Origin of the sequence: Janthinobacterium rivuli (genome assembly GCF_009208735.1) — a bacterium.
In the GTDB taxonomy this organism is placed as follows: Bacteria; Pseudomonadota; Gammaproteobacteria; order Burkholderiales; family Burkholderiaceae_D; genus Janthinobacterium.
Map to the genome: position 1 here is coordinate 115344 of NZ_WFLJ01000007.1, position 111520 is coordinate 226863.

Sequence of the window (111520 nt, forward strand, 5' to 3'; positions counted from 1 at the left end):
CTCGGCAAATACGGGACTGGCGGCCAGCGCGCCCAGCAAGGTCAGGCTCAGCGCCAGCGGCTTCAATGTGATCATGGATTCTCCGATAAAAAAAGGGCGCACAGCCAGGCAAGGCTGTACGCCCCATACGGGGGTATCCTACATCAAATCACGCCGGGCTTATTTGGGCTGCATGCGGATCGCGCCATCGAGGCGGATGGTTTCGCCATTGAGCATGACGTTTTCCACGATGGCTTTCACCAGTTGCGCGTATTCGCCGGGCTTGCCCAGGCGCGATGGGAACGGCACCATCTTGCCCAGCGCATCCTGCACTTCGGCCGGCATGCCGAGCAACATCGGCGTTTCGAAAATGCCGGGCGCCACCGTCATCACGCGGATGCCGTTGCGCGACAGGTCGCGCGCCATCGGCAGGGTCAGTCCCACCACGGCCGCCTTCGACGACGCATACGCGGCCTGGCCGATCTGGCCATCGTAGGCCGCCACGGACGCCGTGTTGATGATGACGCCGCGCTCGCCTTCGGCCGTCGCATCCTGTTTCGCCATGGCGTCGGCCGCCAGGCGGCACATATTGAAGGTGCCGACCAGGTTGATGTTGACGACCTTCTGGAACAGGGCCAGCGGGTGCGGGCCATCCTTGCCCACGGTTTTCACGGCCGGCGCCACGCCGGCGCAATTGACCAGGCCGCGCAAGGTACCGAGCTTGGTGGCGGCCGCCACCACGGCCAGGCCGTCTTCTTCCGACGTCACGTCGCACTGCACGAACACGCCGTCGAGTTCAGCGGCCAGCGCCTGGCCCGCCTCCGTCTGCACGTCGGCCAGCACGACCTTGCCGCCCGCCGCCGTCAGCATGCGCGCCGTGGCCGCGCCCAGGCCCGATGCGCCGCCCGTGATGATGAATACATTGTCCTGAATCTGCATGAAATCTCCTGAGTGATGAGGGCCGTGTTCCCGGCGCCTGATGGTGGATGCATGATGCCATCATTACGTTTACGTAAACGTAATGTCGGCGACAATTGTAGCCATTTTTGCGCTCACCGAGCGAAAACTTGCAGCGCTGGCGTATGCCAGGGTTAAAAACACTGGATAAAGGCGCCGTTGCGGTGGCAGATGCGCCCATTGGCATCGAGCGTGGCGTTGCCCACGCCGTTGTAGCGTGCCCCGGCCGCGTCGCGGCAGCCGCCCGTGTCGCAGGAACCAATGGGCTGCGGCGTGCGCGGCATGGGTACGGCCGGGCCGGGCGGCAGGGACGCCATGGGCACGACGGAGGGCGCGGGCTGCGCCGGCATGCGGCCGATCACCTGCGACACGGCACGGCGCGGCTGCGCGGGCGGCGCCGGGCGGCATGGTTCCACCGCCAGCTTGCCGCTGTCGCGCGGATCGAGCCGGCACACGGGCAAAGCCTCAGTCAAGGACTCGGCGGGCGACGCCTGTTCCTGCGCCCAGGCATGGCCGCCAGCGAACAGCATGGCGCAGGCCAGCACCGGTATGGTTCTGATCATCGTCTTCATGCCACCTCCCCAAGCATCGATCATACCGCTTTCATTATTGGCACACGCGGCGCCAGATGCCATGCGCACCTTGCAACAGTGTTTTATTTCCTTTCAGCACTTTCTTTCTTGCCAGGATGGCATTACAATAAGAACGATTCTTATTCTCATTACGAGAATTCGAGCGCAGTTGATTCTCTTTTCATTCATTGATACCCGAGCCACCCGGAAGGCAGCCAGGAAATAACAACATCCGGAAAGTTCACCATGACCCAGCGTAGTCCCGCCTTCGTAGCCCCCGTCGCCACTCCCGCCCGCTCTATCCATTCCGCCGCCCTGCTCCTGCCCTGCCTGCTCTCGCTGGCCGTCAGCAGCGCCTGGGCCGAAGGCAATGCGGCCGCCGATCCCACCATGAACACGGTCGTCGTCACGGCGTCGGGCACGGCCATCGACATCAAGGATGCGCCGGCCAGCATCAGCGTCATCACGCGCGAGGAAATCGAGCGCCAGCCCGTGTATGACTTGAATACCCTGCTGCGCCGCATCCCCGGCGTGACGGGCGGCACCGGTCCCGAGCGTGAGGCGTCGAAGATCAAGCTGCGCGGCTTGCCCGACAAATACACCCTGATCCTGGTCGACGGCAAGCGCGTGGGCAGCTCGGCCGACACGGCTTACCGTCCCGACCTGGGCCGCCAGGACTTGAACTGGATCTCGCCCGACATGATCGAGCGCATCGAAGTGGTGCGCGGACCCATGTCGTCGCTGTACGGCTCGGACGCCATGGGCGGCGTGATCAACATCATCACGCGCAAGGTGCCGGGCAAGTGGAACGGTTCGGCCACGGCCAACTACACGCAGCCGCAGGACAGCGACCGCGGCACGGCGCATCAGCTGGGCGTGAACCTGGCCGGCCCCCTGTCGGACACGGTGGGCATGCGCCTGGGCGTGAGCCAGACGCGCCAGAATCCCGATGAAAAATTCGACAAGGCCGGTGGCATGGGCGGCGAACGCAACCAGACTGTCTCGGGCCAGCTGACCTGGGCGCTGGACAAGAAACAGAACCTGTCGCTGGACGCCAGCTATGGCAGGCAGGAAGCCAGCACGTCGAGCGCGCGTGATGCGGATGGCGAGCCGCTGGTCGACAGCTGGGGCGCCAGCAAGCTGATACGCAAGAGCGTCAGTCTCGGCTATGAAGGCCGCTGGGACTTCGGCAAGACCATGGTCAACCTGTATCACAACGACTTCGACAACGAAGTCGTCGGCACGGTGGCCAAATCCAAGGACAGCACGCTCGACGCCAGCCTGGAAAAACGGGTCGGCTGGGGCGGCATCGAGCAAATGCTGGTGGTGGGCGGCCAGTGGAAGCACCAGGAATTGACGAATACGGACACCATCGGCACCGTGCCCACCGATTACCTGGGCAACCCCGTGAGCGGCGCGACCCTGTCGGGCACCACCTCGGCCCTGTTCGCGGAAGATCAGCTGTTCCTGCGCGACAACTTGACGGCCACGGCCGGCCTGCGCCTCGATCACCACGGCAAGTTCGGCAACCACTACAGCCCGCGCCTGTACCTGGTGTATCACCCTGCCCCCGCCTGGACCATCAAGGGCGGCGTCTCGCAAGGCTTCCGCGCCCCGAGCCTGAAGGAAAACTCGCCGGCGGCAGCGACCAACTCGGGCGGGCGCGGTTGCGGCAGCTTGAAACCGCTGGGCTACATCAGCGGCACCTGCTACATGGCCGGCAATGCGGACTTGAAGCCGGAAACGAGCACGGCAGCCGAGATCGGCGTGGCGTGGGAACAGAATGGCTGGGACGTGGGCCTAACCTGGTTCCACACGGATTTCAAGAACAAGATCGACTATGCGCCGCTGGGCTTCTACCAGAAGCGCTGGTGGACCAAGATGACGAATATCCAGAAGGCGCGCACCAGCGGCCTGGAAGCGACGGCCACCATCCCGCTGACGAAAAACCTGAACTGGCGTAACAACGTGACCTACATGGCGGAAGCGAAAAACCTGACCACGGGCGCCAACCTGCTGTCGACGCCAAAACTGTCGTGGTACTCGGCGCTGGGCTGGCAAGTCAACGACCAGTTGTTCGGCGAGGTATCGGCCCAGTACACGGGCAAGGAACTCGATGCTGGCAAGCTGGCCGACAAGGCTTACACCATCGTCGACACCGTCGTGTCGTACAAGGTCACGCCACAATGGACCGTGCGCGGCGGCGTGCAAAACCTGTTCAAGAAGGGCCCGATGGCCGACGGCCTGGTCGACTACTATGTGCCGGGACGGCGCATGTTCGTTGGCCTGACCTCGCGTTTTTAAGGCCTGGCTCAAGGTTTAATAACGGGGCGGCGGCGTATCGGGCGGCGGCGTGGCGGCATTCGCCGGCACGCTGCCCAGCATCCGCCCGACCACGGGCACCTTGTGGCCGCTTGCATACATGCATGTTTGATAAGAGTCATCGTAACTGCGCTGCATGCCATGCGAGGAACTGTCAGCCGCACCCGTGCCAGCCAGCTGCGCCTGCGCATAGCCACGGCAACTGCCGTCGTCGACGCGGAATTGCTCTAGACTCTTGCCCGTGCCGGGCAAGGCCATGGCCGACGGCCCTTCCGGCATCACCGTGCAGGCGGCCAGCAGCAGGGGCGCCAGCAGGCCGGCACGCCCCATCAACGCTTTCGTCTTCATCTTCGCCTCCCCGTCAGCGCACGCTGGTCGGCAGCACGGCACGCCATGCCGTACTGCAGGTTTTCACGTAGGGATAATAGCCCTGCGGCCGCGCGCAGTAGTACCACATCTGCGCCGTCGGCTCGCCACCCTGCTCGATGTACACGGGTGGCGGCTGCACGATCAAGGTGCGCCCGTACGGATAAGGATAGCCATACCACGGATCGCCATACCAGCCTGGCCCATAGCCATACCACCAGGGCGATCCCACCCATACGCCCACGTGCGAACGGCCATGGAAGTGGCCGTGGCCGCCGTGGAAACCGCCATGGCCGCCGTGTCCGGAATGTCCACCGGGAGCGCCCCAGGCGCCGCCCGCCACCGCCAGTCCCATCGCCGCTGCCAGCGCCAGCGACGCCCAGCGGCCTGTGTTATTGCCATCCATGACATCCTCCCGCCTTTCATGCCAGACTGTGAATCTCACTCCATTATTGGCAGAGGGCGGGCACAAGCAAAGGCGCCGTAACAATTGCTCACCTTTGATACGCCGAGGATATGGACGGCTAGAAAGTTTCATTTACGCAAAATACAAACAGCCCCGCGGCGCTGGCCACGGGGCTGCAGGGAATGCGCCGTCTTATTGCGCCGGCAAGCTTTGCACGGGTGTGGCCGGCGCCAGGATGGCCGGCGCGGGCGCGTGGATGGGCGCCGGCGCCTTGACCGCCAGCCAGCCCGTGGCCGGCAGCAGCGGCACCAGCAGCAGGGCCACGATGTTGATGATCTTGATCAAGGGATTCACTGCCGGACCGGCCGTGTCCTTGTACGGGTCGCCCACCGTGTCGCCCGTGACGGCCGCCTTGTGCGCGTCCGACCCCTTGCCGCCGAAGTGGCCATCCTCGATGTATTTCTTCGCATTGTCCCAGGCGCCGCCGCCCGTGGTCATGGAAATGGCCACGAACAGGCCCGTGACGATGGTCCCCATCAGCAAGCCACCCAGCGCCGCCGGCCCCAGCAGCATGCCAACGAGGATGGGCACCACCACCGGCAGCAGGGACGGCACGATCATTTCGCGGATGGCGGACGCCGTCAGCATGTCGACGGCCTTGTCGTATTCGGGCCGCGCCGTGCCTTCCATGATGCCCTTGATGTCGCGGAACTGGCGCCGCACCTCGACCACCACGGCGCCGGCCGCGCGGCCCACGGCTTCCATCGCCATGGCGCCGAACAGATACGGTATCAGGCCGCCGATGAACAGGCCGACGATGACCATGGGGTTCGACAAATCAAAGGTGATGTGCTGGCCCACGGATTCGAGCGCATGCGTGTAATCGGCGAACAGCACCAGCGCGGCCAGCCCGGCCGAACCGATGGCATAGCCCTTGGTGACGGCCTTGGTCGTGTTGCCGACGGCGTCGAGCGGATCGGTGATGGCGCGCACGGAGTCGGGCAAGCCCGACATTTCCGCGATGCCGCCCGCGTTATCCGTGATGGGGCCATACGCGTCGAGCGCGACGATGATGCCCGCCATCGACAGCATGGAAGTGGCCGCGATGGCGATGCCGTACAGGCCTGCCAATTGATACGAGACGAGAATGGCGACGCAGACGGCCAGCACCGGATACGCGGTGGATTTCATCGACACGCCCAGGCCGGCGATGATGTTGGTGCCGTGACCCGTCGTCGACGCTTCGGCGATGTGGCGCACGGGCTTGAAGTCCGTGCCCGTGTAGTACTCGGTGATGTACACCATCAGGCCCGTGAGGACGATGCCGACGACGGTGGCGCCCAGCATCTTGTAGCGCATGGCGTCGTCGGGCCACAGCAGCCACGTGACCACGGCAAAGCCGACCAGGGACAGGCCGGCCGCCCACCACAGGCCCGTGTACAGGGCCGACATGATCTTCTTGCCGGGGGCCGTCTTGACCATCGAGCAGCCGACGATGGAGGCGAGGATGGAGACGGCGCCCAGCAGCAGCGGGTAGATGATGGCCGTGCCGCTCGCCTCTGCCATCAGCAAGGCGCCCAGCAGCATGGTGGCGATCAGGGTCACGACATAGGTTTCGAACAGGTCGGCCGCCATGCCGGCGCAGTCGCCCACGTTGTCGCCCACGTTGTCGGCGATGACGGCCGGGTTGCGCGGGTCGTCCTCGGGGATGCCCGCCTCCACCTTGCCCACCAGGTCCGCGCCCACGTCGGCGCCCTTGGTGAAGATGCCGCCACCGAGCCGCGCGAAGATGGAAATGAGCGAGGCGCCGAAGGCCAGGCCGATCAGGGGCTTGATCAGGTCATGCTGGGTGAGGCCGGGCGCGCCCGTCGTCACCAGCAGCCAGTAGAACAGGGTCACGCCCAGCAGGCCCAGTCCGACCACCAACATGCCGGTGATCGCGCCGCCCTTGAAGGCCACGTTCAGCGCCTGGTTGATGCCCAGGGTGGCCGCCTGCGCCGTGCGCACATTGGCCCGCACCGAGACATTCATGCCGATGAAGCCGCAGGCGCCCGACAGTACGGCGCCGATCAGAAAGCCCAGCGCCGTATGCAGGCCCAGCAGCACGTAAATGGCGATCAGCAGCACCACGCCCACAAACGCGATGGTGCGGTACTGGCGCGCCAGGTAGGCGGCCGCGCCCTGCTGGATGGCCAGGGCGATTTCCTGCATGCGCGCGTTGCCGGGATCCTGCCGCAGGATCCAGCTGCGCGACACCAAACCATAAATGACTGCGACCACGCCGCAGGCTACCGCAAACCACAAACTGGCTGCCATATCGTCCCCTTCTGTTTTTATCCGACGTCATTGCCAACAGCTGCAGACCGCACCGGGTAGGCACGCGCAGCCAGGAAAACACGACCTGCAAAAAAACTGAACCACGAAAACGACACGGCACCGCCGGTGAACAGCGGGCACAAAAAAAGCGGACACTCAGGTCCGCTTTTCAACAACCGCTTATTCCGCCAGGGCGGCAAATGCGCTGTCGCGGATTTGCTCGACCGGACCGACGCCGGCGATGCGGCGGTATTTCGGCGCGCCTGGCAGGCCGGACTTGGCCCAGTCATTGTAGTAACCGAGCAAGACCTTGGTCTGGTTGTGGTACACGTCCAGGCGCTTCTTGACCGTTTCCGCCTTGTCGTCGTCGCGCTGGATCAGCGGTTCGCCGGTGATGTCATCGACGCCGTCGACCTTGGGCGGATTGAATTTGACGTGGTAGACGCGGCCCGAACCCGGGTGGCTGCGACGGCCATCCATGCGCTCAATGATCGACTCATCTGGCACGTCGATTTCCAGCACGTAGTCGACATTGATGCCGGCATCCTTCATGGCGTCCGCTTGCGCGATGGTGCGCGGGAAACCGTCGAACAGGTAGCCATTGGCGCAATCGGCTTCCTGCAGGCGGTTCTTGACCAGGCCGATCATGATGTCGTCCGACACGAGGCCGCCCGCATCCATGACTTTTTTCGCTGCCAGGCCCAGTTCGGAGCCTTCCTTGATCGCCGCGCGCAGCATGTCGCCCGTGGAGATTTGTGGAATGTTGTATTTTTCTTTGATGAAGTTAGCTTGGGTGCCCTTGCCGGCACCGGGTGCTCCTAAAAGTATCAGACGCATTGAAAAGTTCCTAAAAAACAGATTTTGGATGGTGGTATGTGTAATTATTTTTAGATGATGTTGCTATGGCTATCTTTCCCTACGAAACTTACCACAAAAAATCCCCGGAACGCCAGTTTGCTGTCGAATTGCTATGCCCTGATTGATCAAAGCCAGCAATTAGCGAAGCAGGCGTTTCAAAATGTGGTTTTTACTGCAGGCGCACAAATTTTATTTGCACGCCTGCCGTTTTGCGGGTAGCGCTTACAGGGCGCCGTAGTGGGCTTGCACCCTGGCAAGATCTTCCGGCGTGTCGACACCGGCGGCCGGGGCCGAGTCCGTGACGTGCACGGCGATGGCGACACCGTGCCACAGCACGCGCAACTGCTCCAGCGCCTCGATCGCTTCCAGCGGCGAAGCGGACAATTGCGGATATTCTTGCAAAAATGCATTGCTGTACGCATACAGGCCGATATGGCGCAGCGGCACGTAGCCTTGCGGCAAGCTGTCTTTCGACTGCGCGAAGCCGTCGCGATGCCAGGGGATGGTGGCGCGCGAAAAATACAAGGCACGGCCATTTTTATCCAGCACGACCTTGACGACATTCGGGTTGAAGGCCTCAAGCACATCGTGCAGCGGATGGGCGCAGGTGGCCATGGGCACGGTGGCGCTGATCTGCGCGGCGCAGGCGGCCAGCAGGGATGGATCGATCAACGGTTCGTCGCCCTGCAGATTGACGACGACGGCGTCCGGCGGCAGCCCGAGCGTGCGCGCCACTTCGGCGATGCGGTCCGTGCCCGACGGATGGTCGCTGCGCGTCATGCACACTTCCACGCCATGCGCGGCGCAGGCGGCGCGGATGCTGTCATGGTCGGTGGCGACGATGACGCGCGCCGCGCCAGAGAGCAGCGCCTGCTCGGCCACGCGCACCACCATCGGTTTGCCGCCCAGGTCAGCCAGCGGCTTGCCCGGCAGGCGCGTCGAGGCCAGGCGGGCCGGGATGATGACGATGAACGCCATCGTTATTCCACTGCGTCTTGCAAGGTGCGCGCTTCGTCCGCCCACATGATGGGGATGCCATCGCGGATCGGATAGGCGAGGCGGTCGGCGCGGCAAATCAGTTCCTGCGCCTTCTTATCGTGTTCAAGCGGACCCTTGCAAACAGGGCAGACCAGGATATCAAGCAGTCGAGCGTCCACGACATTTCTCCACAATTTGTTGGGCCAGCGCGCTATCGATGCGCGCACTGACGGGGACGACCCACAGTCTCGGGTCATCTTTGAGATGTTCAATTTGCGCACATTTTACTGCATCCTTCTCGGTGATCAAGATCACATCCGTGTCGAGCGCGGCAAATGGCTGGTCGAGGAAGTCGTGATGGTCGGGCAGCGGCAGCTCCATGAAGTGCAGTCCGGTCCCGCGCAGCATGGCAAAGAAACGCTGCGGGTTGCCGATACCGGCCGCCGCCACGATGCGCTGGCCGCCGGCCGCCAGGTCGGCCAGCGCCATGCTTTGCGTGCGGTCGGCCAGGCGTTCGGCCACGCCGCCATCGAGCCGCATCTGCACCACCAGGGAGCCCTTGGGCGCGACCTGGTCCACCAGTGCCGGCGCCAGCGCGGCCGCATTGATCACCGTCACGTCGCGCCGGCGGCGCGGCGATTCGCGCAGGGGTCCGGCCGGCAGCAGCCAGCCGTTGCCGGCGCCACGGCCGTCGAACAGCACGATTTCCACGTCGCGCCGCAAGGCGTAATGCTGCAAGCCGTCGTCCGTCACCAGCACGTCGACCTCCGGGTGCGCCGCCAGCAGCGCCCTGCCCGCCTGCGCGCGGTCGCGCCCCACCATCACGGGACAGCCGCCGCGCTGGAAGATCAGCAGCGGCTCGTCGCCCACCTGCTGCGGCGTGGACGCGGCGCTGACGGCGCGCGGCGAACGGTCGGCGCTGCCATGGCCGCGCGAAATCACGCCCGGGCGCATGCCCGCCTCGCGCAAGGCTTGCACCAGCCAGATCGTCAGCGGCGTCTTGCCGGTGCCGCCGATAAAAATGTTGCCGACGACGACGACGGGCACGGGCAGGCGCGCCGATTGCAGGAGGTTGGCCCGGTACAGCCCGCGCCGCACGGCGCTCAGGGCGCCGAACAGCACGGAGACGGGCCACAGCGCGCACGCCAGCGGGCCACGCGTCAGCCAGGCGCGGGTGAGAGTGGTTTCAAGCTTGGCGGGGGAGGATGTGGGCATGGGGACAGACGTAAAAAATAACCCCAGGTGCAAAATCCGGGGTCAGACCCGGCGGGTCTGACCCCGGCACTTCGATTGGGGTTGAATAATAGCTTACTTGCCGCCCGCCTGCGCCGCGAACGTCAGCTTTTCATAGCCGGCCAGGCGCGCCGCTTCCATCACGTGGATGACCATCTGGTGCATGGCGAACTGGTCGGCGTTGACCACCACCACGGGCGTCTGCGCGGGGGCCTTGCCGCCGTTGGCCGCCCTGGCCGCGTCCTGCAGGGCGTCGGCCAGGCCGGCCACGTCGCGGAACGAGACCGGTTCGCGGTTGACCGTGTAGTTGCCCTTGGCGTCGATGGTGACGTCGATCTGCTGCGGCTTGTCCTTGGCTTGCTCGGCGTCGGCCGTCGGCAGGGTGATCTGCAACTCCGTAAACTTGCTGTAGGTGGTGCTGACCATGAGGAAGATCAGGATCACCAGCAACACGTCGATGAACGGGATCAGGTTGATTTCGGGGTCTTCACGCCCCTTGCCTTTGCGGAAGTTCATTTGCGGCCACTGTGGACGATGTCGACGAACTTGACCGCTTGCTGCTCCATGTCAATGACGAAGCTGTCGACGAGGGCGCGGAAGTGGCGGTAAAAGACCAGGGTCGGCATGGCGATGGCCAGGCCGAAGCCCGTGTTGTACAAGGCCACCGAGATACCGTGGGCCAATTGCGCGGGATTCGAGCCGCTGGCGTTTTGCGAACCGAAGATTTCGATCATGCCCACCACCGTGCCGAACAGGCCCATCAGCGGCGCCAAGGTGGCGATGGTGCCCAGGGTCGTCAGGAAACGTTCCAGCGTATGGGCCACGCCGCTGCCGGCCTCTTCGATCGATTCCTTCATCACGTCGCGCGGCGCGTCGACATTGCGCAGGGCGGCGGCCAGCACCACGCCCAGCGGCGAATTGTCTTCCAGCTTGGCCACCGTGTCCGGCGTGATCTTGCCGCTGCGATACACCTGCACCACTTCATCAAACAGCTTGCGGGGCAGGATCTTGGCGCGGCGCAAATACAGCAGGCGCTCGATGATCAGGGCCAGGGCGACGATGGAAGCGATCAACAACAGCCAGATGGGCCAGCCAGCGGCTTGAAATATAGCGAGCAAAAGAAACTCCTGGTAAAGGGAAGGCGATGAACCGCCCGAACAGCCTGTATTGTACCGAGCGCCAAAGAACGATGGTACGTCCGCGCAGGAATGGCGCAATGTAGCGCGTTGCCGCGCCGGCGGCAAGTGGCGCCCGCATGTGGACTTGTCCACACGGCGCGGCGGGCGCGCGCCGCCGCGGCACAGTTTTGCACACTTTGTGTGGATAAGATTGTGAGCAAGCATGAAGTCCAGCATGCAAGTCGTTGATTTACATGGAGATTATCATGCTGCGCAAAATACAGGCATAGCAGCTTATCGGCAGGAGTCAATGTCAATAAATTAATACCTGGAGAGTTCTGCACATTTACTGTGGACAAGATTGTGCGCAAAGCCAAGGAATTCCATTAAGTTATTGATTATAAAGGAAATTAAATCAATGAGTAAAAAAGTGGCAGCGGGCGCGCACGACGCGCCATATCGGCCGCCAAAGTTCTGCACACAATCTGTGGACAAGATTGTGCGCAAGCGCAACGATACGCGCCAAGTACTTTGATTTATATCGTTTTTATTGCCTTGCATAAAAATGTAGCAAGGGCAAAAAAGCGGGGTTTTTGGCGTCTTATTTCTCTTCAAGACAGCACTTTTCCACCGCCGGCGCAGTTCCACACATAAAGTGTGGATAAGATTGTGAGCAAGCCGATTGACTCCATGCAAGAGCATTGATTTTAAAGGGATTTTTTTCATTGCTCAAAAAAAAGGCAACAAAATGGCATGTCCACGCGGTGGAAAACCCGGGCAAACCAGGAAACGGTTTATGCAGTTTTGCACACATTCTGTGGATAAGATTGTGAGCAAGGCCCACAACAGGGTGCTAGATCATTGATTTATATGGCTATTTTTATCCTGCGCAAAATTCAGGCAAGCCATGCCATGGCCGCTCCAGTGGATAAATGGGGCGCCGCGCCGGAGTTCTGCACATTTTTTGTGGATAAGATTGTGCGCAAGGCCATGCATGGCATACTAAGCGCTTGATTCATATGGACTTTATTTCCGTGCGCAAAAATGTAGCAAGGCATTTTTGTCGCTCAACGTGGGCTGGCCGGGCAACGTTTGTCCAAGGCAAAAAGTTCCGCACACTTTCTGTGGATAACTTTGTGCGTAAGTGGCAGGGGCTGTACTGATGTGCTTGATATTAAAGGTTTTTTTCCCTGTGCTCGCAAATCAGGCATACCGGAATTCATCATGAAATCAAATACTTAGAAATAGAACTTGTTGTTTTGCGCGATATATGACATAAGCATGACCTCGCCGATAATTTGTGGACAGATCCTTCCCTCCCCCAGCTTGATGATGACCGACAACCCGACTGACAGCGGCTTTGCCGCCCCGCCCGTGCTGACCGTCAGCGCCCTGAACCAGGCCGTCGCGCGCCTGCTCGAACGCTCGTTTCCCCTGACCTGGATCGCCGGCGAAATTTCCAACTTCACGCGCGCCGCTTCCGGCCACTGGTATTTCACCTTGAAGGACGATGGCGCCCAGGTGCGCGCCGTGATGTTCCGCGGCCGCGCCCAGTACGCCGGCTTCACTCCGCGCGAAGGCGACAAGGTCGAAGTGCGCGCCCTCGTCACCCTGTACGGCGCGCGCGGCGATTACCAGATCAACGTGGAAGCCATCCGCCGCGCCGGCGTGGGCGCCCTGTACGAGGCGTTCCAGCGCCTGAAGGAAAAGCTGGCCGCGCAGGGACTGTTCGACCAGGAACGCAAGCGCGCCATCCCCATGTTCGCGCGCAGCATCGGCATCGTCACCAGCCCGCAGGCGGCCGCCCTGCGCGACGTCTTGATCGCGCTCCAGCGCCGCGCCCCGCACGTCAACATCATCCTGTACCCGACACCCGTGCAGGGCCAGCAGGCGCCGGAAAAGATCGCGCACGCCATCCGCACGGCATCGACACGGGCCGAGTGCGACGTGCTGCTGGTATGCCGTGGCGGCGGCAGCATCGAGGATCTGTGGTCGTTCAACGATGAAGCGGTGGCATACGCGATCGCCGATTGCTCCATGCCCGTGATCAGCGGCGTGGGCCACGAGACGGATTTCACCATCGCCGACTTCGCGGCCGACCTGCGCGCGGCCACGCCGACGGCGGCGGCCGAACTGGCGGCCACGCCGCGCGCCGACTGGATGGCCTCCCTGCGCGCCGACGCGGCCGACCTGCGCCGCGCCATGCGCCGCCGCCTCGACGATGCGGCGCAGACGCTGGACCGCCACAGCCGCCGCCTGCTCAACCCGAAGGCGCAGCTGCGGCAGCAGCGATTGCAGCTGCTGGCCCTGTCGACGGCGATGACGCATGCGGCGCGTGCGCCCGTGACCCAGTCGCAGTACGCGCTGGAGCGCCTGCGTTCACGCTGGACAGCCTTGCGGCCCGACGTCACGGCGCCGCGCGCGCGCCTGGTGGAAATGCAGCGGCGCGGCGGCACGGCCATGGCGCAGCAGCTGGGCCAGCGGCGCCACCGCCTCGACGGCCTGGCGGCGCAGCTGGAGCTGCTCAACCCCCAGCGCACCCTGGAACGCGGCTATGCGATTTTGCGCGATGAAAAGGGCAATATCGTGCGCTCGCCGGCGCAACTGCAGGCGCGCCAGAACGTCAACGTACGCCTGGCCGAAGGCAGCGCGCAGATCGGCATCGCCAGCGTGCAGGCCACCCTGGAATAAGCGTTGGAATAAAAAAGGCCGGGGAAACTCCCCGGCCCAACACCTTCCCTACTGAGTGGACTGCTACTGCGACTGCTCTTTCACACTACCGGATCAGAACTTCATCGACACGCGCGCGCCGAAAGTGCGCGGCGCGTTGTAGAAGGCGCCGTAGATCTGCTGCGTGGGCTGGCATGGCATGCCCACGTCCGTGCAGATTTCATTGACGTCCAGCTTGACGGCCTTGTCGGTGGCGTTCTGCACGAACGCTTCCACCGTGTAGGCTTTGCTGGCCGGCTGGAAGCGCAGGCTCAGGTCCAGCGTCGTATAGGCTTCCTGGCGCTTGACGCCTGCATGGCCCGGCACGTCGCCGTTGAACGCGCCCGCGCCCACGTACGACATGGTTTCATAGTGCACCGAGGCGCGCGGCGTGAGCTGGCCGCCGCCGACAGTAAAGTCATGCTCGTACTGGACGGTGGTGGAAAACTTCGGCGCGTGCTTCATGGTGCTGCCGCCCACGTTCACCAGTGGCGCCGTCGAGCCGCAGGACTGGCCATTCGCGCGCGCCGCATCGACGTCGCACGACATGAAGTCGTCGTACACGGCTTTGAGCCAGGTGGCGTTGCCCGTCAGGCGGTCGACCTTCGTTGGCCGCCACACCCATTCCGCTTCCAGTCCCTTGACGGTGGCGCCGGCCGCGTTGAAGTTGGCCAGCACGCTGTTGACCACCTGCGATTCGAGCTTGTCCTTGTACTTCATCAGGAAGGCATCGAGGTTCAGGGTCAGTTCGCGGTTCAGCAAGTCCGACTTGAAGCCGATTTCATAGCTGGTCAGCTTTTCCGGCTTGGTGGTGGCGCCGCCGTCGCCGATGGCCGGCGAATGGAAACCCGTCGTCACAGAGCCGAACAGCAGGATGTCCGGGCGCAGCTTGTACTCGATGCGGCCCAGCCACGTGGCCTGGCCGTATTTCAGGTCGGCCGTATTGTCGCCCGGCGTATTGCCGCAGCTGGCGGCCGTGATGGCGCCGCCCGGGCCGATATTGTGCGTGTTGGCCAGGCCCGTGCCCGGCGTGACCAGCTGGCGCAGCTGGTCGGCGGTGAGCACGGTGGTGCCCAGCGGCGTGTTGGCGGGCCAGTTCGGGCAAGCCCAGTTCTTGCCGCCGATGTCGAATTTATGGTCCTTCGTGTAGCGCGCGCCGGCCGTCAGCTTGATCTGGTCCGTCACCTGCTGGCTGACCTGGCCGAACACGGCCTTCGATTTGAGCTGGCGGTCGCCCTGGATGAAGGACATCGACGACGCATACTGGCCCACGGTCGGCTGCACGAAGATCACGGCGCCGTTGGCGATATCCTGCTGCACGGCCGCCTGCGAAATCTGGCTGCGGTCGATATCGAAGCGTACCTTGTTCTTTTCATTGAACAGGAACAGGCCGGCCACCCACTGGAACGGCGCATCGTCGTCCGAGCGCGCCTGCAGCTCGTGCGAATAGCTGTCGAACTGCGCCCAGTCGGTGCGGTTTTCCGACTTGAAGCCGGGGAACAGGCCCGCATCGGCATCGTTGCTGTTCTGGCGCTTGTAGCGGCTCCAGCTGCCCAGGTAAGTGAAGTCCAGCGCATCGGTCGGCTTGTAATTGAGCTTGCCCTTGTAGGTCAGGATCGACTGGTCCAGGGTGCCCGGGGTGTCGATCAGGGCCGAGCGCAGCTTCTCGCCCGCTTTCGGCTCGGCCGCCAGGTAGACGTTGCCGGCGCCCTGGTCGAGGAAGTAGTCGGCGATGAAGGTGCCGCGCAGCTGCGGCGTGAACTTCCACAGCAGCGAGGCGCGCACGCCCATCTGGTCGCCGGCGCCATACTTGGCCGTGCCCGGCATGACGTTCGAGCCGCGGCGGAAGTCCACCGTGCCGTCGTGGCTATCCTTGATGGCGGCGATGCGCAGCGCCACGTCGTCGGAAAACGGGATATTGATCATGCCCTGCGTCTGCAGGTGGCGGTAGTCGCCCACCGTGATGCCGGCCGAGCCCATGAACTTCGCCGTGCTCGGCGCGGCCGAAACGAGGTTGACGGCGCCTGCCGTCGAATTGCGGCCGTTCAGGGTGCCCTGCGGTCCGCGCGCCACCTCGACGTGGGACAGGTCGTACATCAGCGCCGTGGCGCCCTGGGGACGCGGCGAATACACGCCATCGACATAGAAGGCGACGGCAGGGTCGCCCAGCTCCGTGTGGTTGGCCGAACCGACGCCGCGCATGTAGACGTGCACGCCGCCCGAGTCGCCATGCTGCTCGACGACGAGGCTCGGCACCATGGTCGCCAGCGACGCCAGATCTTTCACTTGATTGTTTTGCAGGGTGTCCTGGTTGAAGGCGGTGACGGCCAGCGGCGTCTCCTGCACGAAGGTGTTGCGGCGCGTGGCCGTGACGACGATGCGGTCCATCTGCTCGGCGGCCGGTTTTGCCGCGTCGGTGGCTGCCGCGGTGCTGGCCGCTTCCTGTGCCATGGCGGCGCCGCTGCCCAGCAAGATGAACTGGGCGAAGGTCGCATGCGCCAGGCTGAGGGCGATGGTATTGCGTTTGAGCTGTTGCATTGTTGTTGTCTCCTGTACCGCTGGTTGAATGATGATCACATAGCTCTTTGGCTACTGCTGCACATTTTTGGGGTGTCAATCTGAAGTCATGTCGCCTCCGTGCCGGGTCAATGGGTGGCCACGGCGCGCCCGGCCGTGTCGAATAGAAAGGCATGGCCTTCTTCCGGCGCGAAGCCGATGGCGCTGCCCTGCGCCAGCGCGTGGCGCGCCTCGCCATGCAGCTTGATGGCCACCGCATGCGGGCCGCCGTCGCTGCGGTCGTCCAGCGTCGCGTGGATGATCTGCGCGTCGCCCAGCTGCTCGATCAGGGTCACGCTGGCGCCATAGCCTTCATTGCGCGGCACCAGGCGCAGGTGTTCGGGGCGTATGCCGACCAGCATGCCCGCCTCGCCGCCAAGCTGGCTGGCCAGCGCGGGGACGGCGGCGCACGGCAAGAAGTTCATGCGCAGCGCGCCGATGAAGCCGGCCACGAACTGGCTGGCCGGATGGCGGTACAGGTCCAAGGGCGCGCCCACCTGCTCCAGGTGGCCGCCATGAAAGACGGCGACCCTGTCACCGAGGGTCATGGCTTCGACCTGGTCGTGGGTGACGTAGATCATCGTGGTGCCCAGTTCCTGGTGCAGCTTGGCCAGCTCGATGCGCGTCTGCACGCGCAAGGACGCATCAAGGTTGGACAGCGGCTCGTCGAACAGGAACACCTTGGGCTGGCGCACGATGGAGCGGCCGATGGCCACGCGCTGGCGTTCGCCGCCGGACAAGGCCTTGGGCTTGCGGTCGAGCAGGTGCGTGATCTGCAAGATCTCGGCCACCTTGCCCACGGCCGCGCGCACTTCCGCGTCCGGCCTGCCCGCCAATTTGAGGGCAAAACCCATGTTGTCGCGCGCCGTCATGTGCGGATACAAGGCGTAGCTCTGGAACACCATGGCGATGCCCCGCTCGGCCGGCGCCACGTCGTTGGCCAGCAGGTCGCCGATGCGCAGCTGGCCCGCGCTGATGTCTTCCAGTCCGGCGATCATGCGCAGCAGGGTCGACTTGCCGCAGCCGGACGGTCCCACGAAGACCATGAATTCGCCGTCATGGATATCGAGGTCCAGGCCCTTGACGATTTCCGGGCCGTCGCCGTAGGTCTTGCGGATGCCGCGCAGGGAAATGGCGGCCATGTCAGTGCTCCTCCACCAGGGCTGCGGCGTGGGATGCGCGCTGGGCGGCGATGAAGTCGCGGTACCACAGGGCGCTGTCCTTGAAGCTGCGCTGCTGCGTGGCGTAATCGACGTACAGCATGCCGAAACGCTTGGCGTAACCCGAGTTCCACTCGAAGTTGTCCATCAGGCTCCAGTAGAAATAGCCGCGCACGTCGATGCCCTGCGCGATCACGGCGCGCAAGGCGTCCAGGTGCAGCCGCACGTACTCGATGCGCGCCTCGTCGTGGATCTTGCCGTCGACGGGCTTGTCGGCCACGGCCATGCCGTTTTCCGTGATGTAGACGGGCGGCAGCCGGTATTCGCGGTGCAGGCCCACGAGCAGCTCCGTCAAGCCTTGCGGGTAGGTTTCCCAGCCCATGTCGTTGACGCCAAGCTTGCATTCGGGCTTGCGCGGCGGCGTCTCGGCGCTCATGAAGGCGCGCGTGTAGTAGTTCACGCCGAGGAAATCGATGGGCTGTTTGATATCTGTGAAATCGTTTTCAAAGATAGACAAAGCGGAAGCGTCGACGTGTTTCAGGGCCAGGGCCGGGTAGCGGCCCTTGAAGATGGCGTCCATATACCACTGCACCGAGCGCGCATATTCAAGTTCGGCCAGCTCCCGGTCCTGGGCGCTGTCGGTGGCCGGCGTGGCCGTCCACTGATTGAGCACGATGCCCAGTTTCGCCGGCGCGTTCACCGCGCGCATCGCCTGCATGGCCAGGCCGTGCGACAGCAGCAGATGGTGCGACACTTGCACGGCGGCGGCCGGATCGGCCATGCCGGGGGCGAACTGGCCCGTGCCGTGGCCCAGCACGGCCGTGCACCACGGTTCGTTGTGCGTGGCGATGCTGACGACCTTGTGGCCGAAGCGGCGCGCCACCTCGGCAGCGTAGGCGGCGAAGTGGTAGCAGGTGGCGCGATTGAGCCAGCCGCCCTCGTCTTGCAAGGCTTGCGGCAAATCCCAGTGGTACAGGGTCAGGTGGGCGTCGAGTCCCTTGGCGGCCAGGGCGTCGAGCAGGCGCGCATAAAAGGCAAAGCCAGCCTCGTTCCAGGCGCCGGAGCCCGTCGGCTGCACCCGCGACCAGGACATGGAAAAGCGGTAGGCGTTCACGCCCAGACTGGCGATCAGCTCCACGTCATCAAGGTAGCGGTGATAGTGGTCGCAGGCCACGTCGCCATTGCTGCCGTCGATGATCTTGCCATCCGTGTGGCTGAAGGTATCCCAGATGGACGGGCCGCGACCGTCGATGGCGGCGGCGCCCTCGATCTGGTAGGCGCTGGTGGCCACGCCCCAGGTGAAGGTGGCGGGGAAATTGGTGTCAATGTCGTCGTTGTGCATGGTGGTGGTATCAGTGTGAGGGGTTGAAATAAGTGAGTGCATCAGCCTTTGACGGCGCCTTGCGTCAGGCCCTCGATCAGGCGCTTCGAGGCGACAAAAAACATCAGCAGCAGCGGCAGCACGGCGATCGCGGCGCCCGTCATCAGCGCGCCCCACTCCGTGTTGTTCGGCGCCTGCATGCTGCGCAGGGCCAGCGGGATCGTGTAGTTCTCGACCGAGCGCATGACGACCAGCGGCGTGATGAAATTGTTCCACGAGTTGATGAAGGTGATCAGGCCCAGGGTGCCCATGGCGGGGCCGATCAGCGGCAGCACGACTCGCCAGTAGATGGCAAATTCGCCGCAGCCGTCGATGCGCGCCGCCTCGATCAGGTCCTTCGGAATGGCCGTGCCGATGTACTGGCGCATGAGGAAAATGCCCAGCGCGCCGGCCGCTCCCGGCACGTACAGGGCGCGCGGCTGGTCCAGCCATCCGAGAAAATCCATCAGCATGAAGGTGGGGATCATGTTCATGAACGACGGGATGATCATCGACGCCATCACCAGGGTAAACAGGGGCCGCTTGAAGCGGAATTCGTACATGGCGAAGGCATAGCCGCCCAGCGAGCAAAAGAACAGGGTCAATGCCGTCGTCATCAGGGCCACGTACAGGCTGATGCCGATGTTGCGCCAGAACGGCAGGCGTTCCTGCAGCAGCTCCAGGTTGTGCAGCAGGGCCGTGCCGAACCAGCGCGGCGGCGGCAGGCTGTAGATCTCGGCGCTCGTGTGCGTGGCGAAGACGAACATGAAGTAGAACGGCGCGACCATGATCAGGGCGCCGATGGCCACCATGGCGTAGGCCGTCCAGCGGGTGGTTTTCATTTGGCCTCCTTACGTTCATTGCGGCTGAAGATGCGGTTGTTGACCCAGGTGGTGCTGGCGATGATGAGGAACAGCAGCCAGGAAATGGCCGACGCCGTGCCGAAGTCGCCCGAGGAAAACGCCGTCTTGTAGACGAAGATGGCCGTCGTCATCACCGACTGGCTCACGCCGCTCGATTCGGCCACCAGCACGAATGGCTCCTCGAACAGCTGCAGATTGCCCATGATGGTGAGGGTCACGGCCAGGTAGATCATGGGGCGCAGTTGCGGCAGGGTGATGTACCAGAATTGCTGGCGTGTCGAGGCGCCGTCGATGGTGGCCGCTTCATACAGGTCCTTGGGGATGACCTGCAGCGCGGACAGGTACAGCACCAGGTTCCAGCCCAGGTAGCGCCAGAAGATGACGAAGGCGACGGCCGGCTTGATGAACAGCGAGCTGCCCAGCCAGTCGATCGATTCCGCCGGGAACAGGCCACCGATCAGCGGCAGGCTGGCGCACCATTGGATCAGCACATTGATCTGCCCATAGTCGCGCGAGAACAGGGTGTTGAAGACCATGGCGATGGCCACGCTGGAGGTAATGAACGGTAAAAAGTAGATGCCGATCACCAGGTTGCGCGAGCGCTTGAAGCTGTTGTGAATGAACGCCGCCAGCGGAATGGCCACCAGGTGCTGCGGCACGCCCGAGGCCAGCGCCAGCCACACGGTATTGCCCAGCGAGCGCAGGAACCACGGGTCGCTCAAGGCATATTTGTAGTTGTCCAGGCCCACCCACTGCATGGCTTCCACGCCGCTGGCCGCTTCCCACTGGTTGAACGACAGATAGATGGAAAACAGCAGCGGGAACAGGCTGAAGACGGCGAACAAAATGAAGAAGGGGCTGATGAAGATGTACGGCGCCCACTTCTTCATGTTGAAGCGTTTTTTTGCGGGCCGCGCCGCAGCCGCGGCGGGCGCGCCCTCGGTACAAGGCATGGAGGTAGTCATGCTGCTCCTAGCGCCGCGCGCGGTGGTTGATCAGGGCCTTGGCGTCGGCCAGGGCCGTCTTGATATCCTTGTTTTGCGCCAGCACGCTTTCCAGTTCCATGTTGACGATGTCGCGCGCCACGGCGTCGAACTTGTCGACGCGGATGACGGGGATCTTCGCCGCCGTGTCGCGCGCCAGCAGGCGCGTCTTCTGGCCGCCGAAATATGGCTGCGGCTCGTCCATCATCGGGTCCGCATACGCCGCCTTGAGGGCCGGGAAGGCGCCGATTTCCTTCAGCGAATGCAGCTGGATATCCTTGTTGACGGTCATGAACTTGATGAATTCCCAGGCCTGGGTTTTGTTCGCCGCTTTTTTCGGAATGCCGTAGAAGGAGCCGCCGTAGGACGCCAGCGCGCCGGCCGGCAGGTTCGCCGCGCGCCACTGGCCCTTGGAATCGGGCGCCAGCCACTTGGCCAGGTGGCCGCTGAGCCAGGAACCCATCATCTGGCTGGCCACCTTGTCGCGTTTAAAACCTTCGGCCCACTCGCCCGTCCAGGCCACGGTGCGCGCATCGATGCCGGCCACCCGCGCCGCCTTGGCCAGTTCGAAGGCCTTGACGAAGCGGGGCGAATCGACCAGCACCTGGCCCTTGTCGCCGAAGTAGATGCCTTCGCCATCTTTCAGGTTGGCGCGGATATAGATATCGGCCAGGTCGCTGGCGCCGGCCAGCAGGTAGGTGCCGGTGGCGGCTTTGAGCTTCTTGCCGGCGGCGATGTACGACTCCCACGAGGCCGTCAAGTCGCTTTCCTTGATGCCCGCCTTGTCCATCAGGTCCTTGCGGTAGAACAGGGTGCCCGGTCCCAGGTCGGCCGGCATGGCGCCCAGGGTGCCGCGCGAACTGGTGGCCTGCACGAAGGTGAACGGCACGAACTGGGCGCGGTACTGCCCTGCCCCGTACGGCTGCTGCAAGAGGTCTTCCATGCCCTTCGATTCGGCGAAGCTGCCGACGTAGCGGAAGTCGATGGCCATCACGTCGGGCAGGCGCGCGCCGGCCGCCAGCGCCGTCGTCATCGAGTTATGGTGGTCGTCGATCTGCAGGCTGACCAGCTTGACCTTCACTTGCGGGTACAGCTTTTCCCACAGGGGCAAGGCCGTCTTGACGGCGCGGTCCAGGTCGGGGAACGAGGCGACAGTAATGGTGGCGGGGGCCAGGGCCGGCAAGGCGGCGGCCGGCGGGACGGCTGCGGGCGCGGCGGACACGCCACAGGCCAGGGTCAGCGCTGCCAGCGGGGCCGCGCCAAGGATGCTTGACTTCATTATTTCATCTCCGATTATTGAGCGTCTTCTATCTTGAAAACGTTTTCACAACATGTATCCATTTAACACCGCAAAGAAAATCAAGTCAACCGAAAAAGTTGTCATTTTTACTGAGGGCAGCGCGGAAGGACCCACGTCATGGCGCGTGTTCTCCTATGAAAAAGGTGAAAATCAGGTTCCAGGGCTTGCTGTTGTTTTTTGTGAAAACGTTTTCATAAGTAGGTCGGGTGAGCGGGGCCGCCGAGGTGCGCAAGCGCGTAAGCCGACGTGCACGGCCAACAATATGTCGGCTTACGCCCGCCGGGCCCGCCCGACCTACGGCCCTGCGGGCATTTATGGTAATCTTTCACTGAAAAGGTTTTCAGAGCACTGACAACCAGCCATCTTGATACCAGGAATCACCTTGAACGCTAGCGCCCACGCCGCTCCCCCCTCCACCCTGCTCGACGTGGCCCGCCAGGCCGGCGTGTCGCCCAGCACCGTCTCGCGCATCCTCAATGGCACGGCCAGGGTCTCCGATGACAAGCGCGACGCCGTGCTGGCGGCGATCGCGCAGATGAAATTCGCGCCGAACCAGATGGCGCAAGGCTTGAAGAAGGGCCGCTCGATGACCATCGGCATCGTGGTACAGGATATTTCCAGCCCCTTCTTCGACGAAAGCCTGCGCGGCGTGGACGACGGCTTGAAAGACACGGGCTATGCCTCCGTCATCGTCAGCGGGCACTGGAATGCGCAAGAGGAGGCCGACCGCATCCGCCTGCTGCTGGCGAGAAAAGTCGACGGCATCATCCTGCTGTCGGGACGCATCTCGGACGAGAGCGTGCTCGATTTCTCGCAGCAGCGGCCCATCGTCTCGACGGGCCGCCTGCTGGCCACGAAAAGCGCCATCGGCTTCAAGCTCGACAATGAATACGGCGCCTACCTGGCCGTGCGCCACCTGGTGGAACTGGGCCACCGCCGCATCGCGTTTGTCGCCGGCCCGGCCAACAACACGGATGCGGCCGAGCGCCTGACGGGCTACCAGCGCGCGCTGCGCGAGGCGGACATCGCCATCGACCCGAAGCTGATGGTGGAAGGTGACTTCCACGAGGCCAGCGGCATGCTGGCCATGAACCATCTGTTCGACACGCAGCAGCAATTCAGCGCCGTCTTCGCCGCCAATGACCTGTCCGCCTATGGCGTGCGCCTGTGCCTGTACCGCAAGGGCATCCGCGTGCCCGACGATATCTCGCTCGTCGGTTTCGATGACTTGCCCGGCTCGTCCTACACGACGCCGCCGCTGACGACCATCCACCAGCCCCTGTACGACATCGGCCGCATCGCCACCGAAGCGCTGCTGGGCCTGATCAATGGCGAAGCCGTGCAGGCGGCCATTCCGCCTCTGGAACTGATCGTCAGGGAAACCACCCGACGCATCCGCTAAGGATTGCACCATGATAAACCTACTGCGCAGCCCACTCTCGGGTCGGCGTTGCTCGCTGTACTTTTTGTACAGCTGCGCTACTCAACCCGATATCGGGCTTGCTCGCTACGGTTTCTCAAGGTGCTGACGCTTCACCCTATACCACTATTTTCCTGAACGAGAATCAATACGCTACCAGTATCCGCAACGCATGCGGGAATCTGCAGCAATGGCGCATCCGCTTTACAATAGTGGCTCGTTCAGCAAGAATGCCTGCTTCAAGCAAGCTTGGCTCAACCCTCCGGCCACAGGCTGGAAGACTCCGAACACTCACCACAAAGGGACATCACATGGAACATACTCTGCCACCACTGCCGTATGAAATGGACGCTCTGGCGCCGCATATTTCGAAAGAAACCCTGGAATACCACTATGCCAAGCATCACCAGGCGTATGTCACCAACTTGAACAACCTGATCAAGGGCACCGAGTTCGAGAACCTGTCGCTGGAAGAAATCATCAAGAAATCGTCGGGCGGCATCTTCAACAATGCGGCGCAAGTATGGAACCACACGTTCTACTGGAACGGCATGAAGCCGGCCGGCGGCGGCGCACCTGCGGGTGCCGTGGCTGACGCGATCAACGCCAAATGGTCGTCGTTCGACAAGTTCAAGGAAGAATTCACCAAGTCGTGCGTGGGCAACTTCGGTTCGGGCTGGACCTGGCTGGTGCAAAAAGCCGACGGTTCCGTCGACATCGTCAACACCTCGAACGCCGGCTGCCCGCTGACCACCGGCGACAAGCCGCTGCTGACCTGCGACGTCTGGGAACACGCCTACTACATCGACTACCGCAACCTGCGCGCCAAGTACGTGGAAACGTTCTGGGGCCTGGTCAACTGGGACTTCGTTGCCAAGAACTTCGCGTAAGCGGTCCTTGCCAACGTAGGGCGAAAAGAAGCCTGCGCCACACGGTGCAGGCTTTTTTTTGTCCGCTGCACGGCAGGGCGCTGCGCTACAATCAACATCCTCCCACCTCGCCCTGCCCCGATGCCCGCTCGCCTGTTGCGCCGCCTGTTGCTGTTGCCCCTGCTGGCGTGCCACCTGCACGCGTGCGCGGCCGCTCCATCGCCCCTGCTGTCCGACTATACCCACAACGCCTGGGGCGCCTTGCAGGGCGCGCCCGTCGATGTGCTGAAATTCGCCCAGGGCCAGGATGGCTGGCTGTGGATCGCCACGGCCACCGGCTTGTACCGCTACGATGGCGTGCGCTTCGACCGCGTCGACAGCGTGTATGGCCACCGCCTGCCATCGAGCAATGTGCTGGGGCTGGCCACGCCGCCGGACGGCGCCGTCTGGGTCGGCTACCGCCTCGGCGGCGTCAGCGTCTTTCGCCAGGGCGCCACGCGCACCTACCGGGAAGCGGACGGACTGCCGTCAGGCGCCGTGTTCCATATCGAGGCGGCGCCCGACGGCGCCATCTGGGTCGGCACGCGCGATGGCGCGGCGCGGCTGGCGCCGGGCGCCAACCGCTTCGAAGCGCAGGCCGCCAACGTCGGCCTGCCCGACAAGCGCGTGTACCAGATCCTGTTCGGGCGCGACGGCACGCAGTGGATGGGCACCATGCATGGCGTCTTTTTCCGCAAGCCGGGCCAGGCGCGCTTTTCCCATGCCTGGCCACGCACCATGCTCGTCAGCATGGATGAAGCGCCCGATGGCGCCATCTGGGCCGTCGACAACCAGAGCCATTACTATCGCGTGCGCACCAGCGCGCCGCGCGGCGATGCGTCCATCCGGCCCGACGCCACGGGCAACGGCCTGCGCTTCGACCGCGCCGGCACCATGTGGCTGATGCAGCCCGATGGCATCGAACGCAAGTTCGATCCTTCCGGCCCCGGCCTGCCGGCCCAGCGCCTGACGCGCCAGAACGGCATCAGCGGCCCGCTGCCGCAAACGTCGTTCCAGGACCGCGAAGGCAATCTATGGTTCGGCACCTCGACGGGCCTGGACCGGCTGCGGCCGAACCGCCTGCAGACCCTGCCCGTCGCCGTACCCTTCGACCATCCCGGCATGCTGCCGGGACCCGATGGCGACGTGTGGATCGGCGACTACGTGGGCGACGTGCGCAGCTTTACCGCCGACGGGGTGAAAAAAGTGGAACTGAAAGGGACGCTGGCGGCCAGCCACTGGGCGCCCGACGGCACGCTATGGCTGGGCAACGAGCAGGAGCTGCACCATCGCGCGCGCAACGGCGCCATGACGCGCGTGGTGCCGCCCGTGCTGGGGCTCGATCCGCAGGCGCTGCAGCAGGACCGTTCGGGCGCGCTGTGGGCCTCGTTTTCCGGCGGCGGCCTGTTTCGTCTGAGCGAAGGAAAATGGATGGCCAACGGCGGCCTGTCCGGCCTGCCCGCGGCGCTGACCACGGCCATGGCGATCGATGGCGCCGGCACCGTCTGGCTGGGGCATGCCGACAATACGGTCAGCCTGGTGACCGACGGCCAGCGCGCGGGCGCCGTCAGGCGCCTCGGCGGGCCCGAGGGCCTGCAGGTGGGCACCGTGCTGCAGCTGTACCGCGATGGCGACATGATCTGGGCCGGCGGCGAAAACGGCGTGGCCCTGTACCGCGCCGGCCGCTTCCAGATGCTGCGCGGCGCACACGGCGCGGCGTTTCGCGGCGTGTCGGGCATCGTGCGCCTGCCGGACGGCGACCTGTGGCTGCATGGCGCGGATGGCATCGATCATATCGGCGCCGCCAGCCTGGCCGCGTGGCTGCGCGACGGCAGCGCCGTCGTCTCGGAACGCTTCGACGCGCTCGACGGCTTACAGGGCCACGCCTCGCAACTGCGCCCCGTGCCTTCGCTGATCCACGCGCCCGATGGCAAGCTGTGGTTTTCCACCTCGGCCACCATCGCCATGCTCGACCCGCTGCATATCCGCCGCAATCGCCTGCCGCCGCCCGTGCAGATCCACAGCTTGCTGGCCGATGGCGTGCGCTATGCCCTGGACGATGGCAAGCCGCTGCACCTGCCGCAAGGCAGCAAGAGCCTGCAGATCGGCTTCACGGCCCTGAGCCTGTCGATGCCGGAACGCGTGCGCCTGCGCTACCGGCTGGCGGGCGTGGACGCCGGCTGGCAGGAGGCGGTGGGACGGCGCGAAGCGTACTACACCAACCTGGCGCCCGGTCGCTACCGCTTCGACGTCACGGCCGCCAACGAAGACGGCGTCTGGAACACGCAGGGGACGGGGCTCGACATCGTCATCGCGCCCGCCTTCGTGCAAACGCCGTGGTTCGTGGTGCTGCTGGCGCTGGGCGGCGCGCTGCTGCTGTATGGCGGCTATGTGCTGCGCATCCGCCACCTGACGCGCAATATGCAGGAACGGCTGCAGGAACGCTTGCAGGAGCGCCTGGCCGAACGCTCGCGCATCGCCCGTTCGCTGCACGACACCCTGCTGCAAAGCGTGCAGGGCCTGATCCTGTCGTTCCATGCGCATGCGGACATGCTGCCCAAGGGCACGCGCGAACGGGCGCGCCTCGATGGCACCCTCAATCTGGCCGACCAGCTGCTGATCGAAGGCCGCGACCAGATCATGGACTTGCGCGCCTCGGCCGAACCCGACGAACTGCGCCTGGCGCTGCAGCAATTCGGCAAGGGCCTGGCCGAGCACCGCGCGCACGCCTTCACAGTGCATGTCAGCGGCACTTGCCGGCGCCTGCAGCCGCGCGTGCATGACGAGGTCTATGCCATCGCGCGCGAAGCGCTGTTCAACGCCTCGCGCTATGCGGAGGCGGCAAACATCGTGCTGGAACTCGACTATGCGGAGCGGGCATTCACCCTGCGCGTGCGCGACGACGGCTGCGGCCTCGATGACGCCGTGGCGCAAACGGGCCAGCGGCCCGGCCACTGGGGACTGGTCGGCATGCGCGAGCGCGCCGCCGGCATCGGGGCCAGCCTGCGCATCGACAGCCGCCCCGGCGCCGGCACGCAGATCGAGGTGAGCGTGCCGGGCCGCCTGGCCTACTGACGGCGCCCTGGCCGCGCGGCGCCGCAAGCGTGCAGGGGCCAGGACGGGAAATGTTATACGATGCACAAGAGCTTGACATGCTCGTGCACCTCCCTCCCCCCTTATCGAAAGCCTGCCATGAAAAAATGCCTGCTCGCCCTGCTGCTCTGCGCCTCCGGTTCCGCCTTCGCCAACTCGGCCTGCGACACGCCGCGCAACGACTTCGACGGCCTGTATTGCCTCAACAAGGTGTACCAGGAAGCGGACAAGGAACTCAACGCCAATTACAAGAAGCTCGCTGCCCAGCTCGATGCCGGCGGCAAGCAAAAGCTGAAAGCGGGCCAGCTTTCCTGGATCAGCGAGCGCAACGAGCGATGCTCGAAAAAGGATGGCTCGGGCTTCTATGTGAACCTCGATTGCGCCACGCGCACCACCATCGAGCGCGCGCAATTCCTGCAGGACCGCGTGCGCGAATGCGTGAGCGCCGGCTGCCAGAACAGCAAACTGTGAGCTGAAGCTGCGCCAGCGCAAACGGGAGCGGGCGGCAAGCGCCCATACTGTCTGCTCGGATCTTCCTCCCGTGTATGCCATGAACAAACTCGTCGACATCCCCCTGCGCCAATGGGACGCCAACGGCAGCGCCACGCAACAGGCGGCGGCGCTGCAGGCGCTCGAAAATGGGCGGGTCGTGCTGTTGCCCTGCCTGGGCTTTCCCTTGCAACAGGAAGAGCACGCCCTGCTCAACGGCGCGGTGGGTAACGCCAACAGCGCCAAGAACATCAGCTGGGAACCGGCGCGCGGCGTGCGCGGCCACGGCGATGCCTACGATGCGGCCCTGCTGGCCGCGCTGATGCGGCGCTATGCGGAGCACACGCGGCGCTTGCTGGCCGGCTTGCTGCCTGGCTATGCTCCCCATCTGCAGCAAGGCAAGGGCAGCTTTCGTCCCGTGGAAATCGCCGGGCGCGTGAGTTCCTGGCGCAAGGACGATACGCGCCTGCATGTCGACAGCTTTCCCTCCTCGCCCACGCAGGGCCGGCGCATCCTGCGCGTCTTCAGCAACATCCACCCGCGCGGCGCGCCCCGCGTGTGGAAACTGGGCGCGCCTTTCGAGCAGGTGGCGCAGCGTTTCTTGCCCGTCGCACAGCGTCCGCAACCCGTGCTGGCGGCCCTGCTGGAATGGCTGCACGTGACCAAGTCGCGGCGCACGGCCTACGATCACTACATGCTGCAGCTGCACGACGCCATGAAAGCCGACCTGGATTACCAGGCGCAGGTGGAACAGCACACGCATGCGTTCGCGCCGGGACAGACCTGGATCGTTTTCAGCGACGCGGTCTCGCACGCGGCCCTGCGGGGACAGCATGCGCTGGAGCAAACCTGGCTGCTGCCCGTGCGCGCCATGGCCGCCCCGCACAAGTCGCCGCTGGCCATCCTCGAACGCCAGTTGCAACGTCCGCTGGCCTAGGGGGGCCGCACGCCACCGCCAGGGCCGCTCAGGCCGGGAAGCGGGCCGCCTTGAAGCGCCGCCAGGCCTTGTGCATGCGGCCATCGCTGCCCTGCGCCTGGGAGCGCGCCGCCAGATAGCCGCGCACGAAGGCCGCGTGCTGCCGCAGCCCGTCCTGGGCGGACTGGTCAGCCTGGCCAGTCTGCACATCGGGCAATTGCTGCAGCAGCCGGTCGGCCACCTGCACATCGTTGAGCCAGCCCAGTTCATCCTGCAGGGCCGACAGCCGCCCCACATACGGCTGCACGACGCGCGCGACCAGCAGCGAAGAGAAGAATTCCGTCGCATAGCGCGTCTTCTTGGCCGCGATGCGCACCCGGTGGCGCTGCTGCGGCGTGGCATGCAGCAGGCGCTTGCCGCGCTTCACCAGGCGGCGCTGATCCTTGCGCAGGGTGGCGCGGGCAAACGGGCAGATGGGTGCGTCCAGACGCCGCACCTGGCGCACGGAGCAACTGTCGCGCCAGGCGCGCGCCTGCAGCCAGCGCTGCAAGCCCAGCATGCAAGCCGTGTAGCGCGCCGACATGACGGCCTGGGCCGCTTGCACGTGCTTGACCCGCGCCTGCGCGTGCGCCGCCTGCGCCAGCGCCGCCGCGTCCGCTTGCGCCTCGCCATCGAGCCGCGCCAGGGTGTCGCCAGCCAGCACATCCCAGTCGCGCGCCTCGCCCAGCGCGCCGCCCAGCCAATCGAGTTCGCTCATCAAGCCGTCCGGCAACACCAGCAGGGACTTGAACATGGCCAGCGCCGAGCGCAAGCGGCGCAGGCCCACGCGCATCTGGTGCACGCTTTCCACGTCCTCGCCCGCCGCCACGCCATCCTGGTTGCCGCTGACCTGCTCCAGGCAATTGCCGGCGATGGCGAGGAACACCTGTTCCACCGACATGGCGGCGTCCAGCGCCAGGGGCTGCGCCTTGACCGCCTGCGGCGGCTGCGCCGTCGCGAGGCGGTAACCGCGTTCCGCCTTGCTCATGTGGCCCAGCTGCAGCGGCACGTCCTGCAGCAGGGCCAGCGCCACGTCGAACAGGCTGGCCGCTTGCCCCTGCTTCAACTCCAGTTCGATCTCGCTGACGGGCACGCTGCGCGCGACGCCATCCGTGCCGCTTTCAATGACACCCTGGTCCAGCACGCATTCGATCTCGTCGCCCTGCGGCGTGCGCAACTGCCATACGGTACGCTCCATGCGCGTAGTAAACACGGGCTGCAAGGCGTCGCGGATGGCGTCCTGGCGCAGCAGCGCGCGGATGGGCTGCTTGCGGCCGATGGCGGCGTCGAGCGCGGCGAGGTCCGGCTGCGGCCCGGCAACGTCGCCTTCCCATTCGTGGCGGCTGTGCAAGCCGCCGCTGACCGTGCCGCCCGCCTTCAGGGTTTGCACCCAGCGCCCGTCCACCTGGCGCACGCGCAAGCCCGCCTGATGGCGGCATAGCTGCAAATCGGGCGTATCGACATAGATATCGTGCATCTGCAGCACCTGCGGCGCTGGTGGCGCGCACTGCGCCAGCAACGGGTGCGCGCGCAGACGGGGCGCGTCTTGCGGCGCCAGCAACAGTTTCAATTCGATTTCCATGACCGCTCCTTGCGAGACTCCTGAACGCCCATTGTAAGGCGCGCCCGGCCATATACAAGGCGCACGCACATCGACCTTGATTTTGCGCGAAAATAGGCGCTTCATTCAAGCAGGAGATGCCATGACCTACCACGCCGCCGAGAACCGTTACGACAACATGCCCTACCGCACGTGCGGGCGCAGCGGGCTGAAACTGCCGCTGCTGTCCCTGGGGTTGTGGCACAACTTTGGCGACAGTAACCATCTGGCTTCGCAGCGCGACATGCTGCGCACGGCCTTCGACCTGGGCATCACGCATTTCGACCTCGCGAATAACTACGGCCCGCCATATGGCAGCGCGGAAAGCAATTTCGGCAAGTTGCTGCGCGACGATTTCTTACCGTACCGCGATGAATTGATCATTTCCACCAAGGCGGGCTGGGACATGTGGCCCGGCCCGTACGGGCAGGGCGGCGGTTCGCGCAAATATGTGCTGGCCAGCCTGGACCAGAGCTTGCGGCGCCTGGGCCTCGACTACGTCGACATCTTTTACTCGCACCGCTACGACGCCGACACGCCGCTGGAAGAAACCATGGGCGCGCTGGCCACCGCCGTGCAACAGGGCAAGGCGCTGTACGTGGGCCTGTCCTCGTATTCTCCGCAAAAGACGGCCGAGGCCGCCGCTCTGCTGAAGGAATGGAAAGTGCCGTGTCTGATCCACCAGCCCGCCTACAACATGCTCAACCGCTGGATCGAGGAAGACGGCTTGCTCGATACCCTGCAAGAACAAGGCATGGGCTGCATCACGTTTACCGCACTGGCGCAGGGGCTGCTCAGCGACAAATACCTCGATGGCGTGCCGCAGGATGCGCGCGTCAACCGTCCCGGCGGCGGTTCGCTGCTGCAGAAGCACCTGAGCGCGGAAAACCTGGCCCGCGTGCGCGCCCTGAACCAGATCGCCGCGCAGCGGGGGCAAACCCTGGCGCAGATGGCGCTGGCCTGGGTATTGCGCGATCCCCGCGTCACCTCGACCCTGATCGGCGCGAGCAGCAGCGCGCAAATCCGCGAAAACGTGGCCGCGCTGCAGCAGCTGTCGTTCACGGCCGACGAGCTGGCCGCCATCGACGTGCAGGCGCGCGAAGGCCATATCAATCTGTGGGAAGGACCGTCGCGGGCCGTCTGAGCACGCGCTCCCCGGTGCTTGTGAAGCCGGCGGTCTGGCGCTAGACTGCCGGCTTCACAACATCCCTGCCCGCAACCAGACACCATGAAAACCATCACTGTCACGACGCTTTGCCTGCTGCTGTGCGCGGCCAACGCCGGCGCGGCCAATTATTGCGACGCGCCGTCGTGGTCGATTACGCATGGCAAGAGCTACGACGAGGTCATGCAGATCGCCACGAAGCGCGACAAGATCCGCGACGCCGAATGCAGCTTTACGGATGTGATCCTCAGGATCCAGAACGAGGAGGCGGGCATCAGCCGCTATCCGGGCATCCTGCTCATCGCCGACGAGCGCGATGAACGCTTCGTCGTCACCAGCCGCGTCGGCGCCTACACCATCTTCAGCTACCGCTATAACGACAAGCGCCTGCTGCAGTTTGCCATGAAGGATCACAGCTGGAAGGAAGGCGAAGCGTTCCAGGCCGGCGCCTACAAGATCACGGGCGCGAAGGAATTCAAGACGCTCACCGGCTTTCCCACCACCTTGCTGGTGGTACAAACGTTCCAGTTTTACGGGCCTAAATAGGGCGGCAGCAGCGCGCATAGTTCCTGCGCCACTTGCCGGCGCCGTTCCGGCGTGGCGAACACGCCCACGTCCACTTGCGCGCCGCCATGGCCGATATCCTGGATGCGTATCAACTGGCGCGGCCAGCTCGGCACTTCGACGCGCGTGCGCCACGGCGCAAAGTGGTGGCGCAGGCAACGCCCGGCGCTCACCTGTTCGATGATCAGCTCGCCGTCGCGCAGGGCGATGTGCTCATAGTCGCGCGCGTGGCGCAGGTGATGCTGCAGGGCGATGGCCACCAGGCCAAGTTCGGCGAACGAAAAGGCAGGAATGGCCCAGAGGCCGCGCAGCGCAAAGGCGGCGGCAATCACGAGGGAAAACAGGCATAGCACGCCATAGGCGCGCAGCAACTGGCGCGCCGTCAAGGCACTGTGGCGCGCCAGCAGCCATTGCGGCTGCTCGCGCGAGTGATCGCGTGGCATGGCGCCTCCCGCACTGTCGCTCCATCACCGCAACTGCCCTGGCAGCGGCCGCCAAGTTCGGCCAGACCGCGCCCGGGTCAGGCGCCCATCCGCACCAGCGCGTGGCCCACGTGCTGCCACCAGTGATCGCGCGACTTGACCTGTTTCAAGCAAGACATGTCGATTTCCGTGGGAAACACGCGATCCTGGCACACCTTCGTTTCCAGGGCATGGCGCTGGTTCTCCGCCGCCGCCAGGGCCACGACGAGCCAGAACGCCAGCGCCAGCAACACCACCAGCACACTCCAGGCCAGGTGATTGGTGTCACTTTTCTCACCAAAAAACTCGCGCGGCCGCGTCTCGCGGTACATCGACATCAAGTCTTTTTCTTTCTCTTCCGACATCTGCGTTTGCATCCTCTGACATCCTATCCTGTGCCGGCCGGCTGGCCATGGCGGCGCGCACGCCGCCTTGACCACATTTTACGCTGATGGCGCGAGCGCGGCAGCAATTTGCGGCCGGACGCTGGCATCAGCGACGCGGCAGCGGCGCCTGCGGTGCGCGCGCTTCGCCCTCGCCCCCTTCCGCCGGCGGCACGGGTACCAGGCTCTCCACATGATCGACGTCGATGTCGCCGCCATCGGGCGACGCGTTGTGGGGTTCCACGCCGGCCCGCTCGCCCGTGCCGGCCGCGTCGCTGTCGTTATCAAGCTCTTCCGCATCCTGGCCAGGCACACCCTGCATGTCGCTGCCGCTGTCGGAGCTGTCGCTGGGCCCCAGCGCGCCCTTGCCATGGCCGCTGCCCAGGACGCGGTCGGGCGTGACGGGCAAATTGTCCGGATCGAGTGTGCTGCCGCTCATGGTCGACTCCCCTTGATAAAAAAACCAGCTTACTCCCCCGGCCCGGCCAGCGGCGCACGCCTGCACGGCATTTTCCGCAGGGGAAATGCGGCGACGCACAACTATTTTCAAAAATTACTTCACAAATGTACTATTCATTGCTATAGTTAATTCAAGTAAGCATCTTCTCATCCAGAAACTGCTTCATCGGCGGCACGGCGCCCACCAGCGCCATGCCGCCGAACCGACCGGTACGTGGCGAGCCGGCCCATCCACCCAGCCATCATGCACATATTGGAGTCTTATCATGCAAGCCAAATCACTGATCGCAGCATTGTTTGCCATCACCACCGCCACCTCGGCTTTCGCCCAAAGCGCCGCGCCTGCAGCTGCCAGCCAGCAACTCACGCGCGCTGACGTCACGGCCGAATACATCCGTGCCCGCAACGCCGGCGAAATCGCCACGAGCGAAGTCGACTATCCGAAAACGCCGGCCACCGCCGCCAGCAACGTGACGCGCGAGCAAGTCATGGCCGAGTTCTACGCCGCCCGCAAGGCTGGCCTGATCCCGCAAACGGAAGCGGACTTTGATGTCGCGCAAACGACCAAGCACGTCGTGAAATAAGAAACCAGTCAGCCGGTTTCAGTCAGTAACAACTCAGTTGCGGCGCAGCACCCGGGCCACTCCCGGCGCTCACCGCGGCGAGCTGTGATTTCCCCAGCCACACCCCCGACACCATCCACCCCGGAGTCCCTGCATGTCCCTGCACCGCCGTCTGCTTGCCGTCAGCCTGATCCTTGCCTTGAGCGCTTGCGCCGACATGGGCCATATCGCGCCGCAATCGGCCATGCTCGACGCCAACAAGCTGCAGGCCAGCCAGGCCATGGATGCCGCCGCCAGCGCCGCCATACAATGGCCGCGCACGCAATGGTGGCAAGACTTGCACGACCCCCAATTGAACCGTCTGATGGACCAGGCGCTGGCCGACAGCCCCACCCTGCGTGGCGCCCAGGCGCGCGTGCGCCAGGCCGAGGCGCTGGCCGGCGCGGCCGAGGACAAGACCCGCCCGCAGGCGGACGCGAATGTCTCCATCAACCGCGAACTGTATTCGCAGCACGGCAGCACGCCGGCGCCGCTGGCCGGCAATTACGCGTGGCGCAACCAGGCCACCGTCACGGCCTCGTACGACCTAGACCTGTGGGGCCGCAACCGCGCCGCCCTGTCCGCCGCCCTGGGCGACGTGCAGATGGCCTCGGCCGAATCGCAGATGGCGCGCCTGGCCCTGGAAACGGCGCTGGTGCGCACCTACATCCAGCTGTCGTATGAATTCCAGCTGCAGGACGTGATCGAACGCAGCCTGGCACAGCGCGCCCGCATCCTCGACATCACGCGCCAGCGCAAGCAAGCCGGCATCGGCACGGACATCGACGTGGCGCAGATCGAAACCACCTTGCCGGCCGGCCGCCGCCAGCTGGAACAGTCGGCCGAATCGCTGGCCCTGCTGCGCAACCAGCTGGCGGCGCTGGCGGGCAAGGGTCCGGCGGCCGGTGCGGCGCTCACGCGCCCCGTGCTGCGCCTGGACCAGCCGCTGGCCATTCCCGCCGCCCTGCCGGCCGACCTGATCGGCCGCCGGCCCGACATCGCCGCCCAGCGCTGGCGAGTCGAAGCGGCGGCGCAGCGCATCGATGCCGCCAAGGCCGAGTTTTACCCGAACGTCAACCTGGTGGCCTTCGCCGGCTTCCAGGCCTTCGGCTTCAGCCATTTTCTCGACGCCAACTCGGACATCCGCGGCGTCTCGCCCGCGCTGAGCCTGCCGATCTTTGCCGGCGCCCGCCTGCGCGCCCAGCTGGGCAGCCAGACGGCCGCGTACGACGGCGCCGTGGAGCAGTACAACGCCACCGTCATCAACGCCATGTCGGACGTGGCCAACGCCGTCACCAAGGCGCAATCGCTAGCCAAACAGCACCAGCTGACCGTGCAGGCGCTGGCCACGGCGCAGCGCGCGCGCGACCTGGCGGAAAAGGCGTACAAGGCGGGCATGAGCGACGCCATCGCCATGCTCAACACGCAAGTGGCGCTGCTGGCGGAAGAACAGCAGCAGGCGCAGAATGGGGCGCGCGAGCTCGATCTCTACGTTTCCTTGATGAATGCGTTAGGAGGCGGCATCTGAGCTTGCAATCCTGGCATTGCCCTAGCCCAACAAGATACAATCGGAACTTTATTCACACATGAAGGAATATGACATGACCGCTTTTGACGCCACCTCCAAGCGGCTGCAAAACATCCGCACGCGCATGCCAGGCTTCCCCATGGAACTGATGCGCCTGTTGCGCATGACGTACCACATTCAAAAAGGCATGAAGGACCTGACCAATGCCGCGCTGAAAAAGCACGACCTGGTCGATGCCAGCTACATGGTGCTGGCCGTGCTGTACGGCACGGACGACGAAACCTCCAACGCCTGCACCCTGGGCATGGCGTGCCATGAAAAGCCGGCCAACCTGACGCGTGTGTGCAATGACCTGGAGACGCGCGGCCTGATCCACCGCGGCACGCGTCCCGGCGATCGCCGCTCCGTGATGATTTCGCTGACCGACAAGGGCCGCGCCCTGATCGAGACGGCGCTGCCCGACGTGTACCAGGAAACCTCGGCCCTGTACGAAGGGTTTACGGAAGAAGAGCTGCAAGTGCTCGACAAGCTGTACATGCGCCAATTGCGCAACCTGAACAATCTCAACAACCAGAACTGATAGCCTATCGATGACGCCAGCCACAACAACACCCATAGATGGCCCCCTGACCCGGGCGGCCCGCTGGCTGGCGCTGGCGCTGCAGGACTGGCGCACGACGGAAGGCGAGCGCTGGATCTACGTCGTCAAGACCCTCATCGCGTCCTTCTGCGCCCTGTGGCTGGCCTACCGCCTGGGCCTCGATTCGCCCAGCACGGCGATGACCACCACCATCATCCTGGCCCTGCCCAGCAGCGGCATGGTGCTGGAAAAAAGCTTTTACCGCCTGTGCGGCACCCTGCTCGGATGCACGGCCGCGCTGACCCTGATCGGCCTGTTCCCGCAGCAGCCCGTGCTGCTGTTCGCGGGCCTGGCCCTGTGGGTGGGTCTGTGCACGAGCGGCTCGGCCCTGCACCGCAACGCCCAGTCGTATGTGTATGTGCTGGCCGGCTACACCGCCTGCATGATCGTGCTGCCCGCCATCGAGCAGCCGATGCAGGTGTTCGCGCTGGCCGTCACGCGCGTGGCCGAAGTGGGCCTGGGCATCATCTGCTCGGCGGCCGTGTCCAGCGTGCTGCTGCCGCGCCACCAGGGCACGCAGGTGATGCGCACGGTGCAGGCGCGCTACGGCAAATTCCTCACCTTTTGCCAGGACGTGCTGCAGCAGAAGCTCACGCCGGCGCAGGTGGAACTGACGCATCTGCAGTTTGCCGCCGACGTGGCGGCGCTGGAACTGGGCCGCTCGGCCGCCCTGTTCGAAGTCACCAGCAAGGTCGGTCACGTGCGCGCGCAAAACCGCAAGCTGCACGCCTTCAACGCCACCTTCATGACGGCGCTGACGACCTTCTACACTTTCCACCGCCTGTTCGACCGCCTGCAGCGCGATGGCGAAAACCAGGTCATGCAGGCCTGCGCGCCCCTGTACGCCATCGTCGCCGAGGCGCTGCAGGCGACGCCGTCGCAAGACTCGCTCGACACCATGCAGCGGCATCTGCAAACGGCGCTGGGCCAGGCGCGCATGGACATCGACGGCGCGACCATCGCACATGCGCAACGCATCGATTTCGACACCGTGTGCGAGCTGCTCGAGCGCTTCGCGCGCGACATGAGCCGCTTTCACGAAGTGTATTTCAGCCTCGTGCACGACACGCCGCTGGAAGTGAGCACGCCGCAGGCGTATGCGCCGAAGACGCCGCCCGCGCTGGTGATCGCCAGCGGCGCGCGCGCCGGCATCAGCCTGGCCCTGCTGGCGCTGGGCGCCTACTTCCTCGCCTGGCCCTATGCCAGCACGGCGATGCTGATGGCGGCCGTGTTCTGCGCGCTGGCCTCGTCCTCGCCGCGGCCCATCATGATGATCCGGCAAGTGCTGACGGGCTTCCTGATCGCCATGCCGCTGTCGCTCGTGTGCGTGTACTTCGTGCTGGTGCACGGCGACGGCTTCCCCATGCTGGTGCTCAGTTTTGCGCCCTTCCTGGCCGTCGGCCTGTACCTGATGACGAATCCGGCCAAGCTGGGCGTGGGCCTGGGCGTGTCGACCTTCATCACGCAGATGGCGCCGACGAATCTGATGCATGTCGACGGCGCCGCTTTTCTCAACACGGGCATGGCCCTGATCGTCGGCCTGATGCTGGCCGCCCTCGTCTTTGCCGTGCTGCTGCCCGAGCACACGATGGGCCACAAGGACCATATCGGCCGCGCCCTGTGGCGCGAAGCGCTGCATGCGTGCACGGCGCCGGCGCGGCGCGTGAAACACCGTTTCGACAACCGCGTGCGCGATCTGCTCAGCCAGCTCAACGCGGCGGCCGGCCCGGCGCCGGGCGAGGCGACGCGCGCCGTCGTGCGCCAGGCATTGACCCTGCTGGAAATCGGCCACTCGGTGATCGAATTGCGCGAACTGATCGCGACCGCCCGGCCAGGCCCCACGCGTCATGCGCTGCAGCAGTGCGTGGACCACATCGCCGGCTGGCTGCGCACGCGCGGCGACACGCAACTGCAGGCGGCGCTGGCCGCCACCCTGCAGGCGGGCGCCGTGGTGCGCGCGGCGCAGAACGAAGCCGGCGTCACGCCCGAGCGCAGCGCGCGCCTGCACACGGCGCTGGCCGACCTGCACTCGATCTATACCTCATTACTCGACCATATGGCGCCTGGCGCCGGAGACCACCATGCCGCGTGAATTCGCCCTGTTCGGAATCCTGATTCCCACCCTGCTGCCCCTGTTCATCCTCAGCATCGGCCTGCAAACCCTGCTCGACCGCGCGCTGGGCTGGCTGGGCGTGTACCGCATGGTGTGGCACCCGTCGCTGGCGCGGCTGTGCATCTTCATCGCCATCTTTGGCGCGCTGGCTTTATCGCTGTACCAATAACGCTCAAATAAAAAAAATGTTCAATCTGATCAAGGAAGGGCTGCCGACATGGTAACCAAACTGACCCGCTATGCCATCACCCTGCTGCTATTGGCCGCCGCCCTGTGGATCGGCAAGACCGTCTGGGACCGCTACATGGAGTCGCCGTGGACGCGCGACGGTCGCATCAAGGCCGACATCGTCAACATCAGTGCCGACGTGGCCGGCACCGTCACGGACGTGCTGGTGCGCGACAACCAGGTGGTGCACAAGGGCGACGTGCTGTTCGTCGTCGACAAGGAACGCTATGTCAGCGCGCTGGCGCAAGCCGACGCCGTGCTGGCGGCGCAAAAAACGGAGATGGGCCGCCGCGGCAAGGAAGCGCAGCGCCGCGCCGGCCTGGACGCCAGCATCATCTCGACGGAAAGCCGCGAAAGCGCGGCCTTTGCCGCCAGCTCGGCCTCGTCGCAGGTGCAGGCCGCCGTGGCCGCCCGCGCCCTGGCGCAATTGAACCTGGAACGCACCACCGTGCGCGCGCCCGTCAGCGGCTACGTGACCAACCTGAACGTGCACAAGGGCGATTTCGCCGCCGTCGGCGCGGCCAAGCTGGCCGTCATCGACAGCGCCTCCTATTATGTCGTCGGCTATTTCGAAGAGACCAAGCTGGGCATGCTGGCGCAGGACGACAAGGCGGAAATGAATCTGATGAGCGGCGGCACCCTGCATGGCCACATCGAGAGCATCGCGCGCGGCATCACCGACCGCGACGCCGCCACGGGCCGCGAATTGCTGGCCGACGTCAATCCCACCTTCAACTGGGTGCGCCTGGCGCAGCGCGTGCCCGTGCGCATCCACATCGACGAGCAGCCGGCTGGCCAGCTGCTGGTGGCCGGCACCACCTGCACCGTGGTGATCACGCCCCATTCCGCGCCCCACTCGGCACCGGCACAGAAACCGGCGGCCGCGCACCCGGCATGAGCCGCGGCGGCGCCGGACGCCTGGCGGAAATCACCCTGTTCCTCGACGCCGCGGCGCTGGGCAGCTTTTCCGCGGCCGGCCGCAAGCACGGCCTGTCGCCGGCCGCCGCCAGCGCCGCCATCGCGCGCCTGGAAACGGCGCTGGGCGTCAGCCTGTTCGAACGCACCACGCGCCAGCTGCGCCTGACGGACGAGGGGCTGCACTACCGCCACTACAGCGAACAGGCGCTGGACTTGCTGACGCAGGCGGAAGACGGCTTGCATGCGGGCGGCGGCGCCGTGCGCGGCGTGGTGCGCATCTCGGCGCCGTCCGACATCGGCCGCCAGCTGCTGCTACCCATGCTCGACCGCTTTGCCGCGCTGCACCCGCAGGTGCGCCATGCGCTGACCCTGACGGACGCCACGTCCAACCTGGTGCAGGACGACATCGACCTGGCCATCCGCTACGGCGAGCTGCCCGACAGCGAGATGGTGGCGCGTCTGCTGCACCCGGGCCGGCGCGTCGTGTGCGTGGCGCCCGCGCTGGCCGCCAGGGTTGGCGTGCCGGCCACGCCGCGCGACCTGGCGTCGTTGCCGACGCTCGTGCTGACGGCGGGCGACGGCGCGCCGCAGGAATGGCGCTACCGCGAAGACGGCAAGCGCCACGGCTTGCGCCCGCAGGGGCACTGGCACAGCAACGATGGCGAAATCATCCGCCGCTGGGCCGTGGCCGGCCATGGCTATGCCTACAAATCCCTGCTCGACATCGCTGACGATCTGCGCGCGGGACGCCTGCAAACGGTGCTCGACGATTACTTTGCCGATAGCGTCCCCCTGAACCTGCTGTACCGGCGCAGCCGCTTCCCGCCGCCGCGCATCGCCCTGCTGGCCGACTTCCTGCTGCGGCAATTCGCAGCACTGCAAGCCTGAAGGTGATCATTACTGCGCCAGCACGCCCAGCTGGCGCAGCAGGGTCAGGTTGTCTTCCAGGTGCCAGTTGTCGCTGATGCGCCCCTGCGCATTGACCTGGTACAGATCAAACGCGTAAAAGTCGATGGCTTGTCCCTTGCCGCGCACTTCGCCCTGCGGCGTGGGGAAGACGCCCGTGAAGTGGCCCGTGAAATGCAGGCGCAGAGTGACACGGTCGCCTGCCACCAGCATGTCGTCGATGGCGACCTGCAAATCCGGCACGGCCGCGTGAAAGACCTGCGACGCCTGCAGCGGGCCGGCCAGTCCCTGCGGGCGGCCGGCGGGCAAGCTGCGATCGGTAAAATCGTCGGCCAGCGCCAGGCGCGCCAGGGCCGGATCGCCGCTCTGCCAGAACGCGGCATAGCGACGCGCCGCCAGGGCCACCTTGTCGGTGACGGCGGCGCCGGCAAGGTGGGCCGGCACGGGCAGGTTGGCGGCGGCATGGGCTGGCACGGCGGCCAGCAACGACAGGGCCAGGATGGCGGGAACAAAAGCGGACATGGTCATTCCAGGTGAGTTGATCGGCGTGCCTGCTGCAGATGGCACACCGCCATTCTGGATTGAATTGCCCCGCTTGATAATTGGCCTGTCAATTGAAGCAATCACTCGCCGCATTTGAAAATCAGCGTCCGCCCGCCACGTCGAGGATGCTGCCCGTCACATACGTCGCGCCTGGCCCCAGCAGGTACACGATGGCGTCGGCGATTTCTTCCGGCTGGCCGCCCCGCTGCATGGGCACGCCGGATGCCAGGCGCGCCACCCGTCCCGGTTCGCCGCCCGACGCGTGGATATCCGTATAGATGATGCCGGGCCGCACGCCGTTGACGCGGATGCCCTCGGCCGCCACTTCCTTCGCCAGGCCCACGGTCAAGGTATCGACGGCGCCTTTCGAGGCCGCGTAATCGATGTATTCGCCCGGGGAGCCGAGTCGCGCGGCCACCGACGAGACGTTCACGATGCGTCCGCCCTGCCCGCCGTTCGCCGTCGACATGCGCCGCACGGCCTGCTGACAGCACAGGAAATAACTGATCACGTTGGTGCGCAGCACGCGTTCGAGGCGTTGCGCGGAAATGTCGACGAGCCGGCATTTCCGCTCCAGCACGCCCACATTGTTGACCAGCGCCGTCAAGATCCCCAGGCGCGCATCGACTTCCGCAAACAGGCGTTCCACGTCTTGCGCATCGCTGACGTCGGCCTGCACGGCGATGGCTTCGCCGCCTTCGGCCACGATGCGCGCGCACAGTTCCCCGGCCGCCTGCGCATCGCGCACATAGTTGACGCACACGGCATAGCCCTGGCGCGCCGCCAGCAGGGCCGTCGCCGCGCCGATGCCGCGGCTGCTGCCGGTAATCAAGATCACTTCCTTCATCGTCCCTCCTCGATAGTTGTGGTTCCATCATACGCGGACGAAAAAAAACCCGCGCGCGGCGGGTTCTTGGTGCAAGCGCATTCAGTTTCTAAAATGCGTCATGGCGTACGTCAGATGCTGCCACCAATGCTCGCGCGACTGCACGGACGCCAGGCATTTCGCGTCGACCTCGTTCTTGAACGCGGGGTCCACGCAAGCCTTGGTGACCAGCGCATTGCGCTGATTTTCCACGTTGACGAGCGCCAGCGCCAGCCACGCCACGAGGGCGAGGGCCAGTACGCACAAGGTCCAGGGCAGCTGTTTCATGACGATCTCCGCTTACTTCTTCGCCGGCGCGGGAGCGCGCTCTTTCAGCACGCGCGCCACCAGTTCATCCATCACGCGCAGGGTCGCCGCCTGGGTCTGCGGCTCGGACTGGCCAGGACGCGACAACTGCGCCGGCGACGTGACGAAGCGGCCATCGATGACGATGGTCGGCGCGCTGTCGATCTTGCTGGCGGTGATCAGCTGTTCATTGCGTTTCAGCTTGGTCTGCACGCCGAAGGAATTGAACATGTCCAGGTATTTCGCCTTGTCGATGCCGTTCTTCACCAGCAGGTCGAGGATGGCGTCATCGCGGTTCAGGCGGTTGCGCTCGACGTGGATGGCGCGGAAGATCTTGTCGTGGAACTGGTCCAGCTGGCCCATCGCTTCCAGGGTGGCATAGGCGTGCGCCTGCGGATCTTTCGGGCCGGAGAATGCCAGGTGGATGCGGCGGAAGGCGATCTTGTCGCCCTGCTTCTTGACCCAGTCGTGCATCAGCGGATCGAGCGCGTAGCAATGCGGGCAGGAATACATGAAGTACTCCACCACTTCGACCTTCTTGCCCGTGTCCGTGCGCACTGGCGTCGGGAGCGTGGTAAAGCCGGTATCGGCCGCCATGGCGCCGCCGGTGGCGGCCACCAGGGTGACGGCGGCGAGCAGGGGACGCAAGAAACGCAGAAAACGCATAATAATCCTTCATCATAAAGTGGTCGTGAACGGGGCGAGATTACCACTTTTTGCCCTGTCCATTGAAGCCCGGGTAGAAAAAAGGCACTTTTACGCGCGCGGTTTGCGCCCGATTAAGCCGCTCTTAAGCGCCGCCGCGCCCCCGCCTCAGAAATGGTAGCGCGCCGAGACGCGCAGCTGGCGCGCATCATTGAGGTAAATGCTGGAGCGGCAGCCGGGCGCATCGCCGTAATGGCGGCGGTTGGCCAGGTTGCTGCCGGCCAGTTCCAGCTCCCAGGCGCCCAGCTTGCGCGCATAGCGCCCGTCCACGGTGGCGAAGGCGGGCACCTGCGCCAGGCAGCTGCCGGCGAAATCGGGGCCATAGCGCAGGGCGCGCAGCCACTGCACGCCCACGTCGGCACTGGCGCCGCCCTGCCCCGTCCAGGCCAGGCGCAGGCTGGCCAGGGTTTTCGGCACGAGGGCGATGTCCGGGCCGTCATAGGCGTAATCGTCATAGCGCGCATGCACCTGGCGCAGCTGAGCGTCGAGGCGCCAGTCGCGCGCCAGCGCCAGGCTGGCCTCGATGGCGATGCCGTCGCGGCGCGAGGGGTCGAGGTTGCCCGCAAAGCCCAGCTGGCCCAGGCTCTGGTCGAAGACGATCTGGTTGCTCAGGCGCTCGCTGAAGACGCGCACGGAAGCGCTGCGCACCGCGTCGCCGACGGTGGCGCCCAGCTCCATGTCGCGCCGCAGCTGGCCCGCCAGCGGGCGATAGCCGGCGCGGGTGTAGCCATCGTCGTCGATGTGGTAACTGCGCGCGGCCCTGGCGTACACGCTCAGTTGCGGGCGCAGTTGCAGGCTGCCCTGCAAGTCCCAGGCATTCTGGTTTTCCCAGTCGCTGCCGCCGACGGGCATATCGGCCGGATCGAGCTGGAACTGTTCATGCCGCAGCCCCAGCAGCAGGCGCGGGGCATATGCGCCGCCGAAGGCCAGTTCCTCGCGCAGCAGCAGCGCGCGCGAGTACTGGCGGCGCTGCGCATCGCCATCGCGGCCCGTCACGGCGCGGCCCGAGCTGCGCTGCCACTGCATCAGGTCCAGGCCCAGTTCGGTATCCGTGCCCACGCCGCCCACCTTGCCGTAATGGCGCAGACGGGGCGCCAACTGCCGGCGGCGGCTGTGGTATGTCGATTCGCTGCTGCCGTCCTCGCCCGCATAGCGGGCCGTGGCGCGCTTTTCCCGCTGCGACAGTTCCACGCCCAGCTCGAAACTGCCGACATAGCGCTGCACGAAGGCGCTGGCGCGCCGCACCTCATAGCGGTACAGGTCTTCCGGGCGGGCCGCCAGCAAGGCGAGGAACGGCGCCTCGGGCGCGGGATAGCGGGTGTCCTGGTTCAATTGCTCGGCGCTGAAGCCGAAGCGGCCCTGGCGCACCTTCCATTCCGCGCCGCCGTCGAAGCCGCGCTGGTGAAACACGCTGCCATCGCGGTAATTGCCATTGCGCAGCCCGTCCATGGCCACATCGAGCGTCATGCCGTCCTGCTCGCGCGACAGGGCGCCGCGCACGCTGTGCTGGCCGCCCTGCGCCAGTTCGGCGGACAAGTCGCCATGCGTGACGCCGGCCGCGCCGCCATCCGCGCCTTGCTGCGCGCACGCCGGCATGGCCAGGGCGCACAGCAAGGCGCGCGTGGCGATGGTCAGGGCGGAAGGGGCAGGCATCATGGCGGAAAGCTGGGTGCGCTCCGGGGCGCGCACGCACGGTAGCAGCAAGGATGGCAAAAGCGAATCATTATACGCAGGGCGCGCGGCGCCGCAAGCCGGGGGACAGCGGCCGGCGGCGCATCGACACCTGGCCACCGGCCCTCAGCTTCCCAGGCGCCCTTCTTCGGCGAGGAAGTCGATGAAGGTGCGCACTTTCGAGGACAGGTAGCGGCGGCTCGTGTAGACGGCGTACACCTTGCCGCCCGCCAGCCTGAAATCGTCGAAGAGGCGCACCAGCCGCCCCGCCGCCAGGTCCGCATCCGTCTGCCACGATGGCAGCAGGGCGATGCCCATGCCGTCCAGCGCGGCCGCGTGCAGCAGGCTTTCGTTATTGCATTGCAGCACGGGAGAGAACTTCACCGTCGTGCGTCCCTGTGCCCCGTCGAAGGCCAGCTCATTACCGTTCGCCAGCAAGGAATAGCTGATCATGGCGTGCTGTGCCAGGTCCGGCGGCAGGTGCGGCTGGCCCGCGCGCGTCAGGTAGGCGGGCGCGGCCACCAGGTGGAATTCGATGCTGCCGATGGGCCGCGCGATCAGGGTCGGCGATGGCGTCTGGCTCACGCGCAGGGCCAGGTCGAAGCCCTCTTCCACCAGGTTCACCACGCGGCCGCTCAGGTCGATGTCGAACGTGACTTCGGGAAAGCGTTCACGGTAGGCGGCCAGGGTGCGCGTAAAGATGGCGTTGGCGAACCACACGGGCGCGCTCAGGCGCAGCATGCCGCGCGGCACCACCGTCGTGCGGCCGACCGTCGCCTCCACCTCGTCGAGATTGTCGAGCATCTCGCGGCACTGTTCAAAATACACCTTGCCGATTTCCGTCAGGCTCAGGTGGCGGCTGCTGCGGTTCAGCAGCCGCGCGTCCAGGTGGCGCTCCAGGTGCATCACGTGCTTGCTGACCATGGCCGGCGACAGGTCCAGGCGCTCGCTGGCGCGCACGAAACTGTCCAGTTCCACCACGGCGCGAAACACGCGCATGCTGCGCAAGGTATCCATGACCATCCCATCATCAACAAAATGGAAATGATATATCAATAATTGCGATCTTGATCAACTGGCCACGCATGACTATCATCGATAGCATCAGTCATTCCACTTCGGAGCCGCCATGCAAGAGCACACCTTCCCCACCTACTTCCTGTCGCACGGCGGCGGCCCGTGGCCGTTCATGAAAGACCAGTTCGGCGGCCGCTACGACGTGCTTGAAGCGTCCTTGCAGGATATCCCGCGCCAGGTCGGCGCGCGGCCGAAAGCCGTGCTGGTCGTCACGGCGCACTGGGAAGGGCCGCAGTTTCTCGTCTCGGCCAGTCCCCGGCCGGGCATGATTTACGATTATTCGGGCTTTCCGCCGCACACGTATCAGATCCAGTACCCGGCGCCCGGTGCGCCGGAACTGGCGGCGCAGGTGAAACAGTTGCTCGACGCTGCCGGCCATCCGGCGCGCCTCGACCATGAACGGGGTTTCGACCACGGCACCTTCAGCGCCCTGTTCCCCATCTACCCGCAAGCCGACATGCCGCTGGTGCAATTGTCGCTGAAACACGGCTACGATCCGCTCACGCACGTCGAGGTGGGCCGCGCGCTGGCCAGCCTGCGCCGGCAAGGCGTGCTGATACTGGGCAGCGGCCTCAGTTATCACAACCTGCGCCAGTTCGGCCAGGCCGGCGCCGCCGCTTCGCACCAGTTCGACGCGTGGCTGCGCCAGGCCATGGCCCTGCCGCCGGCGCAAAGGCTGGAACAGTTGCTGGCCTGGGACCAGGCCCCGGCCGCGCGCCAGGCCCATCCGCAGGAAGACCATCTGCTGCCGCTGATGGTGGCGCTGGGCGCGGCCGAGCAGGAAGCGGCGCACGTCGTGTACCACGAGGAGGATTTCTTTGGCGCGCTGGCCGTGACCAGTTTCAAATTCGGATAATCGGATAGCGCATGAAAAAAGCGCCGCGACATTGCTGTCGCGGCGCTTTTTGCATGGAGAAGCGGTAACTTACGTGCCGCGCTTGCCGCGCGCCGCATTCTTCGCCTTTTCGGCGGCGATCTCCGCTGCCTTGGCCGCTTTTTCCGCCATCTCGGCCGCGTGCTGGGCCAGCAGGGCCGCGCGCGTGTCCGGCGTTTCCAGCGAAATGCGTCCGAGGATACCGCTGCGGTAGTCGAGCAGCAAGGTGTGCGACGCTTTCTCGAAATCGTAGTCGCCGCCCTTGATACGGAAGCCGCGCTTGGCGGCGATGCCCTCGACCACGCCGATGGCGTCGACTTCATCGACCTTGGTGCCGTAGCGGGCCGCCAGCAAGTCCGGGTAGCGCTTGAGCAATTCCTCGGCCAGGAACACGGCCACTTCCTCTTCGATCAGCGCGTTCGAGCCGATGGCGTGGCTGGCCGCCAGCATCAGGCCGTCGCTGGGGATGGCGATCTTCGGCCACAGCATGCCAGGCGTGTCGACCAGAATCGTGTTCTTGTCCAGGTACAGCTTTTGCTGCATTTTGGTCACGGCCGGCTCGTCGCCCACCTTGGCCACGCGCTTTTTCAGCAGCGCGTTCATCAGGGTCGACTTGCCCACGTTGGGAATGCCCATGATCATGATGCGCAGCGGCTTCGTCGGCACGCCGCGGTGCGGCGCCAGCGATTTGGCCAGGTCCGGAATGCGCGCCACGTCGCCCGGCTTCTTGGTCGTCATCGCATACGCGGTCACGCCTTCCTGGGCATTGAAATAGGCCACCCAGGCGGCGGTCGCGGCAGGATCGGCCAGGTCGGTCTTGTTGAGGATTTTCAGGCAAGGACGCTGGCGGAACAGGCGCAGCTCGTCCACCATGGGATTGCAGCTGGCTGCCGGCAGGCGCGCGTCCACCACTTCAATCACCAGATCGGTGTTTTCCATGGTCTCGGCCGCTTTCTTGCGCGCCGCGTTCATGTGTCCTGGGTACCATTGTATCGCCATGCTCTTGCTTTCAAAATCGTTCGGTCAATCCGCTATTTTACGTGGTTGCCGCCACGACGTCGCATTTTCCGCCGCCAGCGCCAGCCGTGCGACACGAACGAGACAATTGGTGATAATTTGGCAGTTACTTGAATGATAAGATCCGCAGTCCGTCCGGCCTGGACGGTTTCCACATCGCAAGCTTAACCTGGCACGCATTCCATGCACTTTTCCCGCTTTTGCCTCCTCGCCTCCCTTTACGCCTGCCAGCTGCCCGCCATGGCCCAGGAACCAGCGGCGGCGCCGGGCGACCCGGCAAAGCAGGAAATGCAGCAGATTGTCGACGTGCAAGGCACACGCGATCCCGACCTGCGTCCCTACCGCACCATGCTCAAGGGACTCGACGCGTATGCCGACCACCAGCGTCTGGCGCCGGGCGCGCCGCTGCGCTTCATGCTGATCCCCGCCACGCCCCAGGCCAGGCTCGATGGCGTGACCCTGCACCTGTCGGCCGACAATCTGTCGATCCCCGTGCCGCTGGCGGCGGACGGCGGCTTCACCTTGTCGCGCGACAAGACCGCCTACGATGCGAATGCCGACCTGGTCAGCAACAAGAAACGCGACACCTTGCGCTGGCGCGCCGACATCCACACGCCAGGCCTGCCCGCGAACGTGCGCCGCCTGGGCGACTTGCGCCTGGAATGCGAAATCCGCTGGGCCGTCGAGCAGGATGACTTGCCGTTTGTCCGGCGCAACCTGTTCCGCCTGGCGGGCGGGCCATGCCACTCGTCGCTGATCCACGTGCCATTTCCCGTGATGCGCAAGCTGCTCGCCGTGCAGGCGCGCTCGGGCGAGCGCACGCTGGACATCCGCGTCACGCAAGACCGGCAGCGCTATGTGCCGCCGCTGCATGACGTGAACTGGGACGACAATACCCTGCTGACCCTGACCTATGGCGACGACGGCAACATGACCGGAGCCGCCCCGGCAGCGCCCTTGCAGGCAACGCAGCGCCAATAAAGCACGCCCGGGAAGCCAGGTCAAATATTTCCACATGGATTTTTATATTTACTGAAAGAAACAAAAAAGTATGCTCTAATATCGCCTCTTAAATGAAAAGCAATTATTTTCCAGGCTGGCTCCCGCCACGCGCAGGGAGATAGCAATGGGGAACTCGGCGATATGATGATGGAACACACTGGCAAGGCGCCAGCGGCATGCGAACGTGGCGGTGCGCGCCCGGCCAAGGCGGCGCCCAAGCGCGTGCCGCGCAATGGCAGCCTGTTGCAATGGAAAAAGGAATGCCGGCAGTTGCAGGGGCAGGTGGCGCAGCTGGAAGAGCGCCTGAAACGCCAGAGCGCGGACAGCTATGGCTTGCAAGTGCTGTATGACCAATTGGTCAATGAAATCAAGCACCACCGCGACATGTTGCAGCTCGACAGTTTTGATGCGGATAAATCATCACTCGTCTACACGCAAGCCTGGCGCCGCTTCATGGCCGGCGACGCGCTCGACTATCAGACGCACCGCCACACGAATTCTCGCAGCCGCCCCAGCCTGCTGTAGTCAAGCGCCCCCTTACAGTTCCGCCAGCGCCTTCACGTGCGCGGCCACGCTGCGGCCCAGGGACGACAGATTGTAGCCCCCCTCGAGACAGCTGACGATGCGGCCCTTGCCATACAGATGGGCCACGGCCATCATCTGCTGCGTCAACCACGTGTAATCGGCCTCCACCAGGCCCATGCCGCCCACGTCGTCTTCGCGGTGGGCATCGAAACCGGCGGAAATAAAAATCATCTGCGGCCGCTGCCGGTGCAGCGCGGGCAGCCAGTGGTCGAGCACCAGCTGGCGCACGGCGTCGCCTTTCGAGCGGGCGGGCACGGGCACGTTGACGCGCGTATCCGTGTAGGACTCGACGTCGCTGTATGGATAGAACGGATGCTGGAAAAAGCTGACCATCAGGATGCGCGGATCATTTGCCACGGATTCGGCCGTGCCATTGCCATGATGGACGTCGAAATCGACGATGGCGACGCGCTCGAGCCCGCGCACGTCGAGCGCATGCTTGGCGGCGATGGCGACATTATTGAACAGGCAAAAACCCATGGGTTCGCTGGGCCGCGCATGGTGGCCGGGCGGGCGGATCGCGCAAAAGGCGTTGCTGATCTCGCCATCGATGACGGCGTCCGTGGCCGCCACGGCCGAGCCGGCGGCGGCCAGCGCCGCCTCGTAGCTGTGCGCGTTGAGCAAGGTGTCGCCATCGAGCGGATAGTAATCACCCTCCGGCGGCACATTGTCGCGCACCAGGCCGATGGCCGTGGCGCTGTGGTTGCGCTCGATATCGGACAGTTGCGCGCGCACGCCGTCGCGGTGCTCGACCAGGTCACTGATGTGCGCGAGGATCAATTGATCGTTGATGGCCTGCAAGCGGGCCGGCGATTCCGGATGCCAGTCGCCCATTTCATGGCGCTGGCAATCGGGATGGGTATATATGGCTGTACTCATGCGCTGTACTGGTTACCTCTGTCTCTGCTCTCTATCCATACCGGGAACGCGCGCCGGAACACTGCAGAGCATTCCTGCCTGCCTGGCGCGTTCTCGCATAAAATCACTGGCTGGTCTGTGCCGCCCTTGCCGCCTTTGCTGTCACGCTAATCTACCACGAGCGCGCAGGCGGCGGGCGGCGCCGTTTGACCTGGCCAAAGCGATTGTAAATTAAATAATCCGTCTTACTGTGATAGAAATAGCATGTTTTCGAAAATACACCAGGCCGCACAGCAGATCGGCGAAGTTCTCGTCGGCAAACACTTGCAGATCCGCCAGACCCTCGCCTGCGTGCTGGCCGGCGGCCACCTGCTGATCGAGGACGTGCCCGGCGTGGGCAAGACGACCCTGGCGCACGCGCTGGCCATCTCGCTGGGCCTGCAATGGAAGCGCCAGCAATTCACCAGCGACCTGCTGCCCGCCGACGTGGCCGGCATGAGCGTGTATGACCGGGGCAGCGGCAGCTTCATCTTTCATCCTGGCCCACTATTCACGCAGGTGCTGCTGGCCGACGAGATCAACCGCGCCACGCCGAAGACGCAATCGGGCTTGCTCGAAGCGATGGAAGAGCGGCAAGTAACGCTCGACGGCGTCACGCGCGCGCTGCCGCAGCCGTTTTTCGTCATCGCCACGCAAAACTGCGCGCACCAGCTGGGCACCTTCCCCCTGCCCGAATCGCAGCTCGACCGTTTTCTCATGTGCGTCACCCTCGGCTATCCCGATGCGGCCGCCGAACGGGCGCTGCTGCTGGGCGCCGACCGCCGCGCCATGCTGCACACCTTGCCGGCCGTGATGAACGCGGAAGAATTGCTGCAGGCCCAAGCGGGCTTGCGCGCCATCCACGCCTCGCCTGCCGTCGTCGACTATGTGCTGGCCCTCGTGCATGCCACCCGCGTGCCGGGCGTGTTTGCCGATGGCCTGAGCCCGCGCGCCGCGCTGGCCCTGCTGCAGGCGGCGCGCGCCTGGGCCGCCCTGGCAGGACGCGACCACGTCACGCCCGACGACGTGCAAGCCGTATTATTACCCGTCTGCGCCCACCGCCTGCATGCGGCGCAAGGGTCCGCGGACAGCCGCAACCTGCTGCAGCAATTGCTGCTGGCAACCCCCGTCTGACCGCAATGCGCCCGCGCATGATCCGCTGGCTGCCGGCGCGCCCCTGGCTGGGCGCGCAGCGCGTGCACATCCGTCCCTCGCGCGCGGGGCTGGCCTTTGCCGCGCTGCTGCTGGCGCTGTGGATCGCCGCCGTCAATTACCGCCTGGGCCTGGGCTATGCGCTGACGTATTTCGCGGCCGCCTGCGCCATCGCCGACATGCTGTTTGCCAGCCGTAACCTGGCTGGCCTGGCGCTGGCCGCCACGCCGGGCAAGCCCGTGTTCGCGGGCGGCCAGGCCACGTTCACCTTGCGCCTGATCAACCGCAGCGCCCGACCGCGCCATGCGATCCGGTTGGCCATGCACGGCTCACCGGCGGCGCCCAGCCTGGCCGATATCGCCGCCCACGGGGAGACGGCCGTCGGCATCGTCGTGGCGGCGCGGCAACGCGGCTGGCTCGATGCGCCTTCCGTGCGCCTGTCGGGCAGCTTTCCGCTGGGCCTGTTTATCGCCTGGTGCCATTGGCAACCCGACGCGCGCGTGCTCGTGTATCCGCAGCCCGAGCATGACGCGCCCCCGCTGCCCTGGCCTGCCGGGATGGAACAGCCGGCAAAGCAGACGCCGCAACAGCCACGCTCGTCCGGCGGCGCCCTGGAACTGGCCGGCGTGCGCGCCTACCGGCCAGGCGATCCCTTGCACCGCCTGGCCTGGCGCCAGATCGCCCGCCATGACGGCGAGCATTTATTCAGCAAGCAATTCCAGCCAGCCGCCGACGCGCAAACGGGCGCAGCCCGTGGCGGCATCCTGCTCGATCACGCCGCTTTACACGCGCTGGCGCCGGAAGCGCGCCTGTCGCGCCTGGCCGCCTGGGTGCTGCAGGCGGAACGCACGGGCTTGCCATATGGCTTGCGCCTGGGCGCGCTGATCTTGACGCCGGCCCTGGGCGCCAGCCAGCGCGACGCCTGCCTGCGCGCGCTGGCCCTGCATGACTTACCTCCCAGCAAGGAGTCACCATGATCCGCTGGTTCAACAGCTTGCCGCGCGAGAAGGCCGACATCGTGCTGCTGTTGCTGGCCGCCGCCATGGTGCTGGCGCCGCACGCGCTGCACCTGCCCCCATGGCTGTCGGCCGCCGCTGCCGCGCTCCTGCTGTGGCGCGCCGTCATTACCGTGCGGGGCCGGCGCCAGCCGCCGCTGGCCGTGCTTGCGCCGCTGGCCCTGTTCGGCATCGCCGGCGTCTACGCCAGCTATGGCAGCGTGCTGGGGCGCGATGCGGGCGTGGCCATGCTGGCCTTGCTGCTGGCCTTGAAATCGCTGGAAATGCATGGCCGGCGCGACGTCTTCGTGTTTGTCTTCCTCAGTTTTTTCCTGCTGCTGGCGAACTTCTTTCATGCGCAAGGCATCCTCAGCGCCGCCTGGATGCTGGCCACCGTCATCGTCCTGCTGGCCGCCCTGCTGTCGGCCCAGTACGGCGCCGTGCAGCCGCGCCTGGTGCAAAGGCTGGGCTTGCTGGGACGCCTGCTGGCGCTGGCCCTTCCCCTGTCGGCCGTGATGTTTCTTGCCGTGCCGCGCATCGACGGCCCCCTGTGGGGTGCCGCCCCCGAAGGCGCGCAGGCGCGCACGGGCTTGTCCGACAGCATGCAGCCAGGCGCCATCGCCTCGCTGGCCCTGTCAAGCGAAGCCGTCTTCACGGCCCGCTTTTCCACGCCGCTCCCGCCGCAAGACCAGCTGTATTGGCGCGGCGTGGTGCTGGGCGACTTCGACGGCAGCACCTGGACGCGCAGGGGCGCGAAGGGGCGCGCGTCTGCCAGCGACAACCGGATCGACATCGCGCTGGAAGGCCAACCCAGCAATTATGAAGTGAGCTTGCAGGCGAGCGGCCAGCGGCGCATCTTCGCGCTCGACGTGCCGCGCAGCATCGAACGCCTGCCCGGCAATCCCTACGTCGTGTCGTCCACGCTGGAAGTGCTGACCGTCCAGCCCATTACCTCGACCGTGCGTTACCGCGTCAGTTCCCAGCCCCGCTACCGGCTGCAGGCCGTCTTGTCTTTTGCCCAACAGCGGCCATGGCTGGCCTTGCCCGCTGGCAGCAATCCGCGCAGCGTGGCCTGGGCCCGCGCCTTGCGCGGCCATGGCACGCAAGCGCTGGCGCCATCCGACGCCATCGCCGCCGTGCTTGAGCACTTCCGCCGCGCGCCCTTCCGCTACACCCTGCAGCCGCCGCTGCTGGGCAAGCATGGCGTCGACGACTTCCTGTTTGGCACGCAGGCGGGCTTTTGCGAACATTACGCGGGCAGCTTTGTCGTGCTGATGCGCGCCATGGGCATTCCCGCGCGCGTCGTCACGGGCTACCAGGGCGGCCTGCGCAACGGGGCCGACAACAGCTTGAGCGTGCGCCAGTCCGACGCCCACGCCTGGAGCGAAGTGTGGCTGGCCGGCCGCGGCTGGGTACGCGTCGATCCCACCGGCGCCGTCGCGCCCCTGCGCACGCAGCGCAATCTCGATGCCGCCCTGCCGCCGGCCCCGTCGCCGCTGACGGCATGGCGCGCCCTGGCCGGGCTCGATGGCGGCGCGCACGGCGCGGTGGCCGCGTGGCGCCAGCAATGGCAACAGGCCGAGCACGCCTGGAGCAGCTGGGTGCTCGACACGACGCCGCAACGCCGGCGCGCCATGCTCGATGGCTTGAAAAACTTGCCAGCGACCAAGCTGGCACTCGCTTGCGCCGTGCTGGCCCTGCTGTCCGCCATGGCCGGCGCACTGGTCTGGTGGCGCCAGGCCCGGCAGGGCGATCCGTTCGACGCCCTGTACGCGCGGTTTTGCCGCCAGCAGGCGCGGCGCGGCTACAGCCGTGCGCCGCACGAGGGCCCGCACGGTTATGCTGCCCGGCTGGCCGCGGGCAAGGCCACACCCGAGGCGCACGCCGCCATCGCACAGTTTCTGGCAATCTATGCCGCAATGAAGTATGGTAATGCCAACCCAGATGAACAACTCCGCGCGCGGCGCAGCTTGCGCCGCCTGTTAACCCAATGCCGATGAGACGCTCCTTGTTACCGATCAAAACCTCCGCCCTGTCCCTGCTCCTCTCCCTTCCCCTGTGCCTGTCCACCGCGCACGCTGGCGAAAACAGCCATATTTCCGCTGCCGACCGCGCCCGTGCCGTGCGCGCAGCGAAGGCGCCGCCCGCCAAGGCGGCGGCCAGGAAGGCACCGGCGAAATTCGACTTCGAAGGCGAATTCGTCGACTATGCCAACTGGAAGGAAGTCCGCGCCTTCCTCGACGACATGTCCGCCAAACATGGCTTTGACCGCGCCGAGCTCGATACCCTGATCGGCAAGGTGCGCTATGTCGAGTCGACCGTGCAGCTGATGAAGCCGGCTCCGCCGGGCAAGCCGAAGAACTGGCAAGCGTACCGGGCCCGCTTCATCGAGCCGGTGCGCATCAATGCGGGCGTGAAATTCTGGGAAGAGAACGCGGAAGCGCTGGCACGCGCCGAACGCGAATATGGCGTGCCGGCCGAGATCATCGTCGGCATCATCGGCGTGGAAACCGTGTACGGACGCAACACGGGCCGCTTCCGCGTGCTCGACGCGCTGACCACCCTGGCGTTTTCCTATCCGGACAGCCCGACCCGGGCCGCGCGCATGGAGTTTTTCAAGGGTGAACTGGAAAACGCGCTGCTGTACGCGCGCAAGGATGGCATCGATCCCTTGACCTTGCTCGGCTCGTATGCGGGCGCCATTGGTCTGCCCCAGTTCATGCCTAGCAGCATCATGAAATATGCGGTGGACTTCGATGGCGATAGCCACATCGACCTGCGCAATTCCACGGCCGACGCCATCGGCAGCGTCGCGCATTTCCTCGTCGAGCACGGCTGGCGGCGCGATGACCCGGCCATCAGCACGTATCCCGTCACCGTGTCGGCCAGCCGCGCCTGGGAAAAATTCATCGGCCAGGGCTTGCAAGCCACCTACCGGCTGGGGCAATTGCAGGAAGCCGGCGTGAGCACCGTCTCGACCACGCCCCAGAACATGTTGTTCGGACTGATCGATTTGCAAAATGGTTCAGAAGCAACTGAGTATCACTTGGCAACCAATAACTTCTTTGCTATAACTCAGTACAACAGAAGTTATTTTTATGCCATGTCAGTGATCGACTTGGGCCGGGCCATCAGCCAAGTGCGCGCACGCTAACCGAAAGTCAGTGTAAAGTTATAATATTACTTGTAAGAAAGCGTAAGGGATGTTGAAGCGGCCAGAAAACAAGTCTATGGTAGGGCCGATAACATGTGCCAGCCTTGCTCGCCAGCCTGGGTACCGCACGGAATGCAGAAATGGTTTTATACTTAACTTTTGTCAAAGTACAATTTTTGTTCTATCATAGAGCATAATAAAGAATAAATAGGTGTTGCAACTAGACAACACCGATTTTGTACAAAGCAAGATTTTCGGGCTTTCCCGCTTGAAATTGAATCCTGCTGTACAATTGTGTATATATCATGAAAAACTGTATCCCGGATCGTACCGTGTGTGAATTCGTTCCTTTTAGTAAAGAATGAACATGAACGCAGCAAGAGCGAGCTCCGAGTGTTTTTTACTTTGCAGTGCAACTACAGAAGGAACATTAACATCATGACAAACCAAGTCGGCATTGATATGAACAGCGATTCGGACTCCGACGATCTGCTGCAGTACAACCCAAACAGATTGCTCGATACCCTGATCGAAAACCTGCGCCTGAAAAACGACGCAGCCCTGTCGCGCGCACTGGAAGTCGCGCCACCAGTCATCAGCAAAATCCGCCACCACCGCCTGCCGGTCGGCGCATCGCTGTTGATCCGCATGCACGAAGTCAGCGACCTGAGCATCCGCGACCTGCGTTACCTGATGGGTGACCGCCGCAACAAATTCCGCATCAGCGACAAGCAATTCAAGCCAAAAGAAGGCGAAACGCCACAAGGCTGATCCTGCCAGTTTCGCAGGTTTTCCCTCCCCGCCATGGGGAGGGGGTAGTTTTCAGCCGTTCTCAGGCCGTCCTGGCCAACATCAGTTCCATGACTTCAGCCATTAGGCAGGAAACACGCCGGTCGACAGATAGCGGTCGCCGCGGTCGCACACGACAAACACGATGGTCGCGTTTTCCACCGTTTGCGAGATGCGCAGCGCGATTTCGCACGCGCCGGCCGCCGAGATGCCGCAAAACAAGCCCTCTTCCGCCGCCAGGCTGCGCGCCATGCGCTCGGCCACGCCCTGGCTCACGTATTCCACCTGGTCCACGCGCGACTTGTCGTAGATTTTCGGCAAGTATGCTTCCGGCCATTTGCGGATGCCGGGAATCTGCGAACCTTCCTCGGGCTGGGCGCCGATGATCTGGATGGCGGGATTCTGCTCTTTCAAGTAGCGCGACACGCCCATGATGGTGCCCGTCGTGCCCATGGCGCTGACGAAATGCGTGACCCGGCCTTCCGTGTCGCGCCAGATTTCCGGCCCCGTGCTTTCATAGTGGGCGCGCGAATTGTCTTCGTTGGCGAACTGGTCGAGGATCACGCCACGGCCATCCTTCTGCATCTGCTCGGCCAGGTCGCGCGCATATTCCATGCCGCCCGTCTTCGGCGTCAATAAAATGTCGGCGCCGTAGGCGGCCATGCTCTGGCGGCGCTCGACGCTGAGGTTATCCGGCATCAACAGCAGCATCTTGTAGCCGCGCAAGGCGGCGGCCATGGCCAGCGCGATGCCCGTGTTGCCGCTGGTCGCCTCGATCAGGGTATCGCCCGGCTTGATGACGCCGCGCTCTTCGGCGCGCTTGAGCATGGACATGGCGGCGCGGTCCTTCACGGAGCCAGCCGGATTATTGCCTTCCAGCTTGCCCAGGATGACGTTGTTGCGCGCAAGCGCATCGGCACCCGGCAAGCGCGTCAGCTGCACCAGCGGGGTATTGCCTATCGTATCTTCAAGTGTCTTGTAAGCCATCGTGTCTGTTTGAGTAGATTCAACAAAGACCCATTCTAATATGAGATGCTGGACGGCGTATCGCTCATCGGCGACGGCAGCCGGGCCAGCATCCGCGTCCGGCCGCAGCGCCAGATGCCGCACGGCGCCTGCCGCGCCGGCATTTCCGGGCGTGCGCAACGGGTATTGCGGCAGGCGCGCGCCGCATGCGCTAGACTCGTCACTGTTAGTTATTTTTGTTATTTGCTTATTCAGCCTCCGAACGGACTCGCCATGGCCAGCAGCACACCCGAATTCATCCCCGAAACGACGCAGGACGATCCCGTCCAGTTCACCACACTCGACTTGCAGGGCCGCAGCCACCAGGTCTCGCCCGTCTTCAATGCGCTCGAACTGCAGCGCTTGCAGCGTTATGGCACGCGGCGGCGCTTTGCCGATGGCGAGACGCTGTTCGAGGCGGGCAGCAGCAGCTTCGGCATGCTGGTAATACTGTCCGGGCGCGTCAGCATCACGCGCCACGAAGTGCTGGGCCAGGCGTCGCTGCTGCGCGAAGTGGGCGTCGGCCACTTCATTGCCGAAGTGGCGCAGTTGTCCGGCCGCCCCACCCTCGTCAACGGCCGCGCCGTGGGCGCCGTGGAATTGCTCGACATCAGCTCGGAATCCTTGCGCGCGCTGATCGTGGCCGAGGCGGAGATGGGCGAACGCATCGTGCGCGCCCTGATCCTGCGCCGCGTGGCGCTGATCGAATCGAATTCGGGCGGCCCCGTGCTGGTGGGGCCGCGCGGCAATGGCAATCTGTTCCACCTGCAAAGCTTTTTATCGAGCAATGGCCATCCGCACACGGTGCTCGATCCGTCCACCGATGCGGCCGCCGCCGCGCTGGCCGAGCGCTACCAGCCCACGCCGCAGGAGTGGCCGCTGGTGGTCTGTCCAGACGGCAAGATCATGAAGAATCCCGGCAATGTGGAACTGGGGCGCTGCCTGGGCATGCTGCCCGACCTGTCCGGCGACAAGATCTTCGACGTGCTGGTGGTGGGCGCCGGTCCCGCCGGCCTGGCCACGGCCGTGTATGCGGCCTCCGAGGGCTTGTCCGTGCTGGCGCTGGAACAACGCGCGTACGGCGGCCAGGCCGGCGCCAGCGCGCGCATCGAAAATTACCTGGGCTTTCCCACCGGCATTTCCGGCCGCGCCCTGGCCGGGCGCGCCTTTGTGCAGGCGCAAAAGTTCGGCGTCGAGATCGCCACCCCGGCCAGCGCCGCCAACTTGCTGTGCGACACCTGGCCGCTGCGCGTCAACCTGTGCGACGGCACGCAGGTGCGCGCCCGCACGGTGGTGCTGTCGTGCGGCGCGCGCTACCGCCGCCCCTCGCTGGCGAACCTGAAAACGTATGAGGGACGGGGCGTGTATTACTGGGCCTCGCCCATCGAAGCCAAGCTGTGCCGGCAGGAAGAGATCATCCTGGTCGGCGGCGGCAATTCGGCCGGCCAGGCGGCCGTGTTTCTTTCCGGGCACGCGGCCAGGGTCCACATGGTGATCCGCGGCGCAGGGCTGGCGGCCAGCATGTCGAGCTACCTGATCGAGCGCATCGCCGCCACGCCCAACATCACCCTGCACACGCACACGGAAATCATCGCCCTCGAAGGCGACGACGATGGCTTGACGGAGGTGCGCTGGCGCAATAATCAAACGGGCGAAGAGTGCGACTGCGCCGTGCGTCGCGTGTTCCTGTTTGTGGGCGCCGATCCGAACACGGACTGGCTGCACGACTGCGCCGTCGCCGTCGACGAACAGGGCTTCATCCGCACGGGCTTCGACGTCACGCGCGCCGAATGCCGCGCCCACGGCCATGCCGTATATCCACCCGACCTGCCGGACCGGGCCGCGCTGGAAACGAGCGTGCCGGGCGTGTTCGCCATCGGCGACGTGCGGGCCGGCTCGACCAAGCGCGTGGCCGCCGCCGTCGGCGAAGGCGCGGCAGTCGTTTCCCAGATTCACGGATTTCTGGCGCGCCTGCCAGCCGACAGCGCCTAACGCAAGGGCATGGGGTATGTTGCCACGCTGACGTTGCCATCTTTGTCGATGGCCTGGACGCCGAAGAAATAGTTGTCTTTCGACAGCTTGACCCTGGCCTCGGTGACATTGCCCACGTCCTGCGCGCCCTGCCACTGGTCGGCCGTCGTGGCGCGCCACACGATGCGGTAGCCGGCCAGGTCCGGTTCCGTATTCGGCTGCCATACCAGGGTAGTGGCGTTTTCCAGCTGGGCCGTGCGCACCTGGACGCCGGCGGGTGCGGCCGGCGCCAGGGCCAGCGAGGCGAGCGCCGCCGCATTCACCCTCGCCACTTTCGCCACGTAGTCATAATCGACGAATTGCGGCAAGTCGCCGTACTGCACGCCATTTTCCACGCGCACATCCTGGTGCTGATGGGAAAAATCCTCGTGCGGCTCCGTGAAACGCAGCGCCGCGTAGCCTTGCGCGAGGAAGGGCATGTGGTCGCCGCCGCGCAGGTAGCGGTCGGCGCGCTGGATGACGTTGACCTTGAAGCCGGGCACATAGCGCTCGCCCACCTGTTTCACATGGCGCGCCAGCTGGCGCGAGATGGAATCGTTTTCGCCGCCCGTCGCCACCAGGGCGCGCACGCCGTCGCTCATTTCCTTCACGGCCGGGATGCCCTCGGCAAACAGGCGCACCTGGCCGCCGTCGACCGTGCCATCGTCGGCGCGCGAACTGCCGATGATGTCGTTATTCAGCATGCCTGCGATGTTGAGCTTGTTCAACTTCGCCTGCTGCGCCCAATGGCCGGAACCGAGCAAGCCCTGCTCCTCGGCCGCCACGGCCATGAAGACGAGCGTGGCGTCGAACTGGTAGCGCGCCATCGCGCACGCCATCTCGATCACGGCCGCCGTGCCGGACGCGTCATCGTTGGCGCCCGGCGCGTCGCCCTGCGCATCCATCACGTCCGTGGCGCGCGAGTCGTAATGGCCGCTGACGACATAGATGCGCCCGGCCGACTGCGGCTGGCTGCCCGGCAGGGTCGCCACCACGTTGACGATTTCCGTCGGCCGCGCAATGCGTTTCGACACGGGCGCCACATGGCTGTCGAACGCCACCTGCAAGCGCCCGCCCGCCTGCGCGCCGCAACGCTCCAGCTCGGCCTTGATCCAGCGCCTGGCCGCGCCGATGCCGCGCGTGTCGGACACGGTATCGGACATCGTGTGGCGCGTCTGGAAGCCCACCAGCTTGCGCACATGCGCCTCGATGCGCTGCGGCGATATCTGCGCCACCACGCGCTCGATCTGCTGCTGCGCCGGTTCGGCGCCCGCCGCCGCCACGCCCGCCGACAGCATGGCTGCCGTCATTGCCGTCAAAATCCGTACCATGCGTGCATCCCCCGATGATTGATTGAGCTGGCCATTCTCGCATTTTTGACGGCAGGCAAGGATGTTCCAGGATGAAAATCGTGCATTATAGAAACTGCTACAATCGGCCACTCCCCGTCCGCTCACGAAAGACACCCGCATGCGCCAGCCCCCCCTCCATCCCGCACGCCGCCGCACGCGCGCGCTCCGCTGACGGTGCGCCGCATGCTCGTCAAATTGCTGCTGCTGGCCACCTTGTTTGCCGCGCTCAGCATCGCCGCCCTGTACAGCTACGGGCGCTTCGCCGAGCGGTCGCTGGGGGCGCCAGGCACGGCCTTGCCCGTGGCGATGGATGCCACCGTGCTCGACCGCGTGCTGGCGCCGCAACTGGCGCAACGCCCGGGCCACAGCGGCACGGCCCTGATCGACGACAACCTGGAAGCGTTCGCCCTGCGCGCCCTGAGCGCGCGCGAAGCGGGCCGCAGCCTCGACCTGCAATACTACATCTGGCATAACGACGTCACGGGACGCCTGCTGGTGCGCGAACTGCTGCGCGCGGCCGACCGTGGCGTGCGCGTGCGCGTGTTGCTCGACGATATCAACGCGCGCGGCCAGGACGCCGCCATCCTCGCGCTCGACAGCCATCCGCTGATCGACGTGCGCATCTTCAATCCGGGCCGCAACCGCGACGGCATCTGGTGGCGCGCCGTGGAAATGGCCTTGCGCGCCGTCAGCCTGAACCGGCGCATGCACAACAAGGCCTGGATCGTCGACGGTAGGGTCGCCCTCGTCGGCGGACGCAACATCGGCGATGAATACTTCGATGCCGCCGAACAAGTCAATTTCCAGGATGCCGACTTGCTGCTGGTCGGTCCCGCCGTGCAGCAGACGAGCGACATCTTCGACCGTTTCTGGAACAGCCGCGCCGTCATTCCCATCCGCGCCTTGCATGCCGGCAAGAATGCGGGCGCGCCCGAATTGCAGGCTGTGCGCACCCGCCTCGACGCGCTGAGCGGAGAACTGGGCGCCTCGCCGTACTTGCGGCAGCTGACCGATGCGGGCCAGCTGCAAGCCCACCTCGATGGCCGCCTGCGCCTGCACTGGAGCGGGCAGGTGCAAGTATTGTCGGACCCGCCGGAAAAAGCCGCGCCCGTGGCCAGTTTGCAGCGCAGCGAGCACTGGCTCATGCACAGCTTGCTACCCCTGTTGACGGACGCGCGCGCGGAAGCCATGCTGACCTCGCCATACTTCGTGCCCGGCGCGGCGCTGACGCAAACCCTGGGCGAAAAAGTCGCGGCCGGCGTCAAGGTGCAGGTGCTGACCAACTCGCTGGCCGCCACCGACGTGGCCCTTGTGCACGCGGGCTATGCACGCTACCGCCAGATGCTGCTGGGCGGCGGCGTCGACCTGTTTGAATTGAAGACCCTGCACCGCAAGCGCATCAGCCTGATGGGGTCGAGCCGCGCCAGCCTGCATACCAAGGCCGTGGTGGTCGATGGCCAGCGGGGCTTTGTCGGCTCCTTCAACCTCGATCCCCGTTCGGCCCAGCTGAACACGGAGATGGGCGTGCTGTTCGACGATGCCGCGCTGGCGGCCGACATGCGCGCGCTGTTCCTGCACTCGACGGCCAGCGACACCAGCTACCGCGTGTTCCTCGACAACGGCGCCCTACGCTGGTCCGACGCCACCGAAGTGCCCGCCAAGGTGTGGACGCATGATCCCGAAGCGGGCTTCTGGCGCCGCATGCTGGTGTCCGTGATGCGCTGGCTGCCGATCGAGTCGCAGCTGTAAACTGGCCGGCGCACAAAAAAACCCCGCGCGGCCGGTACCACGCGGGGTTTTCTTTTCGTGCTGCGTGGCACCACCACGCAACACGCCTTACAGCAACACGCTTACTTTTTCTCGGCTTCCGCCTTCTTCGCATCGGCGGCAGCCAGCTTCGCTTCCTTCTTCGCGGCAGCGGCGGCAGCCTTCGCTTCTTTCTTGGCGGCGGCAGCTTCCTTCTTCGCTTCCGCAGCGCTCTTCACGGGCGCGGCGCCATCGGCAGCGGCGGCAGGCGCGGCAGCTTTGGCGGCGGCGGCTTCTTTTTTCGCGGCGGCAGCGGCGGCCTTGGCTTCTTTCTTCGCGGCAGCAGCTTCTTTCTTCGTTTCAGCGGCTGTCTTGGCTGGCGCCGCAGCGGTGTCGGTCGCAGCAGCTGGCTTCGGTGCGGCTTCTTTCGCTGCAACTTCCTTCACAGCAGCTTCCTTTTTTGCCGGGGCGGCTTTCGCCGCCGGAGCGGGCGCCGCTGGCGCGCCGGACTTGGCCTGGCCATTCACTTGCAAACCCGCTTCGGACAGCTTCACGGAACTTTTCGGACCGATGCCCTTCACGCGGCTTTCAAAATCGGCCCAATCCTTGAAGGCGCCCCCCTTGGCACGCTCGTCGATGATGGCTTTCGACGTGACGGGACCGATGCCCTTGACGCTGTCGAGTGCCGCCTGGTCCGCCTTGTTGACATCGACCTGGGCAAAGGCAAAACCCATCGTCGCGATCAAGGTGGCGATGGCCAGCAGTATTTTTTTGAACATGGATATCTCTCCGTAAGGTGGTTTCAAGATGACTCGAACGCAAAGGAGGAACAGCGCCTTAACGGCTTAACGGCTGTGGCGTGATACGGTTGACAAGACAGGACTGCGGAAGGAAGGGAAAACCTGCGCCAGATCAAACGGGCTGGCGCAGGCGAGACGACATATTACTGCGGGAACAGTTCGTCGCGGGTCACGGTGGCCGTGCCCAGCTTGCCGACGACGATGCCGCCAGCCCGGTTGGCCGTGCGCACGGCGTCGCCCAGGCCCATGCCGGCGCCCAGCATGGCCGCCATGGTGGCGATCACCGTGTCGCCGGCGCCCGAGACGTCGAACACTTCGCGCGCATCGGTCGGCATGTGCACCACCTCATCGGCCGTGTACAAGCTCATGCCTTCCTCGGAACGGGTCAGCAGCAAGGCGTCCAGGCCCAGCTGCGCGCGCATCTGCTGCGCGCGCTCCGTGAGTTGCTCTTCCGTGCTCCAGTTGCCGATCACGCGGCGCAGCTCGGACTTGTTCGGAGTGAGCACTGACGCTCCCGCATAACGGCTGAAATCATCGCCCTTCGGATCGACCATGACGATCTTGCCGGCACTTCTCGCCGCCTTGATCATCTCGGCAACGTTCACCAGGCTGCCCTTGGCGTAGTCGGACAAAATCACCACGTCGTAATGCGGCAAGAGGGCATTGAACTGCGCCAGCTTGTCGCGCAGCACCGTATCGCTGGGCGCATCCTCGAAGTCGATGCGCAGCATCTGCTGCTGGCGGCCGATCACGCGCAGCTTGATGATGGTGGAAATGGCCGCGTCGCGCTGCAGATAGCTGTGGATGCCGCCGCCCTCGAGCAGGCGCTCGACCTGGCTGCCCGCCTCGTCGTCGCCGACCACGCCCAGCAGGCTCGTCTTCGCTCCCAGCGCGGCCGCGTTGCGCGCCACGTTGGCCGCGCCACCGAGGCGTTCTTCGCGCTTCTCGATGCGCACGATGGGCACGGGCGCCTCCGGCGAAATACGGCTGACGTCGCCGAACCAGTAACGGTCCAGCATCACGTCGCCCACCACCAGCAGGCGTACCTGGGCCAACGCGGCCGGCGCCGTCAAGGCGACCACCTCGTGGGCGCTCATGCGCGCGTCAGGATCGAGCGACCGATCCCGTGGTATTCGATGCCATTCTCGGCCATGACGGCCGGCTCGAACAGGTTGCGCCCGTCAAAGATCACGGCCTGCTTCAGGCGCGCCTTGACCTGCTCGAAGTCGGGGCTGCGGAAGGCTTTCCATTCGGTCACGATGACCAGCGCATCGGCGTCCTGCAGCGCATCCTTCGGGCTGTCGGCAAAGCGCACCTTGGCCAATTGCTCCGGCGTCAAGTCCAGCTGCAGCACGCGGCGCGCCTCGGCCATGGCGACGGGGTCGTACACGGCCACCGTGGCGCCACGCCCCAGCAAATCGGCCAGCAGCACGCGGGCCGACGCTTCGCGCATGTCGTCCGTGTTCGGCTTGAACGCCAGGCCCCACACGGCGAAATGCCGGCCCGTCAGATCTTCGCCGAAGCGAGCGACCACTTTGCGTCCCAGCACCTGCTTCTGCTGGTCGTTGACGGCTTCGACGGCGCGCAGGATCAGCAATTCCTGGCCGTGGCCGCGTGCCGTGCGCTCGAGCGCCTGCACGTCTTTCGGGAAGCAGGAACCGCCATAGCCGCAACCGGCGTACAGGAAACTGTGGCCGATGCGCGGGTCGGAGCCGATGCCGTGGCGCACGGCCTCGATGTCGACGCCCACCTTGTCGGCCAGGTTCGCCAGTTCATTCATGAACGAGATGCGCGTGGCCAGCATGGCGTTCGCCGCGTACTTGGTGAATTCGGCCGAGCGCACGTCCATCCAGTAGGTGCGTTCGTGATTGCGGTTGAATGGCGCGTACAGGCTTTTCAGCAATTCGCGCGCGCGTTCACCGTCCGGCGTGGCGTCGACGCCGATGACGATGCGGTCCGGGCGCATGAAGTCTTCGACGGCCGCGCCTTCCTTGAGAAATTCCGGGTTCGACGCCACCGAGAACGTGGCGGCCACGCCGCGCGCGTCCAGCTCGCCCTGGATGGCGGCGCGTACTTTTTCAGCCGTGCCGACGGGCACGGTCGACTTGTCGACGATGACCTTGAAGTCCGTCATGTACTTGCCGATGCCGCGCGCGGCCGCCAGCACGTACTGCAGGTCGGCCGAGCCGTCTTCATCGGGCGGCGTGCCGACGGCGATGAATTGCATCACGCCGTGCGCGGCGGCCGCTTCGACGTCGGTGGAAAAGGTCATGCGGCCGGCGGCGCGATTGCGCGCCACGACTTCTTCCAGGCCCGGCTCATGGATTGGGATGCCGCCGCTGTTGAGCAAGTCGACCTTGCGTGCGTCCAGGTCGAGGCAAAAGACGTCGTTGCCCAGCTCCGCCAGGCAGGCGCCGGTCACGAGGCCCACATAGCCCGTACCGATAATGGTGATTTTCATGGTTGTACCGTATGGATAAAAAGCAGGTCTTACATAGAAGTACACGCCACATTGCTCAGGGCAAGGTGACGTGTACGAATCAGTTCATTACATTGAGTTCTTCGGTGCGCCGCGGTGGATAGGTTTCCCACTTGTTGCAGCCAGGGCAATGCCAGTAGAACTGGCGCGCCTTGAAGCCGCAATGGCTGCACTGGTAGCGGGCCAGCTTCTGCGTGTAGCCGTGCACGAGGTTTTTCACCATCGACAGCTCCGACCAGATGGCGGCCGGTGCATCCATCATGCGCGCTTCCAGCAGTTTATCGAGGCCCAGCAGGGTCGGCGTGCGGCGCAGTTCCGCGCTGACCAGCTGCTTCGCCGCTTCCACGCCGTCGAGTTCGATAACGGCCTTGAAGACGACTTCGATCAGGTCGATCGACGACGCCTCTTCCAGGTAGGAGCGCAGCAGGTTGACGCCTTCCTGCGCGCGGCCCACCTTGGTGTAGCCATCCATCAGGCGCTGCGCCACCAGGGCCACGTGCGGCACGCTTTGCTGCTCCACGCGACGCCAGGTCGTCAGCGCGCCTTCCACGTCGCCGCGCGCCAGCAGCACGTCGCCCGTCAGGATGGTGGCGCGCACGCTCTTGCGGTCCGTCTGCAAGGCTTTTTCCAGCAGCGGCATGGCGTCGTCCGGCTTCATGTGCACGAGGGCGTCATGCGCCAGTTCGCAATAGAACTGGGCGATTTCCTTCTGGCGCGCGCCGGCGCCCGATTCCTGCAAGCCCACGGCCGCTTCGATGGCGCGTGGCCACTCCTTTTCGCGCTGGTAGATTTCCAGCAGCGCGCGGCGCGCCTGGGCCGCATATTGCGTGTCGATCAGGCTGTTGAAGGTTTCTTCGGCACGGTCCAGCAGACCCGCCTTCAGGTAGTCCATGCCCAGTTCGTAGGCGGCATGGCCTTGCTGTTCCAGCGGCAAATCCGGGCGCGCCAGCAAGTTCTGGTGCACGCGGATGGCGCGCTCCGTTTCGCCGCGGCGGCGGAACAAATTGCCCAGCGCAAAGTGCATATCGGCCGATTCCGGGTCCAGCTTGACGACTTCGATGAAGGCGTCGATGGCCTTGTCATGCTGTTCATTGAGCAGGAAATTCAAGCCCTTGAAGTAATTGCGCGGCAGGCTGCGCGATTCGGATACCAGTTGATGAATGTCCACGCGCGCGGCAATCCAGCCCAGCGCGAAAAACACCGGGATACCCAAGAGCCACCAGAGTTCAAAATCCATGCGATTGTTTTTATTCGAGTAAGAGAGATAGGAGCGACGGCGGCGCTTACTGCGCGCTCACGCTGTCCGGTTGCGGCTGGACGTTGCTGGCCACGCCCACGGTCTGCAGCGCGGCAATGGTGGTTTTTTGCTTGCTCGCTTCGCGGCGGTGACGGAACACGGTCGGCGTCAGGGCCAGTACGCCCAGGCTGGCACCGGCGACAAAAAAGCCCAGCAACATCAGGACCAGGGGGCCGCGAATTTCATAATTGAGGAAAACATGCAGGTCGACAACCTGCGCATTCTTCAGCGCAAAACTGAAGAACAGGACGAAGAGAACACAGCCAACGATGGTGGAGATGATTTTCATCGATACGCCCAGAAAGTACAAAAAATGCCCGTATGGCACAACCTTGGAATGCCTGACAGAAGCGTAGCGAGCGTCAGTGAGGCTCGGCGCCCCCTTGTGGCCAAGAAGCGCAACCGTACTGAAGTACGGTGAGCATCGCCGGCCGCAAAGCGCGACGCGCAGCAGCTTATGTCAGGCATTCTCAGCATATTAACAAAAAAAAGCGGCATCCAAGGACGCCGCTTTCTATGTCGCCTTCCAGCAGACGATTAATCCTCGATGATCGGTTGCCCGACCATCGCGTCCACCCGCTCGCGCAACTGTTTGCCCGGTTTGAAGTGCGGTACCCGTTTTTCGGGCACCATCACCTTGTCGCCGGATTTCGGGTTGCGACCGATGCGCGGGGGCCTGCTGTTCAGGGCAAAACTGCCAAAACCGCGGATCTCGATACGCTGACCGGTCGCCAGGGCGTTGGTCATCGCATCGAGAATGGTCTTGACGGCATACTCCGCATCTTTCGCCACCAGCTGAGAATAACGCTCAGCGAGGCGGTTGATCAGCTCGGACTTTGTCATCTGCCGTATCCGCAGTCTTAGTTCTTGTTATCGAACTTAGCTTTCAACAAGGCGCCCAGGCTGGTGGTGCCCGAAGCTGCGTTGTTGTCGGTAGCTGCCATCTTCTGCATGGCTTCCTGGGTTTCCACGTTGTCTTTCGCTTTGATCGACAGTTGGATACCACGGGCTTTGCGGTCGATGTTCAACACCATGGCTTCGACGGTGTCGCCGACTTTCAGGTGCGTACCAGCATCTTCAACGCGGTCGCGCGAGATTTCGGAAGCGCGCAGGTAGCCTTCAACTTCTTCGGACAGTTGGATCACGGCGCCTTTAGGCTCAACCGATTTAACGGTACCGGTTACCAGCGAGCCTTTGTCGTTCATGGCTGCGAAGTTGTTGAATGGGTCACCTTCCAGTTGCTTGACGCCCAGGGAAACGCGCTCGCGCTCAACGTCGATGGCCAGAACGATGGCTTCCAGTTCGTCACCTTTCTTGAAGCGACGCACGGCTTCTTCGCCGGTTTCGGTCCAGGACAGGTCGGACAGGTGCACCAGACCGTCGATGTTGCCGGCCAGGCCGATGAACACGCCGAAGTCGGTGATCGATTTGATCGCGCCGCGGACTTTGTCACCTTTCTTATGGGTAACACCGAAGTCGTCCCATGGATTGGCTTTGCACTGTTTCATGCCCAGCGAAATACGACGACGCTCTTCGTCGATTTCCAGAACCATCACTTCTACTTCGTCGCCCAGTTGGACAACTTTGTTAGGAGCAACGTTTTTGTTCGTCCAGTCCATTTCGGAAACGTGTACCAGACCTTCGATACCCTGTTCCACTTCAACGAACGCGCCGTAGTCGGTCAGGTTCGTTACTTTACCGAACAGACGGGTGCTTTGTGGGTAACGACGGGACAGACCGGTCCAAGGATCGTCGCCCAGTTGTTTCACGCCCAGCGAAACACGGTTTTTCTCTTGATCGTATTTCAGGACTTTGGCGGTGATTTCCTGGCCAACCGTCAGGACTTCCGACGGGTGACGTACACGGCGCCATGCCAGGTCGGTGATGTGCAGCAGGCCATCGATACCGCCCAGATCCACGAACGCGCCGTAGTCGGTGATATTTTTGACGACGCCGGTCACGACCGTGCCTTCTTTCAGCGTTTCCATCAGTTTCTGACGCTCTTCGCCCATCGAAGCTTCGATGACGGCGCGGCGGGACAGAACCACGTTGTTACGCTTGCGATCCAGCTTGATCACTTTGAATTCGAGGGTTTTGCCTTCGAATGGGGTGGTGTCTTTGACAGGACGGGTATCAACCAGCGAGCCCGGCAGGAATGCGCGGATGCCGTTGGTCAACACGGTCAGACCGCCTTTGACTTTACCATTGACGGTACCGACGACGATTTCGCCCGATTCCATCGCTTTTTCCAGAGCCAGCCACGAAGCCAGACGCTTGGCTTTATCGCGCGACAGGATGGTATCGCCGAAACCGTTTTCCAGCGATTCGATCGCCACGGAAACGAAGTCACCAACTTTGACTTCCAGTTCGCCGTGGTCGTTCTTGAATTCTTCGACAGGGATGAATGCTTCGGATTTGAGGCCAGCGTTCACGATCACGAAATTGTGGTCGAGGCGCACGACTTCAGCGGAAATAACTTCGCCGGAGCGCATATCTTGACGCGACAACGATTCCTCGAAGAGCGCAGCAAAACTTTCCATACCGGTAGATTCGTTAGTTGTAACAGTAGACATAGGGTTCACACAGGTTATCCAGCAGAGATCGCACGATGCGACTTAAACTGGGTTAGGTTTTTGACACACCCGGACAGGCCAGGAGCCGTCAACGGGCACCACATAGCATAAAAATCACACTATTTTGCAACTCATTTTGCAGCCAACGCATACCATTTCAACACGGTTTCCACGGCTTCATCAGCCGTCATTGCCGACGTATCGAGGACATGCGCCCCTTCCGCAGGGACCAGCGGCGCAATCGCACGGTGAGTATCACGTTCGTCCCGCGCCTGCAAATCCATCAGAAGGTCTTCCATCTTAGCAGAAAAACCCTTGTCTATCAATTGCTTGTAGCGCCGTTGCGCGCGCGCCTCGACGCTGGCCGTGAGGAACACCTTCAGTTGGGCGTGCGGGAAGATCACCGTGCCCATGTCGCGCCCGTCGGCCACCAGGCCCGGCGTCTTGCGAAAACCCAGCTGCAAGTTGACCAGGGCATGGCGAACTGTTGGCAACACGGCAATTTTCGACGCCGTATTGCCCACTTCTTCGGCACGGATCTGCTCGGTAACGTTTTCCTGCGCCAGCAGGATCTCGCCATTGGCAAAGTGGCAAGACAAGTGCTCGGCCAGCTTGGCCAGCGCGTGCTCGTCGCGCAAATCGGTGCCGCGGCGCAGGGCAGACAGTGCAGTCAGGCGGTACAGCGCGCCCGAGTCCAGGTAATGAAAGCCCAGCTTGTCGGCCACGCGGTGCGCCACCGTGCCCTTGCCGGAAGCGGTGGGGCCGTCGATGGCGATGACTGGGATGTTGGAGGTCGACATAGTATTAAACAATCAATTAAATCAAGGTATCTTTGGCAATCCCCGCAAATGCGGCGAAGTACTCGGGGAAGGTCTTGGCCACGCATTTCGGGTCGTTGATGCGCATGGCGTTGCCGCGGCGCGCGGCGCCGTCCAGCGAGGCCAGCGAAAAGCACATGGCCATGCGGTGGTCGTCATACGTGTCGATGGTGGCGGCAAGAATCTGCGCCGGCGGCGTCACGCGCAGGTAGTCCGCGCCCTCTTCCACTTCCGCGCCCAGCTTGCGCAACTCCGTCGCCATGGCGGCCAGGCGGTCGGTTTCCTTCACCCTCCAGCTGGCGATGTTGCGCAAGGTCGAGGTGCCATCCGCGTACAGGGCGGCCACGGCGATCGTCATGGCCGCGTCGGGAATGTGATTGAAATCCATGTCGACGGCTTTCAGCACGCCGTTCGAGCGCGCCTCGATCCAGTTCTCGCCCATGGTGATGGTCGCGCCCATCTGCTGCAAGGCTTCGACGAAGCGCACGTCGCCCTGGATGCTGTCGCGCCCCACGCCTTCCACGCGCACGGGACCGCCGCCGATGGCGCCGGCCGCCAGGAAATACGAGGCCGATGAAGCGTCGCCTTCGACGTGGATGGTGCCCGGGCTTTGGTACTGCTGCCCCGGCTGCACGGTGAACGACTGCCAGCCGTCATGCTCGACCGTCACGCCGAAACGGCGCATCAGGTTCAGGGTGATCTCGATGTACGGCTTCGAGATCAGCTCGCCCGTCACATCGATGGTCACGGCATGGTCGCGCGCCATCAGCGGCGCCACCATCAAGAGGGCCGTCAGGAACTGGCTCGACACGTTGCCGCGCACGGCGATGCGCTGCGCGTGGATGTGGCCACGGCGGATGCGCAGCGGCGGGAAGCCCTGCTCGCCCGTGTATTCGATCTGCGTGCCGACGGCGTTCAGCGCGTCGACCAGGTCGCCGATCGGGCGCTCGTGCATGCGCGACACGCCATGCAGGGTGTAGTCGCCGCCGATGACGGCCAGGGCCGCCGTCAGCGGGCGGATGGCCGTGCCGGCGTTCCCCATGAACAGGTCCGCCGCGTGGTGCGGGAACACGCCGCCGCAGCCTTCCACGTGGTGGATCTGGTGCGCCGTGGCCGGGTCGCCCGTCAATTCATCCTGCGTCCATTTCACGCCCAGCGACGTCAGGGCCGTCAGCATGACGAAGGTGTCGTCGGAGGCGAGCAGGTCGACGATCTTCGTCGTGCCCTTGGCCAGCGCGGCCAGCAGCAGCACGCGGTTGGAAATGCTTTTCGAGCCGGGCAGGCGCACCGTGCCTTCGGCGTGCATCACCGGCTTCAAATCGATATGGTGGGGGTAGTGCTTGGTCTGGGTCATGCTGGAATCCTTGAGTATTTATCGTGTGGGCGCGGCGGGTATTTCCGCCGTTTCGATCGCCTCGATCCATTGCTGCCGCGCGTGCTGGGCGTTCGCATACACGCCTTCGATGGCGGCGCCGTCGTTCGCGGCCAGGTGGGCGCGCAAGGTCGTCAACTGCGCCAGGTAGGCGTCCAGTTCGTGCAGCAGCGCCGGCTGGTTGGCCAGGCTGATGTCGCGCCACATTTCCGGCGATGAGCCGGCGATGCGCGTAAAGTCGCGAAAGCCGCTGGCCGCGTATTGGAACAGCAGGCCCGCGTGCGGTTTGTTGGCGATGTCGTCAACCAGCGCAAAGGCCAGCAGATGCGGCAGATGGCTGACGGCGGCAAACACCTTGTCATGTTCTTCCGGGCTCAAGGTGTGCAGGATGGCGCCGCAGGCGCGCCACGCGGCCGCCACCCGCTCCACGTCGGCCGCGGCGTTTTCCGCCAGCGGCGTGAGCACCACTTTCTTGCCTTGATACAGATCGATGATGGCTGCGTCGGGGCCATTCGTCTCGCGTCCCGCGATCGGGTGGCCGGGCACGAATTGCCCGACTTTTCCACCGAGCGCCGCGCGCGCCGCCGCCACCACGTCGCTTTTCGTGCTGCCCGCATCGGTGACGACGGTGCCGGGTTGCAGGTGCGGCGCGATGGACGCCAGGATGGCGCCCGTCTGCGCCACGGGCGCGGCCAGCAGCACCAGGTCGGCGCCATGCAAGGCATCGGCCATGTCGCCGCCGATCGCGTCGATGATGCCCAGTTCGCGCGCGCGGGCCATCGAGGCCGGCGAGCGGCCCATGCCGACCACCGTGCCAACCGCGCCCGCGTGTTTCAAAGTGCGCGCGAACGAGCCGCCGATCAGGCCCACGCCGAAGATGACGATTTTTTTCAGTGCAGGCGTCGTCATATCGTCAGGCCAGCGCTTTCGTCAGCGCGGCGATGAAGATGGCGTTTTCCTGCGGCAGGCCGATGGAAATGCGCAGCCATTGCGGCAAGCCGTAGCTGCCGACGGGACGCACGATCACGCCCTGTTTCAGCAGCGCCAGGTTCACGCGCGCACCCGCCTCGTCGTCGTCGCCCACTTTGACCAGCACGAAATTGCCGTGCGATGGCACGAATTCCAGGCCCAGTTGCGTGAACGCTTCCGTGAACTGCTGGTAGCCGGCCGCGTTGTTGCGCGCGCTTTGCTCGAGGAAGGCCTTGTCGTTCAGGGCGGCGATCGCCGCCGCCTGCGCCAGCGAATTCACATTGAAAGGCTGGCGGATGCGGTTCATCAGGTCCGTCAGCGCCGGCTGGGCGATGGCGAAGCCGATGCGCAGGCCGGCCAGGCCGTAGGCCTTCGACAGGGTGCGCGAGACCACCAGGTTCGGATACTGGCGCACCCACGCCGTCGACTCATATTGGTCTTCGGCCGACAGGAATTCGTTGTAGGCCTCGTCGAGCACGACGACGACGTGCTGCGGCACTTTCTTGAGGAAGGCTTCCAGCTGCGCCGCCGTCAGGAAGGTGCCGGTCGGGTTGTTCGGGTTGGCGATGAAGATCAAGCGCGTGTCGTCGGCGATCGCCGCCGCCATCGCGTCCAGGTCATGGCCATACGCTTGCGCGGGCACGACGATGTGGCGCGCGCCCAGGCCTTGCGTGGCCAGCGCGTACACGGCGAACGAGTACTGCGAGTAGACGACGGACTGGCCGTGTTCGACAAACGCGTGCGCGGCGATTTCCAGGATGTCGTTGCTGCCGTTGCCCAGGGTGATCCAGTCGGCCGGCACGTCGTAGCGCTTGGACAGCACGGCTTTCAAGTCGAAGCCGTTGGCGTCCGGATAGCGGCCCAGGTCATCGATGGCGGCGATCATCGCCTGCTTGGCCGATGCCGGCATGCCGTACGGGTTTTCATTCGACGCCAGCTTGACGATGGCTGCCTCGTCGAGGCCGAATTCGCGCGCGACTTCCGCGATCGGTTTGCCGCTCTGGTAAGGGGCGATGGCGCGGACGTATTCTGGACCGATATTTTTAGACATGGTGTTCTTTAAAAAAGTGGGTGATTGTAAGAATCGCTACAACTTCACAGGCTGACCGGATATGACCCCAGCACCTTGAAAAACGCCGCGTTGCTCTGCAGCTCGGCCAGCGCCTGGGCGACGGCCGCGTCGTGCACATGGCCTTCCACATCGACATAGAAATAATACTCCCAGCTGCCCATGCGCGCCGGGCGCGACTCGAAGCGCGTCATCGACACGCCGTGTTTCGCCAGCGGCGCCAGCAACTGGTACACGGCGCCCGCCTTGTTCGGCACGGCCAGCACCAGCGACGTCTGATCCTTGCCCGACGGCGCCGTCTGCAAGGTGCCCACGACGGCAAAGCGCGTGCGGTTGTGCGGGTCGTCCTGGATATGGCCCTTGACCACGCCCAGCTTGTACTGCGCGCCCGCCAGTTCGCTGGCGATGGCCGCCACCGTGCCATCTTCGCCGGCCATGCGGGCCGCCTCGGCGTTCGAGGCCACGGCGTGGCGCGCGATGTGCGGGTAATTCTGGTTCAACCACACCTGGCACTGCGCCAGCGCCTGCGAATGGGCGCAGATGGCGGTGACGCCATCCATGTTGCCGCTCTTCGTCATCAGGCTGTGGTGCACGGCGATCGCCACCTCGCCGCTGATGACAAGGCTCGTCTGCAGCATCATGTCGAGGGTGCGGTTGACGGCGCCTTCCGAGGAATTCTCGATCGGCACCACGCCGAAGTCCGCCGTTCCCGCCTCGGCGGAGCGGAACACTTCATCGATGGAGGCGCACGGCAAGCCTTCGACGGCGCTGCCGAACTGCTGGTACACGGCCTGTTCGCTGAAGGTGCCGGCCGGGCCAAGATACGCCACGGTGACCCTCTTTTCCAGTGAGCGGCAGGACGACATGATTTCGCGGAAGATGGTCTGCACTTCGCGGTCGCCCATGGGGCCGGGATTGCGCTCGGCCACGCCGCGCAGCACCTGCGCTTCGCGCTCGGGGCGGAACACGGGCGCCTGCGTTTCGGCCTTCACATGGCCCACTTGCTGGGCGATTTGCGCGCGGCGATTCAGCAGTTCGAGGATTTGCGCGTCGATCGCATCGATCTGTTCGCGCAGCGGTTTCAATTTATCGGTCATGGTTGTTTGTTTCGTCAGCTGTACTTCAATCATGGCCGCGCGGCCTGCGCCGGCGGCGGGCCGGCGCGGTCGTCAATGCGACTCAGCGTCCGGCAAACTCGTTCAAATAGTTCACCAGGGCTTGCACGCCCTCGATCGGCATCGCGTTATAGATCGATGCACGCATGCCGCCGACGGACTTATGGCCCTTCAGTTGCAGCAGGCCGCGCTGCTTGGCGCCGGCCAGGAATGCGTCGTTCAAGCTTTCATCGCGCAGATAGAACGGGATGGTCATGCGCGAGCGGTATGCGGGGTCGACCCGGTTCTGGTAAAAGTCGTCCGCATCGAGCGCCGCGTACAGCAGCGCCGCTTTCTCAATATTACGCTGTTCCATGGCTGCAACGCCACCCTGGCGTTTGAGCCACTGGAAAACCAGGCCGGCGATATAGATGCCGTAGGTGGGCGGCGTGTTGTACATCGATTCATGTTCGGCCACGATGGTCCAGTCAAAGGCCGACGGACAGATCGGCAGCGCCTTGCCCAGCAAGTCTTCGCGCACGATGACCACGGTCAGGCCGGCCGGGCCGATATTTTTCTGCGCACCGCCGAAGATCACGCCATATTGCGATACATCGATCACGCGCGACAGAATGTGCGACGACATGTCGGCCACGATGGTGGTCCCAGCCGGCACGTTCGGCGCCAGCTGGAATTCCACGCCATCGATGGTTTCATTGGTGCAGATGTGCAGGTAGGCGGCGCCCGGCGTCAGCTTCCATTCGTCGACCGGCGGCACGCCCGTGAAATGGGCGGCCTTGGACGAGGCTGCCACGTTGACGTTGGCGTACTTGGCCGCTTCCTGGATCGACTTGCCCGACCACGAGCCCGTGTGCACGAAGTCGATGGTGGCCGGCTGCTGCGCGGCCAGGCCCACCAGGTTCATCGGGATGATGGCGTTCTCGCCCAGGCCACCGCCCTGCAGGAACAGAATCCGGTAGTTGTCTGGCACGGCCAGCAGCTCGCGCAGGTCGGCCACCGCCTGCTTGTAGATGGAGATGAATTCGGGACCACGGTGGCTCATTTCCATCACCGACATGCCACTGCCATGCCAGTCCTGCATTTCAGCGGCCGCTTGCGCCAGCACTTCCTTGGGCAGGACGGCGGGGCCGGCGGAGAAGTTGTAGATATGGGTCACGATACGGTCCTTAGTAAAATGAAATTATTGGGGCGACTGCGTGGCCGCCCGCATGACCTGCTCAAGCACGGCATTCACGCGGGGGATCAGCACGCGCTGGCTGATGGCCATCGATTCGGCCGACAGTTGCGGCATCGTGGCCAGCATCTTGCGGCCCAGCGGCGTCTTGTAGAAGGCCGTCAGCTGCTCGACTTCGGGCACCGTGTAGAAACGCGCGTACAGGGGCACCATTTCATCGCCCAGTTCATCGATCAGGGTCGGGTCGGCCAGCACCTGCGTCAGGGTGGCGATGGCCAGCGGGATTTCTTCCTCGGCGCTGGCCAGCGCGCGCGCCTTGCGCTGCTCGTCCAGCTTCGGGTTGCTGTTGATTTGCTGCTGCGCCGACTGGCGGATCATGGCGGGTACCGATTGCAGCATCTGGTCGAAGATGCTGCGCGTGAGCTGCGGGAACTGCATCGCGTCGAGCATGCGCCGCACGGCCACTTTCATGGCGGGGCTGGGCGCGGCCTGGCGGGCCGGCGTGGCTTGCGTGCTCTGGGCCAGGGCCGGCAGGGTTGCAAGAAAGGCCAGCGAAAACGCGGCGAAGAAGGTGGCGACGATTTTTCTCATGGCTTGCGGGACTCTATAAAAGCGGGGAATGGCCTGGGACACGCAGGCTGGCGCCGCAACTGGCGCGCCCATAGCAATTGGGGCTCCCGAAAGAGCCCCAATCATCTTACTCCGGCTGGGCCGGGTCTGCTGGATCGGCTGGTTCAGCCGGCGCCTGCGCGGCATCCGTGCCCGCCTCCGTCGTCAGCTCGACTTCGTCGATATCCGTCTCCACCACGCGCTGCAGGCCGGACAGCTTGGTGCCGTCTTCCACGGCGATCAGGGTCACGCCCTGCGTCGCGCGGCCCATCTCGCGGATTTCCGACACGCGGGTGCGGATCAGGACACCACCGGTGGTGATCAGCATGATTTCATCGTTGGTATCGACCAGGGTCGCGGCAACCACTTTACCGTTGCGCTCGCTGGTCTGGATGGCGATCATGCCTTTCGTGCCTCGGCCATGGCGCGTGTACTCGGTGATCGGCGTACGCTTGCCGTAACCGTTTTCCGTTGCCGTCAGCACCGACTGCTGCTCGTTCTCGGCCACCAGCAGCGCGATCACGTGCTGGCCTTCTTCCAGGTTCATGCCGCGCACGCCGCGTGCCGTACGGCCCATCGGACGCACGTCGTTCTCGTCGAAGCGTACCGCCTTGCCCGAATCGGAGAACAGCATCACGTCGTGCTGGCCATCGGTCAGCGCCGCGCCGATCAGGAAGTCGCCGTCGTCCAGGTCGACCGCGATGATGCCGGCCTTGCGTGGATTGCTGAAGTCCTTCAGCGGCGTCTTCTTGACGGTGCCCAAGCTGGTCGACATGAAGACGTAATGGTCTTCCGGGAACGTGCGGTTCTCGCCCGACAGCGGCAGGATCACGGTGATCTTTTCGTTGTCCTGCAGCGGGAACATGTTGACGATCGGCTTGCCGCGCGAATTGCGCGAACCTTGCGGCACTTCCCACACCTTCAGCCAGTACATGCGGCCACGATCCGAGAAGCACAGGATGTAGTCGTGCGTATTGGCGATGAACAGCTGGTCGATCCAGTCTTCCTCTTTCGTCGCCATGGCCTGCTTGCCGCGACCGCCGCGCTTCTGCGCGCGGTATTCGGTGATCGGCTGGGCCTTCATGTAACCCGTGTGCGACAGGGTCACGACCATGTCCTGCGGCGTGATCAAATCTTCCGTTTCCAGATCGGTGGCATTCAACTCGATCTGCGAGCGGCGCACGTCCTTGTTGCCGGCGCCGTATTCGTTCTTCGCCGCCGTCATTTCATCGGTGATGATGACGGTGACGCGTTCCGGCTTGGCCAGGATATCGAGCAAGTCGGCGATATGTTCCATCACGTCCTTGTACTCGTTGACGATCTTGTCCTGCTCCAGACCGGTCAGGCGCTGCAGGCGCATCTGCAGAATTTCCTGCGCCTGATCGTCCGACAGCTTGTACAGGCCATCGCCCTGCATGCCGTAGTGCTTCGGCAGGTTTTCCGGACGGTAGGCATCGATGCCGCCTGGCGTCGTGCCGTCGCCCGTGCGGGCCAGCATTTCGCGCACGACGGACGAATCCCAGGCCTTGGCCATCAGCTCGACCTTGGCGATCGGCGGCGTTGGCGCAGCCTTGATGATGGCGATGAAGTCATCGATGTTGGCCAGCGCGACTGCCAGGCCTTCGAGCACGTGACCGCGTTCGCGCGCCTTGCGCAGTTCGAACACGGTACGGCGCGTGACCACTTCGCGGCGGTGCGACAGGAAGCATTGCAGCATCTGCTTGAGGTTCAGCAGCTTCGGCTGGCCATCGACCAGGGCCACCATGTTCATGCCGAAGGTGTCCTGCAACTGGGTCTGCTTGTACAGATTGTTCAGCACCACTTCCGGCACTTCGCCCCGTTTCAGCTCGATCACCACGCGCATGCCCGACTTGTCGGATTCGTCGCGGATGTCGGAAATGCCGTCGAGCTTCTTGTCGCGCACGTTTTCGGCGATGCGTTCCAGCAAGGATTTCTTGTTGACCTGGAATGGCAGCTCGTCGACGATGATGGCGATGCGGCCGCCATCCTTGCCGTATTCTTCGAAGTGGGTCTTGGCGCGCATCACGACGCGGCCACGGCCCGTGCGATAGCCGTCGCGCACGCCGGATACGCCATAGATGATGCCGGCCGTCGGGAAGTCCGGCGCCGGGATCAGCTCGATCAATTCATCGATCGTGCAGTCGGGATTGCGCAGCACGTGCAGCGCGCCGTCGATGACTTCGGTGATGTTGTGTGGCGGAATGTTCGTCGCCATACCGACGGCGATACCGGACGAGCCATTAATCAGCAGGTTCGGGATACGCGTCGGCAAGACCGTCGGCTCCTTTTCCTTGCCATCGTAGTTGGGCTGGAAGTCGACGGTATCCTTGTCGATATCGGCCAGCAGCTCGCCGGCGATCTTGTCCAGGCGGCACTCGGTGTAACGCATCGCCGCAGCGCCATCGCCGTCGACGGAACCGAAGTTGCCCTGGCCATCGACGAGCATGTAGCGCAGCGAAAAATCTTGCGCCATGCGCACCAGTGTGTCGTAGATCGAGGCATCGCCGTGGGGATGGTATTTACCCATGGTTTCGCCGACCACGCGGGCGCACTTGACGTAAGGGCGGTTCCACACGTTATTCATTTCATGCATCGCGAACAAGACGCGGCGGTGCACTGGCTTCAAGCCATCACGCGCATCGGGCAAGGCGCGACCGACGATCACGCTCATGGCGTAATCGAGGTAGCTCTTGCGCATCTCTTCTTCGAGGGAAATAGGAATTGTTTCTTTTGCGAATTGATCCATTGGCGGTTCGACTGATCTCAGGCTGTGGTTAACTTATCTGTTACGCAATGTATGACGCAATACTGCATATCCTGGGTGGCTGTCGTCGTGGACGCCGCGTCGCGCGCGCTGCTGGCGCGGCCCGGCTTCCATGTCGCAGAGTGCCTGAACAAATCGACGGACTGGCGGCACGGCCAGTACGGGTACCGCGGGGATACCTCCTGGCCATACGGTGCTGCCGTGGGCATTTGCTCGACACTCTTAACAGTCAAGCGCACGATTTTAGCATGCGCGCCCGGCTATCTGTACAAATTGGCCATACCGACAATATTGGCCATTTGCACCGGAGGCGTGCGGCTGAAGCATTCGATAATGCACAATGGCAATACCAGTTCAAGCCACCTGCCCTGAAAAGTGGCAAAAAAAACGATCAATTGTTACAGATGCGTTACAAATGGGCATTTTCGTTGCGCAAAAACAACGAGCGGTCTAAAATCGGGCAAGCTTTGATTTAACCACGGTCGTGCGCCCCTGATGCGTGTGGCAAAATGACTGGGAAGTTAATTGCTAGTTTCGCAATCTGAAACGAGCGCATATGGTCTACATGATAAAATCTTGGCACGTAGCACCAGTAGCGCAGTGTTGTTCTGCGGATATCACCCCCCGAAAGGAAAAAAGAATGAATAAATTTGTAACGCTGTTTTTCGCTGCATCCGCAGTGATTGCTGGCTCGGCTTCGGCCCAAACCCCAACCTCCCCACCATTCGCGCCAGTTACCACTGACATCAAAGCACCAAGCCCAAAAAGCGCTTACGTGCAAGATGCCCGCGGCGTGATCGTGCGTGACCCATTCGGCCTGTGCTGGCGTACCGGCTACTGGACACCTGCTGACGCAGTGCCAGGTTGCGACGTGCCACTGTGCGTAGAGCCAGAAACCCTGCAAGACGGCAAATGCGTGGCTCCTCCAGCACCAGTCGTACCAGCACCGGCACCAGCACCTGTCGTGCCAGTACCAGTCGTCGTTGCTCCTACCTCGGAAAAAGTCAGCTTCGCCGCTGATGCATTCTTCGATTTCGACAAAGCTACGCTGAAGCCAGAAGGCAAAGCCAAGCTGGACGAGCTGTCCGCACAATTGGGCGGTATCAACCTGGAAGTCATCATCGCTGTGGGTCACACCGACTCCGTCGGCACCGATGCTTACAACCAAAAACTGTCGGTACGTCGTGCTGATGCTGTCAAAGCCTACCTGGTTTCCAAAGGCGTTGAAAGCAACCGCGTGTACACCGAAGGCAAAGGCGAGAAACAACCTGTTGCTGATAACAAAACTGCCGAAGGCCGTGCGAAAAACCGTCGCGTGGAAATCGAAGTTGTTGGTACCCGCAACAAGTAATAGCTGATCCCCTGGACTTGCCGCAAGTCATCGCGCAAGTCAAGAACAGCATGAAAAACCCCGCCACGGCGGGGTTTTTTTTCGTCCGTGGCTGCCCAATTGTAAAATTGCCGCTATTATTCGACCTATGAACGCCGACCCTCTCGAAATCCAAAAATTCAGTGAGCTGGCCCACCGCTGGTGGGACCCCACTTCCGAGTTTCGTCCCCTGCACGAAATTAACCCCCTGCGCCTGGAATGGATCAACGCGAAAGTGCCGCTGGCCGGCAAGCGCGTGATCGACATCGGCTGCGGCGGCGGCATCCTGGCCGAATCGATGGCCCGCAAGGGCGCCGATGTGACGGGCATCGACCTGTCCGACAAGGCCTTGAAAGTGGCCGACCTGCACAGCCTGGAATCGGGCGCCAAGGTACGCTACAAGCTGATCGCCGCCGAAGCCATGGCCGAGGAAGAAGCCGGCCAGTACGACGTCGTCACGTGCATGGAAATGCTCGAGCACGTGCCGGACCCGGCCGCCATCGTCAAGGCTTGCGCCACCCTGGTGAAACCGGGCGGCCACGTCTTCCTGTCGACCCTGAACCGCAACCCGAAAGCGTACCTGTTCGCCATCCTGGGCGCCGAATACCTGCTGCGCCTGCTGCCGAAAGGCACGCACGACTATGACAAATTCATCACCCCGGCCGAGCTGTCGCAATACGTGCGCAGCGCCGGCCTGGACGTCAACAGCATGCGCGGCATGGGCTACAATCCGCTGACCAAGATTTACTCACTTAATAGCGATACCAGCGTCAATTATCTGGTGGCCTGCACCCGGCCGCTGTAACCATCACGCACAATACAAGGCGGCTGCGGCCGCCATTTTTCATTCCTACTTGACACATTTTGCCCGCCATGATCACAGACCATCTGCCAGCCCCGCGCGCCATCCTGTTCGACCTCGACGGCACCCTGGCCGACACCGCGCCCGACCTGGCGGCGGCCATCAACCTGCTGCGCGCGCGCGCCGGCCTGGCGCCGACCCCGTATGACGTCCTGCGCCCCACGGCCTCGGCAGGCGCGCGCGGCATGATAGGCGCATCGTATGGCGTGCAACCTGGCGAAAGCGGCTACGAAGCCCTGAAAGACGGCTTCCTGAACAATTATGAAGCGGCGCTGGCCGTGGAAAGCCGTTTGTTCGACGGCATCCCCGCCCTGCTGGAAGGCCTGCAAGCCCTGGGCCTGGCCTGGGGCGTGGTCACCAACAAGGCCGCTCGCTTCACCGACCCGCTGGTCGGCCAGATCGGCCTGGGCGCCGCCGGCTGCGTGATCTCGGGCGACACCATGCCCCACCCGAAACCGCACCCCGCCCCCTTGCTGGAAGCGGCGCGCCGCCTGGAGCTGGCGCCGCAAGACTGCTGGTACGTGGGCGACGACCTGCGCGACATCCAGGCCGGCCGCGCCGCCGGCATGCGCACGGTGGCCTGCGCCTGGGGCTACTGCGGCCCCGTCGAACCGCAGCACTGGAACGCCGACCACCTGCTGGACACGCCGCAGGCGTTGCTCGAGCTGGTCAGCGCGGTGGTGAAGGCGGCGCAGGCGCGGCAGTTGGCGGCATAAATCAGCCTGCGCTTGATCTCGCACACCAGCAAGCGAATGCATCATGCAAGAGTGGGCGGATTGCGCTACAATGAGGGTTCTGTGGGGACGACCTGGTTTCGACGTGGGTTGCAAAGCAGCGCAGGGCATACCGAGGGCGGGCTACCTCGTAAATACAACCTGAAAAAACTTAACTGCAAACGATAACTCGTACGCACTGGCAGCTTAATCGCTGTTAGCTCTAGAACACCTCGTCCCTGGGGTGGGCCGTCAAAAGCTCTAGAGTCATTTACAGGGACTCGTCGTATGCTGGGTTACTTAGCGTCCGACTAAATAATAGGTAACTCGCTTGCCCATAACGTGCACATCCGTGCTGGCTGAGTTAAATTAAATGATAGTGCTAAGTATGTAGAACTGTCTGTGGAGTGCTTGCGGACGCGGGTTCGATTCCCGCCGTCTCCACCACTGAATTCTTTAGAATCAAGTAGTTAGCAAGAAGAAGGCTGTCATTATTTGGGTTGTTTTTGGGCTGTTCTAGCCTAGGAATGACAACAAAATGACAGCCTTTTTTTCTTGGAAGTGTGGCCTGTCGCCACACCTATCCGTCAACACATTCACTGTCCCCTCTCCCATAACACATCAGTCCCGTCGTGCTTATATCGATGCGGAAATGCATAACCTGAAATATTTGAAGTGGAACACTTGCATTTTATTCAAGAAAGCGCAAGATAGCACGATGTACTGCGGTGCTAGACAACCGTTTGGCGGCAGTCAATAAGCGTTCAAAGGAGTTTTATGATTGACAACAATAATCACCAAGTTGTATTTTCAACCACCCTCTTCATTGACGACAATACTGATTGCATTATTGACATACCATTGTTAGGAGTGACTCGACGCTTTATTTTCCGATTCGTTGACGGCGCCAACCGCGACTTAGAGGCAAGACTGGAAGGTCAGGTTTGCTTACTCAATTTTACCGGATGGAAAAGTAATAGCTGTACAGATAGACGACATCCTCTGCCTATTGCTCAAGCAACACCTCCTGAAATAAGACCTCATTTCGACGTAGTACATCAATATTTTCCGGGTCGAAACTTAGTGCATTTTTTTATTTCTCTCGGTGATTAATATTCCCACTCGGGCTTACGCGTGCGAAATATTATCAAATTATCATTCATCTAAGTTTGACCTAAAAATCAAGCTCGTTTAGTTCGACTTTGCTTGTTGTGGAGGTTTTTCCTCCACAACAATATTACATGTCTGGTCAGATATAATAAAAAGCGATTCGTTTTCAATAGTCGTGCAGGCATACAGAATAGGTTTAAATACAACAACCAGGACATGCACATAATGGAAAACGGAATGAAGTGGCTTGCAGTAGCGTTAATGTTTTCTGTCGTCGTATGTGCAGTGCTGTTTCGTTACGAATACTTTGCCCATGGAGGAATTCGCAGCGACCGCTGGACGGGCCGTACCGAGATGGAGTGTGGCACTAACGGCGAGCTCGGCTGGAAAACCCAAGCTGAGTGCTACAGCTCAACTCATTAGCCTTTGGGCACTCGTTCGCAAGCCCCCAAGCACGTGTTCATTTTTTCACACGCGGCGGAAGTGGATCCGCCACAGCGACGAGGCGTTCTGCTGGATACTGCTGAAACAAATCCTCTTCGGTCACAAGGGAACCATCGAGCCAGCCGTGATACTGGTCCGGGTCGAGCATCATCACCATCCGTTTTTCATCATCCGGCTTGTGGAAGCGCTGCATGAGCGGGGGGCCATCGGCGTTTATCGTCAGCATCGAGAACGACAAGAGCAAGTCTTGAGGCCGGAACTCCCATATTCCGGCGATGGCGGCCGGCATACCATCTGCGCGCTCGATGCGCCAGCGAACCGGCTTGCCCGTCTCATAGCAAGGTTCAAAGAAATTATCTGCAGGGATAAATGCAGAACTGTTTACGCTTCCAGGCATTGCGGAAGGATGGCTTCTGCGCCACGGTTTCGGTGCGGGCGTTTTAGGTCTGGCGCGCCAGCTTCATATCGGCCCAATGGGGCACCATGCCAAACATGGCCGGGGCGATTTCCAGTTCCCCGGACGCTTCATGCGAGCCACGTAGGATTGGCGCCATGTAGCCAGGCCACGCTTCGGGCGGCAAGTCGAATTGGGGCGATCGAACACCGAACCGGTCGTCGATCTGTTCTTTACGGCTGGGGGTGTAATCAGCACACATAAGAAATTCCAATCAAGTTTTGATATCTGTATGCACAATACCTTATAAACATAAGATGAATGCTCCAGAGAGGCTCAACTTAAAAACATGTGGTTGACAAAAAATATAATGATTGGTAACGTCATAATTTTTTTCAAGATATCATGTTTAAAATAAACAGCAACTTATTTCATCCAGAACGAAGTCTCTTCTCACTTCCAGTTGTCCAATGGACGTTCCTCGTCTTTCTTTGCATAGCTATCGCTCTTGCAGCCACAATAGCAATTATTGATCCGGCGCCATTTTCCATGACATCAGCAGGCCTCAATAATGCGGCAGAATATTTCAAAATCCCACTTGCAATTTTAGCTATAGGATTGACATTTATAGGAATTTACGGCGCAAATCATCGATCAGAGCAAACCAAGAAACAAATTGAAAGAGCACTCACTCAAATTGAACTTAGCAACTCTCAAATGAAAATAACAAAAGAACAAAACAATTTTTCAAATTTCTATAAACACATCGAAGAATTTGATAAATATTGCAATTCAATCAGTACAGAAAAACTCAAAATTACACAAACCAGACAACTACATAGAATTATCTTCCCTAAAGCAAATGCAATATCTGGAAATTATGAGGTAAGTGCAGATTTCATTTCAGATCTAGAGAAATTAGTAAACCTATTTCTTGACCTATCTAATGGTTTCAATGATGAAAACAAGGAAAAACGCATTGGAGCAGCATTTTACATTCAAAAAAACGTCAGGAAATTTAATGAAAAACACTACTTTAAAATGTCTAACGCAGGAATACCTGGAAAGTCACATTTGTATGGACTAGAGACATTCACAATACATGATGGAGGCATAAAGAAAATAGCCACCGACTTTATTTACCTAGTCTCAAAATCCGATGAAATAATAAGCTTTGATTTAAATTACTCGCCAAGCAGAAAAATTAAAGACCTATCAGAAGTAGACTTATCTCTAGTTACTCAAGACGCAGAATTAAAAAACCCTTTCGACCTAAACAAACTCTTAATTAAATAGATAATCAATACTCTATAAAAGTGACCTAAATCACTCAGCAAGCAAAAAATAACTAGCTAGACCCCTGCCCTTGGCGCGCGAACGCAGACATGTACTCCAATGCCACACAGAAAAAACCGCTCAAAGTGCGTCAAAATGCGTCAAATCGCGTGCCCCCTCTTCGCCCCGCCGCGCCAGTCCTCATGCGCCTTCGGCCATGGTGCAAATTTGAATCAAAAGAGCCCTATATAGCGGGCAGGTGTGGAGGGGGGACAACTGCGCGCGCCGGGCCGAAACGGACTTTTTCTTGCTTCCATGGCAATATCAATCATCGGGACGTGAAAAAGCCGCCTCGGGGGCGGCTTGTGCGGTGGCTGGGGTGCGCTGGCGCGGCTGGGCTGTCGCGGCCCCGCCCTGCCGGCTATCGCGGCGTGGCGGTCATCCTGGGCGGCCGGCGCGCGCCTTGGCCGCTTGCTCCTTCTCGTAGTCGTCGCGGCAATCCACATCGCAGAACAGCCGCGCGGGCGCCAGCGCCTCGTCGCAGTAGAGGCAGCAGCCATGCGCCACCAAGGCGGGCCGGCGCCGCACGGCGGCCAGGCCGCGCGCCACCTCGGCAAAGATGATCTTGTCCGTGTTGTCGATATGGTCGCTCATTGCGCGCCCTCCCCGCCCGTGGCCAGGTCATACGGGGCAAACCTCACTACTTCCACACCCGCCCACTCATTGATCGCCATGAACTGCGCCTGCAGCGGCACCAGCTCGTTGCGCGCGAAGACGCGCGCGGCCGGTTCCACGGCGCCGAAGCCGCCGGCATTGTTCGGCAGGATGCCCATCAGCTGGGGCGGCACGCGGTGCGCGGCAAGCTGGTCGTCACGCGTGACGCTCTTGATGTTGAAAAACTCGTCCTTGGCGGCCACGTCCGACACGGGCAGGATCTGGATGCCGTCCTTCTTGCCGTTCGGCGCGTACATGAACAGGTTGCGGAAGTTGCCCGGCCCTTTGCTGTCGCGCATGGCCTGGCGCAGGTTGTCCACGTCCTGCGTGTTCGCCGCGGCGTCCGTCATGTAGAACACGAAACCGGCGTGCGAGCCGTTCTTGTAATACTTGCGGCGGAACAGGGTGGCCGCCTCATTGAGCCAGGCCGATTGCAAGGCGCTCAGGTACTGCGGCACGCCGTACAGCTCCTGGTTCACGTCCGGTTCCATCAGGTGGAATACGCGGCCCTTGTCGAACTGGTGCACGGCCTGGTAGCCATTCACGAAGAAATAGGTGTCCAGATCGACGCCGCGCCGCATGTACTTGGCCAGCGCATGCTGGTACGCCAGCGCCTTGCCGCTGCGGCTGGGCCGGTCTTCCAGGTAGGCATTGCCAAAGGTCAGATAGTCCAGGGCCATGCGCTTGAAGCCATCGCGCGACAGGTATTTCGTCGGCATCAAGGTGGACGTCAGCACGTTGGCCTTGAAGTGGATGGCGCTGCTGTGGTGCACGCCCGCATTGAAGGACTTGGCCAGGCCGGCCAGGTTGATGGGCGGCTCATACCAGTGGCCGTTCTTCCAGCATTCGAAGCAATCGAGAATGTCGGCGTGCTCGAGCACGGGCGTCGGGTCGCCGAAGGAAAACGCCTCGATGCCGGCGGCGGCCGGCGCCGTGGCCGCTGGTGGTGCGCTCCCGGCCTGCCGGCCGCGCAAGTGTCGTGCTTTGCTCAAGAATAAATCTCCATGAAAGAGTGGTGGTTGTCGGTGGTGCCTTCGAATGGCTCGTGATCGAGGGCGTGCATGCAGGCCCACGCCAGATCGGCGTGGCCGGTTTCATCGCTGCGGCCGGCGACATAGGTCACGTGCCGCCCGCTGGGGGTGAGGGTCTTGTGGATGGCCATGAAGGACTGCGCGATGTCCGTCCAGCCGGCGTCAAATTCCAGCCGGCCCTTGCTGATGATGTTTTTGGCTTTTAGCACCATGCGCGTTTTGACTTCGGGCGAGTAATTCAGGGCCGTGACGGCCGGGAAGAAGCCGCGCACGATAGGCAGCACGCCGATGCCCATGCCCGTGGTATCGATGCCGATGTATTCGACGTTGTAGCGGCCGGTCATCTGGCGGATCGCGTCGGCGTGGTCTTCAAAGCTCTGCCCGCGCCACTGGTGGCGCTCCAGGATGCGGAACTTGCCGCCGGCCGTCATGGGCGGCGCCAGCACGACGCAGCCGGCGCTGTCGCCGTTCAAGGCCGGGTCATAGCCGATCCACACGGGCCGGTTGCCGAACGGGCGCAGGCCCAGCAAGGGCTTGTAGTCGTCCCACTCGACCCAGGAATCGACCATGCAGCGCTGCAGCTCGGCCAGCGGGAAGACCGAGGCCGAGTCGTCGATGAAATTGCACATCAGCAGATTGTCGAACTGGTCCGGGCTGTATTCGAAGTTGCGCAGCTCGTCGATGTCGAACAGATTGCAGCCGCCGCGCTCGGCGTCCAGGATGGTGACGATCTGGCGCCAGATCTTGTCCTCGCCCGTGTAGCCCGACGAGAGGCGGCCATGGCTCACATCGATGTTCACCTGGTCCGCCTTGGCGCGGCGCTTGTTGAACAGCTCGCCCGTCCAGAACGGATAAGCCTGGTGCGTGGTCGAGGATGGCGTTGAAAAGTAGGTCTTGCGCCACTTCTTGTGGATGGCCATGCCCGAGGCCACCTTGTTCAACTCCTGGAAGTTCTGCGTCCAGAAAAATTCATCGAAGTAGAAATTACCGTGGTAGCCCTGCGCCGTGCGCGCGTTCGTGCCCAGGAAATACAGGTGGGCGCCATTCGGCAGCACGATGGGGTCGCCCGTCAGCTCGATGCCGGCCGCCTCGCGCGCGAATTGCACGATGTATTGCTTGAAGACGTGCGCCTGGCTCTTGGATGCAGACAGGAAGATTTGATTGCGGCCCGTCTTCATCGCATCGGCCAGCGCCTCGCGGGCGAAGTACCAAGTGGCGCCGATCTGGCGCGACTTCAAAATGGCGCGCGTGCGCTGGTCGCCGTTGCGATACCAGACCTTTTGATAGTCGAACAGTGAGTCCTGGAAGGCGTCCAGCAGCTGGATTTTCTGCTCTTCGCTGAAATCGTTGCGGGTCGGCTTCTTCTTTGGCCCCGCGTTGCGGTTCGCCAGCTTGGGGTTGAGGTCGACCTCGTTGCCGCCCGGCTGCTCGTAGCGGCGCACACGCGCCGCCTGCACGATAGCGCGCATCAGCAGGTCAATTTCCTTGTAATCGCTACCGCTCTTGACCTCTTTTTCGATCAGTTTCACCAGGCGCAGCTCGGCCGACGCCTCGACATGCTCGATGGCCTGCGCCTTGTCCCATTCGTCGCGCTCTTTCCAGCTATTGATGGTGCTGCGCTTGATCCCCAGGTGGCGGGCGATAGACGAAATGCGCCAGCCCTTCCAGTACAGGGCGCGCGCGGCACGGCGCGGCTCGGATTCGGGCACGGCCAGTTCACCGATGATTCCATCGACGGTTTGTTCGCTTGTTTTCTCGATTGTCAGCATGCCGCCAGCGTAGGCCGCGCGCGCGCGGAGCGGGGAAAGGCAAAAGTCGCTATGGCCCATAGCAACCCGCACCGCATTGAATCGCGGCGCCAAGACGTTGACCATGGCGTTATCCGATCAACCGAGAACGCCCACCATGTCCAAATCGAAATTCTTCCGCGTCGCCACCGAAGGCGCCACCACGGACGGCCGCAACATCGACCGCGCCACCATCGAGCAGATCGCCGCCACCTACAACCCGAAAACCTACGGCGCGCGCATCTGGCTGGAGCACATTCGCGGCATCCTGCCCGACAGCCAGTTTAAGGCCTATGGCGACGTGATCGCCGTCAAAGCCGAAGAAGTGGACACCGACAACGGCAAGAAACTGGCCCTGTTCGCGCAGATCGAACCGACGCCGGAGTTGATCGCCATCAACAAGGCGAAACAGAAGCTGTACACCAGCCTGGAAATCCAGCCCGACTTTGCCGACTCGGCGCAGCCCTACCTGGTCGGCCTGGGCGTCACCGACAGCCCCGCCAGCCTCGGCACCGAAGCGCTGCAATTCTCCGCCAGCCGCAAGCTGCAAAGCACCAATCTGTTTACGTCCGCCGTCGAGGTGACGCTGGAGTTTGACGAGCCGCAGGGCACCAAGCTGGCCGACGCCGTGAAAAACCTGCTGTCGCGCTTCTCCCATAAATCCGGCACCGACGCCGCGCAGTTCGCCGACATCAGCGAAGCCGTGCAGGAGCTGGCCGGCCACGTCGTCACCGTCAACGACAACTATGCCGACACCCTCAAGCGCCTCGATGCAGCGGAAAAGGCGCAGAAAGCGACGCAGGACGAACTGGCCAGCTTCAAGGCACAGATGGATGAAGCGCCCGGCAACGGCCCGCGCCGCCCGGCCGCCACCGGCAACGACGGCGCCGTGCAGACCGAGTTTTAAGCGCTTGCCATCCACCAACACCCCATTCAACAACGGAGCAATAATTCATGAAAAAGCAAACGCGCCAGGTCTTTGGCCAGTATGAAACCCGCCTGGGCCAACTGAACGACACGGACAACGTGGCCAAGACCTTCAGCGTCACGCCCAGCGTGCAACAAAAGCTGGAAACGAAAATGCAGGAATCGAGCGAGTTCCTGACGAAAGTGAACATCATCGGCGTGACCGAGCAGGAAGGCGAAAAGCTGGGCCTGGGCGTGTCCGGCCCGATTGCCGGCCGCACCAACACCAAGGACAAGGAACGCAAGACGCGCGACCTGTCCACCCTGGACGGCACCAAGTACCGCTGCGAGCAAACCAACTTCGACACGCATTTGAACTACGCCAAGCTGGACGCCTGGGCCAAATTCCCCGACTTCCAGTCGCGCGTGGCCAATGCCATCCTGACGCGCCAGGCGTTGGACCGCATCGTCATCGGTTTCAACGGCGTAAAAGCCATGGCCGACACCGATCTGGATGCCAACCCGCTGCTGCAGGACGTGAACAAGGGCTGGCTGCAGCATTTGCGCGAGCTGGCGCCCGAGCGCGTGCTGGGTCTGGTCGCGGCCAGCCTGCCGGGCAAGGTCATCATCGGCGACGTGGACGGCGCCGACTATGCAAATCTGGACGCGGCCGTGACGGACGCCGTCAACCTGCTCGATCCCTGGTATCAGGAAGACACCAATCTGGTGGCCATCGTCGGGCGCAAGCTGTTGAACGACAAGTATTTTCCGTTGGTCAACGCCAAGCAGGCGCCCACGGAAACCCTGGCGGCCGACATCATCATCAGCCAGAAGCGTATCGGCGGCTTGCCGGCGGCGCGCGTGCCCTACTTCCCGGACAACGCCATCCTGATTACCCGCTTCGACAATCTGTCGATCTACTTCCAGGAAGGCGCGCGCCGCCGCCGCGTCGAGGACGTGCCCAAGCGCGACCGCATCGAAAACTATGAGTCGTCGAACGACGCCTACGTGATCGAAGACCTGGGCCTGGCCGCGCTGGTGGAAAACATCGAGCTGAAAGACAAGTGATGGCGAACCAATCCCCCGCCCTGCGCCACCGCGCGCGCATGCTGGCCGAGCGCACGGCCGGCGCCGCCGCGCCGCAGGGTGTCACCACCGGCACGGCTTACGAAATGATGCTCTACAAGCTGTCCGACGACCGGCGCCGCCTGAAATCCATTCAGTCCGTCGAGCGCAAGATCGAGGTCAAGGCCACCATGCTGCCCGACTATGCGCAATGGATCGACGGCGTGCTGGCCGGCGGCAAGGGCGCGCAGGATGACGTCTTCGCCACCCTGCTGGTGTGGCACATCGACACGGGCGAGTACGAGCGCGCCCTGGTCATGGCCGAATACGCGCTGGCGCACAAGTTCACCCTGCCCGAGACTTACAGCCGCGACATCGCCACCCTGATGCTGGACGAGTTTGCCGAAGGCTATTTGCACGGCAAGCTGGCCAGCGATCCGCAGCACGCGGCGCGGGTGCTGGGCCAGGTGGAACAGTTGACGGCCGCCGCCGACGCGCCCGACCAGGCGCGCGCCAAGCTGCACAAGGCCATCGGTCTGGCCATGATCGCCGTGCTCGATCAGGCCGACGATACCGACATCGCCCCGGCGCTGCTGCCGCAGGCGGAAACGGCCATGGGCCAGTTGAAACGCGCGCGCGCCCTGTCCGAGTCCTGCGGCGTCAAGAAAGATATGGAAAAGCTGGAGCGGCGCATCAAGCGCGCGGCCGGTTCCGCGTAAGAGCATCCCCCGCAGCACAGCGGCACGGGGGGATTCTGGCCAAACCAGCGGTCTGATGAACCCCGTCCACCGCCCACTTTTTGAAAGCGCCCCGTATGTCCTTCATGGCCCTGCCCCCGTCAAACCAGCCTGGCACCGCCCCTGCGCCGCCAGCGGTTGCCCCTGGCATCATCGAGAACGACGGCTGGTTTCCCGATATTGCGCTGACCGATATGCGCGACGCCATGCGCCTGGATGGCACCGTCACCGACGCGCGTCTGGTACAAGCCGTGGTCGATGCCATCCTGCACGTCAACCGCGAGCTGGCCGACTGGCAGGGCAAGCAGGCCGCAGCCGGTATTGCCGCCCTGGTCGACGTGCCCGCCACGCGCATCAACCGCGAATCCCGCTTGCTGGCGCAGTACCGGCGCGCCGTCTACAGCACGGCGAAGGCCGATCTGATCGAGCGTTACCGCGACTACGACACCACGGCCACGTCCGTCAGCGATAAGAAAAGCATGGAGTGGCTCGACGAGGCTCCCGGCGCGCAGCGGCGCAATGCGCAATGGGCGATTGCCGATATGGTGGGCCGCACGCACCTGACCGTGGAATTGATCTGATGCAGGTGCGCACGCGGCAGCACGACACGGTGGACGCCCTGGTGTGGCGCTACCTGGGCGACGGCGCGGGATACGTCGAGCAAACCCTGGAGCTCAATCCCGCGCTGGCGCGCCACGGCGCCGTGCTGCCGGCCGGCCTGGTCGTCACCCTGCCCGAGCCGGCGCCCAGCAAGGGCCAGCTTGCTGACATCGTGCAGCTATGGGATTAACGCAGCAATCCACCTTTTTACCCTCATGAGAAATCTATCTAACTTCACCCCGGAGACTCAAGCAATGTCCGCAGAATCGTTTGGTGGTTTCGCCACCCTGGTCAAACTGTACGGCTTCAAGGCGGCGCTGGGCATGGTCGGCGCCGCCATGCTGTACATCGTGCTGCCGCCGTTAAATAGCGACGGCACTTTCAACAAGGGCGAATTCGTCGCCCGCCTGGCCTGCGCGGGCGTGTTCTCGTGCCTGCTGGGCAGCACCGTGTACCAACTGCTGTGCGCCCAGCTCCCTACCATTGGGGGCATGGTGAACGCCAGCTCCATCGACCTGATCGTGGGCGCGCCCGGCTGGTGGGTATCGCGCGCCGTAGCCCTGTGGTTCCAGCGCCGCAGCGACAAGGACATCGCCGAGCTGGTCAAAGACGCGAAGGAGCACTGATGGCCACCATGGAAAATCCCCTGATCGCGCGCACCATCGACGCCATCCTGCACGCTGAAGGCGGCTATGTGAACGACCCTCTTGATGCGGGCGGCGAAACCAATTACGGCATCACCGTGGCCGTGGCGCGCGCCAACGGCTACACGGGGCCGATGCGCGAGCTGCCCGTGGCTGTGGCGCGCGCCATCTACACGGCGCGCTACATCACGGAACCCAAGTTCGACCAGGTGCTGGCCCTGCATGCCGGCATCGGCGCCGAAGTGATCGACACGGGCGTGAACATGGGGCCGCACCGCGCGGCCGAGTTCCTGCAGCGCTGGCTGAACGGGTTCAACGACACGGGCGCCAGCTACCCCGCTCTGTTCGTCGACGGCCGCCTGGGTGCACAGTCGCTGGGCGCGCTGGCCGCTTTTCTCAAATGGCGCGGCCAGGATGGCGCCACCGTACTGCTGCGCGCCTTGAACGGCCTGCAGGCGGCGCGCTATCTGGAAATCACCGAAGCCAACAAGACCCAGCGCCGTTTTCTGTTCGGCTGGATCAAGGAACGGGTAGCCATGTGACCGCGACCACCTGGCGCCCGCTGGCCGCTGCTCTCCTGTGCGGCGCCATCGCGGGCTGGACGGCGCAGAGCTGGCGCAAGGACGCCAGCATCGCCGCCCTGCAGCGGGCGGCGGCCACCGACAAGACCACCGCCGCCACCGAATTGGCCCAGGCCACCGCCCGCGTGCTCACGCTGGAGCGCGCCGCCGGCGCCGCCCTGGCGCAGCGCGCCGACCACCTCACCCAGGAGCAAACCCATGCGAAAACTGAACGCGACCGTTTCAGCCTTGATGTGCGCAGCGGCGCTGTGCGCCTGTCAATCCCCGTCGCCAGCGGCCAGTGCGCCGCAACTGCAGATACCACCGCTGCCGCAGGCCGTCGGATTGAAGCGCGCGCCGAACTTGACCCGGCGACTGCGGCAGCTCTTGACGCCATTGCCGGCGACGGCGACGACGCCACCCGCCAGTTGAACGCCTGCATCGACGCCTACAACCTAGTACGAGACACCTACCATGTACAAACCGAATAGCCTGCGCCAGCACTTGGCCGCCGCCATCCCTGACCTGCAGCGCGACCCCGACCGTCTGCTGGTCTTCGCCGACGAGGGCAACGTGGTGGCCACCGCCACCGCCTCCCTCTCCTTCGAATACCGCTTCAAGCTCAACCTAATCGTCACCGATTACGCGGGCGACGCCGACGCCATCATGGTGGCCCTGATCGCCTGGCTCAAAGTCCACCAGCTCGACCTGATGGCCAACGAAGAAACCCGCAAGCACGGCATCGCCTTCGAAGTCGATTTTAATAACCACGAAACGGTGGACATTTCCATCAAGCTGGACTTGACCGAGCGGGTGGCCGTCAAGGCCGGCGAGGCGGGCCGCCTCGACATCAAGCACCTGGCCGAGATACAGCACATGCCGGCCTACGCGGACGAGTTCTGGAAGCTGTACGCCGGCGACACCCTGCTGGCCGAATGGCGCACGCCCGAGGTGACGGCATGAGTGACGACCTGCACGCGCTGGAAGCCTGGGTCGGCGCCCTGCTGGCCAAGCTGCAACCAGCCCAGCGCCGCGCCATCAATCACAAGGTGGCCATCGACCTGCGCCGCAGCCAAGCACAGCGCATCAAGGCGCAGCAGGGGCCGGATGGCACGGCGTATCCGGCGCGCAAGAAGCGCAAAGAATTGAAGGGGAAGAAGGGGCGCATCAAGCGGCAGAAGGCGGCCATGTTCGCCAAGATTCGCACCGCAAAATACCTCAAGGTACATGCCGATCCTGGCCAGTTGACTGTCGGCTTCTTGGGCAAAATAATGCACGTGGCAAGGGTGCACCAAGAAGGACTAACGGATAACGTCTCCAAGACGGGGCCAAAATACAGCTATCCGGCCCGGCCGCTCCTGGGGTTGAGCGAATCGGATCGAACATTGATTCGCGAATCCCTGCTGCATCACCTGGAACAGTTCCAAGCTGATTGATTCGAACTTAAACTGATATAAATTATCACTTTCGCCACATCTGTACGAATTACCGCTATGGGCTAAGAGCAACCATTCGTTATAGCGTGACAATGTGTGATTTTTTCCGCTTAGCAAACCGCTATCCTCTAGTGCGGCAATCGGTCACGAGCGATTGTTCAATCTAATGCGACATTCTGATTGCTTTTCACCTACGATGAGAGGAAGTTCATGGAAGACCATAGTGGCAAACCGAAACGGTGCTTAGGTGCCAATCTTGACGTCGCAGAGGAATTCATCGCACAGGCTGTGAAAGGGTACTCACAGGAGAAAGTGAAGGAGTTGGCCGACCACAATTCCGAGACTTCAAATGCGCTGTACCAAAGTTATTTAGCCATATATCCGAATAACTTCGTGAATACCCGAGACGTGATGCTCCACGAAAGCAGGTTTAAGTATGTCGCCGCGGAGCATGCCGGGGGACAGCGCTTCTTCGATGCCGAGTAGTTGACCGGGCCGCACGACCAGGGCGTTTGCCTAGCAATGCCCAATCAACAGCAATCTGTTCGATCAATCATAATGGCCCTCCAGAACGTACAATGCGCTGCATCAGACGCGGACCATCGTTTGAAAGATTCAGTACCAATTGCTCACGTCAATCGGCCGCTGCGGTGGCGTCTAGTTTGGGGCGAAATCCGCCGTTGAACGTGAGTAAAGTTCAAAAGAAGATACAGGCAATCGCAAATACCAGCAATCACACGTTTTTGTCTTGAATGAAAATTTGTGAGCTTTGCTGCCGACCAAGCTGCTGTGCTGAATATCCTCTGCCGAGTTCGGCAGAGGCAACCGTTCCAATTGGAGAAGTCTTGATCTACTACTGCGACCAGTGTGAAAAGCACACCAATTTCCATCCATTGCAGGTACACCTTCTTCCTGAAGAAGTCCCGCCTGAAGAGCACACGTTCGCAAAGTGTGATGCATGCAATAAGCCTGCGATATTTCTCCGTGAAGACGTAGGCGATGGCTTCGAGAGTGATTTTTACTATCGGTTGTATCCACCACATGACCGTCATGTAGGCTTTCTGCTTCCACCTGTCGTGCGTACCTCGTACGAGGAGGCTGTTAAATGCGAGGGAGCAAAGTCGTGGATTGCTTGTGTAACGATGGTCGGTCGAACGCTTGAGGCGGTAACAAAGGATTACGACCCTAAGCCGAAGTCCATGTTTGCTGGCCTGCAGACCATGCATAAGGACGGCGCGATCAGCCAAGAAATCTATGAGTGGGCAAACGAATTACGCGTTATTAGAAATTTTGGTGCGCACGCAACTGATGAACCGATTTCCCGCCAAGATGCGGAGGAGGCCTTGGATTTTCTTCAGGCAATCATGGAGTTGATTTACTACATGCGTCCAAAATTCCAGCAAATGAAAACACGTCGTGGTTTAACCAAGCCATAATCTAGCATTCCACGCAACCGGGCTTGCGCAAAAGCTGTGGGGGCCGACTATCTCCGCGTCAGGTAAAAAATTCCTTGTAGCCAAACTTCCGCTTTAGAGCAAAAGCGTCCTTACAGCCATCTGAATCAGTGCATCAAGGAGAGCCGTAGCCACTAAGCAGCATATCAACCCGCCCCCGCGTGCATCCGCACGCGGACTTCGGCAACATGCACTGCATGAACGCCGACCTGTCCGACCTCCTCCGCTTGCTACAAAACCTGATCCGCCTGGGCACCATTGCCGAGGTCAAGGGGGCCAAGGCGCGCGTACGGCTCGGGCCGACGCTCACCACTGAATGGCTAAAATGGGCCACGCCACGCGCCGGCAGCACACGCACCTGGTCGGCGCCGACCATCGGCGAACAGGTCATCGTCTTTTCCCCTGGCGGCGAGCTGACGCGCGGCATCATCCTGCCGGCGCTGTACTCGCAGGAATTTGACGCGCCCGAAACCAGCGACAGCATCCACACCACGCACTACCCCGACGGCGCCGTGGTGCAGTACGACCACGCGGCCCATGCCCTGACAGCCCTACTCCCCGGCGGCACCGCCACCATCACGGCCGACAAGGTCACGTCCGACGCACCGAGCACCATCTGCACGGGCGATCTGACCGTCATGAAAAACCTGATCGTCAACGGCGCCACCGCCCTGAACGGCGGCGTGAACGCAAAGGCTGGCGCCGCTGGCGGCGTGGCCATGGCTGTGCAAGGGACGATCAAGGCCAGCGAGGACGTGCTGGCCGGCGTCATCAGCTTGCTCAAGCACCCGCACGGCGGCGTCAAAGCCGGCGGCGACCAGTCAGAGGGGCCATTGCCATGATGGGCATGCACGCCACCACCGGGCGCAGCCTGACGGGCCTGGGCCACCTGTGCCAGTCCGTGACCGACATTATTACGACGCCCATCGGCTCGCGCATCCGGCGCCGCCGCTATGGTTCGGAAGTGCCCGAACTGATCGATCAGCCCCTGAACAGTGCCACGCAATTGCGCATCTACGCAGCCACCGCCTTTTCCTTACGCCGCTGGGAGCCGCGTTTGCAACTGTCCAGCGTGCAGCTCACGCGCGACACGGACGGCGCCATCGCGCTGCTGCTCGACGGTACGGCGAATGGCCAGGGCATCACCCTGTCCGTGCCCGTCAAGCAAGGCGGCAGCGTATGAGCACGCCCATCGACCTGACCCAGTTGCCGGCGCCCAGCGTGGTCGAGGTGCTGGACTTCGAAACCATCCTCGCCACACGCAAAGCCCACCTGGTCAGCCTGCTGCCGGAAGCCGAGCGCGCCGCCGTCACGGCCCTGCTGGAGCTGGAATCGGAGCCGGCCACCAAGCTGCTGGAAGAAAACGCGTATCAGGAAACCATCTTGCGCAACCGCGTCAACGAGGCGGGCAAGGCCGTCATGCTGGCGTTTGCCCTCGATGGCGACCTGGACCAACTGGGCGCCAACGTCAACGTGGCGCGCCTGACCATCACGCCGGCCAATCTCAACGCCCTGCCGCCCATGGCCGCTGTCATGGAAGACAACGATGCCTACCGCCTGCGCATCCAGGAAGCGCCGGACGGCCTGTCCGTGGCCGGCCCGAAAGCCTCCTACGAATTCCACGCCCGCAGCGCTGATGGCCAGGTCAAGGACGCGAGCGCCACCAGCCCCGCGCCGGCGCACGTCATCGTCACGGTGCTGGCCAACAACGACACGGGCATCGCCGACGCCGCGCTGCTGGCCACTGTGGCGCGCGCGCTCAACGCCGAGGAAGTGCGCCCCCTGGGCGACCGCCTGACGGTACAAGCCGCCCAGGTCATCGACTACCAGATCGAGGCCACCCTGTTTATCGGCGTTGGCCCGGAAGTGCCGATTCTGCTGGACGCCGCCCAAGCCAACGCCGCGCGCGTGTCGCAGCCGCGTCGCCCGCTGGGGCACAGCATCTACCGGTCCGCCTGCAGCGCGGCCGTCCACGTCGAAGGCGTGCGCAAAGTCGTCTTGACCAGCCCGGCGGCGGACATCGAACTGGACGCCACCCAAGCCGCGCGCTGCACCGCCATCAAATTGAATGTGGTGGTGCTCGATGAATAGGACTGTGCCGACCCTGCCGCCCAACACCACGGCGCTGGAACGCGCCATTGCCGTGGCCTGCGCAGAACTGGTCAACGTGCCCGTGCCGCTGCGCGACCTGTGGAACGCCGACCGCTGTCCCGTTGCCTTGCTCCCATTCCTGGCCTGGGCGTGTTCGGTTGACCGCTGGGACGATGCCTGGCCCGAATCGACCAAGCGCGGCACCATCAAGGCGGCCTATTTCATCCACAAGCACAAGGGCACGATTGCCGCCGTGCGCCGCGTGGTCGAGTCCCTGGGCTATTTGATCCGCATCACTGAATGGTGGCAGACCACGCCGCCGGGCGTGCCGGGTACCTTCCGCCTTGACGTCGGCGTGCTCGATACCGGCATCACCGACGCCATGTTTCAGGAAATGGAACGCCTGATTGCCGACGCCAAGCCCGTCAGCCGGCATTTGACGGGCCTGGCGCTGTATCTGGAAACCCGTGGCCAGGTGCAGATCGGTCTGGCCGCCTATCACGGCGATGCGATGACGGTTTATCCGTGGATCGCCGAAGAAATCGAAGTGCGCGGCAAGCTGGTACAAGGCGGCGCACCCCATACCATTGACACCATGACCATCTATCCATGAGCACATACTTTGCCATTCTGACGCAGGTGGGCGAGGCCAAACTGGCCAATGCCATCGCCCTGGGCCAAACCCTGAAACTGAAAAAAATGGGCGTGGGTGACGGCAACGGCGCCCTGCCGATTCCGGACCGCTTGCAAAAGGCGCTCGTGCATGAAGTGCGCCGCGCCGACCTGAACCAGCTTGCCATCGACCCGGCCAACGCCAGCCAGATCATCGTCGAGCAAGTCTTGCCCGAAGACGTGGGCGGCTGGTGGCTGCGCGAAATCGGCATCTACGACGAGGCCGGCGACCTGTGCGCCGTCGCCAATTGCCCGCCCAGCTACAAACCCCTGATGGTCGAAGGCAGCGGCCGCACGCAAGTGGTGCGCGTGGTGCTGATCGTCGCCAGCACGGCCGCCATCGAGTTGAAAATCGATCCGTCCGTGGTGCTGGCCACGCGCCGCTATGCCGACGAGCAGGATATCGACGTGCGCGCCGAGGCCCACGCCTATGCCGACACGCTGCTGGCCCAGCACCTGGTCGCCCCCGACCCGCACCCGCAATACAAACCGAAAGAGCTGGCCATGTTGAGCAAGTCCGTGGCCGGCAAGGTGGACGTGGTGCTTACCGAGGCGGAAGCGCAGGCCGACGTGCTCCATTTCACGGGGGCGCTGACGGGCAATATCAACGTCATCGTGCCGGCAGCGGCGCGTAGCTGGACGGTGCGCAACAAGACCACGGGCGCTTTCACTCTGACATTCAAGACGGCAAACGGCAGTGGCCTGGCCATCGGCCAAGGACAAACGCAGGCGCTGTATTGCGATGGCACGACGGTCTTGCCGTGCTTGACGGAAACGAGCACGCCGCAGCAGTTCGACGCATCGACCGGGCTAGCCAACATGGCGGCCGTGCAGCGCGCCCTGGGCAATCGCAGCGGCGTGCGCACGTTGAGCGCATCCTACGCCATTGCGGCGGCCGACATCGGCAAGGTGCTGTTCGTGCAAGGCGCGGAGGTTGCCACTCTGACCTTGCCGTCGCTGGCGGGCATACCAGGAGGCGCCACGCTGGAAATCGTCTCGCAGAGCCTGCTACCTGTCATCGTGCGCGGCCAAGCGGGCCAGGTCATCGTGGCCAGCAATGCCAACAACGCGCTGTCGTCGCTGGAACTCAACGACGGCGACTCGCTGATCTTGGTCAAAATCTCGGACGGCGCCTGGCTGGCCTTGGCAGGCACAGCCCAACTCAAGTATGCCTCCTCATTCGTTGCCTCCTTAGGCAGCAATGGCCATCAACGCCTGCCCAGCGGCTTGCTGCTGCAGTGGGGCTATATGACCACCTCAAATACTGGACCGTCCGTATTTGCCTTTCCCACGGGTTTCCCGTCCGTCTGCCTGGCGGCTTGGGGAACCGGCTCTATCCCTGGTGGTGAAATCGCCAACGTGGGCGTCGCCAGTCCGTCGCGCTTCAATTGTTCCGTGTCCCTGCGCGATGCAGCAGGCAATTTCTATATCAATCCCGTCTGTATTCTGGCAATTGGAAGGTAAATCATGAAGCTCTTCTCCCCCTCCTGCTGCGGCTTTTTCGATACCAGCATCGTGGACCTGGCGATCCCTGACGACGCCCGCGAAGTGACACCAGAGCACTATGACGCGCTCTTTGCCGCCCAGGCGCAGGGGTTCGATATCGTCGCCGACGCCGCCGGCAACCCGGTGGCCCGGCAGCGCGCCAGTGCGCCCTTTTCCGTCCTCGCCGAGCGCCACCTGGAAACGACACGCAAGACACGCGACACGATCCTGAACCGCCTGGCCGGCATCGGCTTTGCGGCGCTGGCCAATGGCGACAGCGCTAGCGTCGAGGCAATATCAGCCGCGCGCCTGCGCCTGCTCGACATCACCACCTGCGCCGGCGTGCTGGCGGCCGACGACCTCGATGCGCTGCGCCTGGCCATTGCCGACGAATACGCGCGGATCGCCGCCACCCTGCCGGAAGAGGCGCAGCGCGCCTTTACCGAAAACCTGCAGTAACCACCCGAAACTTCTTTTCTACCAGGAGAGCCAAATGGCTACCGACTACCACCATGGCGTGCGCGTCATTGAAATCAACGAGGGTTCGCGCCCCATCCGCACCGTGTCCACGGCCGTGCTGGGCCTGATCGCCACGGCCGACGATGCCGACCCGGCGGCCTTTCCGCTCGACACGCCCGTGCTCGTCACCAACGTGCTGGCCGCCATGGGCAAGGCCGGCAAGACGGGCACCCTGTACCGTGCGCTGGAGGCGATTGCCGCGCAAACAAAACCCCTGACCATCGTCGTGCGCGTGGCCGAGGGCGAGACGGAAGCGGACACCACCAGCAACGTGGTGGGCGGCGTATCGCCGAACGGCAAGTACCTGGGCGTGAAAGCATTGCTGGCCGCGCAAAGCAAGCTCGGCGTGAAGCCGCGCATCCTGGGCGCGCCGGGCCTGGACACCAAAGCCGTCACCAACGCCCTGGCCAGCGTGGCGCAGCAACTGCGCAGCTTCGTGTACGCCTCCGCGTATGGCTGCAGCAACGTGGTTGCCGCCACCGCCTATCGCGGCCAGTTCGGCCAGCGCGAGGTCATGATTATCTGGCCCGATTTTGTGAACTGGAACACCGCCACCGACGAGGAGGCGAGCATTTCCGCCGTGGCCTACGCCATGGGCCTGCGCGCCAAGATCGATGAGGAAACAGGCTGGCACAAGACGCTGTCGAACGTCGTCGTCAACGGCCCCACCGGCTTGACCCAGGATGTGTTTTTCGATCTGCAAGACCCGGCCACTGACGCCGGCGTGCTCAACGCCAAGGAAGTGACCACCCTGATTAACATGGGCGGCTATCGCTTCTGGGGTTCGCGCACCTGCGAGGCGCCGGGCGGCTTCTTCTATTTCGAGAACTACACGCGCACGGCCCAGGTGCTGGCCGACACCATCGCCGAAGCGCATTTCTCCTTTGTCGACCTGCCCCTGCATCCGTCCCTGGTGCGCGACATGCTGGAGAGCATCAACGCCAAGTTCCGCGACCTGAAATTGCAGGGCTACATCATCGACGGACACGCCTGGTATGACGAGCAGTACAACGACAAGGACACGCTCAAGGCGGGCAAGCTGGCCATCGACTACGACTATACGCCCGTGCCGCCGCTGGAAAACCTGCGCTTCCAGCAGCGCATTACCGACCGCTACCTGGCCGACTTCGCCTCGCGCATCGCGGCTTAACCATCCCCGTGCCCGCCACGCGCGGGCGCAACTGACCACTGGAGAACACTATGGGCATGCCCCACAAACTCAAGCAATTCAACGTCTTTCAAAACGGCGTGCTGTTCATGGGCATGGTGCCTGAAATCACCTTGCCGAAACTGAGCCGCAAGATGGAAGAGTACCGCGCCGGCGGCATGAGCGGTCCGGTATCCGTGGACTTCGGCAACGAGGCGCTGTCGCTGGAATGGAGCGCAGGCGGTCTGATCGCCGAAGCACTGAAACAGTACGGCGCGCATGCGCACGGTGCCGTCATGCTGCGCTTTGCCGGCGCCTACCAGAACGACGAGGACGGCAACGTCGCCGCCGTCGAGGTCGTCGTGCGCGGCCGCTATAAGGAAATCGATATGGGCGGCGCCAAGATGGGCGACGACACCACCCATAAATACACGATGGCCTGCAGCTATTACAAGCTGCTGATCGACGGTGCCACCGTCATCGAACTGGACTTCATGAGCGGCATCGAGAACATCGGCGGCACCGATACCAATGCGGCCATCCGCAAGGCCAGCGGCCTGTAATCCCTTTTTTAGTCACCACCCACACACAAGGACAACACCATGAACACCGAAAACAACAATCAATCCGTCATCGAACTGGACGAGCCGATCAAACGCGGCGACAGCTTCATCACCGCGCTGACCGTGCGCAAGCCCAAGGCGGGCGCCCTGCGCGGCATTTCCCTGATCGAGCTGGCCAACCTGAACGTGTCGGCCCTGCAGATCGTGCTGCCGCGCATCACCGAGCCGACCCTGACCGCGCACGACGTCGCCAACATGGACCCGGCCGACCTGCTGGCCGTGGGCGCCGAGGTTGCCGGTTTTTTGGCGAGCAAAGCCGATCGCCTTTCGGTATCCCCGGCGAAGTAGAAGACGCCATGGCCGACATTGCCGGCGTCTTCCACTGGACGCCGGCAGCGATGGACGGTTTTACGATTGATGAACTGATGGCCTGGCGCGAACGCGCCAGGCAACGAAGCGGAGCGGAATAGATGGCTGGTCGGGATCTGAAATTACAGGTGGTATTTGCGGCACTGGACAAGATTACCGGCCCGCTGAAAAAAATCATGGGCGGCTCCAGCGACACGGCCAAGGCCTTGAAGGCCACCAGCGACCGCTTGCGCGAACTGAACACCCAGCAGAGAAACCTGGGGAAATTCCGCGAACTGCATAGCGGTATTCGAACAACGGGGGTTGAGCTGAAAGAAGCTCAAAAAAAAGTAAAAGAGCTGGCCGCAAGCATAAAACAGACCGAGTCTCCTACACGCGCCATGACGCGTGATTTGAAGGCGGCGACGAAGGTCACGCAGGCATTGACGCTGAAAGGCCGAGAACAGAGCCAGCAATTCCGCGCCCTGCGCGCCAGCCTCAAGGAGGCCGGCATCGACACGCGCCAACTGGGCAAGGCCCAGGAGTGGCTCAAGAACAGCATCCAGCTGACGAACGTTGAGCTGGCGTCGCAACAAAAGCGCCTGGCCGCCTCCGCCGCCAAACAGCAACGCGTCACCAACGCCACCCAGCACGCCGACAAGCTGCGCAGCAAAGCGGGCAGCATTGCCATGGCGGGCGCCGGCGCAACAGCCACCGGCGCCATGGTCGCCGCGCCCGTCGTCAAGGGATTGCACGAAGCGAAACACTACGAAATCGAGACGGCGCGCATCCGTGCGCTGGGCACGCGCACGGCCAAAGAAAAAGAGCACGCGATTGCTTTTGCGAAAGAACTCAAGACGTATGGCGTCAGCCAGCTGGAAAAGACGGAAATGATCCGCGATTCCATCTCGATCTTTGCCGATGGCCACCATGCCGAAATGGCCCTGCCCACCATGTCGAAGATGAAGTTCATCAACGATACGCTCTACCCGGAATCGGCCGGCGAGCGCAACGCGCAACTGTTCGCCATGCAAAAGGTTATCGAACTGCGCGGCAATGCCGGGTCGGTCGAGGCCTTCAAGAGCGATGCCGACCGCGTGCAAAAAGTGATCGCGGCCACGGGCGGGCGGGTCGGTGGCGAAGACTGGCGGCAATTTACGATCCGCAGCGGTGTGGCCGGCAAAGGCCTGAACGACAATGCCTTCTTCAATCAGATGGAACCCATGCTGCAGGAATTGGGCGGCTCGACTGCGGGCGTGGGCTGGCGATCCCTGTACAACAACATTTACCAGGGCAAGGGCACGCAGCGCGCGGCCAGGGAAATGCAAAGCCTGGGCCTGTTGAGCGGCAAGCACATCAAGTATGACAAGGTGGGGCAGATCAAGTACATCCAGGCCGGTGCGCTCCTGGAAGGGGAAATGTTCCAGAAAAGCCCGCTCGACTGGATTGAAAAAGTGTTCCTGCCCAAGCTGGCGGCCAAGGGCATCACTGACAAGGACGAGATCAACAGCAAGATCGGCGCCCTGGTTTCCAACAGCAACGGCGCCGCCTTCCTGATGCGCATGGTCGACCAGCGCGTGCAGATCCGCAAGAGCGAACGCCTGAACCAGAATTCGGAGGGGATGGACAGCCTGCACGACCGTGCGCGTGGCCTGGGGGCCGGTGCGGAACGGGAAGCACTCGCCAAGGTTTCCGACCTGAAACTTGTCATGGGCGAAAAAATTCTGCCGCTGTACACGCAGGGGCTGGAAATGGCGATTGCCGCGATGACGCGCCTGAACGGCTTCATGGAGCGCAACCCCACCGTGGCCAAGATCATGATCGCTGGCTTTGCCATCCTTGCCGGCATACTGTTGGTGCTTGGTCCGCTGATGCTGGGCATTGCCGCCATGATCGGCCCGTATGCCATGCTGCACGTCATGTTCGCCAAGATGGGCGTGACGGGCGGCGTGCTCACGCCCATCCTGCGCGGCCTGGGCGGCGCCTTCATGTGGGCGGGCCGTGCCGTGTTGTGGCTGGGCCGCGCGCTCCTGATGAACCCTATTGGCATCGCCATCACGGCCATCGCCGGCGCTGCCTACCTGATCTATAAATATTGGGAGCCGATCAAGGGTTTCTTTACCGGCGTCTGGTCGCACGTCAAAACAGCGTTTGCCGGCGGCATCGGCGGCGTCAGCGCCCTGATCGTCAACTGGTCGCCACTCGGCCTGTTCTATCGCGCCTTCGCGGGCGTGCTGGGCTGGTTCGGTATCGCACTGCCGGCCAAGTTCACCGACTTCGGCGCCAGCATCTTGCAGCGCATCACCGCATCCTGGGCGCCCATTTCCGCCTTCTTTGCCGACATCTGGTCGCGCTTGCGCACCGTCTGCGCTGGCGGTATGGGCAGCATCACGGCCCTGATTATCAACTGGTCACCCGTCGGCGTGTTTTACCAGGCGTTCGCGGGCGTCATGAGCTGGTTCGGCATCAAGCTGCCGGCCCAGTTCACAGAGTTTGGCGCCAACATCCTGCGCGGCCTCGTCAACGGCATCACCGGTTCCATGGGCGCCGTCAAGGATGCCATCAGCAATGCCGGTTCCAGCACCATTGCCTGGTTCAAGGAAAAGCTGGGCATCCACAGCCCGAGCCGCGTGTTTGCCCAGCTCGGCGACTACACCATGCAAGGCCTGGCCGTGGGCCTGGACCGCAGCGAGGGCGCGCCCATTGCCAAGGTATCCGGCCTGGCGCAGCGCCTGACGCAACTGGGCGCCGGCATCGCCATCGGCACGGCTACCGCCCTGCCTGCCAGCGCCTTCGACACGCGCGCGCCGCTGTCACAAGGCGGGTTCGGCGCTGGATTGAGCATTCAGGGTGACAAGATCGAAATCACGATCCAGGCGCAAGCCGGTTCCGATCCGCAGGCCATCGCCCGCGCCGTGTACGCGGCCATGGAGCAGCGCGACCGCGAAAAGGCCGCACGCATCCGCTCGTCCCTGCGCGACCACGATTAAGAAAGAAGCACACCATGATGATGATTTTAGGAATGTTCGTCTTCAGCCTGCCGACGCTGGCCTATCACGAGCTGCAGCGGCAAACGGAATGGAAGCACGCCAGCACGGCGCGCGTGGGCCTGCGCGACGCGCACCAGTATGTGGGGCCGGGGGACGACACGATTACCTTGTCGGGCTGGGTGGCGCCGGAACTGACCGGCTCCCTGTATTCGCTCGATGCGCTGCGCATGATGGCCGACACCGGTAAATCGTGGATTTTGATCCAGGGCACGGGCCGCATACTCGGCTCGTACCGCATCACGAGCATGACCGAGGGCCGCACCATCCTGGACGGCAGCGGTGGCGCGCGCCGCGTCGAGTTCTCGATTGCGCTCAAGCGCGACGACGATGGCGTGCTGGCCATGGTGGGCCTGGGCGACATCGGCGACCTGAAAAACATGCTCAGCATCGACGGCATGACCAGCAGCATTGCCGGCGCGGCCAAGAATGCCGTGGGCAGCGTGGTGGGTAATGTCGTCGGCGGCATCACGTCGAAATACGGCGGCGTGGTCAGCGAGATGAAAGACAAGATCGGCGGCGGCATCAGCGGCGCCATCGGCAGCGCGGCGGACAAGTTCAAATGAGCGAGCATATCCCCGCCTTCAAGGTCAGCATCGAGGACAAGGATTTGACGGCCATCGTTTCACCGCGGCTAATCAATCTGACCCTGACGCTGTGCCGTGGCGACGAGAGCGACCAGCTCGACATTTCCCTGGATGACAGCGACGGCAAGCTGGCCCTGCCGCCGCGCGGCGCGCAGATCGCCCTGGCGCTGGGATGGCAAGCCACCGGTCTGGTGGATATGGGCAAGTTCACCGTCGACGAGGTGGAGCACAGCGGTGCGCCCGACACCATTACGCTGCGCGCCAGGTCGGCCAACCTGATCGACACCTTCAAACAGCAGCAGGAACACAGCTTTCACAAGACCACCCTGGGCGCCATCATCGAGGCGATTGCCTTCCGCAACGAGCTGGCGTCGGGCGTGTCGGCGCGCCTGCGCGATACCGCCGTCGAGCACATCGACCAGACCCACGAAAGCGATGCGGCCTTCCTGCGCCGGCTGGGCAGGAAATACGACGCGGTGGCCACCGTCAAGAACGACACCCTGCTCTTCATCCCCATCAACCAGAGCCGCACCGCCAGCGGCAAGGCGCTGCCCGTCATCCCCATCACGCGCGCCCTGGGCGACGGCCACCGCTACCACAGCGCCGAGAGCGACGCCTATACGGGCGTGCGTGCCTTCTGGCATGACGAGCGCTACGCCCGTCGCCGCAGCGTCGTGGCCGGCGTGCCCGGCAACAGCAAGCGCCTGCGCACCACCTTCGCCAACGAGACAGACGCGCGCGCGGCGGCCGTGGCCGAATGGCAGCGCATCCTGCGCGGCCTGGCCACCTTTGAAATGAGCCTGGCCCTGGGCAACCCGGCCGTGTTCCCGCAATCGCCCGTAACCGTGAAGGGTTTCAAGCCCGAGATCGACGCCACCGAGTGGTTATCGGTCAAGGTCACGCACAGCCTAGGCGGCAACGGTTTTACCACGCGCGTGGAGTTTGAAACAAAGACGGAGGCGGTCGAGGCGGAGCGCGAGGAAGAGAAAGACCCGGACGAAGGTATCACAGGCGTGGTGGCCAAGTGGAAGGACGTGGCGGCGAAGAAGAAAAAGGCGGGACAGGAGCAGGCTGGCGCCAAGGGTACGCTCAAGACGCTGGAGCATCTTTACAAGAGCAAGCAGGCCGCGAAGCGGGCGGCGCTGCATACTTGGAAGCATATTGAGGAAGTACGGGACATCATCCGAGAGAACAGCGAAGAGCCACGACGATCAAGCAAGTAGTAGTGGGCGCAAATGAACCATGAATGTGGGCCATTTGCGCTCACTCAGTGCTCCCTTATGCATCGTAGCGGCAATTCGTAGCAATTAAAAAGTACGCACAAGTAACAGATTCAATTGGTGCGAGGAGTTATCCGCTAACTGGATTGTCGTCTGTAGAAGTGGGGAAGCCTTTCTCTTTCCGAAATCGAGGTCGAACGTCAATGAATATCTCCCATACAGAGTTTTTGCTGTCCCTTTCTGGCACGAGCAATGCGGATGAAAATTGATCTAGGCGGGAATCGTGGACCACTAGATATCCAAGGTGGCACGATCGATTTTTCATATAGTGAAGGATTTGCTCCTCTCCTGAGGCCGCATACGTACTGGAGTAACCGAAGCCGCACATCTTTAGCTCAATGATCGACGATAGCCCCCCATCAAATTTCAGCAGAATATCTAAGCGTCCGGCACCTGTTGCCAATTCTTCAAATATGGAGATTCGATCGCGGAAACGAGCCTTGAGAAACGCATGGAGAAAGTCCTGTGCTAGTTTTTCAGGTCGCAAAGTCCACTCATAATCAGACTGATCGCGGTTGTACTTCCAGAACATCATCCGTTTATCGGAAGCAATAAACTTCGCGTAATCAAGAAGTGCTTCTTCTAACTCCTTGCGGCCAACGTGGTGAATGGTAGGGGAATCTTGCGAAACTGATGGCATTGTCCCACCGCCGTCCAAGGCGCGTTCTCGCAATTCGATAACTAGCTTAAGAAATTTTTCGTTACCCTTGGAAATCTTCACAGTTTTAGTTAGGACTAATATCGCAGTATTATTATCACCTAATTCAACCAAAGAGCGGCCATATGCATACATCAAACCTGGAAGCTCACCGCTCCTCCGAATTTGTTCTTTTAGGAACACCGCAGCCCCGTTCCAGTCATTCGACTTCCAGAGACAATCGATTAACATATCTCTCGCAGCAACGTCGAGCGGCTTATCAAGAAGAATTTTCCGAAACCACGAGGCAGCTCTCATATATTGACCATCGCTGTGCAAAACTGTTGCAATAGCGATCATCACAGGGTTTTTTTCGTTCTCTGAGCCAACTCTGTTCTCCAGCTCACGCAATAACCCCTCAAGCATTCCAAGCCTATCTGTTACAGTGAATAGCGGATTATGAGTGGCTATAAGTATTTGAATGCCGCAAATTAAACTTATGTTATTCAAAGAACGCGCTTCTTCAAGCAAAGACTCAGCAGTTTCCAAAGTGAAACTTTCAAACTGACCTAGAATCTTTCTGACTAAGCTATAATAAATCGGCGATTTGGAAACCTCGTATTTCTTCGCCTCTAAATCAAAATTCTCAGAGCGGCCGAGCAAGCCCATATTTCTCGCCGCTTGTGAAGCCAAATGTAACGAAGAGATCAACATCTCTTCAGCTCCCAATACATTTTCCCGCAGAGCAATGGCACGCTCTGCCTCTTCCATTGCAGCCTTCCAATCTTGTAGTTCTCGATACCGATTTCCTCGTGCGTGATGCAGCGCAGCGCGGAGTTCAGTACCAATCAAACCATTCTGGTCAACAATTTCCAACATTGCATCAAGTTGTTCTAACGCTGCGCTTGGACCTTCATGTTCTAACAAATAAGATAATTGCATAAGGCTAGTCGCCGCCTCGATTTTATCTCCTGCTTCGAGAAAAGCGTCGACAGATGACCGTGCAGCTTGCCTCGCTTCTAGATCGTCATATGGAAGGGCCAAGCTTATGTTTCTCCATATCCAAGCCCGTTCGACAGCCTCTACTTTCTCCGTTGCAGAAAGTCTACGCCAAATTGACAATGCAGTTTCGGACTCACCTCTCCCATTTGCGGCGATCGCGATAATGTTTTCTAAAGAGATCCGTTTTTTGCCATTACACCAATTCTTATCGAGCAAGAGTTCGCGAGCGTCAGTTTCAGCAACATCGTATTTACCTAGTTGAGTCGCAACAGCTATTCGCGACTCGCAGACACACAACCTCGCGTTATAGTCCAGGCAAGATATATCGATTAAGCACAATGCGTCAAGAAGAGCCATCGGTGGCTTAGAAAGAAAAGAAAGGCCTTCCTCTCGGGCCAACATCACGGCGTCTACCGCAGCTTGGTGCTCTCCTTGTGAAGCGAATTCATTTACCTTGGATGCAAGAGCATTGGCGGGCTCAGTGAAAATACTTGCAATGGCATCAAAAATATTCTTTTGTATATCTCCGCTCATGCTCTCTTGCTCATGCAATGATCTATGCTTGCCCAGAGCGATGCCGCGCTTTACGTCAAATTGAAAACTAATTTCCATGTCTGCAAGTGGTAGATCCTGAACCTGCAATTCAGCCTCGGCGAGCCTTTCTCTCAAGCGCCTCACCACTCCTACAATTGTTTCCGCCGGGGAACAATTTTGAATGGGTAACGGATCGGGTTCGAAATGGCTGAGAATTTGCGATACCTCGCCTGAATCGTCCGACAAACTAAGTTCCGTTTTGCTATCAGCGAACACTTGTATGGAAATTTTCGCCACCAATTTTGGTGGTTTCCCTCGAAAAACACCAATGCGTGCCCTTGGCAACTTTGGACCGTCAAAGTCGTGAAAACCATCCATAGATTTTTCTCTTTAATATATAACAGTGCACACCGAGCGTGATGACATCACTTGGGTTATTCGGCATCTTCTTCGAAAAAAATGTGTAGTAAATGTAGAAAAAAATTTATGTGAAGGCGATCATCTATGGCATTCGTCAGGGTGCAGAAAAGGGCGTGAAATCGTCTATGAACTACTCCGTTCGATTTTTCTGCCCCAAGTGCTATCTTGCTAGGATTTCAGTTGCTGAAATTATGCAGAACAAACAAGCAGCAATTACAATATGCATAAGAAGATAAATCATTTGCAGACTATTTTTCCTTTTTTCGTCCGCTGCCGGCTACATTAAAAGTTTGCGGCCCAATGATATTGCCCACGAAATTTTGCCCAATTTTGCCGTGGGTTTCAACGTGTGGGGCGTTCCCCAATTGGGATGCCGGGGGCGGTGGCGAGCGCATGCCGCTAATCATCCCAAGTACGCCTGCTTTCCCGCGAACGTCCATACTTCGATAGCCAGTCAACAGTTCACGCTCGTCCTCAGGCAACGCTGACAGTGCATGTTCTCCTGTCAACAAATACAGCACATCAACTCCAGCCGCAGCAACGGCCGCCAGGTAGTCCGAATCTGGTGTACGGGAACCATTTTCATAATTGAACTGAGCTCCCTTTTTTACTCCACCAAGAGCGGCAAACTCATCCTGATTGAGGCCGAGGCGCTTCCGTTCTTCCTTGAGACGATCAAAAAAATACTTCATTTGAGTACAAATACCTTTCCAAATCACTCAAATGAGTGATATATTTACGCCATTCCGTAGCGATTACAGATCATAACATTATGAATAATTTGTCAAAAGTCGGACGTACTGCCAAGGGCGTC

Annotated in this window: 112 protein-coding genes and 1 other RNA gene (2 of these 113 only partly in view); 60 read left to right on the forward strand and 53 right to left on the reverse strand. The window is 62.9% G+C overall.

What is annotated here, in order from left to right:
* The 3 genes from ggt to GCN78_RS10995 all read right to left on the reverse strand — a co-directional run.
* A protein-coding gene (ggt, locus tag GCN78_RS10985; RefSeq protein ID WP_152251740.1) for a gamma-glutamyltransferase crosses the window boundary here: on the reverse strand, positions 1–75 show its 5' end (the start). 1701 nt of this gene lie to the left of the window's left edge; 75 of the gene's 1776 nt are visible here — the first part of the coding sequence; it begins with the start codon at positions 73–75; its stop codon lies off the left edge, out of view.
* Positions 76–159: 84 nt separating this feature from the next.
* Positions 160–918 carry a 3-hydroxyacyl-CoA dehydrogenase gene (locus GCN78_RS10990; RefSeq protein ID WP_152251741.1) on the reverse strand — a complete coding sequence of 253 codons (759 nt, stop codon included), beginning with the start codon at positions 916–918 and terminating at the stop codon, positions 160–162.
* A 152-nt stretch (positions 919–1070) separates the two neighbouring features.
* Positions 1071–1508 carry a hypothetical protein gene (locus GCN78_RS10995; protein WP_152251742.1) on the reverse strand — a complete coding sequence of 146 codons (438 nt, stop codon included), beginning with the start codon at positions 1506–1508 and terminating at the stop codon, positions 1071–1073.
* Positions 1509–1754: 246 nt separating this feature from the next.
* On the opposite strand from GCN78_RS10995, the gene GCN78_RS11000 reads away from it, so the two are divergent.
* Entirely contained in the window at positions 1755–3812 is a 2058-nt protein-coding gene (locus tag GCN78_RS11000; protein ID WP_152251743.1) for a TonB-dependent receptor domain-containing protein, read from the forward strand.
* A gap of 15 nt (positions 3813–3827) precedes the next feature.
* On the opposite strand, the gene GCN78_RS11005 is transcribed toward GCN78_RS11000, so the two are convergent.
* From GCN78_RS11005 to GCN78_RS11045, 9 genes are all read right to left on the reverse strand, one after another.
* Positions 3828–4178 (reverse strand): glycine zipper family protein, encoded by a 351-nt coding sequence (locus tag GCN78_RS11005; RefSeq protein WP_152251744.1) that lies wholly within the window; start codon positions 4176–4178, stop codon positions 3828–3830.
* A gap of 13 nt (positions 4179–4191) precedes the next feature.
* Entirely contained in the window at positions 4192–4602 is a 411-nt protein-coding gene (locus GCN78_RS11010) for a hypothetical protein (protein ID WP_152251745.1), read from the reverse strand.
* Between the two features lie 192 nt (positions 4603–4794).
* The gene (locus GCN78_RS11015; RefSeq protein WP_152251746.1) at positions 4795–6918 is read right to left on the reverse strand and encodes a sodium-translocating pyrophosphatase; all 2124 of its coding nucleotides are present in this window, start codon (positions 6916–6918) and stop codon (positions 4795–4797) included.
* A gap of 180 nt (positions 6919–7098) precedes the next feature.
* Complete coding sequence (gene adk / locus GCN78_RS11020; protein ID WP_086146700.1) at positions 7099–7755, reverse strand: adenylate kinase; 657 nt, start codon at positions 7753–7755, stop codon at positions 7099–7101.
* Between the two features lie 243 nt (positions 7756–7998).
* Positions 7999–8754, reverse strand: a complete 756-nt coding sequence (kdsB, locus tag GCN78_RS11025) for a 3-deoxy-manno-octulosonate cytidylyltransferase (protein WP_152251747.1) — start codon at positions 8752–8754, stop codon at positions 7999–8001.
* A gap of 2 nt (positions 8755–8756) precedes the next feature.
* Positions 8757–8933, reverse strand: coding sequence for a Trm112 family protein (locus GCN78_RS11030; RefSeq protein WP_010395789.1), 177 nt, complete (start codon positions 8931–8933; stop codon positions 8757–8759).
* Positions 8914–9969, reverse strand: coding sequence for a tetraacyldisaccharide 4'-kinase (gene lpxK / locus GCN78_RS11035; RefSeq protein WP_152251748.1), 1056 nt, complete (start codon positions 9967–9969; stop codon positions 8914–8916). The genes GCN78_RS11030 and lpxK overlap by 20 nt, the downstream gene beginning before the upstream one ends.
* 93 nt (positions 9970–10062) lie before the next feature.
* Positions 10063–10503 (reverse strand): ExbD/TolR family protein, encoded by a 441-nt coding sequence (locus GCN78_RS11040; protein WP_152251749.1) that lies wholly within the window; start codon positions 10501–10503, stop codon positions 10063–10065.
* Positions 10500–11105 (reverse strand): MotA/TolQ/ExbB proton channel family protein, encoded by a 606-nt coding sequence (locus GCN78_RS11045; protein WP_092611342.1) that lies wholly within the window; start codon positions 11103–11105, stop codon positions 10500–10502. Before GCN78_RS11045 ends, GCN78_RS11040 begins: the two co-directional genes overlap by 4 nt.
* 870 nt (positions 11106–11975) lie before the next feature.
* Between GCN78_RS11045 and GCN78_RS29285 the strand changes: the two genes are divergently transcribed.
* Positions 11976–12119, forward strand: a complete 144-nt coding sequence (locus GCN78_RS29285; RefSeq protein WP_193316691.1) for a hypothetical protein — start codon at positions 11976–11978, stop codon at positions 12117–12119.
* 315 nt (positions 12120–12434) lie between these two features.
* On the forward strand, positions 12435–13796 hold the full coding sequence (gene xseA, locus GCN78_RS11050; RefSeq protein WP_152251750.1) for an exodeoxyribonuclease VII large subunit: 1362 nt from the start codon (positions 12435–12437) through the stop codon (positions 13794–13796).
* A 93-nt stretch (positions 13797–13889) separates the two neighbouring features.
* Here xseA and GCN78_RS11055 read toward each other — a convergent pair whose 3' ends face one another.
* The 6 genes from GCN78_RS11055 to GCN78_RS11080 form a co-directional block, all read right to left on the reverse strand.
* Positions 13890–16352, reverse strand: a complete 2463-nt coding sequence (locus tag GCN78_RS11055) for a TonB-dependent receptor (RefSeq protein WP_152251751.1) — start codon at positions 16350–16352, stop codon at positions 13890–13892.
* A 107-nt stretch (positions 16353–16459) separates the two neighbouring features.
* The gene (locus tag GCN78_RS11060) at positions 16460–17512 is read right to left on the reverse strand and encodes an ABC transporter ATP-binding protein (RefSeq protein WP_152251752.1); all 1053 of its coding nucleotides are present in this window, start codon (positions 17510–17512) and stop codon (positions 16460–16462) included.
* 1 nt (position 17513) lies between these two features.
* On the reverse strand, positions 17514–18872 hold the full coding sequence (locus GCN78_RS11065) for a GH1 family beta-glucosidase (protein WP_152251753.1): 1359 nt from the start codon (positions 18870–18872) through the stop codon (positions 17514–17516).
* Between the two features lie 41 nt (positions 18873–18913).
* Positions 18914–19732, reverse strand: coding sequence for a carbohydrate ABC transporter permease (locus tag GCN78_RS11070; RefSeq protein WP_152251754.1), 819 nt, complete (start codon positions 19730–19732; stop codon positions 18914–18916).
* Positions 19729–20718 carry a carbohydrate ABC transporter permease gene (locus GCN78_RS11075; RefSeq protein ID WP_226939577.1) on the reverse strand — a complete coding sequence of 330 codons (990 nt, stop codon included), beginning with the start codon at positions 20716–20718 and terminating at the stop codon, positions 19729–19731. The genes GCN78_RS11070 and GCN78_RS11075 overlap by 4 nt, the downstream gene beginning before the upstream one ends.
* Before the next feature lie 7 nt (positions 20719–20725).
* On the reverse strand, positions 20726–22015 hold the full coding sequence (locus GCN78_RS11080) for an extracellular solute-binding protein (RefSeq protein WP_152251755.1): 1290 nt from the start codon (positions 22013–22015) through the stop codon (positions 20726–20728).
* A 403-nt stretch (positions 22016–22418) separates the two neighbouring features.
* Between GCN78_RS11080 and GCN78_RS11085 the strand changes: the two genes are divergently transcribed.
* From GCN78_RS11085 to GCN78_RS11105, 5 genes are all read left to right on the forward strand, one after another.
* On the forward strand, positions 22419–23438 hold the full coding sequence (locus GCN78_RS11085; protein WP_152251756.1) for a LacI family DNA-binding transcriptional regulator: 1020 nt from the start codon (positions 22419–22421) through the stop codon (positions 23436–23438).
* A gap of 329 nt (positions 23439–23767) precedes the next feature.
* Positions 23768–24346, forward strand: coding sequence for a superoxide dismutase (locus GCN78_RS11090; RefSeq protein WP_034751750.1), 579 nt, complete (start codon positions 23768–23770; stop codon positions 24344–24346).
* Between the two features lie 120 nt (positions 24347–24466).
* Positions 24467–27439 carry a sensor histidine kinase gene (locus GCN78_RS11095; protein WP_152251757.1) on the forward strand — a complete coding sequence of 991 codons (2973 nt, stop codon included), beginning with the start codon at positions 24467–24469 and terminating at the stop codon, positions 27437–27439.
* Between the two features lie 117 nt (positions 27440–27556).
* Positions 27557–27928 carry a lysozyme inhibitor LprI family protein gene (locus tag GCN78_RS11100; RefSeq protein WP_152251758.1) on the forward strand — a complete coding sequence of 124 codons (372 nt, stop codon included), beginning with the start codon at positions 27557–27559 and terminating at the stop codon, positions 27926–27928.
* Positions 27929–28007: 79 nt separating this feature from the next.
* Entirely contained in the window at positions 28008–28883 is an 876-nt protein-coding gene (locus GCN78_RS11105) for a Kdo hydroxylase family protein (RefSeq protein ID WP_152251759.1), read from the forward strand.
* A gap of 28 nt (positions 28884–28911) precedes the next feature.
* Here the strand turns inward: GCN78_RS11105 and GCN78_RS11110 are convergent, their stop codons facing one another.
* Entirely contained in the window at positions 28912–30483 is a 1572-nt protein-coding gene (locus tag GCN78_RS11110; RefSeq protein ID WP_152251760.1) for a CYTH and CHAD domain-containing protein, read from the reverse strand.
* A gap of 121 nt (positions 30484–30604) precedes the next feature.
* Here GCN78_RS11110 and mgrA point away from each other — a divergent pair, with 121 nt between their 5' ends.
* Together mgrA and GCN78_RS11120 are read left to right on the forward strand one after the other, a co-directional pair.
* Complete coding sequence (mgrA, locus tag GCN78_RS11115; RefSeq protein ID WP_152251761.1) at positions 30605–31645, forward strand: L-glyceraldehyde 3-phosphate reductase; 1041 nt, start codon at positions 30605–30607, stop codon at positions 31643–31645.
* Between the two features lie 84 nt (positions 31646–31729).
* Positions 31730–32212: a hypothetical protein gene (locus GCN78_RS11120; RefSeq protein ID WP_152251762.1), complete on the forward strand. Its 483-nt coding sequence runs from the start codon at positions 31730–31732 to the stop codon at positions 32210–32212.
* Here GCN78_RS11120 and GCN78_RS11125 read toward each other — a convergent pair.
* The 3 genes from GCN78_RS11125 to GCN78_RS11135 all read right to left on the reverse strand — a co-directional run bounded on the left by GCN78_RS11125 (position 32197) and on the right by GCN78_RS11135 (position 33513).
* Complete coding sequence (locus GCN78_RS11125; RefSeq protein WP_152251763.1) at positions 32197–32673, reverse strand: DUF2244 domain-containing protein; 477 nt, start codon at positions 32671–32673, stop codon at positions 32197–32199. The two genes, GCN78_RS11120 and GCN78_RS11125, sit on opposite strands and share 16 nt — an antisense overlap.
* Positions 32674–32750: 77 nt before the next feature.
* Positions 32751–33068: a hypothetical protein gene (locus GCN78_RS11130; protein WP_152251764.1), complete on the reverse strand. Its 318-nt coding sequence runs from the start codon at positions 33066–33068 to the stop codon at positions 32751–32753.
* 115 nt (positions 33069–33183) lie between these two features.
* Positions 33184–33513: a hypothetical protein gene (locus tag GCN78_RS11135; RefSeq protein ID WP_152251765.1), complete on the reverse strand. Its 330-nt coding sequence runs from the start codon at positions 33511–33513 to the stop codon at positions 33184–33186.
* A 286-nt stretch (positions 33514–33799) separates the two neighbouring features.
* Here GCN78_RS11135 and GCN78_RS11140 point away from each other — a divergent pair, with 286 nt between their 5' ends.
* The 7 genes from GCN78_RS11140 (at position 33800) to GCN78_RS11170 (ending at position 40450) form a co-directional block, all read left to right on the forward strand.
* Positions 33800–34117: a DUF4148 domain-containing protein gene (locus GCN78_RS11140; protein WP_151093213.1), complete on the forward strand. Its 318-nt coding sequence runs from the start codon at positions 33800–33802 to the stop codon at positions 34115–34117.
* A gap of 133 nt (positions 34118–34250) precedes the next feature.
* Positions 34251–35663 carry an efflux transporter outer membrane subunit gene (locus GCN78_RS11145; RefSeq protein WP_152251766.1) on the forward strand — a complete coding sequence of 471 codons (1413 nt, stop codon included), beginning with the start codon at positions 34251–34253 and terminating at the stop codon, positions 35661–35663.
* 73 nt (positions 35664–35736) lie between these two features.
* Positions 35737–36243, forward strand: a complete 507-nt coding sequence (locus GCN78_RS11150) for a MarR family winged helix-turn-helix transcriptional regulator (RefSeq protein ID WP_046682655.1) — start codon at positions 35737–35739, stop codon at positions 36241–36243.
* Positions 36244–36253: 10 nt separating this feature from the next.
* Positions 36254–38395 carry an FUSC family protein gene (locus tag GCN78_RS11155; RefSeq protein ID WP_226939578.1) on the forward strand — a complete coding sequence of 714 codons (2142 nt, stop codon included), beginning with the start codon at positions 36254–36256 and terminating at the stop codon, positions 38393–38395.
* Positions 38385–38585: a DUF1656 domain-containing protein gene (locus GCN78_RS11160; RefSeq protein ID WP_152251767.1), complete on the forward strand. Its 201-nt coding sequence runs from the start codon at positions 38385–38387 to the stop codon at positions 38583–38585. Before GCN78_RS11155 ends, GCN78_RS11160 begins: the two co-directional genes overlap by 11 nt.
* A 48-nt stretch (positions 38586–38633) precedes the next feature.
* A complete protein-coding gene (locus tag GCN78_RS11165; protein ID WP_152251768.1) occupies positions 38634–39542 on the forward strand; it encodes an efflux RND transporter periplasmic adaptor subunit in 909 nt (302 codons plus the stop codon).
* Entirely contained in the window at positions 39539–40450 is a 912-nt protein-coding gene (locus GCN78_RS11170) for a LysR family transcriptional regulator (RefSeq protein ID WP_152251769.1), read from the forward strand. The genes GCN78_RS11165 and GCN78_RS11170 overlap by 4 nt, the downstream gene beginning before the upstream one ends.
* 9 nt (positions 40451–40459) lie before the next feature.
* Here the strand turns inward: GCN78_RS11170 and GCN78_RS11175 are convergent, their stop codons facing one another.
* The 6 genes from GCN78_RS11175 to GCN78_RS11200 all read right to left on the reverse strand — a co-directional run bounded on the left by GCN78_RS11175 (position 40460) and on the right by GCN78_RS11200 (position 45575).
* Positions 40460–40990: an ester cyclase gene (locus GCN78_RS11175; protein ID WP_226939579.1), complete on the reverse strand. Its 531-nt coding sequence runs from the start codon at positions 40988–40990 to the stop codon at positions 40460–40462.
* A 121-nt stretch (positions 40991–41111) separates the two neighbouring features.
* Complete coding sequence (locus GCN78_RS11180) at positions 41112–41858, reverse strand: SDR family oxidoreductase (protein ID WP_152251771.1); 747 nt, start codon at positions 41856–41858, stop codon at positions 41112–41114.
* An 81-nt stretch (positions 41859–41939) separates the two neighbouring features.
* The gene (locus GCN78_RS11185; protein ID WP_152251772.1) at positions 41940–42164 is read right to left on the reverse strand and encodes a hypothetical protein; all 225 of its coding nucleotides are present in this window, start codon (positions 42162–42164) and stop codon (positions 41940–41942) included.
* A gap of 12 nt (positions 42165–42176) precedes the next feature.
* A complete protein-coding gene (locus GCN78_RS11190) occupies positions 42177–42848 on the reverse strand; it encodes a thiol:disulfide interchange protein DsbA/DsbL (protein ID WP_076567474.1) in 672 nt (223 codons plus the stop codon).
* A 147-nt stretch (positions 42849–42995) separates the two neighbouring features.
* Complete coding sequence (locus GCN78_RS11195) at positions 42996–44543, reverse strand: TonB-dependent receptor (protein ID WP_152251773.1); 1548 nt, start codon at positions 44541–44543, stop codon at positions 42996–42998.
* 141 nt (positions 44544–44684) lie between these two features.
* Positions 44685–45575, reverse strand: coding sequence for a LysR family transcriptional regulator (locus GCN78_RS11200; RefSeq protein WP_152251774.1), 891 nt, complete (start codon positions 45573–45575; stop codon positions 44685–44687).
* 112 nt (positions 45576–45687) lie between these two features.
* Between GCN78_RS11200 and GCN78_RS11205 the strand changes: the two genes are divergently transcribed.
* Entirely contained in the window at positions 45688–46491 is an 804-nt protein-coding gene (locus GCN78_RS11205; RefSeq protein ID WP_152251775.1) for a DODA-type extradiol aromatic ring-opening family dioxygenase, read from the forward strand.
* A 69-nt stretch (positions 46492–46560) separates the two neighbouring features.
* On the opposite strand, the gene ylqF is transcribed toward GCN78_RS11205, so the two are convergent.
* On the reverse strand, positions 46561–47481 hold the full coding sequence (gene ylqF / locus GCN78_RS11210; RefSeq protein ID WP_413465205.1) for a ribosome biogenesis GTPase YlqF: 921 nt from the start codon (positions 47479–47481) through the stop codon (positions 46561–46563).
* Positions 47482–47766: 285 nt separating this feature from the next.
* Here ylqF and GCN78_RS11215 point away from each other — a divergent pair, with 285 nt between their 5' ends.
* Together GCN78_RS11215 and GCN78_RS11220 are read left to right on the forward strand one after the other, a co-directional pair.
* A complete protein-coding gene (locus GCN78_RS11215) occupies positions 47767–48507 on the forward strand; it encodes a hypothetical protein (RefSeq protein ID WP_152251777.1) in 741 nt (246 codons plus the stop codon).
* Positions 48508–48672: 165 nt separating this feature from the next.
* Complete coding sequence (locus GCN78_RS11220) at positions 48673–49053, forward strand: hypothetical protein (protein ID WP_152251778.1); 381 nt, start codon at positions 48673–48675, stop codon at positions 49051–49053.
* 12 nt (positions 49054–49065) lie between these two features.
* Here GCN78_RS11220 and GCN78_RS11225 read toward each other — a convergent pair whose 3' ends face one another.
* Complete coding sequence (locus GCN78_RS11225) at positions 49066–49992, reverse strand: histone deacetylase family protein (RefSeq protein WP_152251779.1); 927 nt, start codon at positions 49990–49992, stop codon at positions 49066–49068.
* A 243-nt stretch (positions 49993–50235) separates the two neighbouring features.
* Between GCN78_RS11225 and GCN78_RS11230 the strand changes: the two genes are divergently transcribed.
* From GCN78_RS11230 to GCN78_RS11250, 5 genes are all read left to right on the forward strand, one after another.
* Positions 50236–51144: an AAA family ATPase gene (locus tag GCN78_RS11230; protein ID WP_152251780.1), complete on the forward strand. Its 909-nt coding sequence runs from the start codon at positions 50236–50238 to the stop codon at positions 51142–51144.
* Positions 51145–51161: 17 nt separating this feature from the next.
* Positions 51162–52139, forward strand: a complete 978-nt coding sequence (locus GCN78_RS11235; RefSeq protein ID WP_193316692.1) for a DUF58 domain-containing protein — start codon at positions 51162–51164, stop codon at positions 52137–52139.
* On the forward strand, positions 52136–54157 hold the full coding sequence (locus GCN78_RS11240; protein WP_152251782.1) for a transglutaminase TgpA family protein: 2022 nt from the start codon (positions 52136–52138) through the stop codon (positions 54155–54157). The genes GCN78_RS11235 and GCN78_RS11240 overlap by 4 nt, the downstream gene beginning before the upstream one ends.
* Positions 54148–55311 (forward strand): lytic murein transglycosylase B, encoded by a 1164-nt coding sequence (gene mltB, locus GCN78_RS11245; protein WP_193316693.1) that lies wholly within the window; start codon positions 54148–54150, stop codon positions 55309–55311. Before GCN78_RS11240 ends, mltB begins: the two co-directional genes overlap by 10 nt.
* A 438-nt stretch (positions 55312–55749) precedes the next feature.
* Positions 55750–56082: a hypothetical protein gene (locus GCN78_RS11250; RefSeq protein WP_034751784.1), complete on the forward strand. Its 333-nt coding sequence runs from the start codon at positions 55750–55752 to the stop codon at positions 56080–56082.
* A 102-nt stretch (positions 56083–56184) separates the two neighbouring features.
* Here the strand turns inward: GCN78_RS11250 and cysM are convergent, their stop codons facing one another.
* Positions 56185–57087 carry a cysteine synthase CysM gene (gene cysM / locus GCN78_RS11255; RefSeq protein WP_034751785.1) on the reverse strand — a complete coding sequence of 301 codons (903 nt, stop codon included), beginning with the start codon at positions 57085–57087 and terminating at the stop codon, positions 56185–56187.
* A 252-nt stretch (positions 57088–57339) separates the two neighbouring features.
* Here cysM and GCN78_RS11260 point away from each other — a divergent pair, with 252 nt between their 5' ends.
* Positions 57340–59097, forward strand: a complete 1758-nt coding sequence (locus GCN78_RS11260) for an FAD-dependent oxidoreductase (protein ID WP_152251784.1) — start codon at positions 57340–57342, stop codon at positions 59095–59097.
* On the opposite strand, the gene GCN78_RS11265 is transcribed toward GCN78_RS11260, so the two are convergent.
* Positions 59094–60446 carry a M20/M25/M40 family metallo-hydrolase gene (locus GCN78_RS11265; protein ID WP_152251785.1) on the reverse strand — a complete coding sequence of 451 codons (1353 nt, stop codon included), beginning with the start codon at positions 60444–60446 and terminating at the stop codon, positions 59094–59096. The two genes, GCN78_RS11260 and GCN78_RS11265, sit on opposite strands and share 4 nt — an antisense overlap.
* Before the next feature lie 204 nt (positions 60447–60650).
* On the opposite strand from GCN78_RS11265, the gene GCN78_RS11270 reads away from it, so the two are divergent.
* Positions 60651–62216: a phospholipase D family protein gene (locus GCN78_RS11270; RefSeq protein WP_152251786.1), complete on the forward strand. Its 1566-nt coding sequence runs from the start codon at positions 60651–60653 to the stop codon at positions 62214–62216.
* A 101-nt stretch (positions 62217–62317) separates the two neighbouring features.
* Here the strand turns inward: GCN78_RS11270 and GCN78_RS11275 are convergent, their stop codons facing one another.
* The 15 genes from GCN78_RS11275 to gyrA all read right to left on the reverse strand — a co-directional run bounded on the left by GCN78_RS11275 (position 62318) and on the right by gyrA (position 79255).
* A complete protein-coding gene (locus tag GCN78_RS11275; RefSeq protein WP_152251787.1) occupies positions 62318–62992 on the reverse strand; it encodes a ComEA family DNA-binding protein in 675 nt (224 codons plus the stop codon).
* 164 nt (positions 62993–63156) lie between these two features.
* Positions 63157–64110 (reverse strand): D-glycero-beta-D-manno-heptose-7-phosphate kinase, encoded by a 954-nt coding sequence (rfaE1, locus tag GCN78_RS11280; RefSeq protein ID WP_152251788.1) that lies wholly within the window; start codon positions 64108–64110, stop codon positions 63157–63159.
* Positions 64107–65474 (reverse strand): UDP-glucose dehydrogenase family protein, encoded by a 1368-nt coding sequence (locus GCN78_RS11285; RefSeq protein ID WP_152251789.1) that lies wholly within the window; start codon positions 65472–65474, stop codon positions 64107–64109. Before GCN78_RS11285 ends, rfaE1 begins: the two co-directional genes overlap by 4 nt.
* A 79-nt stretch (positions 65475–65553) precedes the next feature.
* Entirely contained in the window at positions 65554–66729 is a 1176-nt protein-coding gene (gene lapB, locus GCN78_RS11290; protein WP_100875966.1) for a lipopolysaccharide assembly protein LapB, read from the reverse strand.
* A gap of 46 nt (positions 66730–66775) precedes the next feature.
* Positions 66776–67078 carry a LapA family protein gene (locus GCN78_RS11295; protein ID WP_077400759.1) on the reverse strand — a complete coding sequence of 101 codons (303 nt, stop codon included), beginning with the start codon at positions 67076–67078 and terminating at the stop codon, positions 66776–66778.
* A gap of 248 nt (positions 67079–67326) precedes the next feature.
* The gene (locus tag GCN78_RS11300) at positions 67327–67632 is read right to left on the reverse strand and encodes an integration host factor subunit beta (protein ID WP_008446215.1); all 306 of its coding nucleotides are present in this window, start codon (positions 67630–67632) and stop codon (positions 67327–67329) included.
* A 17-nt stretch (positions 67633–67649) separates the two neighbouring features.
* Entirely contained in the window at positions 67650–69362 is a 1713-nt protein-coding gene (rpsA, locus tag GCN78_RS11305) for a 30S ribosomal protein S1 (RefSeq protein ID WP_071650172.1), read from the reverse strand.
* Between the two features lie 131 nt (positions 69363–69493).
* Positions 69494–70162: a (d)CMP kinase gene (gene cmk / locus GCN78_RS11310; RefSeq protein ID WP_152251790.1), complete on the reverse strand. Its 669-nt coding sequence runs from the start codon at positions 70160–70162 to the stop codon at positions 69494–69496.
* A gap of 16 nt (positions 70163–70178) precedes the next feature.
* Positions 70179–71534: a 3-phosphoshikimate 1-carboxyvinyltransferase gene (gene aroA, locus GCN78_RS11315; RefSeq protein ID WP_152251791.1), complete on the reverse strand. Its 1356-nt coding sequence runs from the start codon at positions 71532–71534 to the stop codon at positions 70179–70181.
* Positions 71535–71552: 18 nt separating this feature from the next.
* Complete coding sequence (locus GCN78_RS11320; RefSeq protein WP_152251792.1) at positions 71553–72461, reverse strand: prephenate dehydrogenase; 909 nt, start codon at positions 72459–72461, stop codon at positions 71553–71555.
* A gap of 4 nt (positions 72462–72465) precedes the next feature.
* Positions 72466–73572: a histidinol-phosphate transaminase gene (hisC, locus tag GCN78_RS11325; RefSeq protein WP_152251793.1), complete on the reverse strand. Its 1107-nt coding sequence runs from the start codon at positions 73570–73572 to the stop codon at positions 72466–72468.
* A gap of 44 nt (positions 73573–73616) precedes the next feature.
* Entirely contained in the window at positions 73617–74687 is a 1071-nt protein-coding gene (pheA, locus tag GCN78_RS11330; protein WP_152251794.1) for a prephenate dehydratase, read from the reverse strand.
* 82 nt (positions 74688–74769) lie between these two features.
* Positions 74770–75861, reverse strand: coding sequence for a 3-phosphoserine/phosphohydroxythreonine transaminase (gene serC / locus GCN78_RS11335; protein ID WP_152251795.1), 1092 nt, complete (start codon positions 75859–75861; stop codon positions 74770–74772).
* Between the two features lie 24 nt (positions 75862–75885).
* Entirely contained in the window at positions 75886–76470 is a 585-nt protein-coding gene (locus tag GCN78_RS11340) for a DUF2059 domain-containing protein (protein ID WP_193316694.1), read from the reverse strand.
* A gap of 106 nt (positions 76471–76576) precedes the next feature.
* Positions 76577–79255 carry a DNA gyrase subunit A gene (gyrA, locus tag GCN78_RS11345; protein ID WP_152251797.1) on the reverse strand — a complete coding sequence of 893 codons (2679 nt, stop codon included), beginning with the start codon at positions 79253–79255 and terminating at the stop codon, positions 76577–76579.
* A gap of 266 nt (positions 79256–79521) precedes the next feature.
* Here gyrA and GCN78_RS11350 point away from each other — a divergent pair, with 266 nt between their 5' ends.
* The 6 genes from GCN78_RS11350 (at position 79522) to GCN78_RS11375 (ending at position 83330) form a co-directional block, all read left to right on the forward strand.
* Complete coding sequence (locus GCN78_RS11350; RefSeq protein ID WP_152251798.1) at positions 79522–79749, forward strand: hypothetical protein; 228 nt, start codon at positions 79522–79524, stop codon at positions 79747–79749.
* A gap of 164 nt (positions 79750–79913) precedes the next feature.
* Positions 79914–80624, forward strand: coding sequence for an outer membrane protein OmpA (gene ompA / locus GCN78_RS11355; RefSeq protein ID WP_152251799.1), 711 nt, complete (start codon positions 79914–79916; stop codon positions 80622–80624).
* Positions 80625–80751: 127 nt separating this feature from the next.
* Entirely contained in the window at positions 80752–81447 is a 696-nt protein-coding gene (ubiG, locus tag GCN78_RS11360; protein ID WP_152251800.1) for a bifunctional 2-polyprenyl-6-hydroxyphenol methylase/3-demethylubiquinol 3-O-methyltransferase UbiG, read from the forward strand.
* A gap of 68 nt (positions 81448–81515) precedes the next feature.
* The gene (locus GCN78_RS11365; protein ID WP_152251801.1) at positions 81516–82220 is read left to right on the forward strand and encodes an HAD family hydrolase; all 705 of its coding nucleotides are present in this window, start codon (positions 81516–81518) and stop codon (positions 82218–82220) included.
* Positions 82221–82303: 83 nt separating this feature from the next.
* Positions 82304–82664, forward strand: a transfer-messenger RNA (tmRNA) gene (gene ssrA, locus GCN78_RS11370).
* A gap of 330 nt (positions 82665–82994) precedes the next feature.
* A complete protein-coding gene (locus tag GCN78_RS11375; RefSeq protein ID WP_152251802.1) occupies positions 82995–83330 on the forward strand; it encodes a hypothetical protein in 336 nt (111 codons plus the stop codon).
* A 457-nt stretch (positions 83331–83787) separates the two neighbouring features.
* Here GCN78_RS11375 and GCN78_RS29620 read toward each other — a convergent pair whose 3' ends face one another.
* A complete protein-coding gene (locus tag GCN78_RS29620; RefSeq protein ID WP_226939580.1) occupies positions 83788–84168 on the reverse strand; it encodes an SOS response-associated peptidase family protein in 381 nt (126 codons plus the stop codon).
* A 402-nt stretch (positions 84169–84570) separates the two neighbouring features.
* On the opposite strand from GCN78_RS29620, the gene GCN78_RS11385 reads away from it, so the two are divergent.
* Positions 84571–85461: a hypothetical protein gene (locus GCN78_RS11385; protein ID WP_152251803.1), complete on the forward strand. Its 891-nt coding sequence runs from the start codon at positions 84571–84573 to the stop codon at positions 85459–85461.
* A 417-nt stretch (positions 85462–85878) separates the two neighbouring features.
* Here GCN78_RS11385 and GCN78_RS11390 read toward each other — a convergent pair whose 3' ends face one another.
* Genes GCN78_RS11390 through GCN78_RS11400 form a run of 3 tightly spaced genes read right to left on the reverse strand, consistent with a single transcriptional unit; the run spans position 85879 to position 88954 of the window.
* Complete coding sequence (locus GCN78_RS11390) at positions 85879–86094, reverse strand: DUF2116 family Zn-ribbon domain-containing protein (protein WP_152251804.1); 216 nt, start codon at positions 86092–86094, stop codon at positions 85879–85881.
* Entirely contained in the window at positions 86091–87146 is a 1056-nt protein-coding gene (locus GCN78_RS11395; RefSeq protein ID WP_226939581.1) for a phage portal protein, read from the reverse strand. The genes GCN78_RS11390 and GCN78_RS11395 overlap by 4 nt, the downstream gene beginning before the upstream one ends.
* On the reverse strand, positions 87143–88954 hold the full coding sequence (locus tag GCN78_RS11400; RefSeq protein WP_152251806.1) for a terminase ATPase subunit family protein: 1812 nt from the start codon (positions 88952–88954) through the stop codon (positions 87143–87145). Before GCN78_RS11400 ends, GCN78_RS11395 begins: the two co-directional genes overlap by 4 nt.
* 136 nt (positions 88955–89090) lie before the next feature.
* On the opposite strand from GCN78_RS11400, the gene GCN78_RS11405 reads away from it, so the two are divergent.
* The 25 genes from GCN78_RS11405 (at position 89091) to GCN78_RS11525 (ending at position 108056) form a co-directional block, all read left to right on the forward strand.
* The gene (locus GCN78_RS11405) at positions 89091–89879 is read left to right on the forward strand and encodes a GPO family capsid scaffolding protein (protein WP_152251807.1); all 789 of its coding nucleotides are present in this window, start codon (positions 89091–89093) and stop codon (positions 89877–89879) included.
* A gap of 47 nt (positions 89880–89926) precedes the next feature.
* Positions 89927–90946, forward strand: a complete 1020-nt coding sequence (locus GCN78_RS11410) for a phage major capsid protein, P2 family (RefSeq protein ID WP_152251808.1) — start codon at positions 89927–89929, stop codon at positions 90944–90946.
* Positions 90946–91662 (forward strand): phage terminase small subunit, encoded by a 717-nt coding sequence (gpM, locus tag GCN78_RS11415; RefSeq protein ID WP_152251809.1) that lies wholly within the window; start codon positions 90946–90948, stop codon positions 91660–91662. The genes GCN78_RS11410 and gpM overlap by 1 nt, the downstream gene beginning before the upstream one ends.
* A gap of 95 nt (positions 91663–91757) precedes the next feature.
* Complete coding sequence (locus GCN78_RS11420) at positions 91758–92261, forward strand: head completion/stabilization protein (protein ID WP_152251810.1); 504 nt, start codon at positions 91758–91760, stop codon at positions 92259–92261.
* Positions 92261–92470, forward strand: coding sequence for a tail protein X (locus tag GCN78_RS11425; protein WP_152251811.1), 210 nt, complete (start codon positions 92261–92263; stop codon positions 92468–92470). Before GCN78_RS11420 ends, GCN78_RS11425 begins: the two co-directional genes overlap by 1 nt.
* A 64-nt stretch (positions 92471–92534) precedes the next feature.
* Positions 92535–92906: a hypothetical protein gene (locus GCN78_RS11430; RefSeq protein WP_152251812.1), complete on the forward strand. Its 372-nt coding sequence runs from the start codon at positions 92535–92537 to the stop codon at positions 92904–92906.
* A complete protein-coding gene (locus GCN78_RS11435; RefSeq protein ID WP_152251813.1) occupies positions 92906–93466 on the forward strand; it encodes a glycoside hydrolase family 108 protein in 561 nt (186 codons plus the stop codon). The genes GCN78_RS11430 and GCN78_RS11435 overlap by 1 nt, the downstream gene beginning before the upstream one ends.
* Positions 93463–93975, forward strand: coding sequence for a lysis system i-spanin subunit Rz (locus GCN78_RS11440; RefSeq protein WP_226939582.1), 513 nt, complete (start codon positions 93463–93465; stop codon positions 93973–93975). Before GCN78_RS11435 ends, GCN78_RS11440 begins: the two co-directional genes overlap by 4 nt.
* Positions 93959–94447 carry a phage tail protein gene (locus tag GCN78_RS11445; protein WP_152251814.1) on the forward strand — a complete coding sequence of 163 codons (489 nt, stop codon included), beginning with the start codon at positions 93959–93961 and terminating at the stop codon, positions 94445–94447. Before GCN78_RS11440 ends, GCN78_RS11445 begins: the two co-directional genes overlap by 17 nt.
* Entirely contained in the window at positions 94444–94920 is a 477-nt protein-coding gene (locus GCN78_RS11450; RefSeq protein ID WP_152251815.1) for a phage virion morphogenesis protein, read from the forward strand. The genes GCN78_RS11445 and GCN78_RS11450 overlap by 4 nt, the downstream gene beginning before the upstream one ends.
* A gap of 210 nt (positions 94921–95130) precedes the next feature.
* The gene (locus tag GCN78_RS11455; RefSeq protein ID WP_152251816.1) at positions 95131–95406 is read left to right on the forward strand and encodes a hypothetical protein; all 276 of its coding nucleotides are present in this window, start codon (positions 95131–95133) and stop codon (positions 95404–95406) included.
* Positions 95407–95765: 359 nt separating this feature from the next.
* Complete coding sequence (locus GCN78_RS11460) at positions 95766–96356, forward strand: DUF4145 domain-containing protein (RefSeq protein ID WP_193316695.1); 591 nt, start codon at positions 95766–95768, stop codon at positions 96354–96356.
* 215 nt (positions 96357–96571) lie between these two features.
* The gene (locus GCN78_RS11465; RefSeq protein ID WP_152251818.1) at positions 96572–97216 is read left to right on the forward strand and encodes a phage baseplate assembly protein V; all 645 of its coding nucleotides are present in this window, start codon (positions 96572–96574) and stop codon (positions 97214–97216) included.
* On the forward strand, positions 97213–97557 hold the full coding sequence (locus GCN78_RS11470) for a GPW/gp25 family protein (RefSeq protein WP_152251819.1): 345 nt from the start codon (positions 97213–97215) through the stop codon (positions 97555–97557). Before GCN78_RS11465 ends, GCN78_RS11470 begins: the two co-directional genes overlap by 4 nt.
* Positions 97554–98465, forward strand: a complete 912-nt coding sequence (locus GCN78_RS11475; RefSeq protein ID WP_152251820.1) for a baseplate assembly protein — start codon at positions 97554–97556, stop codon at positions 98463–98465. The genes GCN78_RS11470 and GCN78_RS11475 overlap by 4 nt, the downstream gene beginning before the upstream one ends.
* On the forward strand, positions 98458–99078 hold the full coding sequence (locus GCN78_RS11480) for a phage tail protein I (protein WP_193316696.1): 621 nt from the start codon (positions 98458–98460) through the stop codon (positions 99076–99078). Before GCN78_RS11475 ends, GCN78_RS11480 begins: the two co-directional genes overlap by 8 nt.
* A complete protein-coding gene (locus tag GCN78_RS11485; protein WP_152251821.1) occupies positions 99075–100601 on the forward strand; it encodes a phage tail protein in 1527 nt (508 codons plus the stop codon). The genes GCN78_RS11480 and GCN78_RS11485 overlap by 4 nt, the downstream gene beginning before the upstream one ends.
* 3 nt (positions 100602–100604) lie before the next feature.
* The gene (locus GCN78_RS11490; RefSeq protein WP_152251822.1) at positions 100605–101081 is read left to right on the forward strand and encodes a hypothetical protein; all 477 of its coding nucleotides are present in this window, start codon (positions 100605–100607) and stop codon (positions 101079–101081) included.
* 34 nt (positions 101082–101115) lie between these two features.
* Positions 101116–102291, forward strand: a complete 1176-nt coding sequence (locus GCN78_RS11495; protein WP_152251823.1) for a phage tail sheath protein — start codon at positions 101116–101118, stop codon at positions 102289–102291.
* 50 nt (positions 102292–102341) lie between these two features.
* Positions 102342–102851: a phage major tail tube protein gene (locus tag GCN78_RS11500; protein ID WP_152251824.1), complete on the forward strand. Its 510-nt coding sequence runs from the start codon at positions 102342–102344 to the stop codon at positions 102849–102851.
* A 39-nt stretch (positions 102852–102890) separates the two neighbouring features.
* Positions 102891–103199, forward strand: coding sequence for a phage tail assembly protein (locus tag GCN78_RS11505; protein ID WP_152251825.1), 309 nt, complete (start codon positions 102891–102893; stop codon positions 103197–103199).
* Positions 103200–103207: 8 nt separating this feature from the next.
* Complete coding sequence (locus tag GCN78_RS11510; RefSeq protein ID WP_071650284.1) at positions 103208–103321, forward strand: GpE family phage tail protein; 114 nt, start codon at positions 103208–103210, stop codon at positions 103319–103321.
* Positions 103322–106189 (forward strand): phage tail tape measure protein, encoded by a 2868-nt coding sequence (locus tag GCN78_RS11515; protein WP_152251826.1) that lies wholly within the window; start codon positions 103322–103324, stop codon positions 106187–106189.
* 14 nt (positions 106190–106203) lie between these two features.
* Complete coding sequence (locus GCN78_RS11520; RefSeq protein ID WP_070221759.1) at positions 106204–106812, forward strand: phage tail protein; 609 nt, start codon at positions 106204–106206, stop codon at positions 106810–106812.
* Positions 106809–108056, forward strand: a complete 1248-nt coding sequence (locus GCN78_RS11525) for a phage late control D family protein (protein ID WP_152251827.1) — start codon at positions 106809–106811, stop codon at positions 108054–108056. Before GCN78_RS11520 ends, GCN78_RS11525 begins: the two co-directional genes overlap by 4 nt.
* A gap of 127 nt (positions 108057–108183) precedes the next feature.
* On the opposite strand, the gene GCN78_RS11530 is transcribed toward GCN78_RS11525, so the two are convergent.
* Positions 108184–110664 (reverse strand): tetratricopeptide repeat protein, encoded by a 2481-nt coding sequence (locus GCN78_RS11530; protein ID WP_152251828.1) that lies wholly within the window; start codon positions 110662–110664, stop codon positions 108184–108186.
* Between the two features lie 290 nt (positions 110665–110954).
* On the reverse strand, positions 110955–111398 hold the full coding sequence (locus GCN78_RS11535; protein ID WP_152251829.1) for a helix-turn-helix domain-containing protein: 444 nt from the start codon (positions 111396–111398) through the stop codon (positions 110955–110957).
* 80 nt (positions 111399–111478) lie between these two features.
* Here GCN78_RS11535 and GCN78_RS11540 point away from each other — a divergent pair, with 80 nt between their 5' ends.
* A protein-coding gene (locus tag GCN78_RS11540; RefSeq protein ID WP_152251830.1) for a hypothetical protein crosses the window boundary here: on the forward strand, positions 111479–111520 show its 5' portion. Its footprint extends 162 nt past the window's final position; 42 of the gene's 204 nt are visible here — the first part of the coding sequence; it begins with the start codon at positions 111479–111481; its stop codon lies beyond the right edge, outside the window.

Bases quoted from the DNA above. Each gene is read 5' to 3' on its own strand.
- aroA (WP_152251791.1), bottom strand. From the start codon at position 71,534: ATGACCCAGACCAAGCACTACCCCCACCATATCGATTTGAAGCCGGTG.
- GCN78_RS11190 (WP_076567474.1), bottom strand. From the start codon at position 42,848: ATGCGTTTTCTGCGTTTCTTGCGTCCCCTGCTCGCCGCCGTCACCCTG.
- hisC (WP_152251793.1), bottom strand. From the start codon at position 73,572: ATGTCTAAAAATATCGGTCCAGAATACGTCCGCGCCATCGCCCCTTAC.
- GCN78_RS11510 (WP_071650284.1), top strand. From the start codon at position 103,208: ATGGCCGACATTGCCGGCGTCTTCCACTGGACGCCGGCAGCGATGGAC.
- GCN78_RS11220 (WP_152251778.1), top strand. From the start codon at position 48,673: ATGATGGAACACACTGGCAAGGCGCCAGCGGCATGCGAACGTGGCGGT.
- GCN78_RS11240 (WP_152251782.1), top strand. From the start codon at position 52,136: ATGATCCGCTGGTTCAACAGCTTGCCGCGCGAGAAGGCCGACATCGTG.
- GCN78_RS11375 (WP_152251802.1), top strand. From the start codon at position 82,995: ATGATTGACAACAATAATCACCAAGTTGTATTTTCAACCACCCTCTTC.
- GCN78_RS11075 (WP_226939577.1), bottom strand. From the start codon at position 20,718: ATGACTACCTCCATGCCTTGTACCGAGGGCGCGCCCGCCGCGGCTGCG.
- GCN78_RS11070 (WP_152251754.1), bottom strand. From the start codon at position 19,732: ATGAAAACCACCCGCTGGACGGCCTACGCCATGGTGGCCATCGGCGCC.
- xseA (WP_152251750.1), top strand. From the start codon at position 12,435: ATGATGACCGACAACCCGACTGACAGCGGCTTTGCCGCCCCGCCCGTG.
- mgrA (WP_152251761.1), top strand. From the start codon at position 30,605: ATGACCTACCACGCCGCCGAGAACCGTTACGACAACATGCCCTACCGC.
- GCN78_RS11465 (WP_152251818.1), top strand. From the start codon at position 96,572: ATGAACGCCGACCTGTCCGACCTCCTCCGCTTGCTACAAAACCTGATC.
- GCN78_RS11225 (WP_152251779.1), bottom strand. From the start codon at position 49,992: ATGAGTACAGCCATATATACCCATCCCGATTGCCAGCGCCATGAAATG.
- GCN78_RS11000 (WP_152251743.1), top strand. From the start codon at position 1,755: ATGACCCAGCGTAGTCCCGCCTTCGTAGCCCCCGTCGCCACTCCCGCC.
- lpxK (WP_152251748.1), bottom strand. From the start codon at position 9,969: ATGCCCACATCCTCCCCCGCCAAGCTTGAAACCACTCTCACCCGCGCC.
- GCN78_RS11405 (WP_152251807.1), top strand. From the start codon at position 89,091: ATGTCCAAATCGAAATTCTTCCGCGTCGCCACCGAAGGCGCCACCACG.
- GCN78_RS29285 (WP_193316691.1), top strand. From the start codon at position 11,976: ATGGCTATTTTTATCCTGCGCAAAATTCAGGCAAGCCATGCCATGGCC.
- GCN78_RS11410 (WP_152251808.1), top strand. From the start codon at position 89,927: ATGAAAAAGCAAACGCGCCAGGTCTTTGGCCAGTATGAAACCCGCCTG.
- cysM (WP_034751785.1), bottom strand. From the start codon at position 57,087: ATGGCTTACAAGACACTTGAAGATACGATAGGCAATACCCCGCTGGTG.
- GCN78_RS11250 (WP_034751784.1), top strand. From the start codon at position 55,750: ATGACAAACCAAGTCGGCATTGATATGAACAGCGATTCGGACTCCGAC.
- GCN78_RS11010 (WP_152251745.1), bottom strand. From the start codon at position 4,602: ATGGATGGCAATAACACAGGCCGCTGGGCGTCGCTGGCGCTGGCAGCG.
- GCN78_RS11175 (WP_226939579.1), bottom strand. From the start codon at position 40,990: ATGTCCGCTTTTGTTCCCGCCATCCTGGCCCTGTCGTTGCTGGCCGCC.
- GCN78_RS11275 (WP_152251787.1), bottom strand. From the start codon at position 62,992: ATGTTCAAAAAAATACTGCTGGCCATCGCCACCTTGATCGCGACGATG.
- GCN78_RS11300 (WP_008446215.1), bottom strand. From the start codon at position 67,632: ATGACAAAGTCCGAGCTGATCAACCGCCTCGCTGAGCGTTATTCTCAG.
- GCN78_RS11160 (WP_152251767.1), top strand. From the start codon at position 38,385: ATGCCGCGTGAATTCGCCCTGTTCGGAATCCTGATTCCCACCCTGCTG.
- GCN78_RS11340 (WP_193316694.1), bottom strand. From the start codon at position 76,470: ATGAGAAAAATCGTCGCCACCTTCTTCGCCGCGTTTTCGCTGGCCTTT.
- GCN78_RS11015 (WP_152251746.1), bottom strand. From the start codon at position 6,918: ATGGCAGCCAGTTTGTGGTTTGCGGTAGCCTGCGGCGTGGTCGCAGTC.
- pheA (WP_152251794.1), bottom strand. From the start codon at position 74,687: ATGACCGATAAATTGAAACCGCTGCGCGAACAGATCGATGCGATCGAC.
- GCN78_RS11495 (WP_152251823.1), top strand. From the start codon at position 101,116: ATGGCTACCGACTACCACCATGGCGTGCGCGTCATTGAAATCAACGAG.
- GCN78_RS10990 (WP_152251741.1), bottom strand. From the start codon at position 918: ATGCAGATTCAGGACAATGTATTCATCATCACGGGCGGCGCATCGGGC.
- lapB (WP_100875966.1), bottom strand. From the start codon at position 66,729: ATGGATTTTGAACTCTGGTGGCTCTTGGGTATCCCGGTGTTTTTCGCG.
- GCN78_RS11270 (WP_152251786.1), top strand. From the start codon at position 60,651: ATGCTCGTCAAATTGCTGCTGCTGGCCACCTTGTTTGCCGCGCTCAGC.
- gyrA (WP_152251797.1), bottom strand. From the start codon at position 79,255: ATGGATCAATTCGCAAAAGAAACAATTCCTATTTCCCTCGAAGAAGAG.
- GCN78_RS11320 (WP_152251792.1), bottom strand. From the start codon at position 72,461: ATGACGACGCCTGCACTGAAAAAAATCGTCATCTTCGGCGTGGGCCTG.
- GCN78_RS11285 (WP_152251789.1), bottom strand. From the start codon at position 65,474: ATGAAAATCACCATTATCGGTACGGGCTATGTGGGCCTCGTGACCGGC.
- GCN78_RS11100 (WP_152251758.1), top strand. From the start codon at position 27,557: ATGAAAAAATGCCTGCTCGCCCTGCTGCTCTGCGCCTCCGGTTCCGCC.
- GCN78_RS11445 (WP_152251814.1), top strand. From the start codon at position 93,959: ATGTACAAACCGAATAGCCTGCGCCAGCACTTGGCCGCCGCCATCCCT.
- GCN78_RS11400 (WP_152251806.1), bottom strand. From the start codon at position 88,954: ATGCTGACAATCGAGAAAACAAGCGAACAAACCGTCGATGGAATCATC.
- GCN78_RS11180 (WP_152251771.1), bottom strand. From the start codon at position 41,858: ATGAAGGAAGTGATCTTGATTACCGGCAGCAGCCGCGGCATCGGCGCG.
- GCN78_RS11535 (WP_152251829.1), bottom strand. From the start codon at position 111,398: ATGAAGTATTTTTTTGATCGTCTCAAGGAAGAACGGAAGCGCCTCGGC.
- GCN78_RS11525 (WP_152251827.1), top strand. From the start codon at position 106,809: ATGAGCGAGCATATCCCCGCCTTCAAGGTCAGCATCGAGGACAAGGAT.
- GCN78_RS11080 (WP_152251755.1), bottom strand. From the start codon at position 22,015: ATGAAGTCAAGCATCCTTGGCGCGGCCCCGCTGGCAGCGCTGACCCTG.
- GCN78_RS11195 (WP_152251773.1), bottom strand. From the start codon at position 44,543: ATGATGCCTGCCCCTTCCGCCCTGACCATCGCCACGCGCGCCTTGCTG.
- GCN78_RS11455 (WP_152251816.1), top strand. From the start codon at position 95,131: ATGGAAGACCATAGTGGCAAACCGAAACGGTGCTTAGGTGCCAATCTT.
- GCN78_RS11060 (WP_152251752.1), bottom strand. From the start codon at position 17,512: ATGGCCGCCATTTCCCTGCGCGGCATCCGCAAGACCTACGGCGACGGC.
- GCN78_RS11420 (WP_152251810.1), top strand. From the start codon at position 91,758: ATGTCCTTCATGGCCCTGCCCCCGTCAAACCAGCCTGGCACCGCCCCT.
- GCN78_RS11120 (WP_152251762.1), top strand. From the start codon at position 31,730: ATGAAAACCATCACTGTCACGACGCTTTGCCTGCTGCTGTGCGCGGCC.
- GCN78_RS11430 (WP_152251812.1), top strand. From the start codon at position 92,535: ATGTCCGCAGAATCGTTTGGTGGTTTCGCCACCCTGGTCAAACTGTAC.
- GCN78_RS11135 (WP_152251765.1), bottom strand. From the start codon at position 33,513: ATGAGCGGCAGCACACTCGATCCGGACAATTTGCCCGTCACGCCCGAC.
- GCN78_RS10995 (WP_152251742.1), bottom strand. From the start codon at position 1,508: ATGAAGACGATGATCAGAACCATACCGGTGCTGGCCTGCGCCATGCTG.
- GCN78_RS11500 (WP_152251824.1), top strand. From the start codon at position 102,342: ATGGGCATGCCCCACAAACTCAAGCAATTCAACGTCTTTCAAAACGGC.
- GCN78_RS11005 (WP_152251744.1), bottom strand. From the start codon at position 4,178: ATGAAGACGAAAGCGTTGATGGGGCGTGCCGGCCTGCTGGCGCCCCTG.
- GCN78_RS11295 (WP_077400759.1), bottom strand. From the start codon at position 67,078: ATGAAAATCATCTCCACCATCGTTGGCTGTGTTCTCTTCGTCCTGTTC.
- GCN78_RS11065 (WP_152251753.1), bottom strand. From the start codon at position 18,872: ATGCACAACGACGACATTGACACCAATTTCCCCGCCACCTTCACCTGG.
- gpM (WP_152251809.1), top strand. From the start codon at position 90,946: ATGGCGAACCAATCCCCCGCCCTGCGCCACCGCGCGCGCATGCTGGCC.
- mltB (WP_193316693.1), top strand. From the start codon at position 54,148: ATGCCGATGAGACGCTCCTTGTTACCGATCAAAACCTCCGCCCTGTCC.
- ylqF (WP_413465205.1), bottom strand. From the start codon at position 47,481: ATGAACGCGGCGCGCAAGAAAGCGGCCGAGACCATGGAAAACACCGAT.
- rfaE1 (WP_152251788.1), bottom strand. From the start codon at position 64,110: ATGAGCGCCCACGAGGTGGTCGCCTTGACGGCGCCGGCCGCGTTGGCC.
- adk (WP_086146700.1), bottom strand. From the start codon at position 7,755: ATGCGTCTGATACTTTTAGGAGCACCCGGTGCCGGCAAGGGCACCCAA.
- GCN78_RS11490 (WP_152251822.1), top strand. From the start codon at position 100,605: ATGAAGCTCTTCTCCCCCTCCTGCTGCGGCTTTTTCGATACCAGCATC.
- GCN78_RS11055 (WP_152251751.1), bottom strand. From the start codon at position 16,352: ATGCAACAGCTCAAACGCAATACCATCGCCCTCAGCCTGGCGCATGCG.
- kdsB (WP_152251747.1), bottom strand. From the start codon at position 8,754: ATGGCGTTCATCGTCATCATCCCGGCCCGCCTGGCCTCGACGCGCCTG.
- GCN78_RS11165 (WP_152251768.1), top strand. From the start codon at position 38,634: ATGGTAACCAAACTGACCCGCTATGCCATCACCCTGCTGCTATTGGCC.
- GCN78_RS11140 (WP_151093213.1), top strand. From the start codon at position 33,800: ATGCAAGCCAAATCACTGATCGCAGCATTGTTTGCCATCACCACCGCC.
- GCN78_RS11260 (WP_152251784.1), top strand. From the start codon at position 57,340: ATGGCCAGCAGCACACCCGAATTCATCCCCGAAACGACGCAGGACGAT.
- GCN78_RS11530 (WP_152251828.1), bottom strand. From the start codon at position 110,664: ATGGATGGTTTTCACGACTTTGACGGTCCAAAGTTGCCAAGGGCACGC.
- GCN78_RS11230 (WP_152251780.1), top strand. From the start codon at position 50,236: ATGTTTTCGAAAATACACCAGGCCGCACAGCAGATCGGCGAAGTTCTC.
- ubiG (WP_152251800.1), top strand. From the start codon at position 80,752: ATGAACGCCGACCCTCTCGAAATCCAAAAATTCAGTGAGCTGGCCCAC.
- GCN78_RS11185 (WP_152251772.1), bottom strand. From the start codon at position 42,164: ATGAAACAGCTGCCCTGGACCTTGTGCGTACTGGCCCTCGCCCTCGTG.
- GCN78_RS11475 (WP_152251820.1), top strand. From the start codon at position 97,554: ATGAGCACGCCCATCGACCTGACCCAGTTGCCGGCGCCCAGCGTGGTC.
- GCN78_RS11435 (WP_152251813.1), top strand. From the start codon at position 92,906: ATGGCCACCATGGAAAATCCCCTGATCGCGCGCACCATCGACGCCATC.
- GCN78_RS11385 (WP_152251803.1), top strand. From the start codon at position 84,571: ATGTTTAAAATAAACAGCAACTTATTTCATCCAGAACGAAGTCTCTTC.
- GCN78_RS11090 (WP_034751750.1), top strand. From the start codon at position 23,768: ATGGAACATACTCTGCCACCACTGCCGTATGAAATGGACGCTCTGGCG.
- GCN78_RS11235 (WP_193316692.1), top strand. From the start codon at position 51,162: ATGATCCGCTGGCTGCCGGCGCGCCCCTGGCTGGGCGCGCAGCGCGTG.
- GCN78_RS11200 (WP_152251774.1), bottom strand. From the start codon at position 45,575: ATGGATACCTTGCGCAGCATGCGCGTGTTTCGCGCCGTGGTGGAACTG.
- rpsA (WP_071650172.1), bottom strand. From the start codon at position 69,362: ATGTCTACTGTTACAACTAACGAATCTACCGGTATGGAAAGTTTTGCT.
- GCN78_RS11040 (WP_152251749.1), bottom strand. From the start codon at position 10,503: ATGAACTTCCGCAAAGGCAAGGGGCGTGAAGACCCCGAAATCAACCTG.
- GCN78_RS11350 (WP_152251798.1), top strand. From the start codon at position 79,522: ATGCGCGCCCGGCTATCTGTACAAATTGGCCATACCGACAATATTGGC.
- GCN78_RS11205 (WP_152251775.1), top strand. From the start codon at position 45,688: ATGCAAGAGCACACCTTCCCCACCTACTTCCTGTCGCACGGCGGCGGC.
- GCN78_RS11390 (WP_152251804.1), bottom strand. From the start codon at position 86,094: ATGAGCGACCATATCGACAACACGGACAAGATCATCTTTGCCGAGGTG.
- ompA (WP_152251799.1), top strand. From the start codon at position 79,914: ATGAATAAATTTGTAACGCTGTTTTTCGCTGCATCCGCAGTGATTGCT.
- GCN78_RS11480 (WP_193316696.1), top strand. From the start codon at position 98,458: ATGAATAGGACTGTGCCGACCCTGCCGCCCAACACCACGGCGCTGGAA.
- GCN78_RS11125 (WP_152251763.1), bottom strand. From the start codon at position 32,673: ATGCCACGCGATCACTCGCGCGAGCAGCCGCAATGGCTGCTGGCGCGC.
- GCN78_RS11520 (WP_070221759.1), top strand. From the start codon at position 106,204: ATGATGATGATTTTAGGAATGTTCGTCTTCAGCCTGCCGACGCTGGCC.
- GCN78_RS11150 (WP_046682655.1), top strand. From the start codon at position 35,737: ATGACCGCTTTTGACGCCACCTCCAAGCGGCTGCAAAACATCCGCACG.
- GCN78_RS11470 (WP_152251819.1), top strand. From the start codon at position 97,213: ATGATGGGCATGCACGCCACCACCGGGCGCAGCCTGACGGGCCTGGGC.
- GCN78_RS11130 (WP_152251764.1), bottom strand. From the start codon at position 33,068: ATGCAAACGCAGATGTCGGAAGAGAAAGAAAAAGACTTGATGTCGATG.
- GCN78_RS11505 (WP_152251825.1), top strand. From the start codon at position 102,891: ATGAACACCGAAAACAACAATCAATCCGTCATCGAACTGGACGAGCCG.
- GCN78_RS11095 (WP_152251757.1), top strand. From the start codon at position 24,467: ATGCCCGCTCGCCTGTTGCGCCGCCTGTTGCTGTTGCCCCTGCTGGCG.
- GCN78_RS11145 (WP_152251766.1), top strand. From the start codon at position 34,251: ATGTCCCTGCACCGCCGTCTGCTTGCCGTCAGCCTGATCCTTGCCTTG.
- GCN78_RS11215 (WP_152251777.1), top strand. From the start codon at position 47,767: ATGGCCCAGGAACCAGCGGCGGCGCCGGGCGACCCGGCAAAGCAGGAA.
- GCN78_RS11105 (WP_152251759.1), top strand. From the start codon at position 28,008: ATGAACAAACTCGTCGACATCCCCCTGCGCCAATGGGACGCCAACGGC.
- GCN78_RS11265 (WP_152251785.1), bottom strand. From the start codon at position 60,446: ATGGTACGGATTTTGACGGCAATGACGGCAGCCATGCTGTCGGCGGGC.
- GCN78_RS11515 (WP_152251826.1), top strand. From the start codon at position 103,322: ATGGCTGGTCGGGATCTGAAATTACAGGTGGTATTTGCGGCACTGGAC.
- GCN78_RS11365 (WP_152251801.1), top strand. From the start codon at position 81,516: ATGATCACAGACCATCTGCCAGCCCCGCGCGCCATCCTGTTCGACCTC.
- GCN78_RS11110 (WP_152251760.1), bottom strand. From the start codon at position 30,483: ATGGAAATCGAATTGAAACTGTTGCTGGCGCCGCAAGACGCGCCCCGT.
- GCN78_RS11485 (WP_152251821.1), top strand. From the start codon at position 99,075: ATGAGCACATACTTTGCCATTCTGACGCAGGTGGGCGAGGCCAAACTG.
- GCN78_RS11155 (WP_226939578.1), top strand. From the start codon at position 36,254: ATGACGCCAGCCACAACAACACCCATAGATGGCCCCCTGACCCGGGCG.
- cmk (WP_152251790.1), bottom strand. From the start codon at position 70,162: ATGTCGACCTCCAACATCCCAGTCATCGCCATCGACGGCCCCACCGCT.
- GCN78_RS29620 (WP_226939580.1), bottom strand. From the start codon at position 84,168: ATGCCTGGAAGCGTAAACAGTTCTGCATTTATCCCTGCAGATAATTTC.
- GCN78_RS11425 (WP_152251811.1), top strand. From the start codon at position 92,261: ATGCAGGTGCGCACGCGGCAGCACGACACGGTGGACGCCCTGGTGTGG.
- GCN78_RS11170 (WP_152251769.1), top strand. From the start codon at position 39,539: ATGAGCCGCGGCGGCGCCGGACGCCTGGCGGAAATCACCCTGTTCCTC.
- GCN78_RS11450 (WP_152251815.1), top strand. From the start codon at position 94,444: ATGAGTGACGACCTGCACGCGCTGGAAGCCTGGGTCGGCGCCCTGCTG.